The sequence below is a fragment of the Klebsiella sp. X13 genome (genome assembly GCF_003323835.1).
Taxonomy (GTDB): Bacteria; Pseudomonadota; Gammaproteobacteria; order Enterobacterales; family Enterobacteriaceae; genus Klebsiella; species Klebsiella ornithinolytica.
Window position 1 is genome coordinate 4014543 of sequence record NZ_CP030874.1, and the last position, 115343, is coordinate 4129885.

General features: G+C 55.8%; 110 protein-coding genes, 1 tRNA gene, 3 pseudogenes and 1 other annotated feature (1 of these 115 only partly in view). Of the genes and pseudogenes, 56 read left to right on the top strand and 58 right to left on the bottom strand.

The features are described 5' to 3' along the window. From licT to DSD31_RS19095, 4 genes are all read right to left on the bottom strand, one after another. Positions 1-295, bottom strand: partial view of a BglG family transcription antiterminator LicT gene (gene licT / locus DSD31_RS19080; protein ID WP_004859023.1) — the start only. The gene continues 545 nt to the left of window position 1, outside the view; 295 of the gene's 840 nt are visible here — the first part of the coding sequence; its start codon is at positions 293-295; its stop codon lies beyond the left edge, outside the window. Beyond that, a complete protein-coding gene (locus DSD31_RS19085; RefSeq protein WP_004859020.1) occupies positions 292-1716 on the bottom strand; it encodes a glycoside hydrolase family 1 protein in 1425 nt (474 codons plus the stop codon). The genes licT and DSD31_RS19085 overlap by 4 nt, the downstream gene beginning before the upstream one ends. Then, positions 1713-3593 (bottom strand): beta-glucoside-specific PTS transporter subunit IIABC, encoded by a 1881-nt coding sequence (locus DSD31_RS19090; protein WP_015584973.1) that lies wholly within the window; start codon positions 3591-3593, stop codon positions 1713-1715. Before DSD31_RS19090 ends, DSD31_RS19085 begins: the two co-directional genes overlap by 4 nt. Positions 3594-3804: 211 nt before the next feature. After that, positions 3805-4734 carry a LysR substrate-binding domain-containing protein gene (locus DSD31_RS19095; RefSeq protein ID WP_004859015.1) on the bottom strand — a complete coding sequence of 310 codons (930 nt, stop codon included), beginning with the start codon at positions 4732-4734 and terminating at the stop codon, positions 3805-3807. Positions 4735-4941: 207 nt separating this feature from the next. Between DSD31_RS19095 and DSD31_RS19100 the strand changes: the two genes are divergently transcribed. The 8 genes from DSD31_RS19100 (at position 4942) to DSD31_RS19135 (ending at position 13357) form a co-directional block, all read left to right on the top strand. Continuing rightward, on the top strand, positions 4942-5856 hold the full coding sequence (locus DSD31_RS19100) for a branched-chain amino acid ABC transporter permease (RefSeq protein WP_226949282.1): 915 nt from the start codon (positions 4942-4944) through the stop codon (positions 5854-5856). A gap of 10 nt (positions 5857-5866) precedes the next feature. After that, positions 5867-6973, top strand: a complete 1107-nt coding sequence (locus tag DSD31_RS19105) for a branched-chain amino acid ABC transporter permease (protein ID WP_064357314.1) — start codon at positions 5867-5869, stop codon at positions 6971-6973. After that, positions 6970-7737, top strand: coding sequence for an ABC transporter ATP-binding protein (locus DSD31_RS19110; RefSeq protein WP_015584976.1), 768 nt, complete (start codon positions 6970-6972; stop codon positions 7735-7737). Before DSD31_RS19105 ends, DSD31_RS19110 begins: the two co-directional genes overlap by 4 nt. After that, positions 7730-8449, top strand: a complete 720-nt coding sequence (locus DSD31_RS19115; RefSeq protein ID WP_004859000.1) for an ABC transporter ATP-binding protein — start codon at positions 7730-7732, stop codon at positions 8447-8449. Before DSD31_RS19110 ends, DSD31_RS19115 begins: the two co-directional genes overlap by 8 nt. Before the next feature lie 25 nt (positions 8450-8474). Further along, the gene (locus tag DSD31_RS19120; protein WP_004858995.1) at positions 8475-9632 is read left to right on the top strand and encodes a branched-chain amino acid ABC transporter substrate-binding protein; all 1158 of its coding nucleotides are present in this window, start codon (positions 8475-8477) and stop codon (positions 9630-9632) included. Positions 9633-9649: 17 nt separating this feature from the next. Next, entirely contained in the window at positions 9650-10132 is a 483-nt protein-coding gene (locus DSD31_RS19125) for an L-2-amino-thiazoline-4-carboxylic acid hydrolase (RefSeq protein WP_004858992.1), read from the top strand. Beyond that, complete coding sequence (locus DSD31_RS19130) at positions 10129-11355, top strand: Zn-dependent hydrolase (protein ID WP_113991256.1); 1227 nt, start codon at positions 10129-10131, stop codon at positions 11353-11355. Before DSD31_RS19125 ends, DSD31_RS19130 begins: the two co-directional genes overlap by 4 nt. Before the next feature lie 304 nt (positions 11356-11659). Continuing rightward, positions 11660-13357 carry a GGDEF domain-containing protein gene (locus tag DSD31_RS19135; protein ID WP_032716796.1) on the top strand — a complete coding sequence of 566 codons (1698 nt, stop codon included), beginning with the start codon at positions 11660-11662 and terminating at the stop codon, positions 13355-13357. 100 nt (positions 13358-13457) lie between these two features. Here DSD31_RS19135 and DSD31_RS19140 read toward each other — a convergent pair whose 3' ends face one another. Genes DSD31_RS19140 through DSD31_RS19150 form a run of 3 tightly spaced genes read right to left on the bottom strand, consistent with a single transcriptional unit; the run spans position 13458 to position 16941 of the window. Beyond that, complete coding sequence (locus tag DSD31_RS19140; RefSeq protein ID WP_172418225.1) at positions 13458-14480, bottom strand: ABC transporter permease; 1023 nt, start codon at positions 14478-14480, stop codon at positions 13458-13460. 19 nt (positions 14481-14499) lie between these two features. Next, on the bottom strand, positions 14500-15984 hold the full coding sequence (locus DSD31_RS19145; protein ID WP_069476166.1) for a sugar ABC transporter ATP-binding protein: 1485 nt from the start codon (positions 15982-15984) through the stop codon (positions 14500-14502). A 33-nt stretch (positions 15985-16017) separates the two neighbouring features. Next, complete coding sequence (locus DSD31_RS19150) at positions 16018-16941, bottom strand: sugar ABC transporter substrate-binding protein (RefSeq protein WP_004858977.1); 924 nt, start codon at positions 16939-16941, stop codon at positions 16018-16020. A gap of 700 nt (positions 16942-17641) precedes the next feature. On the opposite strand from DSD31_RS19150, the gene DSD31_RS19155 reads away from it, so the two are divergent. Next, the gene (locus DSD31_RS19155) at positions 17642-18172 is read left to right on the top strand and encodes a phospholipase D family nuclease (RefSeq protein WP_113991257.1); all 531 of its coding nucleotides are present in this window, start codon (positions 17642-17644) and stop codon (positions 18170-18172) included. Positions 18173-18244: 72 nt separating this feature from the next. Here the strand turns inward: DSD31_RS19155 and DSD31_RS19160 are convergent, their stop codons facing one another. The 3 genes from DSD31_RS19160 to DSD31_RS19170 all read right to left on the bottom strand — a co-directional run bounded on the left by DSD31_RS19160 (position 18245) and on the right by DSD31_RS19170 (position 20331). Next, a complete protein-coding gene (locus tag DSD31_RS19160; protein ID WP_004858972.1) occupies positions 18245-18658 on the bottom strand; it encodes a hypothetical protein in 414 nt (137 codons plus the stop codon). 62 nt (positions 18659-18720) lie between these two features. Further along, positions 18721-19680: a LysR substrate-binding domain-containing protein gene (locus tag DSD31_RS19165; protein ID WP_004858969.1), complete on the bottom strand. Its 960-nt coding sequence runs from the start codon at positions 19678-19680 to the stop codon at positions 18721-18723. 156 nt (positions 19681-19836) lie between these two features. Then, positions 19837-20331, bottom strand: a complete 495-nt coding sequence (locus tag DSD31_RS19170; protein WP_065905935.1) for a DUF1097 domain-containing protein — start codon at positions 20329-20331, stop codon at positions 19837-19839. Positions 20332-20588: 257 nt separating this feature from the next. Between DSD31_RS19170 and DSD31_RS19175 the strand changes: the two genes are divergently transcribed. The 6 genes from DSD31_RS19175 to DSD31_RS19200 all read left to right on the top strand — a co-directional run bounded on the left by DSD31_RS19175 (position 20589) and on the right by DSD31_RS19200 (position 27513). Continuing rightward, entirely contained in the window at positions 20589-21194 is a 606-nt protein-coding gene (locus tag DSD31_RS19175; protein ID WP_004858963.1) for an ankyrin repeat domain-containing protein, read from the top strand. Between the two features lie 39 nt (positions 21195-21233). Next, the gene (locus DSD31_RS19180) at positions 21234-22097 is read left to right on the top strand and encodes an oxamate carbamoyltransferase subunit AllH family protein (RefSeq protein WP_104896191.1); all 864 of its coding nucleotides are present in this window, start codon (positions 21234-21236) and stop codon (positions 22095-22097) included. Next, the gene (gene fdrA, locus DSD31_RS19185; RefSeq protein WP_113991258.1) at positions 22087-23634 is read left to right on the top strand and encodes an acyl-CoA synthetase FdrA; all 1548 of its coding nucleotides are present in this window, start codon (positions 22087-22089) and stop codon (positions 23632-23634) included. The genes DSD31_RS19180 and fdrA overlap by 11 nt, the downstream gene beginning before the upstream one ends. Beyond that, complete coding sequence (locus DSD31_RS19190; RefSeq protein WP_069476170.1) at positions 23634-25052, top strand: YlbE family protein; 1419 nt, start codon at positions 23634-23636, stop codon at positions 25050-25052. The genes fdrA and DSD31_RS19190 overlap by 1 nt, the downstream gene beginning before the upstream one ends. A gap of 91 nt (positions 25053-25143) precedes the next feature. Further along, the gene (locus DSD31_RS19195) at positions 25144-26094 is read left to right on the top strand and encodes a carbamate kinase family protein (protein WP_015584985.1); all 951 of its coding nucleotides are present in this window, start codon (positions 25144-25146) and stop codon (positions 26092-26094) included. Positions 26095-26124: 30 nt separating this feature from the next. Next, complete coding sequence (locus DSD31_RS19200) at positions 26125-27513, top strand: amidohydrolase family protein (RefSeq protein WP_004858946.1); 1389 nt, start codon at positions 26125-26127, stop codon at positions 27511-27513. Positions 27514-27686: 173 nt separating this feature from the next. Here the strand turns inward: DSD31_RS19200 and lysS are convergent, their stop codons facing one another. The 7 genes and pseudogenes from lysS to DSD31_RS19235 form a co-directional block, all read right to left on the bottom strand. Then, positions 27687-29204 carry a lysine--tRNA ligase gene (lysS, locus tag DSD31_RS19205; RefSeq protein ID WP_004858943.1) on the bottom strand — a complete coding sequence of 506 codons (1518 nt, stop codon included), beginning with the start codon at positions 29202-29204 and terminating at the stop codon, positions 27687-27689. Positions 29205-29213: 9 nt separating this feature from the next. Beyond that, positions 29214-29303: pseudogene (locus tag DSD31_RS26650) on the bottom strand (hypothetical protein); the annotation flags it as partial. A 292-nt stretch (positions 29304-29595) separates the two neighbouring features. Continuing rightward, positions 29596-31071 (bottom strand): dipeptide permease DtpD, encoded by a 1476-nt coding sequence (gene dtpD / locus DSD31_RS19210; protein ID WP_004858940.1) that lies wholly within the window; start codon positions 31069-31071, stop codon positions 29596-29598. A 57-nt stretch (positions 31072-31128) separates the two neighbouring features. Then, on the bottom strand, positions 31129-33276 hold the full coding sequence (gene cadA / locus DSD31_RS19215) for a lysine decarboxylase CadA (protein WP_004858936.1): 2148 nt from the start codon (positions 33274-33276) through the stop codon (positions 31129-31131). Positions 33277-33358: 82 nt separating this feature from the next. Further along, positions 33359-34696 carry a cadaverine/lysine antiporter gene (gene cadB, locus DSD31_RS19220; RefSeq protein WP_004858934.1) on the bottom strand — a complete coding sequence of 446 codons (1338 nt, stop codon included), beginning with the start codon at positions 34694-34696 and terminating at the stop codon, positions 33359-33361. A gap of 365 nt (positions 34697-35061) precedes the next feature. Next, positions 35062-36594, bottom strand: coding sequence for a lysine decarboxylation/transport transcriptional activator CadC (gene cadC, locus DSD31_RS19230; protein WP_015584987.1), 1533 nt, complete (start codon positions 36592-36594; stop codon positions 35062-35064). Between the two features lie 544 nt (positions 36595-37138). Further along, positions 37139-37777 carry a CatB-related O-acetyltransferase gene (locus DSD31_RS19235; RefSeq protein ID WP_015584988.1) on the bottom strand — a complete coding sequence of 213 codons (639 nt, stop codon included), beginning with the start codon at positions 37775-37777 and terminating at the stop codon, positions 37139-37141. A gap of 261 nt (positions 37778-38038) precedes the next feature. Here DSD31_RS19235 and DSD31_RS26245 point away from each other — a divergent pair, with 261 nt between their 5' ends. Then, positions 38039-38206, top strand: a complete 168-nt coding sequence (locus DSD31_RS26245) for a hypothetical protein (RefSeq protein ID WP_155407388.1) — start codon at positions 38039-38041, stop codon at positions 38204-38206. 40 nt (positions 38207-38246) lie between these two features. Here DSD31_RS26245 and DSD31_RS19240 read toward each other — a convergent pair whose 3' ends face one another. From DSD31_RS19240 to DSD31_RS19255, 4 genes are read right to left on the bottom strand one after another with little or no spacing between them, the layout of a single operon-like run. Continuing rightward, positions 38247-39656 (bottom strand): amino acid permease, encoded by a 1410-nt coding sequence (locus tag DSD31_RS19240; protein ID WP_015584989.1) that lies wholly within the window; start codon positions 39654-39656, stop codon positions 38247-38249. An 11-nt stretch (positions 39657-39667) separates the two neighbouring features. Continuing rightward, positions 39668-40861, bottom strand: a complete 1194-nt coding sequence (locus DSD31_RS19245) for an amino acid aminotransferase (protein ID WP_015584990.1) — start codon at positions 40859-40861, stop codon at positions 39668-39670. 54 nt (positions 40862-40915) lie between these two features. Continuing rightward, positions 40916-41287 (bottom strand): RidA family protein, encoded by a 372-nt coding sequence (locus DSD31_RS19250; RefSeq protein ID WP_100662877.1) that lies wholly within the window; start codon positions 41285-41287, stop codon positions 40916-40918. After that, positions 41275-42078 (bottom strand): alpha/beta hydrolase, encoded by an 804-nt coding sequence (locus DSD31_RS19255; RefSeq protein WP_113991259.1) that lies wholly within the window; start codon positions 42076-42078, stop codon positions 41275-41277. The genes DSD31_RS19250 and DSD31_RS19255 overlap by 13 nt, the downstream gene beginning before the upstream one ends. Before the next feature lie 396 nt (positions 42079-42474). On the opposite strand from DSD31_RS19255, the gene DSD31_RS19260 reads away from it, so the two are divergent. Beyond that, a complete protein-coding gene (locus tag DSD31_RS19260) occupies positions 42475-43341 on the top strand; it encodes a GNAT family N-acetyltransferase (protein ID WP_004858913.1) in 867 nt (288 codons plus the stop codon). 110 nt (positions 43342-43451) lie between these two features. Here the strand turns inward: DSD31_RS19260 and DSD31_RS26515 are convergent, their stop codons facing one another. Further along, on the bottom strand, positions 43452-43616 hold the full coding sequence (locus tag DSD31_RS26515) for a YnfU family zinc-binding protein (protein ID WP_213672526.1): 165 nt from the start codon (positions 43614-43616) through the stop codon (positions 43452-43454). A gap of 471 nt (positions 43617-44087) precedes the next feature. On the opposite strand from DSD31_RS26515, the gene DSD31_RS19265 reads away from it, so the two are divergent. Further along, a complete protein-coding gene (locus DSD31_RS19265; RefSeq protein ID WP_004858909.1) occupies positions 44088-44360 on the top strand; it encodes a hypothetical protein in 273 nt (90 codons plus the stop codon). 9 nt (positions 44361-44369) lie between these two features. On the opposite strand, the gene DSD31_RS19270 is transcribed toward DSD31_RS19265, so the two are convergent. The 3 genes from DSD31_RS19270 to ymcF all read right to left on the bottom strand — a co-directional run bounded on the left by DSD31_RS19270 (position 44370) and on the right by ymcF (position 45230). After that, positions 44370-44582, bottom strand: a complete 213-nt coding sequence (locus tag DSD31_RS19270; RefSeq protein WP_004858906.1) for a hypothetical protein — start codon at positions 44580-44582, stop codon at positions 44370-44372. 141 nt (positions 44583-44723) lie between these two features. Beyond that, positions 44724-44954 carry a hypothetical protein gene (locus DSD31_RS19275; RefSeq protein WP_004858901.1) on the bottom strand — a complete coding sequence of 77 codons (231 nt, stop codon included), beginning with the start codon at positions 44952-44954 and terminating at the stop codon, positions 44724-44726. An 87-nt stretch (positions 44955-45041) separates the two neighbouring features. Further along, complete coding sequence (gene ymcF / locus DSD31_RS19280) at positions 45042-45230, bottom strand: cold shock small protein YmcF (protein WP_071824640.1); 189 nt, start codon at positions 45228-45230, stop codon at positions 45042-45044. A 554-nt stretch (positions 45231-45784) separates the two neighbouring features. Between ymcF and DSD31_RS19285 the strand changes: the two genes are divergently transcribed. From DSD31_RS19285 to DSD31_RS26655, 3 genes are all read left to right on the top strand, one after another. Continuing rightward, complete coding sequence (locus tag DSD31_RS19285; protein WP_032716782.1) at positions 45785-46018, top strand: hypothetical protein; 234 nt, start codon at positions 45785-45787, stop codon at positions 46016-46018. Positions 46019-46228: 210 nt separating this feature from the next. After that, positions 46229-46465 carry a hypothetical protein gene (locus DSD31_RS19290; protein ID WP_004858894.1) on the top strand — a complete coding sequence of 79 codons (237 nt, stop codon included), beginning with the start codon at positions 46229-46231 and terminating at the stop codon, positions 46463-46465. A 39-nt stretch (positions 46466-46504) separates the two neighbouring features. Further along, positions 46505-46618: a YnaM/YnfT family protein gene (locus DSD31_RS26655; protein WP_350340430.1), complete on the top strand. Its 114-nt coding sequence runs from the start codon at positions 46505-46507 to the stop codon at positions 46616-46618. Positions 46619-46807: 189 nt separating this feature from the next. Here the strand turns inward: DSD31_RS26655 and DSD31_RS19295 are convergent, their stop codons facing one another. After that, complete coding sequence (locus DSD31_RS19295; RefSeq protein ID WP_064359652.1) at positions 46808-48094, bottom strand: citrate synthase; 1287 nt, start codon at positions 48092-48094, stop codon at positions 46808-46810. Between the two features lie 172 nt (positions 48095-48266). Here DSD31_RS19295 and DSD31_RS19300 point away from each other — a divergent pair, with 172 nt between their 5' ends. Beyond that, a complete protein-coding gene (locus DSD31_RS19300; protein WP_004858886.1) occupies positions 48267-48617 on the top strand; it encodes a DUF1304 domain-containing protein in 351 nt (116 codons plus the stop codon). Between the two features lie 203 nt (positions 48618-48820). On the opposite strand, the gene DSD31_RS19305 is transcribed toward DSD31_RS19300, so the two are convergent. The 6 genes from DSD31_RS19305 to DSD31_RS19330 all read right to left on the bottom strand — a co-directional run bounded on the left by DSD31_RS19305 (position 48821) and on the right by DSD31_RS19330 (position 56621). Then, on the bottom strand, positions 48821-49621 hold the full coding sequence (locus tag DSD31_RS19305) for a COG4705 family protein (RefSeq protein WP_048022934.1): 801 nt from the start codon (positions 49619-49621) through the stop codon (positions 48821-48823). Positions 49622-49664: 43 nt separating this feature from the next. After that, positions 49665-50234: a class I SAM-dependent methyltransferase gene (locus DSD31_RS19310; protein WP_015584995.1), complete on the bottom strand. Its 570-nt coding sequence runs from the start codon at positions 50232-50234 to the stop codon at positions 49665-49667. Between the two features lie 70 nt (positions 50235-50304). Further along, positions 50305-51729 (bottom strand): heavy metal sensor histidine kinase, encoded by a 1425-nt coding sequence (locus DSD31_RS19315; RefSeq protein ID WP_015584996.1) that lies wholly within the window; start codon positions 51727-51729, stop codon positions 50305-50307. After that, positions 51713-52414: a heavy metal response regulator transcription factor gene (locus DSD31_RS19320; RefSeq protein WP_015584997.1), complete on the bottom strand. Its 702-nt coding sequence runs from the start codon at positions 52412-52414 to the stop codon at positions 51713-51715. The genes DSD31_RS19315 and DSD31_RS19320 overlap by 17 nt, the downstream gene beginning before the upstream one ends. Further along, complete coding sequence (locus DSD31_RS19325) at positions 52411-55491, bottom strand: efflux RND transporter permease subunit (RefSeq protein ID WP_113991260.1); 3081 nt, start codon at positions 55489-55491, stop codon at positions 52411-52413. Before DSD31_RS19325 ends, DSD31_RS19320 begins: the two co-directional genes overlap by 4 nt. Continuing rightward, a complete protein-coding gene (locus DSD31_RS19330; RefSeq protein ID WP_048022927.1) occupies positions 55488-56621 on the bottom strand; it encodes an efflux RND transporter periplasmic adaptor subunit in 1134 nt (377 codons plus the stop codon). Before DSD31_RS19330 ends, DSD31_RS19325 begins: the two co-directional genes overlap by 4 nt. A 293-nt stretch (positions 56622-56914) precedes the next feature. On the opposite strand from DSD31_RS19330, the gene DSD31_RS26575 reads away from it, so the two are divergent. Further along, positions 56915-57046: a hypothetical protein gene (locus tag DSD31_RS26575; protein ID WP_255415993.1), complete on the top strand. Its 132-nt coding sequence runs from the start codon at positions 56915-56917 to the stop codon at positions 57044-57046. A gap of 175 nt (positions 57047-57221) precedes the next feature. Beyond that, positions 57222-57416, top strand: a pseudogene (locus DSD31_RS26590) (hypothetical protein); the annotation flags it as partial. Between the two features lie 20 nt (positions 57417-57436). Here the strand turns inward: DSD31_RS26590 and DSD31_RS19335 are convergent. Further along, positions 57437-57622 (bottom strand): hypothetical protein, encoded by a 186-nt coding sequence (locus DSD31_RS19335; protein ID WP_044349760.1) that lies wholly within the window; start codon positions 57620-57622, stop codon positions 57437-57439. Positions 57623-57664: 42 nt separating this feature from the next. On the opposite strand from DSD31_RS19335, the pseudogene DSD31_RS26660 reads away from it, so the two are divergent. Next, positions 57665-57855 (top strand): annotated as a pseudogene (locus DSD31_RS26660) (integrase); the annotation flags it as partial. Between the two features lie 17 nt (positions 57856-57872). Here DSD31_RS26660 and DSD31_RS19340 read toward each other — a convergent pair. Beyond that, positions 57873-57949: transfer RNA gene (locus tag DSD31_RS19340), tRNA-Arg, on the bottom strand. Between the two features lie 356 nt (positions 57950-58305). Here DSD31_RS19340 and folD point away from each other — a divergent pair. Together folD and ybcJ are read left to right on the top strand one after the other, a co-directional pair. Next, complete coding sequence (folD, locus tag DSD31_RS19345) at positions 58306-59172, top strand: bifunctional methylenetetrahydrofolate dehydrogenase/methenyltetrahydrofolate cyclohydrolase FolD (RefSeq protein WP_004858880.1); 867 nt, start codon at positions 58306-58308, stop codon at positions 59170-59172. Position 59173: 1 nt separating this feature from the next. Further along, positions 59174-59386, top strand: coding sequence for a ribosome-associated protein YbcJ (gene ybcJ, locus DSD31_RS19350; RefSeq protein ID WP_004858878.1), 213 nt, complete (start codon positions 59174-59176; stop codon positions 59384-59386). Positions 59387-59475: 89 nt separating this feature from the next. Here ybcJ and cysS read toward each other — a convergent pair whose 3' ends face one another. Then, entirely contained in the window at positions 59476-60861 is a 1386-nt protein-coding gene (gene cysS / locus DSD31_RS19355) for a cysteine--tRNA ligase (RefSeq protein ID WP_004858875.1), read from the bottom strand. A gap of 174 nt (positions 60862-61035) precedes the next feature. On the opposite strand from cysS, the gene ppiB reads away from it, so the two are divergent. The 5 genes from ppiB (at position 61036) to mnmH (ending at position 65211) form a co-directional block, all read left to right on the top strand. Beyond that, the gene (ppiB, locus tag DSD31_RS19360; RefSeq protein ID WP_004858873.1) at positions 61036-61530 is read left to right on the top strand and encodes a peptidylprolyl isomerase B; all 495 of its coding nucleotides are present in this window, start codon (positions 61036-61038) and stop codon (positions 61528-61530) included. 3 nt (positions 61531-61533) lie between these two features. After that, the gene (lpxH, locus tag DSD31_RS19365; protein WP_113991261.1) at positions 61534-62256 is read left to right on the top strand and encodes a UDP-2,3-diacylglucosamine diphosphatase; all 723 of its coding nucleotides are present in this window, start codon (positions 61534-61536) and stop codon (positions 62254-62256) included. Between the two features lie 119 nt (positions 62257-62375). Continuing rightward, positions 62376-62885, top strand: a complete 510-nt coding sequence (gene purE / locus DSD31_RS19375; protein WP_004858870.1) for a 5-(carboxyamino)imidazole ribonucleotide mutase — start codon at positions 62376-62378, stop codon at positions 62883-62885. Then, positions 62882-63949: a 5-(carboxyamino)imidazole ribonucleotide synthase gene (purK, locus tag DSD31_RS19380; RefSeq protein WP_015585002.1), complete on the top strand. Its 1068-nt coding sequence runs from the start codon at positions 62882-62884 to the stop codon at positions 63947-63949. The genes purE and purK overlap by 4 nt, the downstream gene beginning before the upstream one ends. A gap of 185 nt (positions 63950-64134) precedes the next feature. Further along, complete coding sequence (mnmH, locus tag DSD31_RS19385; RefSeq protein ID WP_113991262.1) at positions 64135-65211, top strand: tRNA 2-selenouridine(34) synthase MnmH; 1077 nt, start codon at positions 64135-64137, stop codon at positions 65209-65211. Positions 65212-65315: 104 nt separating this feature from the next. Here mnmH and DSD31_RS19390 read toward each other — a convergent pair whose 3' ends face one another. Beyond that, the gene (locus DSD31_RS19390) at positions 65316-66461 is read right to left on the bottom strand and encodes a porin (RefSeq protein ID WP_044346317.1); all 1146 of its coding nucleotides are present in this window, start codon (positions 66459-66461) and stop codon (positions 65316-65318) included. Positions 66462-66670: 209 nt separating this feature from the next. Here DSD31_RS19390 and DSD31_RS19395 point away from each other — a divergent pair, with 209 nt between their 5' ends. Beyond that, a complete protein-coding gene (locus tag DSD31_RS19395) occupies positions 66671-66979 on the top strand; it encodes a monooxygenase (protein ID WP_004858861.1) in 309 nt (102 codons plus the stop codon). 151 nt (positions 66980-67130) lie between these two features. Here DSD31_RS19395 and ybbP read toward each other — a convergent pair whose 3' ends face one another. Both ybbP and ybbA read right to left on the bottom strand, forming a co-directional pair. After that, a complete protein-coding gene (gene ybbP / locus DSD31_RS19400) occupies positions 67131-69545 on the bottom strand; it encodes a putative ABC transporter permease subunit YbbP (RefSeq protein ID WP_113991263.1) in 2415 nt (804 codons plus the stop codon). Next, on the bottom strand, positions 69542-70228 hold the full coding sequence (gene ybbA / locus DSD31_RS19405; RefSeq protein WP_032716774.1) for a putative ABC transporter ATP-binding protein YbbA: 687 nt from the start codon (positions 70226-70228) through the stop codon (positions 69542-69544). Before ybbA ends, ybbP begins: the two co-directional genes overlap by 4 nt. On the opposite strand from ybbA, the gene tesA reads away from it, so the two are divergent. Genes tesA through DSD31_RS19420 form a run of 3 tightly spaced genes read left to right on the top strand, consistent with a single transcriptional unit; the run spans position 70199 to position 72534 of the window. Beyond that, entirely contained in the window at positions 70199-70822 is a 624-nt protein-coding gene (tesA, locus tag DSD31_RS19410) for a multifunctional acyl-CoA thioesterase I/protease I/lysophospholipase L1 (RefSeq protein ID WP_032689237.1), read from the top strand. The genes ybbA and tesA overlap by 30 nt on opposite strands. Then, positions 70812-71621, top strand: coding sequence for an SDR family oxidoreductase (locus DSD31_RS19415; RefSeq protein WP_160873212.1), 810 nt, complete (start codon positions 70812-70814; stop codon positions 71619-71621). Before tesA ends, DSD31_RS19415 begins: the two co-directional genes overlap by 11 nt. 58 nt (positions 71622-71679) lie before the next feature. Next, positions 71680-72534, top strand: coding sequence for a co-chaperone YbbN (locus DSD31_RS19420; protein WP_004858849.1), 855 nt, complete (start codon positions 71680-71682; stop codon positions 72532-72534). A gap of 113 nt (positions 72535-72647) precedes the next feature. On the opposite strand, the gene fetB is transcribed toward DSD31_RS19420, so the two are convergent. Both fetB and fetA read right to left on the bottom strand, forming a co-directional pair. Next, positions 72648-73430, bottom strand: a complete 783-nt coding sequence (gene fetB, locus DSD31_RS19425) for an iron efflux ABC transporter permease subunit FetB (RefSeq protein ID WP_004858848.1) — start codon at positions 73428-73430, stop codon at positions 72648-72650. Further along, positions 73417-74094 carry an iron efflux ABC transporter ATP-binding subunit FetA gene (fetA, locus tag DSD31_RS19430; protein WP_044346327.1) on the bottom strand — a complete coding sequence of 226 codons (678 nt, stop codon included), beginning with the start codon at positions 74092-74094 and terminating at the stop codon, positions 73417-73419. The genes fetB and fetA overlap by 14 nt, the downstream gene beginning before the upstream one ends. A gap of 139 nt (positions 74095-74233) precedes the next feature. Here fetA and DSD31_RS19435 point away from each other — a divergent pair, with 139 nt between their 5' ends. Together DSD31_RS19435 and DSD31_RS19440 are read left to right on the top strand one after the other, a co-directional pair. Continuing rightward, positions 74234-75151 (top strand): SPFH domain-containing protein, encoded by a 918-nt coding sequence (locus DSD31_RS19435; protein ID WP_004858844.1) that lies wholly within the window; start codon positions 74234-74236, stop codon positions 75149-75151. Continuing rightward, positions 75148-75612 (top strand): NfeD family protein, encoded by a 465-nt coding sequence (locus DSD31_RS19440; protein WP_004858842.1) that lies wholly within the window; start codon positions 75148-75150, stop codon positions 75610-75612. Before DSD31_RS19435 ends, DSD31_RS19440 begins: the two co-directional genes overlap by 4 nt. Here the strand turns inward: DSD31_RS19440 and cueR are convergent. Continuing rightward, positions 75609-76019 (bottom strand): Cu(I)-responsive transcriptional regulator, encoded by a 411-nt coding sequence (gene cueR / locus DSD31_RS19445; RefSeq protein ID WP_004858840.1) that lies wholly within the window; start codon positions 76017-76019, stop codon positions 75609-75611. The genes DSD31_RS19440 and cueR overlap by 4 nt on opposite strands. A 292-nt stretch (positions 76020-76311) precedes the next feature. On the opposite strand from cueR, the gene DSD31_RS19450 reads away from it, so the two are divergent. The 7 genes from DSD31_RS19450 (at position 76312) to ybaK (ending at position 84735) form a co-directional block, all read left to right on the top strand. Continuing rightward, positions 76312-77706, top strand: a complete 1395-nt coding sequence (locus DSD31_RS19450; protein WP_004858838.1) for an MFS transporter — start codon at positions 76312-76314, stop codon at positions 77704-77706. A 106-nt stretch (positions 77707-77812) separates the two neighbouring features. Next, positions 77813-78844, top strand: a complete 1032-nt coding sequence (locus DSD31_RS19455; protein WP_069476194.1) for a LacI family DNA-binding transcriptional regulator — start codon at positions 77813-77815, stop codon at positions 78842-78844. After that, on the top strand, positions 78819-79838 hold the full coding sequence (locus DSD31_RS19460) for a nucleoside hydrolase (RefSeq protein ID WP_032724204.1): 1020 nt from the start codon (positions 78819-78821) through the stop codon (positions 79836-79838). Before DSD31_RS19455 ends, DSD31_RS19460 begins: the two co-directional genes overlap by 26 nt. Positions 79839-79898: 60 nt before the next feature. Further along, on the top strand, positions 79899-80612 hold the full coding sequence (locus DSD31_RS19465) for an MgtC/SapB family protein (protein ID WP_004858832.1): 714 nt from the start codon (positions 79899-79901) through the stop codon (positions 80610-80612). Between the two features lie 93 nt (positions 80613-80705). Next, positions 80706-83207, top strand: a complete 2502-nt coding sequence (gene copA, locus DSD31_RS19470) for a copper-exporting P-type ATPase CopA (protein ID WP_104896847.1) — start codon at positions 80706-80708, stop codon at positions 83205-83207. Between the two features lie 51 nt (positions 83208-83258). Continuing rightward, on the top strand, positions 83259-84053 hold the full coding sequence (locus DSD31_RS19475) for a TraB/GumN family protein (protein WP_113991264.1): 795 nt from the start codon (positions 83259-83261) through the stop codon (positions 84051-84053). 202 nt (positions 84054-84255) lie between these two features. Further along, entirely contained in the window at positions 84256-84735 is a 480-nt protein-coding gene (gene ybaK / locus DSD31_RS19485) for a Cys-tRNA(Pro)/Cys-tRNA(Cys) deacylase YbaK (protein WP_004858826.1), read from the top strand. A 140-nt stretch (positions 84736-84875) separates the two neighbouring features. On the opposite strand, the gene ushA is transcribed toward ybaK, so the two are convergent. Further along, on the bottom strand, positions 84876-86528 hold the full coding sequence (ushA, locus tag DSD31_RS19490; protein ID WP_004858825.1) for a bifunctional UDP-sugar hydrolase/5'-nucleotidase UshA: 1653 nt from the start codon (positions 86526-86528) through the stop codon (positions 84876-84878). Positions 86529-86691: 163 nt separating this feature from the next. Here ushA and DSD31_RS19495 point away from each other — a divergent pair, with 163 nt between their 5' ends. Beyond that, positions 86692-87912 (top strand): MFS transporter, encoded by a 1221-nt coding sequence (locus DSD31_RS19495; RefSeq protein ID WP_113991265.1) that lies wholly within the window; start codon positions 86692-86694, stop codon positions 87910-87912. A gap of 347 nt (positions 87913-88259) precedes the next feature. After that, positions 88260-89936, top strand: a complete 1677-nt coding sequence (ybaL, locus tag DSD31_RS19500; protein ID WP_004858820.1) for a YbaL family putative K(+) efflux transporter — start codon at positions 88260-88262, stop codon at positions 89934-89936. A gap of 96 nt (positions 89937-90032) precedes the next feature. Here the strand turns inward: ybaL and DSD31_RS19505 are convergent, their stop codons facing one another. The 9 genes from DSD31_RS19505 to DSD31_RS19545 all read right to left on the bottom strand — a co-directional run bounded on the left by DSD31_RS19505 (position 90033) and on the right by DSD31_RS19545 (position 99406). Next, positions 90033-91337 carry an inosine/guanosine kinase gene (locus DSD31_RS19505; RefSeq protein WP_004858819.1) on the bottom strand — a complete coding sequence of 435 codons (1305 nt, stop codon included), beginning with the start codon at positions 91335-91337 and terminating at the stop codon, positions 90033-90035. 63 nt (positions 91338-91400) lie between these two features. Continuing rightward, positions 91401-92363: a ferrochelatase gene (gene hemH, locus DSD31_RS19510; RefSeq protein WP_015585010.1), complete on the bottom strand. Its 963-nt coding sequence runs from the start codon at positions 92361-92363 to the stop codon at positions 91401-91403. 127 nt (positions 92364-92490) lie between these two features. Then, positions 92491-93135: an adenylate kinase gene (gene adk / locus DSD31_RS19515; RefSeq protein WP_004858815.1), complete on the bottom strand. Its 645-nt coding sequence runs from the start codon at positions 93133-93135 to the stop codon at positions 92491-92493. 208 nt (positions 93136-93343) lie between these two features. Next, positions 93344-95218 carry a molecular chaperone HtpG gene (htpG, locus tag DSD31_RS19520; protein WP_015585011.1) on the bottom strand — a complete coding sequence of 625 codons (1875 nt, stop codon included), beginning with the start codon at positions 95216-95218 and terminating at the stop codon, positions 93344-93346. A 111-nt stretch (positions 95219-95329) separates the two neighbouring features. Then, positions 95330-95935: a recombination mediator RecR gene (recR, locus tag DSD31_RS19525; RefSeq protein ID WP_004858810.1), complete on the bottom strand. Its 606-nt coding sequence runs from the start codon at positions 95933-95935 to the stop codon at positions 95330-95332. Next, the gene (locus tag DSD31_RS19530) at positions 95935-96267 is read right to left on the bottom strand and encodes a YbaB/EbfC family nucleoid-associated protein (RefSeq protein ID WP_004858807.1); all 333 of its coding nucleotides are present in this window, start codon (positions 96265-96267) and stop codon (positions 95935-95937) included. Before DSD31_RS19530 ends, recR begins: the two co-directional genes overlap by 1 nt. 57 nt (positions 96268-96324) lie before the next feature. Continuing rightward, entirely contained in the window at positions 96325-98235 is a 1911-nt protein-coding gene (gene dnaX / locus DSD31_RS19535; RefSeq protein ID WP_044346343.1) for a DNA polymerase III subunit gamma/tau, read from the bottom strand. Continuing rightward, positions 96931-96995, bottom strand: a sequence feature (DnaX frameshifting element). Its footprint overlaps the gene before it by 65 nt. 91 nt (positions 98236-98326) lie before the next feature. After that, on the bottom strand, positions 98327-98878 hold the full coding sequence (apt, locus tag DSD31_RS19540; protein WP_004858802.1) for an adenine phosphoribosyltransferase: 552 nt from the start codon (positions 98876-98878) through the stop codon (positions 98327-98329). 150 nt (positions 98879-99028) lie between these two features. After that, positions 99029-99406 (bottom strand): DUF454 family protein, encoded by a 378-nt coding sequence (locus DSD31_RS19545; protein WP_004858799.1) that lies wholly within the window; start codon positions 99404-99406, stop codon positions 99029-99031. Positions 99407-99475: 69 nt separating this feature from the next. On the opposite strand from DSD31_RS19545, the gene priC reads away from it, so the two are divergent. Beyond that, entirely contained in the window at positions 99476-100003 is a 528-nt protein-coding gene (priC, locus tag DSD31_RS19550; RefSeq protein WP_113991266.1) for a primosomal replication protein N'', read from the top strand. A gap of 14 nt (positions 100004-100017) precedes the next feature. Continuing rightward, a complete protein-coding gene (gene rsmS, locus DSD31_RS19555; protein ID WP_004858795.1) occupies positions 100018-100194 on the top strand; it encodes a pleiotropic regulatory protein RsmS in 177 nt (58 codons plus the stop codon). Positions 100195-100244: 50 nt separating this feature from the next. Here the strand turns inward: rsmS and mscK are convergent, their stop codons facing one another. Then, positions 100245-103592, bottom strand: coding sequence for a mechanosensitive channel MscK (gene mscK / locus DSD31_RS19560; protein WP_004858793.1), 3348 nt, complete (start codon positions 103590-103592; stop codon positions 100245-100247). A 132-nt stretch (positions 103593-103724) separates the two neighbouring features. After that, the gene (acrR, locus tag DSD31_RS19565) at positions 103725-104375 is read right to left on the bottom strand and encodes a multidrug efflux transporter transcriptional repressor AcrR (protein ID WP_004858790.1); all 651 of its coding nucleotides are present in this window, start codon (positions 104373-104375) and stop codon (positions 103725-103727) included. A gap of 142 nt (positions 104376-104517) precedes the next feature. On the opposite strand from acrR, the gene acrA reads away from it, so the two are divergent. The 5 genes from acrA (at position 104518) to maa (ending at position 110745) form a co-directional block, all read left to right on the top strand. Beyond that, on the top strand, positions 104518-105711 hold the full coding sequence (gene acrA / locus DSD31_RS19570) for a multidrug efflux RND transporter periplasmic adaptor subunit AcrA (RefSeq protein ID WP_004858789.1): 1194 nt from the start codon (positions 104518-104520) through the stop codon (positions 105709-105711). A 22-nt stretch (positions 105712-105733) separates the two neighbouring features. Then, entirely contained in the window at positions 105734-108880 is a 3147-nt protein-coding gene (gene acrB, locus DSD31_RS19575; RefSeq protein WP_004858787.1) for a multidrug efflux RND transporter permease subunit AcrB, read from the top strand. A 527-nt stretch (positions 108881-109407) separates the two neighbouring features. Next, positions 109408-109782 (top strand): Hha toxicity modulator TomB, encoded by a 375-nt coding sequence (tomB, locus tag DSD31_RS19580; protein ID WP_004858785.1) that lies wholly within the window; start codon positions 109408-109410, stop codon positions 109780-109782. Between the two features lie 26 nt (positions 109783-109808). Beyond that, a complete protein-coding gene (locus DSD31_RS19585) occupies positions 109809-110027 on the top strand; it encodes an HHA domain-containing protein (protein WP_004858783.1) in 219 nt (72 codons plus the stop codon). A 151-nt stretch (positions 110028-110178) separates the two neighbouring features. After that, positions 110179-110745 (top strand): maltose O-acetyltransferase, encoded by a 567-nt coding sequence (gene maa, locus DSD31_RS19590; RefSeq protein WP_004858781.1) that lies wholly within the window; start codon positions 110179-110181, stop codon positions 110743-110745. On the opposite strand, the gene DSD31_RS26520 is transcribed toward maa, so the two are convergent. Further along, positions 110717-110851, bottom strand: coding sequence for a hypothetical protein (locus tag DSD31_RS26520; protein WP_223306663.1), 135 nt, complete (start codon positions 110849-110851; stop codon positions 110717-110719). The genes maa and DSD31_RS26520 overlap by 29 nt on opposite strands. Between DSD31_RS26520 and DSD31_RS19595 the strand changes: the two genes are divergently transcribed. Then, positions 110845-111315 carry a YlaC family protein gene (locus DSD31_RS19595; RefSeq protein WP_004858780.1) on the top strand — a complete coding sequence of 157 codons (471 nt, stop codon included), beginning with the start codon at positions 110845-110847 and terminating at the stop codon, positions 111313-111315. The genes DSD31_RS26520 and DSD31_RS19595 overlap by 7 nt on opposite strands. Here the strand turns inward: DSD31_RS19595 and pdxR are convergent. Continuing rightward, positions 111290-112741 (bottom strand): MocR-like pyridoxine biosynthesis transcription factor PdxR, encoded by a 1452-nt coding sequence (pdxR, locus tag DSD31_RS19600; protein ID WP_032716766.1) that lies wholly within the window; start codon positions 112739-112741, stop codon positions 111290-111292. The two genes, DSD31_RS19595 and pdxR, sit on opposite strands and share 26 nt — an antisense overlap. A gap of 103 nt (positions 112742-112844) precedes the next feature. Here pdxR and DSD31_RS19605 point away from each other — a divergent pair, with 103 nt between their 5' ends. Then, on the top strand, positions 112845-113555 hold the full coding sequence (locus tag DSD31_RS19605) for a GNAT family N-acetyltransferase (protein WP_015585015.1): 711 nt from the start codon (positions 112845-112847) through the stop codon (positions 113553-113555). Here the strand turns inward: DSD31_RS19605 and ykgO are convergent. From ykgO to DSD31_RS19620, 3 genes are all read right to left on the bottom strand, one after another. After that, entirely contained in the window at positions 113552-113692 is a 141-nt protein-coding gene (ykgO, locus tag DSD31_RS19610) for a type B 50S ribosomal protein L36 (RefSeq protein ID WP_003859006.1), read from the bottom strand. The two genes, DSD31_RS19605 and ykgO, sit on opposite strands and share 4 nt — an antisense overlap. Before the next feature lie 2 nt (positions 113693-113694). Beyond that, positions 113695-113955, bottom strand: a complete 261-nt coding sequence (locus DSD31_RS19615; RefSeq protein WP_004858777.1) for a type B 50S ribosomal protein L31 — start codon at positions 113953-113955, stop codon at positions 113695-113697. A gap of 117 nt (positions 113956-114072) precedes the next feature. Beyond that, entirely contained in the window at positions 114073-115146 is a 1074-nt protein-coding gene (locus DSD31_RS19620) for a LacI family DNA-binding transcriptional regulator (RefSeq protein WP_032716764.1), read from the bottom strand. Positions 115147-115343: the final 197 nt, after the last annotated feature.

Consider the following 115343-nt stretch of genomic DNA (forward strand, 5'->3'; position numbering starts at 1 on the left):
CGGCGAGGGTAAAGAAAATCTGCTCGCGAACCTTGCTGGCAAGCTGCATATTGGCGCGGGAAATAATCATCGCGGCCATTTCGATGACCTCGTCCGGGATGGCGGAGAGCGCCTCGAGATAGCCGCTGCGCGCGCCAAGCGCCTGGGTCACGAATCGCTTCTCTATCTTCTCCGGATCAATCTCATCCCCGGGTCTGCTGTTGAAGCCAATGCCTTTCCCCATGACGATAACCTCCCGGTCATCGTCATCCATAGAGAGCACGAGGCTATTATTGAGCACCTTCTGAACAATCATCTCTGCGACTCATCGTGGTTGCCGTTTTGCGCGATGACGTCCTTATACCACCAGAAGCTGCGTTTACGGATCCTTTGCAGACGCTTCAGGTCATCCTCACCGCGATCGACATAAATAAAACCGTAGCGCTTGGCATATCCCTGATGGGTGCTGACCACGTCAATTGCCGCCCACGGGCAGTAGCCCATCAGCTCGACGCCGTCGGCAATCGCCAGGCGCATTTGCTCAATATGCGCCTGTAAGAAGGCGATGCGGTAATCGTCATTCACCGTCCCGTCATGCTCGAGCTTATCCGGCGCGCCCATGCCGTTTTCGCTAATCAGAACTGGCAGACCGTAGCGCTCGCACACTTTGCGCAGCGTCAGGCGCAGCCCCACCGGGTCGACGACCCAGCCGTAGGGGGTTTTGCCGACCCACGGGTTTTCCGCCGGGCGATAAACCCCCTCTTCGCCCAGCATAATTTGCTGGTCGCCCGCGCGAGGCGCAACGTCTGCACCGTCGCCCCGACTGGCGGCAATAGTGGCGGTGGAGTAGTAGTTAATGGCGATAAAGTCCGGCCGCCCCTGCTGCAAAATCAGCGCATCCTCTGGCTGCACTTGCGGCGCGAGGCCGCGATCCTGCATATAGGCCCACGCCAGGGCGTTGTAGCGGCCATGCACCGCCACATCCAGAAAGCTCCAGCAGCGCAGTGTCTCCCAGTTATGCGCGGCAATGGCATCCTCCGGTTTACAGCTTTCGGCGTACATCGAGGTGGTATTTATCGCCGGGCCGATACGCACTCCGGGAAACTCGCGGTGGCACAGGGCGAAGATCTGCGCCTGGGCCAGCATCATATGGTGATTTTGCTGGTACAGCGCCTTCTTGTCCGGCAGTGGGCGATCGGCGGGCACGCCAATCGCCCCGGGGTGGAGGATCATGGTGTTTTGTTCGTTAATCGTCAGCCAGAGCGGGACTTTAGCGGCAAACTCGCTGAACAGCAGCCGGGCATAGCGCACGAAGGCCTCCCCGGTGTTGCGGTTCAGCCAGCCGCCTTTGAGCTCCAGCGCCCACGGCAGGTCGAAGTGGTACAGCGTCACAATGGGGGTGATCCCGTGGCGCGTCAGGGCGTCGATCAGCCGATGATAAAAGGCCAGCCCGCCCGGATTCACCGGGCCGTCGCCGTCCGGGATCACCCGCGACCAGGCCACCGAAAAGCGGTAGGCCTTCAGCCCCATCTCCGCCATCAGCGCGACGTCTTCCTCCACGCGATGGTAGTGGTCGCTGGCGATGCGGAAGTCCGCCGTTCCCGGCGGATGGCTGAGCATATCGACCACCGACGGCCCCTTACCGTCTTCATTCCACGCGCCCTCAACCTGATAGGCCGAAGTGGACGCCCCCCACAGAAAACCATCCGGGAACCGGGCCTGCTGTTGATAAATCATGCCTGCGCCTCCTTAGCGGATTGCACCATCAGCGGTTCACCGTAATCCACCTGCGCGGCGGCGGTGAGGCGCAGAGAGTGCCGCTCATCGCCGTTGACCACAATCACCGGGGTAATCAGGTCGTACCCGGCCTGCTCGATGGCCGAAATATCGAAGCGGATCAGCGCCTGCCCGGCCTCCACGCTATCGCCCACCTTCAGCGCCGAGCTAAAGTGCTGGCCGTTAAGATTGACGGTGTCGATACCAATATGGATCAGCAGCTCAAGACCGCTGTCGCTCTGCAGGCCAACCGCGTGGCAGGAGGGCAGAAACATCATCACCTTGCCGCTAAACGGCGCGCGCAGCACCCCTTCCTGCGGACGAATCGCCACGCCCTCGCCCAGCAGACCGCCGGAAAAAACATCGTCGTTCACTTCGCTGAGCGCTACCACCTGGCCGCGCAGCGGACTTAATACTTCAAACTCGCCCTCGCTTTTCGCGCTGACCGCGGGCTGCGGCGCCTCGCTCACCTCCTCTTGCTCCTGCGGAACCTCTTTGAAGGCGATAAACCAGGTCAAGGTAAAGGTCACCACGATGGAAATCGCGCAGGTCACCAGCGCATGGACGATATTCATCGGGTTTTCGCCGATAAACGCCGGCAGCGCCGCCAGTCCCGGGGAGACAAAAGCGTAGCGTACCAGCCCGCTCACCCCGGCGTAGACCCCGGCACAGCCGCCGCCGATCATCGCGGCAATCAGCACCCGGCGGAACTTGAGCAACACCCCGTACAGCGCCGGTTCGGTGATCCCCAGCAGCGCGGTAAAGCCCGACGAAGAGGCCAGCTGGCGCAGGTTGCTATTTTTGGTTTTCAGCGCCACGCACAGCGTCGCCGCGCCCATCGCCACGTTTGATGCCAGCATCCCCGGCCCGTTAATCATCTCGTAACCGCTTTTACTCAGCTGACCGGTGGCGATCGGCGTCATCGCCCATGCGGTACCGGTAATGATCAGGAAGGGCTGCAGGGTGCCCATCAGCATCGGGATCAACCAGCTGGCGTGGCGATCGATAGCCCCCGCCCCCGCGGCAACCAGGTCGTTAAGCAAAATGCCCGCCGGGCCGACAACCACCAGCGCCAGCGGCGCGGTAATCAGCAGAATCAGCATCGGCTTGACGAAAAACTTGATAATCGATGGCGACACTTTTTCGGCAAAACGCTCCACCCACGACATCAGCCACACGGTCAGAATGATCGGCAGCACCGACCCGGCGTAATCGGAAAGCAGGACGTTGATACCGACAAAATCGACCGCTTTACCGGCCGCCAGCATCTGGCCGATGCCGGGATGCAGCAGCACGCCCGCGAGAGTCATCGCCAGAATCGGGTTGCATTCAAACTTCAGCGACGCCCCGTAGGCCAGTAGCACCGGCAGGAAGAAGAAGGCGGCGTCGGCAATGATATTGAGCAGTTGCCAGGTCGAGCTGGTTTCGCTAATCACGCCGGTAAGCTTGAGAATGGCCAACAGCGCTTTAATCATCCCCGCGCCGGTGATCGCCGGGATCACCGGGGTAAACGTGGTCGAGATGACGCTGATAACCCGCGCAACGATGCCGGTCGGTTTGGCGTTTTTATCGCCGCCGGTCGGGCTTTTCTTCTCAGGCAGGGCCTTATTGAGCAGGCGATAAACCCGCTGCACCTCATTGCCGATAACAATCTGGAACTGGCCGCCCTTCTCCACGACGCTGATCACGCCGGGGATAGTGCCAATCTGCGCATCGTTAACCTTCGCGCGGTCGTTGAACTCCATGCGCAGCCGGGTCGCGCAATGGGTGAGCATGCGGATATTCTCCGCACCGCCCACCGCGTGGAGGATTTTGTCTGCTGTTTCGTTATAGTTCATAGTGTTCCCTGGTGTTGGGGCAAAAAAAAAGACCAAAACAGAGACGCTCCCCTTGGCGGGAGAGCATTTCTATTTTGGTCTTGCCTGCTTTCGCAGTAGCACGCCATCATAAAAATGGGTTATTTCGGCGGATTATCTAAGCGTCCCTGCGCAATGACAACGGCGACCGGACAAAAGTGTGAGCTGGATTAAGTAAATTCTTAAGTGAAGTTCATCCGAGGGCCTGCTGACGCAGCCAGCTCTGTAATAGCTTACCGTTGGGGGTCATATCGCTATCCTGACGCACGCAGAGATAGTAATCCCGGCCATCATCTATCGCCGTATCGAAGATTTTCACCAGCTCGCCGCTCTTCAGATAGGGGGCGATCAGCGGCTCGCGCATCAGCGCACAGCCCAGCCCGGCCTGCACCCCCGCCAGGGTCAGCAGGCCATCTTCAAACAGCGGCCCCGTCGAGCGCGGCGGCCGTTTAACCCCCTGCTGCACAAACCACTGGTTCCATGTCGTGCGCTCCTCGTCGTGCAGCAGCGGCATCTGCAGCAGCTGCTCCGGGGTATCGATATGCCCGTGCAGACGCAAAAAGGCCTGACTGCATACCGGCACCATTTTACCGGAAATCAGCTTTTCGCTTTGATAGCCCACCCAGTGACCGTTGCCAAAGCGAATCGACATATCGGAAGCATCGCTAAGGTAGTTGCGGTGGTTCGCGTAAACCACGTTGATTTCGGTATGCGGATTGGCGTGCACGAACGACGGCAGACGGGGAATAAACCAGCCCATGCCAAACAGCGGGATCAGGCTGATCGTCACCTGCTGGGTTTGCACCTGATCGACCAGATGTTCGGTGGCCTGGCGCAGCACGTTAAACGCCGCGCGGATCGAGCGGTAATACTCCCGCCCCTGCTGGCTGAGGGTCAGCCGCCGCCCCTGGCGTTCGGTAAGCGGGATCTGCAGATAGCCTTCCAGCACCTTCAGCTGGTGGCTTACCGCCGAGGGTGAAATCGCCAGCTCCTGCGCCGCCAGGGTCACGCTGCCCAGGCGGGCGATCGCCTCGAAGGCGCGCACCGCCCGCAGCGGCGGATCGTTGGCTAACGTACTCTCAGACCAGCTAACCGGCCCTTCTGACTGTTCTGTTTTTTTCATATATTGATTTTCTTAGCGTATTTCACTACTCGATGCTTTATTTAATTATATTAAAAATCATAAAGATAGTTAACAACGCATTTATCATAAGAAAGAATATATGCGTATTTTACAATTTAATTCATTTGTTGGATGGTAGCTATTATTTGAGCATCTTGTCGGAAGAACCAGTTGGACACACTCATACAACAAATCATCAACGGGGTCATGCTCGGCAGCATCTACGCCCTGATCGCGCTCGGCTACACCATGGTGTACGGCATTCTGCGCATTATTAACTTTGCCCACGGCGATATTCTGATGGTCGGCGCGTTAACCACCCTTTCCGGGATGAACGCGCTGAATGCCCATTTCCCCACTCTGCCGCCGCTGGCGCAGCTGGGGCTGGCGCTGCTGCTGGCCATGGCGGTCTGCGCCCTGCTGGCGATGGCGGTCGAACGCTTTGCCTACCGCCGCCTGCGTAACGCTCCGCGCCTGGCGCCGCTGATCTCCGGGATCGGCGTCTCGGTACTGCTGCAAACCGTAGCGATGATCGTCTGGTCGCGCAATCCGCTGATGTTCCCGCAGATCCTGCCGATGGATCCGATCGCCGTGACCCACGGCAGCGAAGCGCATCCTCCGGCGCTCATTACCGTCACCGGTATCGTCACCGTCACGCTGGCCCTCGCGGTAATGCTCGGCCTGTGGCTGCTGGTGGAGTACACCCGCTTAGGTCGCGGTATGCGCGCGGTGGCGGAAAATCCGCGCATCGCCACGCTGATGGGGGTGAACCCCAACGCGATTATCATCCTCACTTTCGCCATCGGCGGCGTATTCGCCGCGCTGGCTGGCGTGATGATGGCCAGCAACTACGGCAGCGCCAGCTTCTCCATGGGCTTTCTGCCCGGCATTAAAGCTTTCACCGCCGCGGTGCTCGGCGGCATCGGCAATATTCGCGGCGCGATGGTCGGCGGCCTGCTACTGGGCCTGATCGAATCCCTGGGGGCCGGCTATCTCGGCGACCTGACCAACGGCGTCTTTGGCAGCAACTACCAGGATATCTTCGCCTTTATGGTGCTGATTCTGGTGCTGGTCTTCCGCCCTGCCGGTTTACTCGGCGAACGCGTCGCGCACCGGGCCTAGGAGAAATATTATGACAACGGCACAACTCGATACGCCCGTCGTCTCCCGCCGCTTCTGGTCCGGGATGACCCTGTTCGTCTGCGCGCTGCTGGTGGCGCCGATGGTCGCCAGCCAGCTCGGCGGCAACTACTGGGTGCGGGTCATCGACTTCGCCCTGCTCTACATCATGCTGGCGCTGGGGCTGAATATCGTGGTCGGCTACACCGGCCTGCTGGATATGGGCTTTATCGCCTTCTATGCCGTCGGCGCATACCTGGCCGCTCTGCTGGCCTCGCCGCATCTGCTGGAGGTGTTCCCGCTGTTAAATAACCGGTTCCCGGAGGGCCTGCACACCTCGTGGCTGGTGATTATTCCGCTTGCCGCGCTGGTGGCGGCAGGCTGCGGTATCGTGCTGGGGGCGCCGACGCTGAAGCTGCGCGGCGACTACCTGGCCATTGTCACGCTCGGTTTTGGTGAGATTATCCGCATCCTGATGCGCAACCTCGACCGCCCGGTCAACATCACCAACGGCGCAAAAGGCATTTCCGGGGTCGACTCGCTGAACCTGTTCGGGCTGAAGTTTAGCGGCGTCTATCACTGGTTTGGTTTTAAAGTCCCGGCGCTGTGGCTGTGGTACTACCTGCTGATGCTGGTGATTGTGGCGATTATTTTTGTCTGCCTGCGGCTACAGCATTCGCGCATCGGCCGCGCCTGGCACGCCATCCGCGAGGATGAAGACGTCGCCCGCGCAATGGGCATCAATCTGCGTAACTACAAACTGCTGGCTTTCGCTATCGGCGCCTCGTTCGGCGGCGTGGCGGGGGCGCTGTTCGGCGCATTTCAGGGCTTCGTTTCGCCGGAATCCTTCACGCTACAGGAGTCAATTGCGGTACTGGCGATGGTGGTGCTGGGCGGGATGGGTCATATCCCCGGGGTGATCCTCGGCGCGGTGCTGCTGACCGCGCTGCCAGAGCTGCTGCGCAGCCAGGCGGCGCCGCTGCAGCAGGCGCTGTTTGGCGAAGTGCTGATTGACCCGGAAGTGCTGCGCCAGCTGTTCTACGGCCTGGCGCTGGTGCTGGTCATGCTCCTGCGCCCTCAGGGCATCTGGCCCGCGCGTCATCAGGGAGTCAAAGCATGAGTCTGTTAAGCGTACGCCACATGTCAAAACGCTTTGGTGGCCTGACGGCGGTCGATGACGTATCGCTGACCATTAATGAAGGTGAAATCTACGGCCTGATCGGCCCCAACGGCGCGGGGAAAACCACCTGCTTTAACCTGATTACCGGGCTGTACCCGGCGGACAGCGGCGAGTTCGCTATCGCCGGTGAGCCCTACTTCCCGAAGAATATCGAGAAAGTCACCGCCGCCGGCATCGCCCGCACCTTCCAGAACGTGCGGCTGTTTAACCAGATGTCGGTACTGGAGAACGTGATGGTCGGCCGCCACGTGCGCACCCGCAACGGTCTGTGGGCCGCGCTTACCCGCCATAAACGCGCCCGCGCCGAAGAGGCGCAGACCCGCGAGCTGGCATGGCACTGGCTGGACTACACCGGCATTGCGCAGTTCGCCCACTACCGCGCCTGCGACCTCGCTTACGGCCACCAGCGGCGGCTGGAGATTGCCCGTGCGCTGGCTACCGATCCGCGCCTGCTGGCGCTGGATGAACCGGCGGCCGGGATGAACGCCGCCGAGAAGATGGCGCTGGGCGAACTGCTGCTGCGCATTCGTGATGACGGCAGAACGCTGCTGATGATTGAGCATGACGTCAAGCTGGTGATGGGGATCTGCGATCGCCTGATGGTGCTGGATTACGGCAAAACATTAACCAGCGGCACGCCGGAGACCGTGCGCCGCGATCCGGCGGTGATTGCCGCCTGGCTGGGAGGCAATGTCCATGTCTGATCTGTTAACCGTAACCGGCCTCAGCGTGCACTACGGCGGCATCCAGGCGGTACGCGACGTCTCATTCAGCGTTAAAGCGGGTGAGCAGACGACGTTGATCGGCGCCAACGGCGCGGGAAAAAGCTCCACCGTCCGCGCCATTACCGGGCTGGAACCCTTTAGCGGCGAGATTATTTTCAACGGTCAACCGGTTCGTCGACGCAAAGCGGAGTCGCTGCTGCGCGAAGGGCTGGTGATGGTACCGGAAGGCCGCGGCATCTTTACCCGCATGACGGTACTGGAAAACCTGCAGATGGGCGCCTGGCTGCGTCGCGATAGCGCGGCGGTCCGACAGGAGATGGACGAGATCTTCGCCAACTTCCCGCGCCTCGCCGAACGCCAGCACCAGCTGGCCGGGCTGCTCTCCGGTGGCGAACAGCAGCTGCTGGCGCTCAACCGCGCCCTGCTCAGCCAGCCGCGCCTGCTGATCCTCGATGAGCCCTCGATGGGGCTGGCGCCGCTGATGGTCGAGAACGTTTTCCGCGTGATCGCCACTCTCCGTCAGCGCGGCGTGGCGCTGCTGCTGATTGAGCAGAACGCGCGTCTGGCGCTGGAGGCCACCGACAGCGCGTGGGTGATGGACAGCGGCAGCATTGTGGAACGTGGTGCCTCGCAGGCGCTGCTGGCCGACGACCGTATCGCACAGATTTATTTGGGCGAAGTGCCCGCATAACACTAACCAGCATCAGGGAAAAACAATGAAAACAGTCAAAATCAGTGCGCTCAGCGCCGCTATTCTGCTCAGTGGCTTCGCCTCATCCGCCGCATGGTCTGCGGCCAGCGAAACCGTGATTATCGGCCTGGCGGGCCCGCTGACCGGCCCTTCCGCGCGTATCGGCAAGGATCTCGAAAACGGCGCGCAGCTGGCGATTGACGATATCAACAAGCAACACCCGACCATCGGCGGCAAGGCGGTAACCTTTAAACTGCAATCTGAAGACGATCAGTCCGACCCGCGTACCGCCGTTGCCGTCGCTCAGCGTCTGGTGGATAGCGGCGTCGCCGGCGTCGTCGGCCACTGGAACACTGGCACCAGCATTCCCGCCGCACGGGTTTACCACGATGCCGGCATCGCCCAGGTCGCGCCGGTCGCTACCGGACACGCCTATACCAGACAGGGTTTCGACACCAGCTTCCGCGTGATGGGCCACGACGATGACGGCGGCCAGTTTGCCGGGCAGTACGCGGTACAAACCCTGAAGGCCAAACGCATCGCGGTGATCGATGACCGTACCGCTTTTGGTCAGGGGCTGGCGGACGAGTTTATTAAGTCGCTGGACGCGCAGGGGATCAAAATCGTCGATCGCCAGTATGTTGACGACAAAACGGTGGACTTCAGCGCCGTACTGACCGCCATCCGCAGTAAAAATGCCGATCTGATTTTCTTCGGCGGCGTCGATAGCCAGGCCGCTCCGCTGGCGCGTCGTATCAAACAGCTGGGCATGAACGCCACCCTGATGGGCGCCGGCGGTTTCGTCAGCCAGACCTTCCTGCAGCTGGCGCAAAAAGAGGGTGACGGCGTGGTGGCGCTGGAGCCGGGACTGCCGGTTGAACAGATGCCGGGCGGCAAAGCCTTTGAGCAGGCCTACCAGGCGCGCTATCACACTCATATCGAGCTGCACGCGCCGTTCGCCTATGACGCCACCCGCGTGCTGGTGGCGGCGATGGAAAAAGCTGACTCCGTCGACCCGGCCAACTATCTGCCCGCGCTTCGCGCCATTAACTACTCCGGGGTCACCGGACACATCGCCTTTGATAAAGAGGGCAACCTGAAATCGCCAACCTTTACCGTCTACAAAGTCGTCGACGGCAAATGGCAGCCGCAAACCGTACTCGGCGGCGCAACAACGAAGTAACGCAGTGAGGCAATGTGATGAGTGATAATAATGAGCTGGGCATTCTCGCCCGCCGCAAAATTGAAGCCGAAATTATAAAGCCGATTTACGACATCCTGGTGCGCGAGATAGGTAAAGCTCGTGCCCAGGCGGTCATCGGCGAAGCCATTGAAAACGCCGCGATTGAGGCGGGAAAAACGTTTGCCCGCCAGGAGCCGAACGGCGCGAACATCCAGAGCTTTGTCGCCCTGCAATATCTGTGGGAAAAGGACAATGCCCTGGAGGTCAAGGTGCTGGACGCCGATGACCAGCAGTATAACTACAACGTCAACCGCTGCCGCTACGCCGAGATGTACCACGAGATGGGCCTCGGCGAGATTGGCCACCTGCTCTCCTGCGCCCGCGACGACAAGTTTATCGTCGGCTACGCGCCGGAGGTGGAGCTGACCCGCACCACCACCATCATGCAGGGCGGAAAGTGCTGCGACTTCCGCTATCGCGTGAAGAAGGACAAGCCATGATAGCCATCAACGCTGAACGTCTGTGGTCAACCCTCAACGAGATGGCGAGGATTGGGGCGACGCCGGCCGGCGGCGTCACCCGGCTGACGCTGAGCGACGAGGACCGCCAGGCGCGCGACCTGCTGCGCCAGTGGGCACAAGAAGCCGGTTTTCCCTGCGCAGTCGATAGCATGGGCAATATGTTTATCCGCCGCGCCGGAAAAAATCCGCAGCTGGCTCCGGTATTGACCGGTTCGCACGTCGATTCCCAGCCGCTCGGCGGCCGCTATGACGGGATTTACGGCGTGCTCGCCGGGCTGGAGGCGCTACGCACGCTGAACGAACGCGGCATTGAGACCGAACGCGATATCGTGCTGGTGAACTGGACCAATGAAGAAGGGGCGCGCTTTGCCCCGGCGATGCTGGCATCCGGCGTCTGGGCCGGGCAGTTCAGCGAAGCTTTCGCGCTGGCCCGCAAAGATCGCGACGGCATCAGCGTCGGCGCGGCACTGGAGGCGATCGGCTACCGCGGCGAGCGTCCGACCGCCGCGTTCCCGGTTCATGCCTGTTATGAGGTGCATATCGAACAGGGGCCGATTCTGGAAGAAGAAGACGTTGATATCGGCCTCGTCCACGCGGCAATGGGCCAGCGCTGGTTCAACGTCACGCTGGAGGGCTTTTCCGCCCACGCCGGCACCACGCCGATGGGCAGCCGCCGCGATGCATTGACCGCTTTCGCCGAGCTGGCGCTGGCGGTGGAGCACATCGGGATCGCCCACAACCCCGACGGACGGGCGACCATCGGCATGGCGCAGGTGATACCGGGTTCGCGCAACGTGGTGCCGGGGCGCGTCGAATGCAGCGTGGAATTCCGCCATCCGCAAAGCAGCGCGCTGGAGGCAATGGAACAGGCGTTGCGTCACGCTGCCGACAAGCTGGCCAGACGCGGGGTGCAGGCGCAGATCGAGCGCATTTTTGACTACGCGCCAATCGCCTTCAACGCCCAGTGTCTGGCGCGCAGCGAGCAGGCGGTTCAGATGCTCGGCTACAGCGCCAGAAGCATGGTCTCCGGCGCCGGCCACGATACCTGCTATATCAGCAAGGTCGCGCCCGCCAGCATGATTTTCATCCCCTGCGAGAAGGGAATTAGCCATAACGAGGCGGAGAATATTCTGCCCACGTGGGCAGAAAAAGGGGCCAACGTACTGCTGCATAGCGTACTGCTCGCCGCCAGGGAAAAGTAAGCGCCCTTCTGCTGATCGTTCTGGCGCCGCGCGGTGCCAGAACGACAGCTCACCGCCGTGACGGTACGCCGGCTCCTTCCGGGAAGGAGATAACTGCAGGCATAACCAAATTAAAACAATATCTTAGATTGTTTACCCGCGCGGACAAAAAGCCATTTATTTGTGGATTATCTGCTAAAATCAGCCAATAGATCGCATAGAGCAGGCAGGTATGCGGACATAACGGCATGACATTCCGTTGTATTTCAGTTCAATTCAATGATTTTCGAATCGCTTCTTTTTTACTGCTGACGCCCGGGTACGTGTGAAAACGAAAAAGAGATCCTCAGCATCGTCCAATATTCTCCGCTATATCTGGGGATCCGCGCTGGCGACGATTTTTTTAACCACCATTCTCTCCTTCTGGCTGCTTTCCGGCTCGTGGGGAACGTGGAAAAGCGCGCATAACAATGTTACCCAGTTCGATATTTTCTACCGGGTACTGCAGGTCTCTAATGACCTCGCCGGTGAGCGCGCCTTCGTTAACGAGCTGATATTAAGCTCGCCTGAGGAGAAAGAGTCACGCTGGCAGGCGCTGGTCGCCCATCGCGACATCACCGACCGCGACATGCAAAAGATCCCGAAAAACCTGCTCTCTCCGGCGCTGATGGGCGAAATGATGCAGCAGCTGGAGCGTTCCCGTCGTATTGCCGACCGCTTTCGCACCCAGGTGCTGAGCGACCCGCAGTCCGCAGATTTGGCCATTCACGATATGGTGGTGGCAACGGATTTCTATCATAAGGCGCTGTTCGAGCGCACCACCGAGTTTCTGCTGCTGGAGCCCAGCGCGCTGGGTCCGATTCTGCGCGCGCAGGCGCTGGGCGAGCTGCGCGATGCAACGGGTCGACTCGGTTCTCAGGTGCTGATTCCGCTGGCCACACACACCCCGATTCCGCGGGCCAACCGGGAAGGATTGATTCGCGGTATCGAACGGATCAATACCGCGTGGTGGCTGCTGCAAACGCAGGGCAATGAGGCCACCTATCTTCCCCACTTCCAGAAAACGCTGGAAAACACGCGCCGGGACTTTGAACATCAGGGCATTGCGTTAATCAATCAGTTAAGCGCTGAGAGCGACAGCGGTAAGCCCTATAGCGTGAGCGCCGAACAGTTTGCCGTCGATTATCACGCCAGCCTCAGTTCGTTTGATGATCTCCTCAATACCTATATGAACGGAGTAAAGGAGCACTACACCGCCGCCGAACATCGGGCCTTAGAGAATTTCCTGCTACGGCTGGTGGTGCTTGGGCTGGTGTATACCCTGACCATTGCGATGATTTTCTATATTCGCTCTCGCGTTTTACGCCCCATTCTGCGCTTAAATGAGCTCGCCGCGGCGCTGATTGCCGGAAAACAACTCCACGTCCAAATCGATGACGATACGGCAGAAGAGGTGCAGAGCCTGTTTTCATCCCTCGGGACCCTCGGGAAAAAACTCCGTGAAGATGCCCGCATCAGCCGCCAGTACCAGCGCCAGTCGGAAGAGGATCCGCTGACCCATCTGTTTAATCGCCGGGCATTTAACGCCCGGGCTGATGCGCTATTAAGTCAGTCCAGCAAGGCGCTTCCGGCCTGGTTAGTGATGCTCGACGTTGACCGCTTTAAGTCGATAAACGATAACTGGGGACACCCGATGGGTGACGAGGTGCTGGTTGCCCTGGCCAAAACCCTGAGTAAGTTGAGCCGCCCGGAAGACGTGGTGGGGCGCCTCGGCGGAGAAGAGTTCGCGGTCCTGTTTCTGGCCGCTTCGTCAGACGAAGTCGCCAGCTATACCGCGCGGATTCAGCAGGAAATCCGCAAGCTGACCCTCCATACGACCGGCGATATCACCTTTAAGATCACCGCCAGTTTCGGGGTAGCTAAAGGCTGGCAGTGCCCGCTGCAAGAGCTGATGTCGCGGGCCGACAGGGAGCTGTATAACGCCAAGAACAGCGGGCGTGACCGGATTTGCGGCCTCTCCTGAGCGCACCGGCGCCTGCGTGCCTTGCCATTTTAATCATCCCCTGGTTTAACAGCGCGAAGAGATAACCCTGATATCACCTCAGGGCTCTCTCTGCATTCGCTTAGTGCTTCTTACGGTTACGGCGCATGTCTATCGTCACCGCCGCAACAATAATAATCCCTTTGATAATATCCTGAACGTAAGCGTCGACGCCGACGAAGGTGAAGCCGCTTTTGATTAAGCCGAGAATCATCGCCCCAATCAGGGTGCCGGTGATGCGGCCGACGCCGCCCATCAGGCTGCTGCCGCCGATAACGGCCGCGGCGATAGCGTCCAGTTCGTAGGACATCCCCATACTGGACTGCCCGCTGCTGACGCGCGCCGCCAGCACAACCCCGGCCAGCCCCGACAGCGCGCCGGCGATGGTGTAGACGATAACCAGATACTTATTCACATTGATGCCGGATACTTTTGCCGAGGTCATGTTGCCGCCGATGGCGTAAACATATTTACCGTAGCGGGTGTGTTTCAGCGCGATGTGAAACAGAGCGGCAATCACGAAGAAAATAATCACCGGCATCGCCCCCTGACCAATCGACGTAAAGCTATCGGACAAGAAACTGATGGGATTTCCCTGGGTGTAATATTGCGCCAGACCGCGGGCAGAGACCATCATCCCGAGAGTGGCGATAAACGGCGGAATCCCGGTACGGGTGACCAAAAAGCCGTTGGTTAATCCGCAGATCAGCCCGACGCCAATCCCGGCGCAAATGGGAATGACCGCCGGTAGGTTAACCAGTGACGGGAACATCGGCGACAGGCTATCCGAGGTTTGTGCCAGGCTTGCCGCCACCACGGCAGCAAGGGCAATGACCGAGCCGGAGGAGAGGTCAATCCCGGTAGTGATAATGACCTGCGTGACGCCGACGGCGATAATCCCGATAATGGCGACCTGCAGGACAATCAACACCAGGCGGTTGGTGTTCATCAGGAAAGACTGGTCGCGGACAAACCAGCCGGCAATTTCAAAGGTCAGGGCGATGACCACCATAACAATAAAGATACCGGTATCTTTCGGTAATTTATGCCGTAAATTACCAAGGAAAGAGGATCGCGCATTTGCAGCTGTTGCGGTCAGTTTCATATTGCTCATTCTCTACACCTCAGTGGGATGCCAACGACAAAATGGTTTCCTGATCGGCCTCGTCTTTGTCGAGGATGCCGGTAATACGTCCTTCGTGCATGACCATAACGCGATCGCTCATGCCCAGAATTTCCGGCAGTTCAGAAGAGACCATAATCACCGCAACGCCGCGGTTCGCCAGTTCGCTAATCAGGTGATAAATTTCAGCTTTCGCCCCCACGTCAATCCCGCGGGTTGGCTCATCAAGAATTAATATTTTGGGCTGCGCTAAAAGCCAGCGGGCAATTAAGACCTTTTGCTGATTACCGCCGCTCAGGTTATTAATAATCTGATCCATGGTCGGGGTTTTAATATTCAGACGACGGATCTGTTCCATGCAGTCTTGCGCCATCTTCATATGTTTGACAAACCCGCTCTTGCCGATATATTCCGGCATATTGACGATACTCATGTTTTCCATCACCGAGAGCACGAGGAACAGTCCGGACTTTTTGCGGTCTTCGGTCAGCAGCGCCATCCCTTTTTCGATGGCCACGGAAGGCGAGTCGATGATCACCGGCTGGCCGTCAATCAACACTTCGCCACTGTCAAAGCGCTCCATCCCGAACAGGCTCTCCATCACTTCACTGCGCCCGGCGCCAACCAGACCCGCAACGCCGAGAATTTCGCCACGGCGGACGCTGAAATTCACCCCCTCAAAATAGCCTTTGCGCGACAGATTGCGGACCGTCAGCACCTCTTCGCCAATGGTATTATTGAATTTCGGGAACAGCTGAGTTAATTCGCGGCCCACCATCTGGGTAATAAGCGACTGACGGGTAAATTCGCCCGTCTGCCGGCTGCCCACCCAGGTCCCGTCGCGAAAGACGCTAATTTCATCGGTAATCGCGAAAATCTCATCCATCTTGTGGCTGATATAAATAATGGCTTTACCCTGTTCGCGTAAATCGCGAATGATGGTGAACAGGTGGGCCACTTCACTTTCCGTCAGCGCCGAGGTGGGTTCATCCATAATGACAATATCCGCGTTCCACGATACCGCTTTGGCTATTTCCACCATTTGCTGGGCGGCAATGCTGAGCTCGCCCACCAGCCGGTCGGCGGATAAACGGATATTCAGTTTATTGAGCAGTGTCTGCGTCTGGCGGGCCAACTGTCGATGGTCGACAAAGCCGTATTTCATCGGCTCGCGCCCCAGCCAGATATTTTCTGCCACCGTCATATGCGGCACCAGATTCAGCTCCTGGTGGATCATGGAGATCCCCGCGCGCAGCGCATCCATCGTATCCTGGAACTGCACCGGTTCGCCCTTCACCCGGATCGCGCCCTTATCGGGACGGTAAATCCCGATAAGGCACTTCATTAACGTCGACTTTCCCGCACCATTCTCCCCCATCAGGGCGTGCACCGTCCCCGGGCGCACGCGTAATGAGACATTATCGAGCGCCTTCACGCCAGGAAAGAACTTACTGATACCTTCGGCTTCAAGTGCAAAAGCGTTCATACCTCCCCCTCCGTACCGCTGAGCCAGAAATGATTATTTTTGATTACGGCTGACAAATTCAGACATATTCTCTTTGGTAATCAGCTGGTAAGGGACATCGATGACTTTTTCGACTTTTTCCCCGTTCGCCAGTTTGACGGCTGCATCCACCGCCCCTTCCCCCTGGCCTTTAGCATCCTGGAAAATGGTGGCGATCATCTTGCCGTTTTTCAGCATCTGCAGTGCGTCAGGGGTCCCATCGACGCCGGCAATCAGAATGTGCTTCGGATTGCTCCCCAGCGCCTGCAGCGCGCCAATCGCCATTTCATCGTTATTGGAGGCGATCGCCTGAATATCTTCCCCACTGGTCATCCAGTTACTCACCACATCTACGGCATCGTTACGCATGAATTTCGCCGTCTGCTTCTGAACGATCTTGATATCCGGGTATTTCGCAACCACCTCTTCTACGCCTTTGGTACGATCGCGAGTTGATTCGTTCGCCAGGTCGCCCAGCAGAATCGCCACGTTGCCTTTGCCGTTCATCGCCTTCGCCAGCGCTTCCATCTGCAGACGGCCGGCCAGCACCGAATCCGAACCGACGTAGGCCATTTTGTCGGTCAGCGTAATCTGCGGACGGCGGTTAACGAAGACCAGCGGAATGCCGGCTTTGGTCGCCTGATCGATAATCGGCTTCACGGCGTTGGTATCGACCGGGTTGACGATGATGGCATCGACGCCCTGACCAATAAAGTTCTGCACCTGCTGCAGCTGCTGCGCGACATCACCCTTGGCATCCTCTACCTGCGACTTCACCCCCTCTTTTTGCATCTCTTTTTGCATGGCGGTACGCAGGATAGTCAGGAAGTTATCGTCGAAAAGCGCCATGGAAACGCCGACGGAGAGATCTTTTGCCATCACCGCAGCGGGCAACATACAGACTAACAAAGAGGCAACAATCGTTTTCTTGATGTTCATAGTTGTTCCTTGGGGTTCAGTGATATGCCAGTTCATTGAGATGAAATGAAAGATTCATTTCGTAAATGCGTGTTGCTGATACCTGCCGGATCGCCAGCCAGAAGTTTCACTTCTGAGCGCGCTGTTTTTACACATGTTTATCAGAACCACCTAATTCAGTGGTTTTTTAGTGAATTATTAAAACAGCAGTTCATAAAACATACGATTTATCACCCGGAAAATTTCAGACGTTTTATTTCATTAACAACACATATGAAACTTTTATAATTAAATAACTGAAATGAAAATTTTAAAACTGCCTGATAACAGAACTTTGACAGATATCTAACATTGCGGCATAAACGCGCAAAAAATGAGAGGCGCCCAGCAGTTTGCAGACAAGTCACAGGCCCGCCGCTGGCAATCCGCCAGAGAAGATTTTCCGCCTAAAGAAGAGGGGGATTTGAAACGTCAGCGATCCTTTCAGGAGGGCCGTTACAAATTGATCCGATTTTCACTCCCGTCATGATGAGAGGAAAAGAGCGCCCGCTTTGTCATCCGCTGCCGGTATCAGGCTAACGGTTTCAACATGTTAGCGTGATGACCACGCTCACCTGGCTCGCACACGCCGCCGTGTACCGCCCGGCAGGTCTATTCCCATGACCATCGCAGGGGCATAGACTGCTCACATCTTTCATTGTGCCCCGCAAGGCAACCCGATATGTCGCGTCTCTTTTCGCTGAAATTCGCCCTTCCGGCGCTCGCACTTTCCCTCTCTTCGCAGGTTGCGGCGGCGCCCGATATAGAGGTAGGTTTTTCCCCCGAAGGCTCTGCCCGCCAACTGGTATTAGAGACCATTAATCAGGCGCAAACCTCGCTCAAGATGATTGCCTACTCTTTTCAGGCGCCTGATATTGCGCGGGCGCTTGTCGCCGCCCATGACCGCGGCGTCAAGGTGCAAATCGTGGTCGATAAAAGACGCAACGCGGTGGAAGCCAGCCAAAAGATAATGAAGTATGTTGCGGAGCACGGGGTGGCATTACGTATTGATGGCCACTATCACATCCAACACGATAAGACGATTATTGCCGATGGGGCGACGGTTGAAACCGGGTCATTTAACTATGCTCCGTCCGCCGAAACAAAAAATAGTGAAAACGTCGTGGTGATACGTCATCAGAAAGCCGTGGCCTGCCAGTATATCGCCCACTGGCAGTCGAGATGGGAGCTGGGTGTCCCTTATGCGGGGTAAATACGCGTAAAAAACGCCGTCTTCACCCGGCCCGCGGCGCAGCGTGAAGACGGCGGTTGCATACTGGAAAAGTCAGTCCGTGACTTTCAAAGCCAGCTCATAGGCACTGGTTTTTCCTTCATCGCGCGCGCCGCCCATCTGATACACGCGGACGGTATATTTTCCGTTGGTTTCGAGGCGCTGCTCAAAAGCACCTTCTGTCATCGAGCCATTAAAAATGGTTTCGTTCGCGGGGTTGATCACGTTGAAATAAGGATGGGGCCATTTGCTCTTCATGGTGACGTGCATTAGCTGACCAGCTTTCGCCACCAGCGTGTAATCTTTCACATCGGCGCCGCTCAGGGCATTTTTAATGGTGGTTCCGCTGGTACCTTTATCGAAATGAACCGGGATTGTATTTATCTTATAACCCGCCATGACAGATAATGGTGCGAATAAACAACCAGCGCAGATCAAGCTACCAACAATTAACTTTAAATTTTTCATTTAATTAACACCTTATGTTTTTATATCTGGTGTTATAACACATAAGGTATTCCAGAAAAATTTCAGGAAATAGATTGAAACGATTTCATCGTCGTCTCGCGGTGAAGTAAATCGCTATAGATAGCAGTTAATATCCCACCGGGGCGAAACTCTTTCTTTATCCACTGCGTCACCTGCCCACTGGCCGCATGCTGGGTCGCCAGCAGCATTCCTGAATCCTGGCGCGGGTTATGAATCTGGCGGGTAATCAGCCGGTTTTCCGCCATGGCCTCACGAACCATATAATCCGGCAGAAAACCAATGCCTTCACCGAGGATCTGGCACTGGCATTTGGTATTAAAGTCCGGCACCAGAATCGCCTCCTGCCCGTGCAGTAACCAACCCACTTTCTTATTAATGGTGCTGGCGGTGTCCTCCACCATAATATTGGGGTAAAGCCGTAGCTGGCTTTCCGCTATGGGTTCCGGCATAAACGCCAGCGGATGATCCGGGGCAATGGCGAAGACCCAACGAATGGCACCAATTTCAGTGTAGTCAATGCCGCCGCCGTCGAGCAGCGTATCCGGCGCGCCAATCGCGATATTAGCCTGCTGATTAATTATCGCATCCCAGACGCCGTTATACACCTCCGTGGTAACGGTAATCTGGCAGGTTGGAAACTGTTTTTTGAGCACCTGCAACAGACGCGCCGTGTGCCGCGGCGTATAAAGCAGCTGGTTGATGCAGATACGGACCCGGGCCTCAATCCCCTGGGCTATGGTATCTATGCTGCGCTTGATGGCATGGAAATCATTGAGCAAATCCGTGGCCTTACGGAAAAGATAGTAGCCGGACTCGGTCAGCTCGATGCTACGGGTATTACGGGTAAACAGCACCACGTCCAGCCCCGTCTCCATGCGCTTGATGGTGTAGCTGATGGCTGATGTCGTCAGCCCCAGCTCATCTGCGGCTTTGCTGAAACTGCCAAAGCGCGCCGCCGTGGTAAACGCCAGCAGATTTTCTTCAGTAAAAATTGAGTTCATTGGCCCGCTCCTGCTTTCGTCAACCGCTCATTAGCCCCACTCTGCAATCGACTCTATTTCCTGTCCCTGCCATCGGGCAATCATTTTTGAATATCTTTTAACACCATGCGAATTGTCGGCCCGCGTGGGCCGCGAAATTCTCCGCGGCGTCATGGTTCAGCGCGAGCTTTTTGAGGTTGCCTCGCTCAGTTTACGACCGGTATATTCGGAAATCAGCCCCACGCCGTTGCCGGCCAAAAAACCCAGCAGCGTCACCGGCCAGTTCATCCCGGAGGCGAAAAACAGCGTCATGCCAAGAAAGCCGCCGGGAATAAACGCGGTGAGGGAAAAGCGCCCCTGCCAGACAATCACCGCGGAGAACGGCACCGTGGTGATAACGCTGGCCCAGAAGGATGACATCCCGGTGGCGGCAGTCAGCCCACCCGCGGCCATCGCCGCCAGAAATGCCCACGCGGCGCCGGTGTAGTTGACAAAAAGACTCTTCACAAACCCCTCTTTACCGCCGCCTGCCGCATAAAAACTGCAAAAGGCGACAAAGCCGATCGTGCCAAGCAATCCCCAGCGCGGATCAAGCCCAACCTGCGAGGAGATCAGCTGCCAGATCCCGGCACAAATGCCGACAGTAATCCCCGTTGCGGTGAGTCCGTTCATCTCTTCCCCCTCGTGATAGTGGTCGTGGAAATTGGTTTCGTTCGGGAACTATATAGAAATAATCCCCTCTTGAATTACGGGAAATCGCATGCAAGAAACAAACATTGCACTGCCGCACAGTCTGCATCCATTGTTAAAAAATATTCAACAATGAGTGGGGTTATCGCGAATAAAATTTAAGCGGGTTCTTTTATCTATTTTTGGTTGCTATGCTCAGGTCATCAAAAAGTCTCAGCCGCCACCACAGGAGTAAGATGATGACCACGGAAAATATTATTGCTGAATATCTTTTGGCTGCGGAGCAAGGCAATGTCGAACAATTAAAAACCTGTTTAGCCCGTGGCGTCGATATTAATGCCAGCAATCGCCAGGGGCGAACCGCTATTACTCTGGCCAGCCTGAATAAACATTATGCCTGCGTGTCTGTGCTCATTGCCGCTGGTGTCGATATTGATAAGCAGGACCAGACCTGTTTTAACCCGTTCTTACTGAGCTGCCTGAATAATGACGTCGAGCTGCTGCATTTAATTCTGCCAGCGAAACCTGACCTTACGCGTTTAAGCCGTTTCGGCGGCGTCGGTCTGACGCCGGCCTGCGAAAAGGGTCATCTTGAGATCGTAAAAATTCTGTTGACCGAAACCGATATTAACGTCAACCACACTAACTTTGTCGGCTGGACGCCGCTGCTGGAAGCGATTGTTTTAAACGATGGCGGCGCAACGCAGCAGGAGATCGTTAAGCTGCTGCTGGACCACGGCGCCAATCCCCATATGACCGATAAATATGGCAAAACGCCGCTGGAACTGGCGTGGGATAAGGGCTTTGCTGAAATCGCCCACCTGCTGGTTGCCGCCGGCGCCTGAGGAAGGAGAACGGCCATCGACACCTCCTTACGGCGGTGTGTGCAAGCGCTAACTGCGGATGAGAGCTTTCTCACTCAACGCGGCGGCGGACGGGTCGAGCAGGTCTTCTCGCGTGCGGTCAACCTGCAGATTCCCGACAAGCCAGGGCTCCTGACGCTGCTGTGCGCCGCATATGACAATGCGCCCAACAGCTGTAGGTTAGCACTCACCTACTTTGACAACCTGTTCCGGCCAGGGGAAAGCGTCCGGTTCACCGATTCAGGAATGTATATTGGCAATGATAAATGGATAGACCTCCAGCGCTGTGAGCGCTGGCAAATGCCAACGGCCGTATTAAGCGCGGCAGCATTGACCCGGATAGCCTGGCGACGCTGGCAAAACATTATCATTGAGCAACTGCATGAGGACGATACCTTATTTCTTTATCGCGGCGACAACCCGTTTTATAAAGCGATGGGGCGCGAATTACAGCATCGCCGGAAAACATTATTTAACGCCCTTCGGCAAAATAAAAATATCAGTGCCGCCATCGCTAATATGCTCGGACTAGGTATTGGCCTGACGCCATCGGCGGATGATTACCTGGTAGGCCTTAGCGTTATTTTATTTATTAAAGGACATCCGGCTAATCAATACCGGGATGAATTTTTAGCGGCGCTGCAGTGTGCCAGACATAACACCACGCCGCTCAGCGCGATTACGCTGGAGGCAGCTATTAATCAGCGCTATCGCGCAAGTATCGCCGGGTTGATTAACCTCATGATTAATCAACCGACAATCTTTTCTATTGCGGCAATTGCCGATATTAAAAATATTGGCTCAAGTTCCGGCAGCGACATGCTATTGGGCATGGCGGATGCCTGCGCGCTGAGCCAAACGTATGGAGGGAATTATGTCAGTTAAAATAGTCGTGAAGAAGAATACCTATTTTGATTCCGTCTCATTAATGTCGATATCCACCCGCGCCAATAAGATCGACGGCGTAGAGCAGGCATTTGTAGCGATGGCGACCGAAATGAACAAAGGAGTCCTGAAGAATCTGGGACTGCTGACGCCGGAGCTGGAAGCAGCGAAAAACGGCGACCTGATGATCGTCATTAATGGCCAGGACGGCGCCGATAACGAGCAAATTCTCTCCGGGATCGAAGCGCTATTTAGCCAAAAAGCGCAAAGCGGCCAGCACGAAGCGCGCTATGCCACCCTCGCCAGCGCTAAAAAACATCTTCCGGACAGCAATATGGCGGTTATCTCAGTCAACGGACTGTTCGCCGCCCGCGAAGCACGACAGGCGTTACAAAACGGTCTCAACGTGATGTTGTTTTCCGATAACGTCTCTCTCGAGGACGAACGCGCGCTGAAACAACTGGCCCATGAGAAAGGTTTGCTGCTGATGGGGCCAGACTGCGGGACCGCCATCATTAACGGCACCGGTCTGTGCTTCGCAAATGCGGTACGCCGCGGCAACATCGGTATTATCGGCGCCTCTGGCACCGGTAGCCAGGAGCTGAGCGTGCGTATTCACGCGTTCGGCGGCGGCATATCACAACTTATCGGCACCGGCGGTCGCGACCTGAGTGAAAAAATCGGCGGCATGATGATGCTCGATGCCATTCAGATGCTGGAAGCTGATCCGCAAACGGAAATTATCGCCCTCGTCTCCAAGCCGCCCGCCCCGACCGTGGCGAAAAAAGTGCTGGAGCGCGCACGCGCCTGCCGTAAACCGGTTGTCGTGTGCTTCCTTGGCCGCGCCGAACCACCGGCCGATGAGCAAGGTCTGCAGTTTGCCCGCGGCACCAGAGAAGCGGCGCTGAAGGCGGTACTGCTGAGCGGCGTTAAGCAACAAAATCTCGATTTGCCCCCGCTGGACCCGGCATTGATTGCTGAAATTAGTGCACAGCTCACGCCGCAGCAGAAATACATTCGCGGCCTGTTCTGCGGCGGCACGCTGTGCGACGAAACCATGTTCGCCGTCCTGGAAAAACAGGCCGAAGTTTACAGTAACATTCAGCCGGATCCGGCTTATCGCCTGAGCGATATCAACCACAGCATCAAGCACACCTTCCTCGATTTCGGCGATGACGACTTCACCAATGGTAAACCGCACCCGATGATCGACCCAACCAACCGCATCAGCCGACTGCTGCAGGAAGCGCGCGATCCAGAAGTTGCGGCGATCGTGATGGACTTCGTGCTGGGCTTTGGGTCGCATGAAGATCCGGTCGGGTCGACGATCGAGGCGATCAAAGAGGCAAAAGCCATTGCCGCCGCCGATGGCCGTCGGCTGACGATCCTCGCTTACGTTTTAGGCACCGATATCGATACGCCATCGCGGGAACAACAGCGCCTGATGCTTAGCGAGGCGGGCGTCATTCTGGCCAACAGCAGTACCGAGACCGGCCTGCTGGCGCGTGAACTTATCTGCAAAGGGGAGAACGCCTGATGAATCAGTCACTATTCAGCCAGCCGCTGAACGTTATTAATGTCGGGATCGCGATGTTCAGCGATGATCTGAAAAAGCAGCATACGGCGGTGACCCAGCTCGACTGGACGCCGCCAGGCCAGGGCAATATGCGGGTGGTCAATGCCCTCGACGCGCTTGCCGACTCCGCGCTGGCGGATAAAATCGCCGCCGCCAACCAGCAGGCGCTGGAACGCATTATCCAGTCGCATCCGGTGCTGACGGGCTTCGACCAGGCCATCAACGTGGTGCCTGGGATGACGGCAAAAACCATTCTCCACGCCGGGCCGCCGGTAACGTGGGAAAAGATGTGCGGAGCGATGAAAGGTGCGGTCACCGGCGCGCTGGTATTTGAAGGGCTGGCAAACAATCTGGCTGATGCCGCCGAACTGGCCGCTTCAGGTGAAATCACCTTCTCGCCATGTCACGAACATGACTGCGTCGGGTCTATGGCCGGCGTCACCTCCGCCTCCATGTTTATGCATATTGTCGAGAACAAAACCTACGGCAACATCGCTTATACCAACATGAGCGAGCAGATGGCGAAGATCCTGCGCATGGGGGCTAACGACCAGAGCGTTATCAACCGTCTGAACTGGATGCGTGACGTCCAGGGGCCGATGCTGCGCGACGCCATGAAGGTGATTGGCGAAATCGATCTGCGCCTGATGCTGGCGCAGGCCCTGCATATGGGCGATGAGTGCCACAACCGCAACAATGCCGGTACCACGCTACTGATCCAGGCGCTGACGCCGGGCATTATTCAGGCCGGCTATCCGGTCGAACAGCAGCGCGAAGTCTTTGAATTCGTCGCCAGCAGCGACTATTTCTCCGGCCCGACGTGGATGGCGATGTGTAAAGCCGCGATGGATGCCGCCCACGGCATTGAGTACAGCACCATCGTTACCACCATGGCGCGTAACGGCGTCGAGTTCGGCCTGCGAGTCAGCGGGTTGCCGGGAGAGTGGTTCACCGGCCCGGCGCAGCAGGTGATCGGCCCGATGTTTGCCGGTTATAAGCCGGAGGATTCCGGTCTCGATATCGGCGATAGCGCGATTACCGAAACCTACGGCATTGGCGGTTTCGCTATGGCAACGGCACCGGCCATCGTCGCACTGGTTGGCGGAACGGTGGACGAGGCCATCGATTTCTCCCGCCAGATGCGTGAAATCACCCTCGGTGAAAACCCCAACGTCACTATCCCGCTGCTCGGGTTTATGGGTGTGCCGACCGCTATCGATATTACCCGCGTCGGCAGCAGCGGTATTCTGCCGGTGATCAATACCGCCATCGCCCACAAAGATGCGGGCATCGGTATGATCGGCGCCGGCATCGTCCACCCGCCATTTGCCTGTTTTGAAAAAGCCATTTTGCGCTGGGTCGAACGTTACGGCGCTTAAAAACATCCCCGGCCCGGGGCGAAAGCGCCCTGGCCGGGCGATAAATCTGATAACAACAACGCCATTACCTTCTGTACCGGGAACCTACACGATGAAAGAACTTGTGGTCGTTGCCATTGGCGGCAACAGTATCATCAAAGATAACGCCAGCCAGTCAATTGAACATCAGGCTGAAGCGGTCAAGGCCGTGGCGGATACGGTGCTGGCCATGCTGGCGTCGGACTACCATCTTGTCCTGACCCACGGCAACGGGCCGCAGGTCGGACTGGATTTACGCCGCGCTGAAATCGCTCATGAGTGCGAAGGTCTGCCGCTGACGCCGCTGGCCAACTGCGTTGCCGACACCCAGGGTGGAATCGGCTACCTGATTCAGCAGGCGCTCAATAATCGCCTGGCCCACCGCGGCGAACAAAAAGCGGTGACCGTCGTCACCCAGGTCGAAGTCGATAAAAATGACCCCGGCTTTACCCACCCGACGAAACCGATTGGCGCTTTTTTTAGCGAAGCCCAGCGCGATGATCTCCGGCAGACGCATCCGGACTGGCACTTCGTCGAAGATGCCGGGCGTGGCTATCGGCGGGTGGTCGCCTCGCCGGAACCCAAACGCATCGTGGAAGCCGAAGCCATTAAAGCGCTGACCCGACAAGGGTTCGTGGTGATCGGCGCCGGCGGCGGCGGCATCCCTGTAGTCCGCTGCGCGCAGGGAGATTATCAGAGCGTTGATGCGGTGATTGATAAGGATCTCTCAACCGCGCTACTGGCACGGGAGATTCACGCCGATATCCTGGCCATCACCACCGGCGTTGAAAAAGTGTGCATTCACTTTGGGCAGCCCCGGCAGCAGGCGCTGGGGACGGTCAATATCAGCGATATGACCCGCTATATGCAGGAAGGCCACTTTCCGGCCGGCAGCATGTTGCCCAAAATCGTCGCCAGCCTCGCGTTTTTAAAGCATGGCGGCAAGCGGGTGATTATCACCACGCCGGAGTGTTTACCCGCTGCGCTGCGCGGAGAGACCGGTACCCATCTTGTGCACGACTGAGCAAATGAAAAGAAAGAAAAAGGAAGATTCATGAATAAAGACAATAGCCGTCGCGAATTTCTCAGCCAGAGCGGAAAAATGGTCACCGCCGCCGCCCTGTTTGCCGCCGCCGCACCCGTCGTTTACGCCGATGAGCGCTCGATATCCGCGACGACCTGCGACAACCAAAAGGTTATCAGCCCCGACGACACCCACTACTATCTCGATAATGTCCTGCTGGAAAGCGGCTTTGAGTATGAAAATGACGTAGTAGTACACACTCGTACCGAACGGCAAACCCTCGAGATTGCCGACGGCAAAATTATCGCGCTCCACAACCATCGCAGCCACCCTGATGCCTCCCTGCCCCGCTATGATGCCGGCGGTAAGCTGATGCTCCCGGCGATGCGCGATATGCATATCCATCTGGATAAAACCTTTTACGGCGGCCCGTGGCGTTCACTCAACCGCCCGGCGGGCACCACGATTCAGGACATGATTAAGCTTGAGCAGAAGCTGTTGCCTGAGCTCCAGCCGTACACCCGCCAGCACGCGGAAAAACTGATCGACCTGCTCCAGTCAAAAGGGTCAACGATAGCCCGCAGCCACTGCAATATCGAACCCACCTCCGGGTTGAAAAACCTCGAAGATCTGCAGGCAGTCCTCGCGCACCGCCAGCCGGGTTTCGCCTGCGAGATTGTCGCTTTTCCGCAGCACGGACTCCTGCTGTCAAAGTCAGAACCGCTGGTACGTGAAGCCATGCAGGCCGGCGCACACTACGTCGGTGGCCTCGATCCGACCAACGTTGATGGAGCGATGGAGAAATCCCTCGATACCATGTTCCAGATAGCGCTGGATTATAACAAAGGGGTCGATATCCACCTCCACGAAACCAGCCCGGCGGGCGTCGCAGCGATAAACTATATGGTGGAGACCGTAGAGAAAACCCCGGCGCTAAAAGGCAAGCTGACTATCAGCCACGCTTTTGCGCTGGCGACATTGAACGAACAGCAGGTTGAGGCCATTGCCAGCCGCATGGCGGCCCAGCACATCACCATCGCCTCCACCGTGCCGATCGGTACCCTGCACATGCCGCTGCAGCAGCTGCGGGATAAAGGGGTATTTGTAATGACCGGCACCGACAGCGTGATTGACCATTGGTCGCCATACGGCCTGGGCGACATGCTGGAAAAAGCCAATCTCTACGCCCAGCTCTATATTCGCCCCAACGAACAGACCCTTTCGCGTTCGCTGGCAATTGCCACCGGCAACGTACTGCCGCTCAACGATCAAGGCCAGCGCGTCTGGCCGAAAGAGCAGGATGAGGCCAGCTTTGTGCTGGTCGATGCCTCCTGCTCCGCCGAAGCGGTGGCACGCATTTCACCGCGTACCGCGACCTTCCACAAGGGCAAGATGGTTTGGGGCAGCGTCGGCGCCTGAACATGACCGCATAAAAAGCCCCGGCAAACCGGTGCTTTCGCCCGGCGGCGCTACGCTTACCCAGGCCTCGAGGCTGAATGCGGTCGACAGGCCGGGCAAGGCGCAGCCGCCACCTGGCCAATAAACGCAAAACCCCGGCACCGGGCCGGGGTTTTATTTTTCACATCTCGCGGTTATTTCTGCGGACGCATCGCCGGGAACAAGATCACGTCGCGGATGGTGTGGCTGTTGGTAAACAGCATCACCATCCGGTCAATCCCGATGCCCAGACCGGCGGTCGGCGGCAGACCATACTCCAGCGCGGTGACGTAGTCTTCGTCGTAGAACATCGCTTCATCATCCCCGGCGGCTTTCGCATTCACCTGGTCCTGGAAGCGCTGCGCCTGGTCTTCCGCGTCGTTGAGCTCGCTGAAGCCGTTACCGATTTCGCGGCCGCCGATAAAGAACTCAAAGCGGTCGGTAATTTCCGGATTCACGTCATTACGGCGCGCCAGCGGAGAGACTTCCGCCGGGTATTCGGTGATAAAGGTCGGCTGAATCAGGTGCGCTTCCGCCACTTCATCAAAGATTTCCGTGACGATACGACCCAGGCCCCAGCTCTTCTCAACGTGAATACCGATGGACTCCGCAAGGGCTTTCGCCGCGTCGAAGTTATCGAGATCCGCCATCTCGGTTTCCGGACGGTATTTCTTGATAGCCTCACGCATGGTCAGCTTTTCAAACGGTTTGCCGAAGTCGAAGATCTGGTCGCCGTATGGAACTTCTGTTTTACCCAGCACGGTCTGCGCCAGGGTGCGGAACAGGGATTCGGTCAGTTCGATCAGATCTTTGTAATCCGCGTACGCCATATAGAGTTCCATCATGGTGAACTCTGGGTTGTGACGCACGGAGATGCCTTCGTTACGGAAGTTACGGTTGATTTCGAATACGCGTTCGAAGCCGCCCACAACCAGACGCTTCAGATACAGTTCCGGCGCGATACGCAGGTACATGTCCATATCCAGCGCGTTGTGATGGGTGATGAACGGACGGGCAGACGCGCCGCCGGGGATCACCTGCATCATCGGGGTTTCGACTTCCATAAAACCGCGGCCTACCATGAACTGGCGCATCGTCGCGAGGATCTGCGAACGGACTTTAAACGTGCGGCGGGATTCGTCGTTGGCGATCAGATCCAGATAGCGCTGACGGTAACGGACTTCCTGATCCTGCAGGCCGTGAAATTTGTCCGGCAGCGGGCGCAGGGCTTTGGTCAGCAGACGCAGCTCAGTACAGTGGATAGACAGCTCGCCGGTTTGGGTTTTAAACAGCTTACCGCGGGCGGCAATAATGTCGCCAAGGTCCCACTTTTTGAACTGTTCGTTATAGACGCCTTCCGGCAGATCGTCGCGCGCAACGTACAGCTGAATACGCCCGCCGACGTCCTGCAGAGTGACGAAAGAGGCTTTCCCCATGATGCGACGGGTCATCATACGACCAGCAACGGAGACTTCAACGTTCAAGGAGGTGAGTGCTTCGTTATCCTTGTCATCGAATTCAGTGTGCAACTGGTCAGAAGTATGGTCACGACGAAAATCATTCGGGAACGGGATACCCTGCTCACGAAGCTGAGCCAGCTTTTCACGACGGGTTTTCAGTTCATTATTAAGGTCAATTGCCTCATCGGCACTTTGTGCTTGTTGTTCAGACATGTTGGTTCCTCATAACCCTGCTTTCAAACTTGCTTCGATAAATTGCGCCAGGCCACTATCCAGCGCGGCCTGGTCAGTGCGGGTCTCTACACCAGTGCGCGGCCGATCGTTGACGTTATCGCCAAAGACCGAACGATAGAATCATAAATAACCTGGCCTTACTTAAGGCTGATATCACTCAGCAATAGCAAAACTAAAGTTTTTTTCATCGATGGATTGCCATCTATCCAGAACATCCTCCTCCTAACAGTCAAACGATGCAAGGCGCTGTTTTCGCACCTGCGTCGGCCATGTATTGATCCTTTCGCTTGGCGACATATCCCGGCGGCGCGCAGCGCCTGAGCGGGCGACGAGCCCGTAGCGCCTGGGTTTTGCCGCCCGGAAACCATGGCTACGCGCCCCCTCCGGGAAGTTCACCGGTCGCGGCGCGGCGCTTGCCGACGCTGCAGGCGGCAGCGAAGGCCAGGATGACAATCACCGTTACGCAGCCCAGCGTCCACTCCCCCATCTGGGAGAAGAAATGCTGATACGCGGCGATAGCCGTTTCGCTAATCTGTGATTCGGTGGTCTGCTGCGCGACGATACCCGCCAGCCAGTTGGCCACCGCGCCGGTCGCCAGCATATAAATTCCGGTCAGTACCCCGGTCACGCCCGGCATATTCAGGCGCGTGATCTGCGCCATCGCCACCGGGTCGATAAACAGCTCGGCGAAGCCCATCAGCGCCAGTCCGCCGACCATCAGCCCCATTGAGGCCTGGCCATCGACGGCGCCATGACGTGCGTTCAGGGCCAGCACAATAAAACCGCAGCCCATCAGCACCAGGCCAAAAGCAAATTTCAGCCACACGCGAAGCACCGATCGCGTGCTGCCTTCCGGGCGCATCAGCCAGGCCAGCGCCACGCCTGCCGCCATCACGGCAACGGCATTCACCGACTGGAAGAGAGCCGTCGGCACCTCAATGGTGAACAGTCGGCGATTAACAAAGCGATCGATAAACAGGCTGATAGAGCTACCGCCCTGCTGCGCCAGAACCCAGAACAGCGTGCCGGTCAGCATCAGCAGTACGATTTGCCACAGCGCGCGACGGTGCTGCGGAGAGTTCACCATAATGCGCGCCACCATTTGGGCGGCGAAGACGCAGACAATAGCCAGCAGATAGCCCGACCAGTTATTTTCCAGCAGCAGCGTGAAGAACACCGGCGCCACGCAGAGCATGACCACCAGCCAGCCCCAGGTCGGCAGCACAAATTTCACCGCGCACAGCGCCTGCCTGTCGACGCCGCGGGTGTGGCTGAAGTGACGATGGCCGCTGAGGAAAATCAGCAGGCCGATAAACATGCCGATCCCCGCCAGCGCAAAACCGATATGCCAGCCATACCACTGCGCCGCCAGCCCGCAGGCGATAGGTGCCGCGATGGAGCCGACGTTGCCGGCGGCGTACAGCAGCGAGAAACCGCCGTCGCGGCGATGGTCATCAACGGCGTAAAGCTCGCCCAGCAGGCAGCTGATGTTGGATTTGAACAGGCCGTAGCCGCAGATAATGATCGCCAGCGCGAGGTACAGACTCCAGGTTGCATCAGATTCAACGCCCAGCACGACGTGGCCGAGCGTCATCAACAGCGCGCCGGCAATGACCGCCGTGCGATTGCCGAGCAGGCGGTCGGCAAGCCAGCCGCCGAGAATGGGGGTAACGTAAACCAGGGAAGCGTAAGCGCTGAACAGACTGATGGCGTGGCTGTCATCAAAGCCAAGCTGATGGGTGAGGTAGAGGATAAGTAAGGCACGCATGCCGTAAAAGCTGAAATATTCCCAGATTTGGATCGCTACGATGTAATAGATCGCGCGCGGTTGTGAGGGTGTTTTCATGAGGTCTCCTGCAGCGTGAAAAAGGGAAGTGGCACGCCACTTCCCCTGGAGCTTCAATTACTTGTTGTTTTCTTCTTTCAGCACTTTAACGGTGTAGCGACCATCCGCCTGACGATATGCGCCGTGGATATCGGTTTCGAAGCCCGGGTAGTGGGCGCCGATTTCGCACAGCATCTGCAGGAACTCCAGCACCGGACGGCTCTCTTCGGTGATCATTTCACCCGGCATCACCAGCGGAACTCCCGGAGGATACGGCAGGATCATGTTGGCGTTGACACGGCCCACCATCTCTTCGAGATAGACCTCTTCCGTCTGACCGTGCAGCTCTTTCTGGAACGCAGCGTACGGCGTGATCATCATGGTCGGCAGCACTTCGAAAGCGCGGAACATCAGATCCGGCAGGTTGTGATGCGCAATCAGTTTGTGAATATTCTGCGCCAGTTCCTGAACTCGCATGTTTTCATAGAACTCCGGATCTTCACGATACAGAGACGGCAGCATGTTTTTCACGCGCAGGTTCAGGTCGAAGGCACGTTTAAAGTCGGTCAGCGCGCGCAGCAGGCTCAGCGCTTTGGTTTTGTCGATACCGATGCTGAACAGGAACAGCAGGTTGTACGGACCGGTTTTCTCTACCACGATGCCGTGTTCGTCGAGATATTTCGCCACGATGCTTGCCGGAATACCGAACTCATCCATGGTGCCGTCTTTCTTCATCCCCGGAGTCAGCAGCGTGACTTTGATCGGGTCGAGGTACATGTGTTCGTTATCGATGTTTTTGAAACCGTGCCATGCGCTATCAGAACGCAGCGGCCAGCATTCCGGGCCATCGATATGTTCCGGCTGCCAGACGTCGAAGAACCAGCCTTCGGATTCGCCTTTCAGACGTTTGATCTCTTTACGGAACTTGATAGAACGTTCGATAGAGCCATCGATCAGACGCTTACCGGCATTACCTTTCATCATCGCCGCGGCCGTTTCCGTCGAGGCAACCACGCCGTAGTGCGGAGAGGTGGTAGTGTGCATCATGTAGGCTTCGTTAAAGGTCTCTTCGTTAACATCGCCTTTAACGTGAATCATCGAAGCCTGAGAGAACGCCGCCAGCAGTTTGTGCGTGGACTGGGTTTCATAGATCACTTTCCCTTCCACACGGCCACCGCTCATCCCGCATTTACCGGCATAGATTGGCGAGAAGTTGGTGTAAGGCACCCACGCGGAGTCAAAGTGGATAGATTTCACATCCAGCGTTTTCTTGATGAAGTCGGTGTTATACAGCAGACCATCGTAGGTGGAGTTGGTGATAACCGCGTGCACCGGCCAGGTGGCGTTCGGCGTCTCTTTGACGCGTTTGGCGATAGTGGCGTGCTGGAATTCGCTCTGCGGAATACCGCCGAGGATGCCGTAGGCGTTACGGGTCGGACGGAAGTAAATCGGCGTAATATCGCTCATCATCATCAGGTGAGTCAGCGATTTGTGACAGTTACGGTCAATCAGTACGGTGCTGCCAGCAGGCGCAGAGTACATACCGACGATTTTGTTCGCCGTTGAGGTGCCGTTGGTCACCATGTAGCTGCGTTCGGCGTTAAAGACACGCGCAATATACTCTTCAGCTTCTTTATGCGGGCCGCTGTGGTCCAGCAGGGAACCCAGTTCAGAAACGGAAATCGAGATATCGGATTTCATGGTATTTGAACCAAAGAAATCATAGAAGATGCTGCCTACCGGGCTTTTCTGGAAGGCGGTACCGCCCATATGGCCTGGAGTACAGAAGGTGTATTTACCTTCACGCACATATTTGAACAGCGCTTTGGTCAGCGGCGGCAGAATGGTATCGATGTATTCATCGGTATTCTGTTTGATTTTATCGGCAATGTCGTCGGCCGCACCCAGTGCATATTCGAAGAAGCGCACCTGCATACGCAGATCGTTCAGGCTAACGTCCAGCGTCGAGTAGGTGTTGGCGAAAGCGTACAGCGGCATATATTCGTTCAGCTTGCTGATCTCTTCGCACAGTTCAAGATTGTATTTATCCCAGTCGAAGATCACGCCGCACAGACGGGCATTGTTTTCGATCAGTTTCAGTAAATCTTCGCGGTCGTTCGGATAGACAATACGGAAGTCCAGGCGTTCAAGGGCGCGATGCAGTTCACGGATAGGCTCTTCTTTAAAGTAGACGCCCATGTGATTCATGATTGCGATAACGTTCATAGTCGAATCTCCAGATATGGAGAGCCCCTCCCGTCACGTGGTGACAGGTGCAGGAAGGAGCTCCAGGAAAAGGGGTTACGGATTAATGCGCGCTGGCGGCAGAGCTGTCAGTGGTGTCGTTTTCGTGCTGACGCTGATGCATTTTGCGACCGTAGAACATCAGGATAATCAGGCTGACGATAAAGGTACCGGCCAGTTCGAAGGAGCTTGCCCCCATCAGGGCGATGAAGCAGAACGCACAGCCCAGGACGGAACAAATCAGGCTGACAAGGTTGCGAATGTTAATGCCTTCGAAACGAATCAGGTCAACGCAGGAGTAGAAGTAAGGCAGCATGGTCAGCAGGACGGCGATACCGGTCAGTTCACCGAACAGGTCAGACGCTTTACCACCGCTGGAGTTCATCAGGGTAATCAGCACCATCAGCGCGGTCATTTTCACCGCCGCCAGCAGCAGGCCTTTTTTCGGAATACCGTTGTTATCCACTTCACCGTACACTTTCGGGAAGTTGCCATCGTTAGCGGCACGGACCCCGGCCTGACCAACCAGCATCATCCAGGAGCCCAGAGAAGTCAGGCAGGCAAATGCGGTGAAGGCAGAGACGACCGGCGCAGCCCAGCCGCCAAGAATTGTTGAGGCGCTGATAGCGAACGGCGCACCGGAGGCAGCCATCTGAGCCGCAGGGTACATCCCGGCGATAACCTGAGTCGCAGCGATATAGACCACGCCGGCCATCGCGGTTCCCAGCATGGTTGCCAGCGGAACGGTACGTTTCGGGTTTTTCACCATCCCGGTGCTGACGGCGGCAGACTCAACGCCGACGAATGCCCACAGGCAGAGCAGAATACTTTTGATTACCGCATGGCTGTCTGGCGTGCTGGAGGTGTTCCAGTTTGCCTGATAGGTCGCCGCATCAAACCAGTGCCAGCCGATAACCGCGGTCATCACTACCGGAATTAATACCAGCACCAGACCAATGGTGGTCAGACGGCTTACCCAGGTCCCGCCGAGCATATTAACGAAGGTGAATATCCAGACGATCGCAATACACGCGATACCGGCTGGAATGGGGTTATTCAGAATCGGGAAGAAAGTAGACAAATAAGAAACGGCGGTAATACCGATGGCCAGATTACCAATCCAGTTTGCATGATAATAAAGGACGCCGGTCTGGAAACCGAACGCGGGAGATATTTCCCCGGCATAGGCAATTGGACCACCCTGCTGTGGGTTCTTGGTCGCCAGTCGGGCATAAACATAAGCCAGAGACATCGCACCAATAATAGAAATAACCCATCCCCAGATAGCAATACCACCGATGCTGGCGAGGTTCGCAGGTAATAATGCAATACCGCTCCCCATCATATTACCAGCGACGACGCCGGTACAGGCAAATAGCCCTATCTTCTTGGCAGAACTCATGTTTGCTTTTCTCCTAAGTTTATTTGGGAGGTACAGATCATGATATAGAACCTTTAATTGACCCGACCAACTGCCAACAAGATTACTGATTCAAAGAAGATAAGTCCTAAAGATAAAGTGAAATAACAACAAACATCAGACAAATGATATTTTGACCTTTTTCAATTAACATATCAGGATGACATGTTGATATCATAAAAAGATAAACATCGTTGTTTTACAGTAGGTTATAACCGATTCCGCGTGTTGAATTTGTGTTGTATTTCGCCATTGTGGCGTTAAATATATATAACAATCAGGGTGCTCATGAGAAACATAAAATTAACCTCACCACACTCAATATCCTGAGTATGGTGAGGGTTTACTTATTCTGAAGAGAGGAAATTATCGAGGTACGGGACCACGCGGGTAACCGAGGTCTGGAATACTGCATTTTCAATCCAGTAAAAGGTGTTCTCGCCCGGGCGTAAATTAAAGGCCGTCAGATAAGCATCCGCTGCTTCCCGGTTCTCCCCTTTCATCTCGTAGACTTTACCCAGCAGCACGTAATTCATCCACGACATCTCAAGGTCGATCCCGGTATTAATCGCGTTATACGCTTCATCGACTTTACCCTGGCCCAGCAAATCCACTGTTTTAATTTGGTAAAATACCGCCGTATCTTTGATCCCCGGCATATCGCCAACCCGGGTGATTTCAGCGTACAGCGCGTTGAGCTGCTCTTTATTTAACGGCTGCTGCGAATGACGCAAAACATCCACCAGCGTTTTTTCCGCATAGGCGTAAGCAAACTCAGGCGAGTCTTTAATCACATCATCAAGCAGCGCGCTGGCCTTACCTAAGGAATCGACATCACCGTTCATTAATAACTGATGCGACTCGTAGAAATGGGTCAGCGCCGTGCTGTGCGACGGTTGATACTGTTTCAGCATCGCCTGCATGCGTTCCGACCACGGCTGCTTTAAGGCCTCCGATAAGCTGCTCAGCAGATCGTTTTGAATCGCCAGCTGGTTGTCGCTGGTAATGAAATAACGTTTGTCCATCATCGTTGAACCGTCGGCGTTATCCACCATCTGCACGGACATAAAGCACTGCTGCGCGCGATAGTGCCGCTGGTTGACGAACTCAATCGTCAGCGTTTTACCTGAACTGCTTGGCTCATTAATGTTGTAGTTGGTTTTGTCATGCACCATAAAGGTCGAGAAGGTGTTGAGCGACGTGGTCACCAGACTGCCCAGGCCCACCGCATACGAATGCTGCGATGCCCAGTTGGTGCAGGAGTTACCTTTCAGCAGATGGATATCGATATCGCGCGGGTTCAGCAGCAGGCGCGCTTTATTCACCGGTGGCCGCGACTCGATCGACGACAGCGCCACCAGGGCCACGCAGGAACCCAGCGCCAGCAGGAACAGGATCCATACCCAGAAGGTAGTAATACGTCGGCGTTTCTCCGGTTTTGCGGACGGCGTCTGGCCTTGCTCAATCTCGCCGGCAGCGCGCGTCGGGGTCGTCAGGTCAGGCGTCGCAGCGGGGACCGCAGGGGAGATCGCCATCGCGGGCTCTTCCCCCTCTTCCGTGCACCAGATGACCGGCACCGTGAGCTTATAGCCGCGCTTGGGTACCGTCGCAATATATTCGAGGCTACTATCATTGCCATCTTTCAACGACTTACGTAGCTCGGAAATACTCTGCGTGACGACGTGGCTGGTGACCACGTTACGTGTCCAGACATTATCAATAAGCTCGTCCCTGCTGAGCACTTCACCAGGGTGACGGGCAAAGAAGACCAAAAGATCGATTAAGCGCGGTTCCAGAGTAAGCTGGCGCCCCTTCCGGCTGATTTGGTTAACAGAGGGTGTAACCAGCCATTCTCCCACGCGAACAACAGGTTGTTGCATAAAAAAGAGCCCAAAACGAAAAGGGAAAGGCGCGATGATAACACATTTCCCCTCCCTATTTATGATAGGGGTCATTACCTTGAACGCGTTATATCATTCTGCACTTATTTCGCTTAGCCAGTTTTTATTTCTAAACAAAACCGGCAATGGTTTATTAACATCTGCGTCATTACTTCAGAAAAATGAAGGCCTGTTGTGCCTCTGACGTTTCGGGAAGCCCCCGAGCGGCAGACTATTCATGGAGACACATGCTGCTATTCCCCCCGGCTCTCTACCGACATTGCCCAGGAAAAAGCGGATGATGATGCCCAATGCTCCGCTCATGCGGCGGGACAAGCTACGTCGCCGCACAGACCGAGAAGTATTACGCCCAGCGCAGCGACTGATTTTCCGCAGGACGCGGACTATTCCGAGAAACACCCGCACGCGGGCGCATTAAAGTGGCGTGCTTCAGCGGCGGTAAAGCCGGTTATCTGGACTCCCCGCCGTCGCCACGCAACAGAGCCGCGGCCCCGGCAGGGACGAGCCCCGGCTTTCAGGCGGATTAAGCGCGATCCTGTCGATGCTGCGCCACCGCCTGCTCCAGCGCGCTAATATCCGGGCTGGAGAGCAGCGGCTGCAGGTTCAACAATGTCTCTTCCTCTAATTGATAGAGATCCAGCTTCAGCAGTCGCTCAATGTCCGGTTCGGGGAAACGATACTTAATAAAGGTAGCCGGATTTCCGCCGACGACGGCATATGGCGGAACGTCTTTGGTGACCACCGCTCCCGCCGCCACCACGGCGCCTTCGCCAATTGTGACGCCCGGCATAATCATCGCCCGCATGCCAATCCAGCAACCATCTCCGAGCACGGTATCACCGCGATGCTGATAGGCTTCGTTAACGCATGATACAAACGGATAGAGGCTGATCCAGTCCATCCGGTGCGTGCTGTTGCCGCCCATCAGGATCACCACTTCCGGCGCGATACAGACAAAATTACCAATAAAGAGCTTATCTACATGACCTAAGGGCTCCCACCCTTCGCTGACGGCATCGCCGTGCAGGTAGCGCACCACGCAACGTTCAAATCCGCGATCCCAGCAGTCGCTGTAGTAGCTGTGGCTGCCGCGAATGATCACATTCGGGTTGGTTACCGTCAGATGCAGGCGTTCGGTGATTGACCAGTGTTTATCGGCCATCGAGGCATTCCTTCTTGCGTTAATATATCCGCTTGCTGACCCGTTATCATAACCCGGAAAAACTCAATACCGGAGCAACCGCTGTAAGCGTTGCTGGCATCATGATGGCTGACTCAGGGAATATTTTGTTGAGAATAAACTGACAGGCATTATGTTTATTTTCTCGCGCCGCCATTATCCATAATTAAACAAAATAGCTCCACCCCGATCATATTCTTAATGATAAAAACGGGCACTTCCCCCACGCTGCCAGGTTTTTCTGTGTCCAGACTTCTTATTCTTACTTTAGTGTTACTGCTGACCGCCTGCGCGGGGTATTTTTCACCGCCGCCAAAAGAGACGGAAGGTGACAACGCCGGACAGTCCAGTTCGCTCCCTGACTGTCGTAGTCGTCACCACGTTATTATCTGCGACTGGGGGAAAGCGTAGCGAATAACCGCTCGCCTGCGGCCAGAGGCGAGCGGTTATCTTATGGCGCCCGATCGGCTTCGGGCGGATGAATCGTCGATAAGATGGGCCGGGAACGGCGGCTATAAAAATAGAGCCCGGTCAGCAGCAGCGTAAACGGAATGCCAAACCACAGCGTCATGCGGAAGAAATCGGTAAACGCTGTTGAAATCAGCAGCGCCAGCATCAGAGCAGCCCCCAGCAACGGGCTCCAGGGATAGCCCCACAAGCGAAATTTGAGCACCGTTTGCGTATGCTGGCGGCGGAAAAACAGGTGGGTGATAAAGATCATCAGCCAGGTGAAACAGGCTCCATAGACCGAAATAGACATCATCGCGGCAAACGCCTGCTGCGGGTAGAGCACGCTCAGGACAATAGAGACCATGATGCCGACGCAGGAGAGGGCCAACGCATTCACCGGGATCCCGCGCGCGCTGATCCGACCGAACGCAGCCGGTGCCTGCCCGGCACGCGATAGCGAGAACATCATCCGCGTGGTGATATACAGCTGGCTGTTCATGGCCGAGAGCGCCGCGATCAGGACGATAAAGTTAAAAATACCGCCGGCATACGGCAAGTGAATCACGTTCATCGCCACCAGGAAGGGGCTTTCGCTGGTGCCGGACTGACGCCACGGCACAATCGCCAGCATGAGCGCAATCGACAGCATATAGAAAATAAACAGGCGCAGGATGGTCCCTTTAAACGCAGACTTCACCGCCACCACCGGGTTTTTCGCCTCGCCTGCCGCCACGGCGATCATTTCAATACTCAGATAGCTGAAGATAGAAACAATGGTCGCAAACCACATGCCGCTGATCCCAAACGGCATAAACCCACCGCCATCGGTAAAATTATGCAGGCCGTAGGTTGGGTTGGCGGAGAAGGCCAGGATCCCCAGGCCGATGACGATAAAAGCCACGATCGCCAGAACCTTGATCGTCGATAGCGCATACTCCACCTGTCCGAACCATTTCACGCCAATAACGTTGATCACCATCACCAGGGCGGAGAACAGCAGCACCCAGGGCCAGACCGGCGTATGCGGGAACCAGAACTGCATATACATTCCAATGGCCGTCACCTCGGTACCCACCGCCAGCACCACGCAGGACCAGTAGGAGTAGCGCACCAGGAATCCACACAGCGGACTGAGATAAAACTCGGCATAGTCACCGAATGAGCCGGGGGTCGGATGCTCTGAAGTCATCTCCGCCAGGCAGCCCATCAGCAGCAGCGCAATCACCCCCCCTATCAGATAGCTCAGCAGCACCGACGGTCCGGCCATCTGAATGGCGTAGGCGCTCCCCAGAAACAACCCGGTACCAATCGCGCCGCCGATCGCCAACATCGACATTTGCCCGGCGGTAAGCTGTTTCTTCAGCCCGCCCTGGCGCTGTGCAATCTCATCAAAACGCTTGCGATCTTTCATTCGTTCCTGCCTTAGCGAGCGGCGGTGGTCACATCGAGAATAGCGGCGGTGACATAATCAATGTTGTCACCATTAAGACCGGGTAGACACATCCGTCCCGGTGCCACCAGATAAATGGCATAGCGCTGGCGCAGCTCGCTCACCTGCCGTTCGTCCAGACCGGTATAGCTGAACATCCCGCGCTGATCGCGGATGCGCCGGTAATCCAGCTGAGAACCGCCCTGTTCCAGGCCGGCGGACAAACGCAGGCGCATCTGCTGGATCCTCTGACGCATGGCCGCCAGCTCTTCCTGCCACAGCTGGCGGAGCTGCGCGTCGGCTAACACCATGTCGACGATCCGGCTGCCGTGGGTCGGCGGACAGGAATAGCTACGGCGAATTAAGGTCTTTAAGGCCCCCTGGACGTTGGCGGCGGTCTGCGCGTTGGCGCAGCGCACGGTTAATCCCCCGACCCGCTGGCCATACAGGGCGATATTTTTCGAAAAAGAGTTGGCGACGATAAAATCCAGATCGCTTTCCAGCGCCAGCCTCAGCGCATAGCAGTCCTCTTCCAGCCCGGCGCCAAAACCCTGATAGGCGATATCGAAAAATGGCAGCAGTCCCTGCGCCTGAACCACGCCCAAAAGCGTCTGCCACTGGCTGTGGCTCAGATCGGTCCCGGTTGGGTTATGGCAGCATGGATGCAGCAGCACCGCCGTGCCGGCGGGTAGCGTCTGCAGGGTCGCCAGCATGTCGGCAAAGCGCAGTTCGCCGCGGAGATTGTCAAAGTAGGGATAGCTGTTCACCTGCAGCCCTGCGCCGGAAAAAATCGCCTGATGGTTGGCCCAGGTTGGATCAGAGACCCAAATCTCTTTACGCTGTAAAAAGTGAACGAGAAAATCGGCCGCCAGCTTCAACGCCCCAGAACCGCCAACGGTTTGCACCGTCGCCAGCGCATGCTCCGGGGCGGCAGGCCCCAGCAGCAAGGTCTGTATCTGGCTGGCAAAGCTTACGCTGCCTTCAATCGGCGGATAGCCGTGCGGCAGCTGCTGCGCCAGCAGGCGCTGTTCTGCCAGCTCGACGGCCCGCATCAGCGGTACCTCCCCTCGCTCGTCATAATATAAGCCGATGCCCAAATTCACTTTCCGCGGATTGCGGTCCTGCAAATAGGCTTCCATTAACGACATAATAGGGTCGGGAGTCGACGGTTTAATTTCTGCGAACATAGGTATCCTTAGCCATAATAAATATGACTGGCAGGTGAATATTTATTTTTATTTTCAGGCCGTAGCGCTGACGGTAATTTCTATTTTCATTCCCGGCACCACTAATTTATCAACGATCACCGTCGAACGATTAGGATAAGGGGCATTGAAATAGCGCTGGTAAATATCATCAAGGCGTGCAACATCATTGACGTCAGTCAGATAAATAATAACCTGGAGAACATTATCGCTATGGCTCCCGGCCGTCTGTAGCGCCTGGGTGAGATTATCGAAAGTCAGGGCGATCTGCTGTTCCGCCGGGCCGGTTTCAATGGTGCCATCAGCCCGAACCGGGCCATGCGCGGTAAAGAGCATCCCGCCGCCGCGTGTCGCCCAGGAGAACGGCTGACCGATATCCGGAAGGCCGGTGTGAATTACGTCTCGCATAAAGGATTCTCGTCGTGGTAAAGCTGGCTGAAAAGTGCGCCATCGGTGGCAAACAGCGCGTCAAGGATGGTGTAGTGGTTAGCTCCCGGCAGGGCTATTACGTCAACCGGCCTCCCCCGCTGGCGCAACCGCTGAGCATAGTTTTCACTCTGCGCGATAAGCTCGGTTCGCTCGGCGGTGCCGTAAAACAGCGTCAGAGGGGAGATCTTCTCCGCTACATGACGCAGCGGACTGAGGTCGTTCACCTCCGCGGGCGTCAGCTGCAGTGACCGGTTGACCGCCGTACTCAGCAAAGGCTCAAGCTCATAAATCCCGCTGATTGCCAGGACCGCATCGGCGACCGGATGCGCCTGCCAGCAGGCTGCCAGATGGCCGCCTGCGGAGTGTCCACTCAGATAAACCGGGCTGCACAGACCCGGCTGGCGGCCAATGGCATCCAGCGCCGCGCCAATCTGCCGATGGATCTCTGTTAACGTCGTCTGCGGCGCTAACGTATATTCCACCAACATCACATCAAACCCGCGGGCCAGCGGCCCGGCAGTAATAAAAGCAAAATCCTCTTTATTACAGGATTGCCAGTACCCGCCATGAATAAATATTATCGTGCCCATTTTACTGGCGGCAGAAATAAACCAGTCAATACGTTCACGTGGACTTTCACCATAACAAAAAGTCATGATATTTTCGCCGCTCTGATATGCCTGCTGACTTCGCTGCTGAAAGTCAGCCAGTATTTCTGCCTCATTATCTACGGTTGTGCTGTTGTCATAACTCCCGACGCTGAGTTTCATATATTAAACTTTGTTTATTATTTAAGATGTGGCTTAACTATTAGCAATGAGAAAATATGTTGTCAAGCTTGTACAAAGTGGAATGCGTGAGAGTTAATAGAAATTAAATCTCAGGGCTAATAAGTTTTACCAGTGAAACTTTTATCGGCAAATGCGCTCGCAAAAATGATGGCGGTCAAGGATCGGCGCTCACCTGTCCGCGCATTCGTCTGCTTTTCCCCCCTTCCTGCCCGGCGTACTGTGACCGAGCCAACGTCCTGAGAAACCACTGAAGGGACAAACTGTACAAACATCGTGAAAAGTTCATACTCAACGCTATAAGTGAGTCAATATTTTGCTATTAAAATGGTCGTCGTCGTGTCAGGTCTCAGAACTTATAAAAAGGAATACAGACCAATGAAATACAAATTAGTCAAGCAGGTTGTCCATGATGATGTGTTAAGAAACAGCTTCATTAATTTGGCAATTAAGACCTTTGACCTCTCTTTTAAAGAATGGTACAAAAAAGGCTACTGGACCGAGTCCTATATTCCTTATGCGTTTGTTGATCATAATAAAGTGATTGCCAATGCGTCGGCTAACATTATCGATCTAATGTGGCAGGGGGAGCCCAGGCGCTATATCCAGATTGGGACCGTGATGACCGCCACCGATTATCGCGAAAAGGGTCTGGCCAGCCAGCTGATTAACCATATTCTGGCTGACTGGCAGGATCAGGCTGACGGTATTTTTCTCTTCGCTAACTCCACAACCGTTGATTTCTATCCTAAATTCGGCTTTGAACAGACCGATGAATACCAGTACGCCCTGCCGGTTACGCCCGTTGCCGGGGATTTTCGCAAGCTGGATATGGATAAAGAGAGCGATGTGAATATCCTCAAGTACTATTATCAGAAAGCCAACCCGTTCTCCCGCCTCTCGGCACACAATAACTTCGGTCTGCTGATGTTCTACTGCTCGGCGTTTATGAAGCACTTTGTCTATTACTCGGAGAAAAATAATGCCGTGGCGATCGCCATGCAAAACGATCATGCATTGCTCTGTTTTGATATTTTCTGTGACAGCACCAGTTCGATGACCAGGATCGTGAATGAACTTGCGGCGCAACATACCCGCCAGGTTATTTTAGGCTTTACGCCCAGGGAAGACCGGGCAGGTGAATACGAAAAAATTGAAATTGATGATTTTCTTTTCATCTATGCGGCAAAAGAAAATATCTTTAAAGAGCGTAAGCTGATGTTCCCGACGCTCTCGCATGCCTGATTCTCCTGGCCATATCGCCACTGGCGCAAGCTCGTAGCGACGCTGAAGCCCAGGCGGCAGCCGCCTCTCCCGCCATGCCCCACCGGGGCGTGACGGAAGAGGTGAAAGCATTATTTAGTGGCAATAAACAGGGACTTGCAGCGCGGACACATTAATGTCGCCCCTTTTTTAATTTTGTTCACCGGCTGCCGTGATTTATGCCCGCATTGCGGACAGGTTACCGTGGTATCAGAGGTGGAACTCAAGCGCTTCACTGCGTTGTCGAAGAATGACATAGACCTTTACCCGCTGAATGAATGTGGTCTATCATACCACTAACTGATTAAAAAACACACAACCCCAGGGCGCATCGGGAAATGACCATGATGAGGATTTTATCGGGTTTTAATCCGCTATTTACCTGATAGCATCGCGTTGCGCTGAAATCAGGATGCTTCATTCCTGATTTTCTGTTCATCTCTCGCGATGGTGATACTCCATCGTCAGATATTATTAACCGCATCCATATAACACCGGTTTTACTTATTTGTCGGAAGGTATCCCGCTGGTGGCAAACTCGGATTGAGGTATCATGATGCGCAAATTCAGGTGTTTTCACTAAAAACAGCACAATCACCCTATTAAATGCAGAAATCCCGATAAAAATAAGATAAATAGTATGAGTCTTAATTTAACGCTTATATGATGAATGAGATATGGTAATGTTTATTCATATCGAATGATTACAGACAAACAAGAGATAAGAAATGACTGAAAACTCAACAATTCACGCTCAAAATTGTCGTACCGATATCGGGATTGGGAAACAGGTCACGGCCAGCGTAAAAGGTTACGTCGATGGCCATCTCTATATGATTGACATCACCGTTCATCCTGTTGAGATCACATTTGATTTTGGTGAAGAAAAAATTATGCGTGGGTCTTATTTTAGTTCTAAGAATCAGGAGATGGTGTGGGCGGCGGAAAGAAAAGAGCTGACCATCTCCGATGAAAAAGGATCTTTTACAATAGCCTTTTAATGTTCAGGTTCAATGTCGATAAAACGTGCCGTCGCTATGCCCTGAGCCAATACGGCCCGCTTCAATTAAGATTTCATCGATAACATCTTCCAGGCACGCCGAACCATGATTCTCACAAATCATATGAACCTGTTTCAATATTTCTTCCTGGGACATCTCTCCGCGTAAAGCGGAGGTCAGCATCACCGATGCCCAGCGCCGAACTTCCGGGTGCGTAATCATACAACTTTACCTCGAATAGCAACACACGCCTTTAAATTATAGGCGCTCACCGGACATTCACCCATTAAATCATGCTGTCGCCCCTGTCGGCGCGGCATAGAAGTGGACTCATCCTGCCGCAGGCGACCGGCTATCGCCGCGCTATGACAACAGTTTTATCGCCGCGTTTTGAATCTCGGCTGAGGTTAAATCGCGATCGGAGGCAACATGCACAATGCGATGATCGCCCGTCAAGGAAGGAAATTCAGCAGACATGATCTGCAGCTGTTTTTGTTCACCGTTAGGATACTCACGTAATATTGTTGTTACCCCCGGCACTATTTTCGCGACAACTGCCGGTAATGCATTGAAAAAAACAATAACTTTCTTCATGAGTCTACCACCTGGCTGAAAGCATAATGATGGCGATGCCATCCATTGGGTGATGAAAAAGAAAAGGCCCCGTCCGGGGCCCTTTCGTTATTTCCGACACGCCATTGTCGCCGCGCCGTTGGAAATGTAAGGAGCAATATTATCAAATGTAATCATTGATGTTTTACAAAAGATACATTTTGCGCCAAAGGGATTTTTTTCCGTCACATCGTAATTCGATGTTCTGTATTGTGACCCATGACAACACGGGCATCTGAAATGAATGTATTCAGTCATAATGTTAACCTTTATGTGTGACAACATTCACTACCGCAGGGACTAGAGGTTATACTCTGGCGAAAACTCATCTGTGGTTTTCAAGGATAGTGCAGAAATCACCGTGCTGAACAGCAGGCCAAGAATACGCTTTCTTTTGCGACCGTTCTCTGCATGATTAATCTGAGGTTTTTCACCAACTTAATCATGACTTATTTTAGTGATTGTCTAAGATATGTTGTTCGTTTTTTTAATTTGCCCTTGGGCATATCTGGTCTGCAAAAAAACTTATCGAAGAGAAAAATACCCAAAAGGAGATATCAGAAGATAAATGCGATGAGAAAATTCCAGGAACTGTTGCAGATAATTTTTAAGACTCAAACCGTTGAAGCCATTAACGCACGTAAACCAGCCTTTGGCAAGCATTATTTTTCACAGCTTTTTAACAGTATTTTTTGCCAGTAAAACTATGCACAAACTGACTATAACTGACAACTTTATCAGGCGCTTATTCCTGCCGGCGCCCCATGTTACGCTTATTTTGTGGTATTCTGTCTCTCCCGGAGATTTTTGCTATGAAATCGGAAGACATCCTCGACTGGTACCCAGCCCAGCTCCCGCCCGTTAAAATCATTCTGGGTAATGCCGTGCTTGAAGTCGGAAAGCTTGGCCGCCCGATCAACGCCAGAACGCTACGTGAGTATCTGCAGGTGCTTCAGCGCACGCAAAAAAGCCGCGATGATAAAATCGCCCTGCAAACCGCAATCGACGTTTTGTCGGATAATCAACGCGTAAACGGAAAATTATAATGGTCACGGCGGCTGCACCGCTGTAAGACTCACTATCCCCTTCAATAACTTAAGTTTTTTTAAAATGTTCTCTGAAGGGAATTAATTTGTATCTTTCGCCTGTAAAAAGGTGCATCGTCGTAGGTGGCCCACAATGATATGCAGAGTCATTTGCCTGAGCCAACGTAAGAGCCAGCAACTCGCGCCGAACGCGTCCTTCGAGGTTTCAACATGAAAGCGGCAAACACTTTTTTTTGCCTTCCATCCGAGCTACCGACGGTCAGAGCGATTATCGGGGACGCCGTGCTTGAAATTATCAGAAGCGGTGCGCCTGTGGGTGCTGCAGGACTGCTGACGCTGCTGAAAAGCCCGGGAGCCAGGAAGAACTGGTCCGATGAAGGCCCCCTCTTGCAGATTGCGATTGATGCTCTGGAAGAGAGCTTATCGATTGATTTCAAAAAAATATAACCCACACAGATTAACCACACCGAAGGTCACACTATGTTTATGACACTATTTATTTATCTCGGAATTATCGGTTCCGTCGCCGCGCTGGCTTTATTTTCCCTGTCCCTGCTATGGATTGCCGTTTCAAATAACCCGGATAACACGGATATATAAACTTCAGCGCAATTTACTCTTCCGATAAAGGCCAGCCCCTCGACGCTATCTCTTCCTCAGACATCCTGTTGCATCGCTACCGGCTGCGTTTCAGATAGCATAACGACGTATCTCCGGCCAACCGCTCCCTGTCCTGCCCCGCATGTGGAAAGTCCGGCAATGCCTTTCATCACCGGACCGGGCATGCGCTTATTTTATCCCGCGACGCGAAACGTAATCCCGCGCCGCTTGTCCGGTGTAAATCTGACGTGGACGGTAAATATTCAGCGGCGACTCGTGCATTTCATTCCAGTGCGCGACCCACCCCAGCGTACGTCCCACCGCGGTCATAACGACAAACATCGACGAAGGTAGCCCCATCGCTTTCAGGATCACGGCGGTATAGAAATCGACGCTCGGCGAAAGTCCATTCTCCACAAAGTAGGGATCGTTGAGCGCCACCTCTTCCAGAGCCATTGCCACCTGAAGCAGTCGGTCCGACATGCCCAGCTCTGCCAGCACCTTATGGCAGGTTTCGCGCAGAATGGCCGCCCGGGGATCGAGATATTTGTAGCGCGAGTTGCCAAAGCCCAGCCGGCGGAAAGCCAAAGGATCCCTTTTCACCTTACTGATAAACGCCGGGATCTGTTCGATGCTCTCAATATCCCCCAGCATTTGCATACTGGCCTCGTTGGCGCCACCGTGCATCGGCCCCCACATCGACGCCAGACCGGCCGCCACGCAGGCGAAGAGATTCGCCCCGGAGGAGCCGGCCGCACGCACCGTTGTGGTCGATGCGCACTGCCCGTGATCGGCATGGAGCACCATAATCTGGTTCAACGCCTGCTCAATAACCGGGTTCACCTGGTACTTTTCCGCTGGAACCGCAAACAGCATATGCAGGAAATTCCCGGCATAAGAGAGATCGTTTCTCGGGTAGACCGCAGGTTGCTCGATGGAAAACTTATAGCTCATCGCCGCAAGCGTAGGCATTTTGGAAAGCAAGCGGGTGGCGGCCAGCGCACGATGCTCGGGGTTTTCGACATCCAGCACATCGTGATAGAACGCGGCCAGTGCGCCCACCATGGCACACATCAGCGCCATCGGATGGGAGTCGCGCCGAAATCCGCTGCACATTTTCGACATCTGCTCATGCACCAGGGTATGGCGGGTAATTTTTTCCCGGAAGACCTGATAACGCTCCTCATCGGGCGCCTCGCCGTGCAGCATAATGTACGCCACCTCCAGGAACTCACACTGCCGGGCCAGCTGGTCAACCGGGTAGCCACGGTGCAGCAGGACGCTATTTTCCGTATCGATATAGGAAATCGCCGACTCACACCCGGCGGTATTGCTGAAACCCGGATCAAAACTGCACATTCCTGAATTCGCGAGCGCGCGGAGATCAATACCGAGGTGACCCAGCGTCCCGGACACCGTATTCAGAGGGATGGCCTCTTGTCCATCCAAAGAAAGTATTAACGGTTTCGTTCCCATCCTGTAAATTCCCCTCAACAGCCAACGCATGATCACCCTGAAGACATTCTCCAGGCCGAATTTCCAACATAGCCAGGGTGATGCGGCTATTCTTTGATATAAACGGTTAAACACGCGATAAAAAGCGGGTTTTACCAGGGCTTCCTGTGCTCTAACCTGACTAAGGACTACCGTGTTAGCCAATACGCTTATTTTTGTCGTCGCCGCCATCCATATCTACATTCTGATTCTGGAGATGTTTTTGTGGGAGAGTAAAACCGGGCGCCGGGCATTCGGCCTTAGCGCCAGTTTTGCCCGTGAGACCCGGGTGATGGCAGCCAATCAGGGTCTGTATAACGGTTTTCTGGCCGCCGGTTTGCTGTGGGGACTGTGGAGTCCAGAGAGCGGGTTTGAGTTTAAAGCGTTCTTTCTGATCTGCGTGGTGATCGCCGGGCTGTTTGGCGCCGCAACCGCCAGTCGAAAAATACTGTATGTGCAGGCACTCCCGGCAACGGTGGCGCTGATAGCGCTGTACGTCAGTTAACCGAGAGCCCGGAAAAGACCGCCGCCGGCATTGACGGCGGCGGGACGTTAATCAATCCCCAGGCGGTAAGTGCCGGGATGCTTCCCAGGCCATTGGCGAAAGCACCCATATGCTCGCCACTTTATGGACCCGCGCATCGGACATCGCTGGCCTGATACTCAGCAGCGAAGCCATAAGTAACAGCAGATACACTCCTTTTCTCTTCATCTCGGTGATTCCTCATCGTTGCGCACGGAATGTAGTGCCGGCTTATGTCGTTCAATCATCGACAGGCAGCCTACCAGTACAACGATAATGGCCCCGAAGATCAGGCTGACGACGTTGGCGCCAAAGCCAAAACCGCCGTTTTCAACCGGCTGTGATAACAGGTCACCGCAGGCTGCGCCGAAGGGACGGGTCAGGATATATGCCGCCCAGAAGCAGAACACCGCATTGGCACGGAAAACAAAGCGTGCCGTCGCAATGATTAGAAGCCAGCCGCCAAAGAAGGCCGCTGCGCTGTAATAGCCCATGTTCAGCCCTTCAGCGAGACCATCCCCCACGGCGGTTCCCAGCGCAAAGGTAAACAAAATAGCCAACCAGTAGAAGCGCTCTCTGACGCGGTTATCGATATGGTGAATGGACAGGGTCTTTTCTCGCGCGTACCACAGAACAAAAGTCACCAGCAGCGCCAGGGCGAAAAAGAGTGAGCTATAGGCTAGCGGTACATGTAAAGCATCGGTTAAGTTATCGGTCACCAGGGTCCCGAAAATGCTGATAAACACCACCGTCAGCCAATAGATCGCCGGCTGATAGCGAGTTTCCCGCAGTTGAAAAACCAGAGTGACGAGCAACAGTCCGCCGACCACCCACGAAGTATTCAGCAGACCAAATCCCAAATCCATATTGAGGTAATCGGCCCCGGTTTCCCCGACCGTGGTCGACATCATTTTAATTAGCCAGAAGACCAGTGTGACCTCAGGCACTTTATTCAGCCACGGCGGTGATGTCGTCGACGTATTCATATATACCCTCTTATTACATATCTTTTGCTGGTACAGACCAGCGTTAACGTAGCGTGCAGACATACACCAGTGCGGGCGGCAGATTGCGCATCACCACAATGCGCTGCCAGCGGAAATAGCGGGAAAGCAGCGTTTCAGACAACGGGCTGTACTGAAACTGGATAAACAGCCCGTCCGCCGACATCTGTTGGCGGATCTGATTCAGAATGCGCATACTGATGCGCAGCGGAAGCGAGAGCAGCGGCAGGCAGGAAAAGACGATATCGTAGGGATTGATCAGCCTTTCCGCCGATGCCGCCACCACGTTAAGGCGGCGATCGTCAATGGTCCGTAGCTGGCCGATGAATCCCGGATTAATTTCATAGGCATCGAGCATCGCATCGCGGCGCATCCGCGACAGGATCCCTTTTGTTAACACACCGTTAGCCGCACCCAGCTCGGCAATCGACAGGCTGACGCCCCAGTCAACCTGATTCATCATCGCGCGACAGAGCACGGCCGACGAAGGCAGCAGCGCCCCGGTCGTCCTCGGGTCGGCAATAAACTGGCGTAAGTAAGAACAACCACGCGCCAACGCGGCGCCGGCAGAATGAGAATGTGGGTTGTTATGCATGATGATCACCTGACAGTCAGCGGATAATCCATTATCCGCTACCGTGGATGACTCAGGCTCAACGCCCGGATTACAATTTTGTTCGGTTGAGGGCGCTTTCGTTACGTTCAGGCAGGATCAATGAAAAACAGCTTCCCCGGCGCGGTGTGCTCGTCACAACGATCCTGCCGCCGTGCAGCTCCGCAATGGTTTTGACCAGCGCTAACCCCAGACCGGTGTTCTCTGCGTTGCTACGGGCGTCATCCATTCGGTAGAAACGGTCAAAAATATGCGGTAAATGTTCGGGGCTGATACCTTCACCATTATCTTCAACGCTGAGCACAATCTGGCCATTTTCCCGCCCGGCGCGCAGCACAATTTTACCGCCGGAGGGCGTGTGGCGTAACGCATTGGACAGCAGATTCGACAGCGCACGCTGCAGATGAATAGGGTCAGCGTAAAAATCCACGTCCCCTTCGCTGACCAGGGTGATGTTCTTCTCCTCCGCCAGCACATCATAGAGGTTTATCTGACGAGCAAACTCCGTCGCGCTGGTGAGGTGTTCAAGATGCAGCGGCTCGCGACTATTATCCGCCCGCGCGAGGAACAGCATCGATGAAATCATTCGCGACAGGCGCTCTCCCTCTTCCACAATGGCCGCCAGCGTGTCCCGGTACTCCTCCGCGCTGCGCGCTTTGCTTTGCGTTACGCTGGCGGCGGAGATGAGATTGTTGATGGGGCCACGCAGCTCATGGGCAATATCCGATGAAAAGCGGGTCAGCTGCGTAAAAGAGGCTTCAAGACGGGTCATCATGCCGTCGAAGGATGCCGACAGCGCATTCAGTTCCGATGGCCAACGCTGGCTCGACAGGCGGGTGTGTAACTCCCCGGCGTGGATATGCTCAATCTCCCGGCTCATGGTGCGCAGCGGCAGCAATCCCCTGCGCGCCAGCCAGTAGCCAAGAGCAGAAAAGAGGACCAGCGCCAGCGCCGCGACGATCTGCATTCGTCGCCAGTAGTCTTCAATGATCTCATTGTTTTTTGACACATTCAGCGCCGCCTGGACTCGCCACGGCTGATTATCTTTGAGGATAAACTCCGTTGAGACGATGAGATACTTTTCACTGACGTCGTGGCGGTGATATTTCCACTCGCTGTAGTGGAACTCACTGGACGGGGCCGGAAAATCCTGCTGCGGTACGTGCATATTTTTCGACTGCGCCCAGACCTTACCGCCCGGGCTGATAATCCGCAGCGACAGCCGTTCCTGACGAGCGATGAACTCGAATAGCTCCTGCTGCCAGAGATCCTTCGGCCCCTGGCGCTCGCTGATGGTCGTAGCTATCTCCTGCTGAAAACGCAGCGTACTGCGCAGTTCGTCAACATCCTTCTGCCCGAGCTGGTTACGCATCGTCGAGTACAGCAGGCCGGTCACGCTATACAATACCAGCCCCATGGCGAGGGAGAAGTAGAGCGTCAGCCGCAGCGTTATCGGAAAATTACGCGGAATCAGCATCGTTCCTCTCTTCCAGCACGTATCCCGCGCCGCGGATGGTATGCAGCAGTTTCACCTCATACCCGTCGTCAATTTTGCTACGCAGGCGGCGGACGGCAACATCAATCACGTTGGTCTCCGGGTCAAAATTCATATCCCAGACCTGTTCGGCCAACACGGTACGCGACAGCACTTCGCCACGGCGGCGCATCAGCAGACTCAGCAACAAAAACTCCTTTTGTGTCAACTCAATACGTTTGCCATTACGCGATGCGCGGTGCTTGAGAAAATCGAGTTGCAGATCGCTTATCTGCAGCACAGCCTCCTCGCTGCTGGCAGCATGAGGCGCGCCACGGCGCATAATCACCCGTACTCTCGCCAACAGCTCGCTGAAAGAGAAAGGCTTAATCAGGTAGTCTTCAGCCCCCAGCTCCAGGCCACATACCCGGTCTTCAACGTCATCACGGGCGGTGAGAAACATCACCGGCGTCATCTTTCCCGCCTGGCGGGCCAGCTCCAGGATCTTCCAGCCATTCATGCCGGGCAGCATCACATCGAGGATCGCCAGATCGTAATCGTTAGTCAGCAGAAAGTGTAAACCGTCTACGCCATCGTGCGCGACATCGACCACAAAGTCGTTCTCCCGCAGCCCCTTCGCAATATAGTCCGCCGCCATGGTTTGATCTTCGACCAGCAGTAGTCTCATTGTGCCTCCGTCTGCGGCGTCAGGGCCGCACTTTTCCGCGTAGTTTTCTCAAAGAGAAGATACAGTACTGGGGTAATAAACAGGGTAATCAATTGCGAGAACACTAGCCCACCCACCACAGCAACGCCCATCGGTTGACGCAGCTCCGCCCCCGCCCCCCAGCCAAAAGCAATCGGCAAGGCCCCCATCATGGCGCACAGTGTAGTCATCATAATTGGCCGAAAGCGCTGCATGCAGGCCTGGATAATCGCATCATGGGCGGAAAGCCCGTGGCTTCTTCGCGCCATCAGCGCGAAATCAATCATCATGATGGCATTCTTTTTCACAATACCTATCAGCAGCAAAATACCGATCATCGCAATAAACGTGAGATCCATGTTCATCAGCCGCAGCGCCAGCAGCGCTCCGACGGCCGCAGATGGCAACCCGAGGAGAATCGTCAGCGGATGAATCCAGCTTTCATAGAGCACGCCGAGGATAACGTAGATAACCGCCAGCGCCATCACGATAAGCCATATCTGGCTGCTCTGCGACTGTTGATATAGCGCCGCCTGCCCGGCGTAACTGCCGATAACCGCATTCGGCAGCGCAATCTCTTGCTGGATCTCGGCTATCGTTCGAGTGGCGTCCGAGAGCGACTTGCCCGGCGCCAGGTCGAAGGAAATCGTGATCGCCGGTAGCTGCCCCTGATGGTTTACCGCTGTCACCCCCTGCCCACGGGTAATCCGGGTAAAAGTGGTGACCGGCAGCAAGGTGTTCGCGGAGGAACGCACGTAGATTTTCGCTAAATCACTCTCATTTTGACGGAACGCGCTATTCACCTCCATGATCACCTCGTAGCTATCTTCCGGAGCGTAGATCGTCGAAACCTGCTGGGTACCAAAAGCGGCATACAGATTATTGCGGATCTGATCGATGTCGACGCCCATCAGCGAGGCTTTAGCGCGATCAATTTGCAGCCGGGCCTGAAGTCCGTTGAGTTCGGCATCACTGTTAACGCCAACAAAGACCCCACTCTGTTTCATCCCCGTCATCAGCTTATCGGCCCACGTATTAAGCGAAAGCCCACCGCTGCTGTTTACCGACTGCAGGGTATACTGGTAGCTGCTTTTCGACGATCGCCCGCCCACCTTGAGGTTTTGCACCGGGCTGTAAAACACGGTGATTCCAGGCAAATAGCGGGTTTCGGCGCGCATTTGCTGCACCACCTGCGCCATCGGCGGGCGCTGTGCGGCATCTTTCAGGGTCAGCATCAGTTGGGTCGTATCGTGATCAACCTTGGTGACAATATCGCTGACCGCCGGATCCGCCTGCAGCGTTTTTCCGATCCGCTGTGCCACCGCCAGCCGTCCGGCATAGGACATATCCTGCGGGGCATCGATGTTGGCGGCGATCTGACCAATATCTTCCTGGGGGAAAAAGCCTTTTGGCGCGTTCAGGTAAAGCACGACGCTGAGCACCACTGTCGCCACCGCAGTCAGCACCATAACCGCTTTGTGCGCTACCGCCCACTCCAGCGCACGGCCATATGCCTGGCGCAGCGTTTCAAAACCGTGATCAAAGTGACGACTCCAGGCCGGCGCACGGTAAGCGGTGTTATGCTGTCTGACCAGCAACGGCACCAGCAGAGGAATAATCGTTAGCGAGGCGGCCGCTGACACCAGAATCGCCAGCGAGACGACCCAGGCAAACTCGTGGAATAACAGTCCCAGAGTACCGGGCATCAGGAAAATCGGAATAAAGACCGCCACCAACGACAGCGATATTGAGACGACGGTAAATGCCACTTCGCGAACGCCCAGCAGCGCCGCCCGCCATGGAGACTCCCCCTCCTCCCGGTAACGCATGATATTCTCCAGCACCACGATGGCATCATCGACCACCAGCCCGACGGCAATGGTCAGCCCCATCAGCGAAATGTTGTCGAGACTCATACCGAGTAAATACATCAGCGCAAAGGCACCGAGCAGTGAAACCGGCACGCTCAACGCCGGGATCAGCGTGGCGCGCAGATTACGCAAAAACAACAGGATAACCAGGATAACCAGCGCAATCGTCAGCAGCAGGGTGATGTTAACGTCATGAATCGCCTGGCGAATTGACAGGGAACGATCGTTGAGCAACTGCATTTTTACCGAAGGGGGCATCTGCGACTGCAGGCGCGGAAGCAGCTGTTTTATCGCGTCGATGGTCGAGACAATATTTGCTCCAGGTTGACGGTTAATGCTCAGTACAATCGCCGTATGACCATTGACCGCGCTATAGCTCAGGGCGTTCTCAATACTGTCTTCGACGCTGGCGACATCGGAAAGTCGCACCGGCTGGCCGTTGCGGGTCGCGATAATCACACTGGCAAAGTCTGCGGCATTTCTCAAATCCCCCTGAGTCTGTAGCATCATCATCTGCCGTCTGCCGTCCAGTTCACCAACCGGTGAATTCGCATTGGCCGATTTCAGGGCCGACTGTACATCGGTCAACGTCAGGTTCGTCGCCGCCAGGCGGTCGGGATCAATTTCAACCCGAACGGCATAGCGTTTTTGGCCAATGACGTTCACTTCCGCCACCCCTTTGATGGTCGATAGCGCCGGTGAGATAAGATCGTCGCTGTAGCGGTTCAGGTCAGAGAGCGTCATTGACGGTGAATCGATACCGATCGTCGCAATCGGCGCATCGGCCGGGTTGACCTTGCGAAACGACGGCGGCGTAGTCATCTGCGCAGGTAGATTCTTCATCGTCTGATACAGAGCCGACTGAACATCAACGGCCGCGGAGTCGATATTTACCGAGGGATCGAACGCCAGCACGATGGTCGTCGCGCCCTGCAGGCTGGTTGAGGTCAACAACGACAGGCCTTGAATCGTCGCGAGGTTCTTTTCCAGCGATGTCGCTACCGATGAGGCCATCGTTTCAGGACTGGCGCCGGATAGCGAAGCGTTAACGCGAATCGTTGGCATATCAAACGACGGCAGCGCCGCGACCGGCAGTTTTGTCCAGCAGATAGCACCGGTAACAATCACCGCCAGCCATAGCAACATCACTGCAATCGGTCGAGACAGACAGACTTCAGCCAGCTTCATTGCACACGCTCCGCCTGCCCCGCCGCCTTCGCTACGGCGACGTGCACCCCAGGACGCAGGTTATTGCTTCCTTCAACCACTACCCGGGTCCCCTGACTCACGCCTTCGACCACCGCCATCTGCTGCTGAATACGCAGCAGATTCACCGGCTGCGTCGCCGCCTGACTGTGGCTATCAATAAGGTAGACGAAGTGTCCCTGTGGCCCGTTCTGGATCGCCTGCGGCGGCAGCACCACAACCTGCTGCGTTCCGGCCTCGACGTTGACATGCTGAAATGTCCCCGGCCACAGCAGACGATCCGCGTTGGCAAAACGCGCCTTCAGCGCAATGGTTCCGCTCTCGGTGCTGACAGTGTTGTCGATAAAATCGAGGGTGCCGGCAATTTTTACACCTTTCGCGTTATCGACCAGCACCCTGACAGGACCCTGGGTCTGCGCCGCCAGTACGGCATTGAGATCATTTTCCGGGAGCGTAAACGCGACTCCCACCGGATCAAATTGATTCACGGTGACCAGCGGTTGACTGCTGCCCGGCTGCACCAGGCTACCGGGATGCACATTGAGCGCGCCGGTTTTGCCGCTCACCGGGGCATAAATCCGCGTATAGCCCAGCTGCGCTTCGGCACTAAGAATATCTTCCTGTGCCGCCTGCACCTGGGCCGCATATTGTTGCCGGGTACTGAGCAAAGTGTCCCAGTCGGAGGCAGAAATATAGTTCTGCGCCTTCAGCGCACGTCCGCGGGCCAGATCCCGCTGCGCTTTGTCCAGCTGCGATTGCGCCTGCATCCGGGACGCCTGGTCCCGATGCAAGGTTGCCTGTTGCGTGGAATCATCAAGAGTAAACAGCAGCTGTCCCTGCTGGACAAACGCCCCTTCCTGAAACGCCACGCGCTTAACCGTTCCGGTAATTTGCGATTGAATATCAACCTGATTAAGCGAGACCACATGTCCTTGCGTCGTCAGACTCAGCGGAAGCGAGGTAAGCTGCGCCGATGATAAACTCACCAGCGGCGGCGGCGCGTTTTTCGCAGAGGCCGACAGGGCATTCTGGCGGAAAAAAAGCAGATATAGCGCCAGGGCGCCAGCCAGCAAAAGGATGACCGGAAAGAGTCTGATGCGTAATACGTTCATGGCTATATGCCGTCAGAAAAACAGTCATACCAGTCTACTCATCGCCGCCCGACAAAAAGGCGCCAGCCGAATGACAATTTTGTCATCTGCGTGCAGCATCCCTGCTTTCCGAAATCGGCAAAAATGGATAACGCGAGCGGTTTTTATACCCGTTTGATAAATGCAATAGACGCATAAAAAAGATAATATTAATCCCCTACATCAGAACGGTCTTAGGCCGGATGTAATATTTAATCGCCGCAGAGCGAACCTGCAATAACCATCGCATTACCGTTTCAGGCAAGGTTTAACAAATGAAAAAAATCATAGTAATAATTCTGGTTGCCGCGTTTGGCGTCATGTCGGTTTCTGCAATCGCCTGTCCGAAAGGCACCCATCCGCATGGCGGAACAGGTTCACATCATGCTGGCGGTACCTGTTATTAATCATTATGGCGACCGTGGTCGCCATTTTTAATAACGACAATTCTGCGTTCGCTTACTGAAATCGACTAACAAGTTAATAAAATTATACATCTCCCCAAATGCATCTCCCTATATTTTTCCATGGTCTGACATTGACTATTTATCATGCAATGTTGATTCTGGAGGGTTCTCATAATGGACCAGTGCAAATAACTTTACCCGGATGGCATTTAATCAGGAAAAATTCATTACGGATTAAATCTGGGGTGAGCTCATTCAGATAATCAATTTCATGTACAGTGCTGAAGGTAAGGAATCTGAACACAGCCAGGCTCTGGATTGCTGGAGAACAAGGTTGATGCCAATCCGTCCGACCTCATCGACTGGCCTACTGATGAGGAGGGTATGATTCTACATATAACGTTCAAACTGCCACGCTGCGATGGCCACCAGCATGCACAAAACGATGAGGACAACGCCCAGCACCCTGCGTCTCGAACAGAGAGCCACCCCTGCAGAAAGACCAAGTAATGTCAGCGTGACGGGCCAGCCAGCAATTGCCGTCAGGTAGGCCACAATCAGGTAGTCCTTTATCAATTCACTTTCCTCTAACTAGATTGTCTGGTCGAACCGATGGCCGCCAGTTGGCTAATTCAGTCTGGCGTTCCGCTTTCTGTTCTACAGGCAGTGGGAACACGTAGAGATGATACGCAAAGATGCCACCTGACACCTCACCATTTCACGGAGCTGAGCGATAAATTGACGCCATTTTTGCAGAAGATGTCCCAAATATGTCCCACGAGGAAAAATCAGCGACTGGAGGAAGTTGATAACTGTTGATTTTGAATGGTACGCCCTACAGGGTTCGAACCTGTGACCTACGGCTTAGAAGGCCGTTGCTCTATCCAGCTGAGCTAAGGGCGCACTGAAATGCGGATGCTTCGACGAGTGAAACCGCCTGGAATTATACGGTCAACGCTCAGTGAGTCAATGCATTTTGCCATCAAACTGCGGCAGCATAACTAACTTGCCTACATATAAAACAAAGGTTGTGCAAAGATCGCCCGGCGCCGGTTTTCAGTACTGATACATCGGCGATAACAATAAAGAGTCCTGACGCCCCCAAAATGCCCCCAATAGCCCTTTAAACAGCGGTGTTTTTAGCCCTGAGTTTGCTCAAAGAGGGATAAAAACTCAAACGAGGACTGACAGCGAGGCTGGCTTCTGACAAAATATCCGCATCCCCCTTTCGATACGATACAGATGGAATCCTCTCTCTGATGGCAGCAAAAATTATTGACGGTAAAACGATTGCGCAGCAGGTACGCTCTGAGGTTGCGGAAAAAGTGAAGGCCCGCACTGCGGCCGGAAAACGCGCCCCAGGGTTAGCCGTTGTACTGGTCGGCAGTAACCCGGCGTCGCAGATTTATGTCGGCAGCAAGCGCAAAGCGTGTGAAGAGGTGGGATTTGTCTCCCGCTCATACGATCTCCCGGAAACCACCAGCGAGGCGGAATTACTGGAGCTTATTGATACGCTGAATGCCGATACCACTATCGACGGTATTCTGGTACAGCTGCCGCTGCCTGCCGGAATTGATAACGTGAAAGTACTGGAGCGTATCGCCCCGGACAAAGATGTTGACGGTTTCCACCCCTACAACGTCGGCCGCCTGTGCCAGCGCGCCCCGCGTCTGCGCCCGTGCACACCGCGCGGAATCGTCACTCTGCTTGAGCGTTACAATATCGACACCTATGGCCTGAACGCCGTGGTGATTGGCGCATCGAACATCGTCGGCCGTCCGATGAGCATGGAACTGCTGCTGGCGGGCTGCACGACTACCGTGACCCACCGCTTCACCCGGAATTTGCGTCAGCATGTTGAAAATGCTGACCTGCTGATTGTTGCGGTCGGTAAACCGGGCTTTATTCCGGGCGAGTGGATCAAAGAAGGCGCCATCGTTGTGGATGTCGGTATTAACCGTCTGGAAAGCGGCAAAGTGGTCGGAGACGTCGTCTTTGAAGATGCCGCAGAACGCGCGTCATACATTACGCCAGTCCCGGGCGGCGTTGGCCCGATGACCGTTGCTACACTGATTCAAAACACGCTACAGGCGTGCGAAGAATATCACGACATTCAGGAGGCCTGAGATGGCGAATTTTTCTCTGGGCAAACACCCACACGTTGAACTGTGCGATCTGCTGAAGCTGGAAGGCTGGAGTGAGAGCGGCGCGCAGGCAAAAATAGCGATTGCCGATGGCCTGGTGAAGGTGGATGGCGCGGTAGAAACCCGTAAACGCTGCAAAATCGTCGCCGGTCAGACGGTGAGTTTTGAAGGCCAGAGCGTCACCGTTACCGCCTGATCCTGCTTAATGAACGATCGCCACCTCCACAGGAGGTGGTTTAAGATTGATCATAAAAACGCCCGGCAAGCCGGGCGTTTTTTTATTGCTTACTTCCGGCGCCAGGTGGTTCCCTGCGGGCCGTCCTCCAGCACGATCCCCATCTCATTGAGACGGTCACGCGCCGCATCCGCAGCGGCCCAGTCTTTCGCTTTACGCGCATCCAGACGCTGCTGAATCAGCCGCTCGATTTCCGCAACTTCACCGTCGTCAGCCTGCGCACCGCTTTGCAGGAAGACATCCGGCTCCTGCTCAAGCAGCCCCAGCACGCCGGAGAGCTTGCGCATATGAGCGGCCATGGCGTTAGCCGCGGCGACATCTTCCGTCTTCAGGCGGTTGACTTCACGCGCCATATCGAACAGCACGGAATAGGCTTCCGGGGTATTGAAATCGTCATCCATCGCTTCAATAAAGCGCGCTTCGAAGGCGTCGCCGCCGGCCGGCTCTACCGATTTGTCGGTACCGCGCAGCGCGGTATACAGACGCTCCAGCGCAGAACGCGCCTGCTTGAGGTTTTCTTCGCTGTAGTTCAGCTGGCTACGATAGTGGCCGGACATCAGGAAATAGCGAATGGTCTCCGCATCGTAGTACTTCAGCACGTCGCGTACGGTAAAGAAATTGCCCAGCGATTTTGACATTTTCTCGCGGTCAACCATCACCATCCCGGAGTGCATCCAGTAGTTAACGTATTCCCCGTCGTGAGCACAGGTGGACTGGGCTATTTCGTTTTCATGATGCGGGAACATCAGATCCGAACCGCCGCCATGGATATCAAAATGGTTGCCCAGCTGTTTGCAGTTCATCGCCGAACATTCAATGTGCCAGCCAGGACGACCGTTGCCCCACGGCGACGGCCAGCTTGGCTCGCCCTCTTTCGACATTTTCCACAGCACGAAGTCCATCGGGTTACGCTTGACGTCAACGACATCCACGCGGGCGCCGGCCTGCAGCTGGTCCAGATCCTGGCGCGACAGCTGCCCGTAATTCGGATCGGTCGGTACCGAGAACATCACATCCCCGTTGTCCGCCACGTACGCATGACCGCGGGCGATCAGTTGTTCAGTGATTTCAATGATCTCGGGAATATGATGGGTGGCGCGAGGCTCCATATCCGGACGCAGAATATTCAGCGCATCGAAATCATTGTGCATTTCGGCAATCATGCGATCGACCAGCGCGACAAAGCTTTCGCCGTTCTCATTAGCACGCTTAATGATTTTATCGTCGATATCGGTAATGTTGCGCACGTACTTCAGCTTATAGCCGAGAAAACGCAGGTAGCGGGCAACCACGTCAAAAGAGACGAAAGTACGGCCATGGCCGATGTGACAGAGATCGTAAACGGTAATTCCACACACGTACATGCCCACTTCCCCGGCATGGATAGGCTTAAACTCTTCTTTTTGGCGCGTCAGTGTATTAAAAATTTTTAACATCGAAGATTCCGTGTAGACGTGTGTGAATATCAGGTCGCGTATTCTAACCTTAATTCAACCCCGAAGCAGCACACAATGCAAGGTGATCGAACCCGGCGGTTATGCTATAACAGCCCCCTATGTCACGCCCAACTTTGGGTTTAAGCACCACAATCATCGGAACAGGATGCAAAAATGGTTACTTTCCACACTAATCATGGCGATATCGTCATCAAAACCTTTGACGACAAAGCGCCGGAAACAGTTAAAAACTTCCTGGATTACTGCCGCGAAGGTTTCTACAACAACACCATTTTCCACCGTGTTATCAACGGTTTCATGATCCAGGGCGGCGGCTTTGAGCCAGGCATGGAGCAGAAAACCACCAAATCCCCGATCCAGAACGAAGCCAACAACGGTCTGAAAAACACCCGCGGTACTCTGGCCATGGCCCGTACTCAGGCACCTCACTCCGCCACCGCGCAGTTCTTCATTAACGTTGTCGATAACGACTTCCTGAACTTCTCCGGTGAAAACCTGCAGGGTTGGGGCTACTGCGTCTTTGCCGAAGTGGTTGAAGGTATGGACGTGGTCGACAAAATCAAAGCGGTGGCTACCGGCCGCAGCGGCATGCATCAGGATGTGCCGAAAGAAGATGTGGTGATCAAAAGCGTCACCGTCAGCGAGTAATTAGTGGCGACACTTTTTATTGCGGATTTGCATCTGCAAACAGAAGAACCGGCGATCACCGCCGGTTTTCTACGCTTTTTAGCCGGCGAAGCCCGCGAGGCGGACGCGCTGTATATCCTTGGCGATCTGTTTGAAGCCTGGATTGGCGATGACGATCCGAACCCGCTGCATCAGCAAATCGCCTCGGCAATCAACGCATTAACTCAATCCGGCGTGCCCTGCTATTTTGTTCACGGCAACCGCGACTTTCTCGTGGGCCAGCGCTTCGCACACGCCTGCGGGATGCGGCTGCTGGCGGAAGAAAACGTGCTCGATCTGTATGGCCGTCGGGTCCTGATCATGCACGGCGATACGCTGTGCACCGACGATCCGGGCTATCTGGCTTTTCGTGCCAAAGTCCATACACCGTGGATTCAGCGTCTGTTCCTTGCCCTGCCGCTGTTTATTCGCCGCCGTATCGCCGCCAGAATGCGCGCCGACAGCAAAGCGGCCAACAGCAGCAAGTCGCTGGAAATCATGGATGTCAATCCGCAGGCCGTGGTCGACGCGCTGGAAAGACATCAGGTGCAGTGGCTGATTCACGGTCACACGCATCGCCCTGCCGTCCACCCGCTAGAGGCCAACGGCAAACCGGCATTTCGCGTCGTCCTCGGCGCCTGGCACAGCGAAGGGTCGATGGTCAAAGTCAGCAAAGACGACGTTGAGCTGATCGCATTCCCGTTTTAATTTCCAGCGCATTTTCACCCCATCACCGGTGACGCAACCGTTTTCCTTGCCGAAAGATCATGTTATTCTCTGTGGCCTCTAAAGCAGTGTGAAGCACACCCACAGGAGTTTTAAGACGCATGTCTTCCCGCAATAATTCGGCGCGTATCGCCATCGTGATGGGGTCCAAAAGCGACTGGGCTACCATGCAGTTTACCGCAGAAATCCTTGATGCCCTGAACGTTCCGTACCATGTTGAAGTGGTCTCCGCACACCGGACGCCCGATAAGCTGTTTAGCTTTGCCGAAGACGCGGAAAGCAACGGTTATCAGGTGATTATTGCCGGCGCGGGCGGCGCGGCGCATCTGCCGGGCATGATTGCGGCGAAAACTCTGGTGCCGGTATTAGGTGTGCCGGTGCAAAGCGCGGCGTTAAGCGGCGTAGACAGTCTCTACTCTATTGTTCAGATGCCGCGCGGAATTCCCGTCGGCACGCTGGCCATCGGCAAAGCCGGTGCCGCCAATGCGGCCCTGCTGGCGGCGCAGATTCTGGCGGTGCACGATGCCGAACTGCATCAGCGCCTGAGCGCCTGGCGCCAGGCCCAGACCGATGAGGTGCTGGAGAATCCGGATCCGCGGGGTGCGGCATGAAGCAGGTTTGCATCCTTGGCAACGGCCAGCTAGGCCGGATGCTGCGCCAGGCCGGTGAACCGCTGGGTATCGCCGTCTGGCCAGTCGGTCTGGAAGCCGATCCTGAAGCGGTGCCGTTTCAGCAAAGCGTGATCACTGCCGAAATCGAACGTTGGCCGGAAACGGCGCTCACGCGTGAACTGGCGCGCCACCCGGCGTTTGTTAACCGCGATGTGTTCCCGATCATTGCCGACCGTCTGACGCAAAAACAGCTGTTTGATAAGCTGGAGCTCGCCACCGCGCCGTGGCAGCTGCTGGCAGATAAAAGCGAGTGGCCGGCGGTATTCGCACGTCTGGGCGAACTGGCTATCGTTAAGCGTCGCGTGGGCGGTTACGATGGTCGCGGCCAATGGCGACTGCGCGAAAACGACATTGCGCAGCTGCCGGATGAAAACTATGGCGAATGTATTGTTGAGCAAGGCATCAACTTTTCCGCCGAAGTGTCGCTGGTTGGCGCCCGCGCGCAGGATGGCAGCACGGTGTTCTACCCGCTTACCCGCAACCTGCACCAGGAGGGCATTCTGCGTACCAGCGTCGCCTTCCCGCAGGCCAATGCCCGCCAGCAGGACCAGGCGGAAAGCATGCTTACCGCCATTATGAACGAGCTGAACTACGTGGGCGTGATGGCGATGGAGTGTTTTGTCACCGCTGACGGCCTGCTGATTAACGAGCTGGCGCCACGCGTGCACAACAGCGGTCACTGGACCCAGAACGGGGCCTCGATCAGCCAGTTCGAACTGCATCTGCGGGCGATTACCGGCCTGCCGCTGCCGCCGCCGGTAGTGAACAGCCCTTCGGTGATGATCAACCTGATCGGTAGCGATCTGAACTACGACTGGCTGAAGCTGCCGCTGGTGCATCTGCACTGGTACGACAAAGAAGTGCGTCCGGGGCGCAAAGTGGGTCACCTTAACCTGACCGACAGCGATACCGACCGCCTGAGCGCCACGCTGGAAGCCTTAAAACCTATTCTGCCGCCGGAGTACGCCAGCGGTATCTTCTGGGCGCAATCCCAGCTGGCTTAACCCTCCTGACACATTCTGGCGCCCGGCGCATCCGCCGCCTGTGCGCCCGAATGAAAACGGCTATTTGCCGGGGAATTGATCTTCGCCCTTCCCCGGCAGACATTCAGGCGCGTAGAATCCCCTCCTTGCTTTAAAGATTTTCTTATTTTAAAGACGCTTTCAGTTTGACTTCAGAAGGATGACCCATGAAAAATGGGACGGATTACCGCACCATTCTCACGGCGGACACGCCAATCATTGACGTCCGCGCCCCGATCGAATTCCGCCAAAGCGCACTTCCTGCGGCACTGAATCTGCCGCTGATGGACGACGCCGAACGCGCCGCCGTCGGCACCTGCTATAAACGACACGGCGCGGACGCGGCATTAGCGCTGGGCCATCAGTTAGTCAACGGCGAGGTGCGGGAAAAGCGTCTCGCCGCATGGCGTGATGCCTGTTTACGTTATCCGCAGGGCTATCTGTGCTGCGCCCGCGGTGGCCAGCGTTCGCACATCGTGCAACAGTGGCTACATGAGGCCGGCATCGAGTACCCGCTGATCGTCGGCGGCTATAAGGCGCTGCGCCAGTCCGCTATCCAGTTCACCGAAGAGCTGGTCCAACGCCCGATAGTGCTGATCGGCGGCTGTACCGGCAACGGCAAGACCCAGCTGGTCTGCTCCCGACCCGACGGTATCGATCTGGAGGGGCTCGCCCACCATCGCGGCTCATCGTTCGGCCGCACGTTGCGTGACCAGCACGCCCAGGCAACATTTGAAAACCATCTGGCGGTGGCGATGTTGAAAAAAGCCGGGCAGCATCGTCGCTGGGTGCTGGAAGATGAAGGACATATGATCGGCGCGAACCACCTGCCGGAATGCATGCGTGAGCGCATGGCGCAATCGCCGCTGGCGGTAGTGGAAGACCCGTTTGAGATCCGCCTGGAGCGCCTGCGGGAAGAGTATTTTGACCGTATGCACCGTGATTTTATTGATGCTTACGGTGAAGAGAAAGGCTGGCAGGAGTACAGCGAATACCTGCATCACGGTCTGTTTGCCATTCGCCGTCGCCTGGGACTACAGCGTTTTGCCCAGCTCACCGCCCTGCTTGACGAGGCGCTGGCTTCGCAGCAGCGAGATGCTACGACCGATGCCCATTTTGCCTGGCTGGTGCCGCTGTTGAAAGAGTACTACGACCCGATGTATCGCTATCAGCTGAGCAAAAAAGCGGAAAAAATTATCTTTCGCGGCAGCTGGAATGACGTCGCCTCCTGGTTGACGAAGTAATCAAATTCCCTACAGCCCCGGCTTGCGGCGTCGACGCCTTAGCCGGGGCTACGGGTGAGCCTGTAACCCCGGTAAGCGCAGCGCCACCGGGGAGTCGCAGCCGCTTAGAAGTCGTAGCGCAGACGCACCAGGTTCATATCGCCCAGGTTGTCGGTGCTGGACGTAAAGACGTGCTCATAATCAACGCGGAAACCGTAATCCAGCTGGAAGCTGATCCCCAGCCCGTTATCAATTCGCTGATAGTTACGGCCGTTGACGTACTCCAGGCGATCGCCCATAAAGTACGGCTGAATCGTTTTCACCGCGTACTGACCAATCGGGAAGGTATAACCGGCGAAGTACTCAATCCCCCAGGCATCCCCGGCGAAATAGTCGTAAACATCGGTTTTCTTCGTGGTCATAAAGTTCTGATACCAGCCGCCACCGAAGGAGAAGGTCCAGTTATCCGGTTTCCAGCTCAGCGCCGTACCGAGGATATTCTGATCATAGGTTTTGTTGTCTGCTGTTGACGGGTCGCGCATCTCGGCACGGGTGTAGTTCCACGCGGTCCCCCAGGTCAGGTCCTTAGTGATGTGATAATCCACGCCCACGGAACCGCCGCCTTTACGTTTATAGCGCAGGCCATTGCCCGGCAGATATTCATTATCTTCAAACAAATAGGAGGCATAGAGGTCAACGTCACCCGCCGTTTTCTTATATTTCAGCATATTACGGGAACGATACGAACCATCGTAGTCGCCGTTGATGCCGTTACCCGGCGCCTGGGCGATCATGTCGTAATCCCAGATATCGGTTTTCGCCCCAACCACATCATAGTAAATACTGTTTTGCTGACCGTAGGTTAGTGTCCCCCAGGTGTCGCTCTTCAGCCCGGTGTACAACATACGGCGGCTCGTATTATTGGCGCCTTCCGCATAGTGGTTATCCCAGTCAAACAACGCCGGAATATTGACCCCCAGCTCGTAATAGCTGATCCAGCTAATATCATCAAACAGATAATAATCAGCGGCGAAGCGGAAACGGGTCCCGCCATCAAAACCATTACGTTTATAAGACCCTTTATCGCCGTCGCCGGACATCATGTTGAACTGCGGACGAATACTCCCGCCGACGGTAAAGTTGAGGCGGCTCAGCGGATCTCCGGCCTGCGGGTCCTGTTTCAGTAACGTAATCTCTGCCTGGGATGCGAAAGAGGTTAACGCCAGTGCTGCGCCGATCGTCACCGCCAGCGCTTTTATTTTATGTGCCATGCTTTTTCCTTGAGTAATAAGCAACCTTATAGTTTCCAGCTGAATATTAACCGTGATTTGGCATGACGTGTTGTTGGGTTTTTAATGTTTAGTGCTGTTAAAAATCAGTGAGTTATCATTTTGTGCGTTTAAAAAGTCAGCGATTATCATTTCATCGTTCTGTCATTAAAATGAAGTACTGCCGCTCAAACATTATCCATGGAGGAAGCATGTCGAAAAAACTACTGCAGCTGCACTTTGCCTTTAACGGCCCCTTCGGCAGCGAGATGTCCCGCCAGCTCGTGGAGCTGGCCGAGTCCATCAATCAGGAGCCGGGGTTTATCTGGAAGGTCTGGACTGAAAGCGAAAAGAACCACGAAGCGGGCGGGATCTATCTTTTCGAGGATGAAGAGACCGCCCTCGCTTATCTCAATAAGCATACCGCGCGCCTGAAATCACTCGGCGTTGATGAGGTTATCGGCAAAGTTTTCGACGTCAATGAACCGCTCACCGCGCTGAACCACGGTCATCTGCAATAGCGTTTATTTCGCGATAGCGCGCGTATTTTGCCGGGCGGCGGCTGACGCCTTACCCGGCCTACGGTTCCAATATATCAACAGGCTCTATTTTCCCGTCGCTTCGGGCAAGCGCAGCGTCGCCAGGCGCTTGCCCGATGAGGTCTCCCTCCAGTCACTGGCTGAACTGGCGAAACAAGGCTTTGCCTTTTAACAGACGCAACCCCAGCCAGCCGCCGCATAACGACAACAGGAGCGCGCCGCACAGCGGTAACATCACCCACAGTCGCCAGTCCGGCGACCACGGAAAATCAAACACTTTGGTTTGTAGCATCGCCAAAGCCACCTCCGCGCCGATGGCCGCCACTATTCCGGAAACCACCCCCAGCAGCGCAAACTCCGCCCACAGCGTGGTACGCAACAGCGACTTTCCGGCCCCCAGCGTGCGCCAGACCACCAGCTCCTGATAGCGCTGGCGCATACCGACCTGAACCTGCGCCAGCAGCAGCAAAATGCCGCACGCGGTCACCAGCACCACCATCACCTCCAGCGCCCGACTGACCTGCGTCAACACCTGACCCACCTGACGGAGAATCGCGCCAATATCCAGCAGGCTGACGGTGGGGAATTCGCGGTTAAGCTGCGTCAACAGCGTATTGCCGTTATCCCAGCGGAAGCTGGTCAGCCAGCTCTGCGGCTGCTCGTCAAGCGCATTCGGCGGGAAGATAAAGAAGAAGTTTGGCCGCAGACTTTCCCAGTCAACTTTGCGTACGCTGGTGACCGTCGCGCTGAACTCCTGAGTATCGCCGGTAAAGGTCACGCTATCGCCGGTTTTGATCGCCAGCCGCTGCGCCAGTCCTTCCTCGATTGACACCTCTCCGGCTTTGGGCGGCCAGCTGCCGGCCACCAGCGGATTATGATCCGGCCGCTCGCTGCGCCAGGTCAAATTCAGCTCACGGTTCAACGCTTCGTCTTTATTGCTCTCCGCCGCCTGGCCGTTAATTTGCGTCAGGCGGGCGCGCACGATCGGGTAAAATTCGGTCGCCGTAACATGGTGTCCGGCGAGGAACGTTTTCACCGCAGCGACCTGCTCCGGCGCAATATTGATCAAGAAGTAATTGGGGCTTTCCGGCGGCAGCTGCTGCTGCCAGCGATCCAGCAGATCGCCGCGCAGCACCAGCAGCAGCGCCAGTAACATAAACGACAGCGAGAATGCCGCCAGCTGACTCAGGGTTGACCACGGCTGGCGCAGCAGACGGTTCACCGCCAGACGCAGCGGCAGCGCTTTCAGCGTCAACCGCTTCAGCATCCACAGCAGCCCCCAGCCCAACGCGCCGCACAGCAGCGCCAGCACCACGGCCCCGGCCAGTACCGCCCATAGCAGCGGGCTTCCGCCCATCAGCCAGGCCAGCAGAAGCACCACCACCGCACACACCAGCGGAATATAGAATTTCAGCGGCCAGACGTTGGCAACGATATCCTGACGCAGAACCCGCAGCGGCAGCGTTGCCAGCAGCAGGCGATAAGGTCGTAACCCCACCAGCAGCGAAATCACCACCATCGCGCCGATCGCCCACAGCCACGGCCAGCCGCTGGCCGGCGGTAAGGCCGCCGGTAGCACCGGTTTTAGCATCAGCAGCAGAATCTGCTCTAGCCCCACCCCCATCGCGCCGCCGGCCACCGCCGCCAGCGCCAGTAGCATCAGCCACTGCCCGACGATCAGCTTACGCAGCTGCGCGCGTCCGGCGCCCAGGGTTTTCAGGATCGCCACCAGATCATAGCGGCTGCGGCAGTAATGGCTCATTGCCACTGCCACCGCGGCCACCGCCAGTAACAGAGTCAGCAGCGCGGACAGCAGCAAAAACTGCTGCGAGCGTTCCAGCGATTTGCCTAAGGCGCTGTCGTCCTGCTGCAGGCCGATCCAGCGATGTTCAGGCCCCAGCTTCGGCAGGAGCCACTTTTCATAGTCCGCCAATTGCTGCGGGGTTCCGGCGTACTTATAGCGCCAGGAGACGCGGCTGCCGGGCTGTACCGCGCCGGTTTTCGCCACATCGGCGGTGTCCATCATCAGCCGCGGCGCCATCTGGAAAGGGTTGAAGCCGGCATCCGGCTCTTGTATCACCTCGCCAGCAATGCGCAGCGTGGCATCGCCGACATCGAGTGTATCGCCGATTTTTAAGTTCAGCAGCGCCATCAGGCGCGGAGCCAGCAGCACGCTTCCGGCCTGGGGTTTCAGGCCCGGCGGCTGCGTCTCCAGCTGACCGTAGAGCGGATAGGTATCGTCGACCGCCTTCACGTCCGCCAGCTGCGGCGTATCGCCGGCAAAGGTCATGGTGGCGAAGCTCAGCTGCTCTCCGACGGTGAGCCCGAGCCTGCGCGCCTCGTCAATCCACTCCGCAGGCACCTCGCGCGAGCTGCGCAGCGTCCGGTCCCCGGCCATAAATTCGCGGCTCTGCTGGCTGAGCCCCTTTTCCATTCGGTCGCCGATCGACCCCAGCGCCAGTACGCAGGCCACCGCCAGGCTCAGCGCCAGCCAGACTATCAGCAGCGAGGGCGAGCGCCATTCGCGCCAGAACCAACGGGCAATCATGCTTCCTCCCGCAGCTGGCCGTCCACCAGACGCAGCCGCCGATCGCAGCGCGCCGCCAGCAGCGGATCGTGGGTCACCAGAATCAGCGTGGTACCATGCTCTCGATTAAGGGAGAACAGCAGATCGGCAATTTTGTCGCCGGTATGGCGGTCAAGATTGCCGGTAGGCTCATCGGCAAACAGCAGCTCAGGCCGGCCGTTAAATGCGCGGGCGAGCGCCACCCGCTGCTGTTCGCCGCCGGAAAGCTGCGCCGGCAGATGATGGAGACGTTTCCCCAGCCCCAGCTGCTCCAGCAAAGCCCGGGCGCTGCCACGGCTTTGGTTATCGGTCTCACCGCGAAGCAGCGCCGGAAGCTCGACATTTTCCAGAGCATTAAGGGTTGGAATCAGCATAAATGACTGAAAGACAAAGCCGACATGTTTAGCACGCAGCCGCGCCCTCGCCTCTTCATCCATCGTATGCAGCGGCTGGCCGAGTAAGGAGACCTCGCCGCTGCTGCCGTCATCCAGCCCGGCAAGGATCGCCAGCAGGGTCGATTTCCCCGAACCCGACTCACCAATCAGGGCGATGGTCTGCGCCGGTTTGACAACCAGCTCAACTCCGGTAAGGATGGAAAGCTGATGCTCTCCCTGACCGACGGACTTCTTAAGATGATGAACTTCAAGTATGTTTTCCGCTGGCATTTGCCTTTCCTGTTTCTGATTTTTTTTGCCTGCCGCGCCATGGCCGCAGACAAGCTATTGGTTCTTGGCGATAGCCTGAGCGCCGGTTATCGCATGGCCGCCAGCGCCGCCTGGCCTGCGCTACTCAACGATAAGTGGCAGACCACAACGCCGGTCATCAACGCCAGCATCAGCGGCGACACCTCGCAGCAAGGACTGGCAAGACTCCCGGCGCTGCTCAAACAGCATCAGCCGCGCTGGGTGCTGGTCGAGCTGGGGGGCAACGACGGGCTGCGCGGCTTCCCGCCCCAGCAAACCGAGCAGACTCTGCGGACGGTGATTCAGGATATCAAAGCCGCCAACGCTCAGCCGTTGTTGATGCAAATTCGCCTGCCCGCGAACTATGGCCGTCGTTATAATGAAGCCTTCAGCGCCCTGTACCCGGCCCTGGCCAAAGAGTTTGATATTCCTCTGCTGCCCTTTTTTATGGAAGAGGTCTATCTGAAACCCCAGTGGATGCAGGATGATGGCATCCATCCCAATCGCGATGCCCAGCCTTTTATTGCCGACTGGATGGCAACCCGGCTGGCACCCTTAGTTAATCATGACTCCTGATCTTCAGGCGTCGCTTGCAGGTAAAGTTATGCAAAAATCGGTTTTAGTTACAGGCTGTTCCAGCGGTATTGGTCTTGAAAGCGCCCTCGATTTAAAACGCCAGGGCTTTAACGTCCTGGCCGCCTGCCGTAAAGCGGATGACGTGGCGCGGATGCAGGAGCTCGGGCTGACCGGTATTTTGCTGGACCTCGACGACCCGCAAAGCGTTGAACGCGCCGCTGCGGAGGTCATCGCCTTGACCAATAATCGCCTGTACGGGCTGTTTAATAATGCCGGATACGGCGTCTATGGCCCGCTCGCCACCATTAGCCGTCAACAGATGGAGGCGCAGTTTTCCGCCAACTTTTTTGGCGCACACCAGCTGACGATGTTACTTCTGCCGGCAATGGAGCCGCACGGCGAAGGGCGTATCGTCATGACCTCCTCGGTCATGGGGATCATCTCCAGCCCCGGTCGCGGCGCCTACGCGGCCAGCAAATATGCGCTGGAAGCCTGGTCCGATGCGCTGCGTATGGAGCTGCGCTATAGCGGCATTAAGGTCAGCCTGATTGAGCCCGGTCCTATCACCACCCGTTTTACCACCAACGTCAACCAAACCCAGCGCGATAAGCCGGTGGAGAATCCGGGTATCGCCGCACGCTTTACCCTCGGCCCGGAAGCGGTGGTGGAAAAAGTGCGCCATGCTTTTACCAGCGACAAACCGCAATTGCGCTATCCGGTGACCCTTGTCACCCACGCCGTGGCGCTGCTCAAACGCCTGCTGCCGACGCGACTGATGGACAAAATTATCCAGGGCTGAGTTGAAGCTCCGGCTGTCGCCCCCATGTATACCCAAAATCGACTAAAGAGATGCGCTCATGTCAGTACAGAATGTTATCAATATTACCGAAGCTAACCTGCACCAGACGCTGGAGCAATCCGTTACTGCGCCGGTGCTGTTTTATTTCTGGTCAGCGCGCAGCCAGCACTGCGAGCAGCTGACGCCGGTTCTGGAAGGGCTGGCTGCGCAATACAACGGGCAGTTCACGCTGGCGAAAGTGGACTGCGACGCTGAGCAGATGCTTGCCTCACAGTTTGGCCTGCGCTCAATCCCGACGGTTTATCTGTTCCAGAACGGCCAGCCGGTAGACGGTTTCGAAGGCCCGCAGCCGGAATCAGCCATCCGCGCGCTGCTGGATAAAGTCCTGCCCCGCGAAGAGGAGCTGAAAGCTCAGCAGGCGCTGGCGCTGATGCAGGAAGAAAAATATCTTGAGGCTCTGCCGCTGCTGAAAGACGCGTGGCAGATGTCGAACCAGGACAGCCAGATTGGCCTGCTGCTGGCGGAAACGCTGATCGCGCTGCAGCGTTCCGACGAAGCCGAAGCGGTGCTGAAAACCGTTCCGCTGCAGGATCAGGATACCCGCTATCAGGGGCTGGTCGCGCAGATTGAGCTGCTGAAACAGGCGGCCGATACGCCGGAAATTCAACAGCTGCAGCAGCAGGTTGAACAGCATCCAGAAGACGCCGCGCTGGCCGCTCAGCTCGCGCTGCAGCTGCATCAGGTTGGCCGTAACGAAGAAGCGCTGGCGCTGCTGTTCAGCCATTTGCAGAAGGATTTAGGCGCCGGAGATGGCCAGGTCCGCAAGATGTTGCAGGAGATCCTTGCCGCACTGGGTACCGGCGATGCCTTAGCGGCGAAGTACCGTCGCCAGCTCTATTCGCTGCTGTACTAATCCCCTTATCCGTCTTAGTCCCCCCGGTCGCGCAGCGCTGACCGGGGCCGAGGGCGGTACTGTCGGGTAGCCCGGAGAAGGCGCACGCGCCGCCATCCGGGGAACTATCTCGTTTATACGTGCTTTTTCAACTGCGTCACCACCAGCTGATGGCGGGCGTTAAAGAACTTCCGGTAGGTCAGATAGCCGGCGATAATCGTCGACAGACTGGCGGTGGAGAGCAGCATAAACGTCACCATTATCTGATACTTAATGGCCTTCACCGGATCAATCCCGGCAAAAATCAGCCCTGACATCATGCCGGGCAAACTCACCAGCCCCACCGTTTTAGCCGAATCAATGGTCGGGATCAGCGACGCGCGAATACTGTCGCGAATTAGCCCGGCAGCCGCCATTTTCGGCGTGGCGCCCAGGCTGAGCTTCTCCTGAATTTGCTGCTGCTCGCTGTTAAAGCGCTGTCCCATATTGTTGTAGCACAGCCCGACCGCCACCATCGCGTTTCCGGCCACCATCCCGGCGATCGGAATCACCTGCATCGGCACAAAAGCAATGGAGCCGGAGAAGACCAGCACCGCCAGGGTCAGCCCTGCGCCGGTGGTAATGGCGATAAACGATGAGATGAAGGCCTTATCGATATATTTGCTGCGCTTTTGCGCGTTCCACGCCGCGTTAAAGCAAATAAACAGCACCATAAGCAGCGTCAGCAGCGCGTGGTTAACGTTGAAGATATATTTCAGGACGTAGCCGACAATAATCAGCTGCACCACCGCCCGGCAGATACTCCAGACGATATCTTTTTCCAGCGCCAGTTTTTCCCGGTAGCTTACAATAATCGCCACCAGTACCAGCACCATCGAAAGCGCCAGTGATTCGTTAGTAATATTATGCCCGTTCATGAGACACCTCCTGAGCGTTGCCGCCGGCGGGCTGCAACGTAATCACCTCATCAGCATGGGCAATTTCATTGCGATCGTGGGTGACCCACAGCACCGCAATATTTTTTTCCGTCACATAACGATGAATAATATCGTTGACGTTGTGTTTATTACTTTCGTCCAGCGCGCTGGTAATTTCATCGAGCAACAATACCTGGGGCAAAAATTGCAAATTACGGATCAGCGAAACCCGCTGTTTTTCTCCCCCAGAAAGCTCATTGATTGATTTTTCCAGCGTATTTTCCGCAAGACCAAAGCGTTGTAAATCAGCAATCAGCGCTTTAGGATCCGGCTGCTGACGGCGAATCTGCCAGGGAAAAATCAGATTGTCATAGACCGAGTCACCAAACAGCGACGGGGTCTGCGCGCAGTAGGAGACCTGCTGGCGGTAGGTTTCCGGCGACAACGTCGTAATATCGCGTTCGGCAAAAAAAATCTGCCCGGAGGTGGGGCTCAGCAGCGAGGCGATAATTTTCAGCAAGGTGCTTTTTCCGCAGCCGGAAGGCCCGGTAATCAGCTTAAATTCTCCGGCCCGCAGCTGGAGGTTTATATTATTAAGTATGACCGTCTCGTCGACCTGAAAGCCAACATGCTCAAGACGCAAAATAGCGTTATTTTCCTTCATTATTGTTCCACTTTTTTCCCACAACCCAGCTAGTTTACTCCAGTTTCCTTTCGCCTGGATGAGGAGAAAGATATACTCAATTTAAACCTGCGTCATTTTTTCTGGCGCCTCATCAGGCAATAAAACAGGAGGTTTTTTGATGCTGATCTTTATCCCCGTACTCATTTTCGTCGCGCTGGTTGTCGTTATGGCGGGCGTTAAAATCGTCCCCCAGGGCTTCCAGTGGACCGTTGAGCGTTTCGGCCGCTACACCATGACGCTGCAGCCGGGTTTAAGCCTGGTGGTACCATTTATGGATCGCATTGGCCGTAAGATTAATATGATGGAGCAGGTGCTTGATATTCCCTCCCAGGAGGTTATTTCACGCGATAACGCCAACGTGACGATTGATGCAGTGTGCTTTATTCAGGTCATTGATGCGCCAAAAGCGGCTTATGAGGTCAGCAATTTACAGCAGGCGATCGTTAACCTGACGATGACCAACATTCGTACCGTTCTTGGCTCGATGGAACTTGACGAAATGCTCTCTCAGCGCGACAGCATTAACACCCGCCTGCTGCATATTGTCGACGAAGCAACGAACCCGTGGGGCGTCAAAATTACCCGCGTTGAAATTCGCGACGTGCGCCCGCCGGCTGAACTTATTGCCTCGATGAACGCCCAGATGAAAGCCGAACGAACCAAACGCGCCTATATTCTTGAAGCCGAAGGGATACGCCAGGCCGAAATTCTCAAAGCCGAAGGGGAAAAGCAGTCGCAGATCCTGAAAGCGGAAGGGGAACGCCAGTCGGCATTCTTACAGGCTGAGGCCCGCGAACGTTCTGCGGAAGCGGAAGCCCGCGCAACGCAGATGGTCTCGTCCGCTATCGCCTCCGGCGATATTCAGGCGATTAACTACTTTGTCGCCCAGAAATACACCGATGCGCTGCAGAAAATTGGTTCCGCCAATAACAGCAAAGTGGTGATGATGCCGCTCGATGCCAGCAGCCTGATGGGCTCCATCGCCGGTATCAGCGAGCTTATTAAAGAAGGTTCTGGCGAACGGAAAAAATCATGATCGCGCTCATTCTCGCCCATCCGCATATTTTCTGGCTGAGCCTCGGCGGGCTACTGCTGGCCGCCGAAATGCTGGGCGGCAACGGCTATCTGCTGTGGAGCGGCATCGCTGGCGTGGTCACCGGACTCCTCTCCTGGGCTCTGCCCTTCGGCTGGGAGTGGCAGGGCACGCTGTTCGCCGCGCTGACTTTGCTGGCCGCCTGGCTGTGGTCACACTGGCTGCGCAGACAGGTCGCGCGCCAGAAACCGGCCGACGCGCAGCTCAACCAGCGCGGCAAGCAGCTGGTCGGCCGCGTCTTCATGCTGGAAAGCCCGCTGATCAACGGCCATGGTCACGTGCGCGTCGGCGACAGCTCGTGGCCGGTGGTGGCCGATGAGGACCTTGCCGCAGGCAGCCACGTAGAGGTACTGGCCGTCGAAGGTATTACGCTGCGCGTGCGGGCCACCGCGCCACGCCGCTAAGCCTGCGTCTTGCGGTGACAGCAGCCGGAAAGGTTGTCGATAATTGGGCAATCGGCGCCGTCATCGCCGGGACAGGATTCCGCCAGCGCCAGCAGATGCCTGCGCATATTTTGCAATTCGCTGATATGGCGCTCAATATCCGCAACTTTATCCAGCGTTCTGCGCTTAACGTCCGCACTGTGCCGCGACGGATCGTTAAACAGAAAGATCAATTCGCGGCACTCCTCAAGATTAAAGCCGACCTGCCGCGCCTGGCGCAGTAAGGTCAGTTCATCCAGGTGTCGTTGACTGTAGCTGCGATAGCCGTTCTCACTACGCAGCGGCGGCGTGACCAGTCCCTTCTCTTCATAAAAGCGAATCGCTTTACTGGTTAAGCCGGTTTTTTTTGCCACATCGCTGATATTCACGAGTCCTCCGTCGATTGGCGCCTACAGAGCATCATTATAACCCACTTCCCTTCATCGCCTACCGGTGACGCCTCAGGAAACTCTCTTCCTTGCAGCGTAGCGCGTCCGGGGAATCATTTTCTGTAACAATTGCCTGTTATAAGTGATCGCTTTCGCAATCCTGACTCTTTCATCTTTTAATTCTACGCGGGTAGATCTATTAATTTACCGAAGAAATATAATATCTACGCGAGTAGAACATGAAGCGTTAAAACCTGCGGCTTTTGTCGACAGCTTACTTCAAGGAGTTCTTATGAACACGCATTCATCCTCTGTTCCCCTGACTGACGGCCAGCAGGCTGCCCAGGAGCGCATGGAAACCCCCGAAGGGCGCCGCGAATTCTGGCGAGCGACGTTTTCCTGCTGGTTAGGCACCACGATGGAATATGCCGATTTTGCCCTCTACGGGCTTGCCGCCGGCATTATCTTTGGCGATGTCTTTTTTCCGCAGGCTACCCCTGTCATGGCGCTTCTCTCCAGCTTTGCCGCCTATTCCGTTGGTTTTATTGCGCGCCCCATCGGCGCGCTGTTGTTTGGCTGGATAGGCGACCGGCACGGGCGGAAAATTGTCATGGTGATCACCATCGGCCTGATGGGATTCTCAACCATGCTAATCGGCTTAATTCCCAGCTACGCCCAGATTGGCGTATGGGCGCCGGTGTGCCTGGTTATTCTGCGATTCTCTCAAGGGCTGGGGGCCGGAGCAGAACTCTCAGGCGGCACCGTGATGCTCGGAGAATACGCCCCCGTGAAGCGCCGCGGGCTGGTCTCTTCCATTATCGCTCTCGGCTCCAACAGCGGCACTTTACTCGCCTCTCTGGTGTGGCTCGTCGTCTTACAAATGGACAAAGATGCGTTGCTCAGTTGGGGATGGCGCATCCCTTTCCTCAGCAGCATTCTCATCGCCGCGACGGCGCTGTTCATTCGCCGCCATATCCGTGAAACGCCGGTCTTTGAACGGCAAAAAGCGCTGCTCAAGGCCGAACGTGAAAAATCGCTGCGCCGCGGCCAGGTAATGAAACAACACGACACCCGTAGCTTCTGGCGACGCACCCGGGCGTTCTGGACGATGGTCGGCTTACGCATCGGCGAAAATGGCCCTTCCTACCTCGCCCAGGGCTTTATCATTGGCTATGTCGCCAAGGTTCTGATGGTTGATAAATCGGTCCCGACGGTGGCGGTGTTTATCGCCTCGATTCTGGGATTCGCCATTATTCCGCTGGCGGGCTGGCTTTCCGATCGCTTCGGTCGACGCATCATCTATCGTTGGTTCTGCCTGTTACTGATCCTGTACGCATTTCCGGCTTTTATGCTGCTCGACTCCCGTGAGCCGTGGATTGTTATCCCTACCATTATTACCGGCATGGGGCTCGCTTCGCTGGGTATTTTCGGTGTCCAGGCGGCCTGGGGCGTTGAGCTGTTTGGCGTGACTAACCGCTATACCAAAATGGCCTTCGCCAAAGAGCTGGGCTCGATTATGTCGGGCGGTACCGCGCCGCTGGTGGCCTCGGCGCTGCTCTCGTTCTACGGGCACTGGTGGCCTATCGCCGTCTATTTCTCGCTGATGGCCGCCATCGGTCTGGTGACCACCTTTTTCGCTCCGGAGACGCGCGGGCGCGATCTCAATTTACCTGAGGACGCGATTTGAGTACGGAGAACGGCGAGTGCGCGTGCGTTACCAAAGATTTTTGGCTGACAACGCCTTATGCTGTGCGGAAAAGAGAATGCTCTGAACTCAACCAGGTAGGTGCCCCGTGACCCAATCACATTCACAGCGCGTAACACGTTCCGATGTCGCAAAGGAGGCGGGAACATCTGTCGCGGTCGTGAGTTACGTTATTAATAACGGTCCTCGCCCCGTTGCTGAAGCGACCCGACAGCGCGTGCTGCAGGCGATTAAGAAAACCGGTTACCGGCCCAATGGTATCGCCCGCGCGCTGGCCTCGGGGAGCACGCAGACATACGGGCTTGTGGCCCCGGATATCTCAAACCCGTTTATTGCCTCCATGGCGCACGCCCTGCAGCGCGAAGCGTTTGCTGACGGTAAGGTGCTCCTGCTGGGGGATGCGGGAGATAACAGCGGACGAGAGCGTGAACTGATCAACAACATGCTCAATCGCCAGGTCGACGGCCTGATTTATACCAGCGTTGACCGGCACCCGTATATTGAGTTGATTGCAGAGAGCGGCACGCCCTGCGTGATGTTGGATCGCGTCGAAGCCGGATTAAACGTCAGCGTTATTCAGGTGGATGAACAGCTGGCGGCCTGGCAGGTGACGAAACATCTTATCGATCACGGCTACCGCGATATCGGCATCATCTGTGGTCCGCGTGAAATGCTCAACACCCAGGATCGTATTCGGGGATGGCAGTTAGCGCTGGAAGAAGCGTCGCTTGCGGTCACCCCTGGCTGGATTTTTTCGACCAATTACACGCGGGCAGGAGGCTATGAGGCGACAAAACGTATGCTGCAGGGTAAGCCGCCGCGCGCGCTGTTTGCCACCAATGAACAGCAGGCGCTGGGCTGCTTACGCGCATTGGCAGAGCACGGGCTGCGTGTGCCCCAGGATGTGGCGCTGGTCTGCTTTAACGCTACACAAGAATCGGCTTACAACGTCCCTTCCTTAACGGCCGTCCGCCAGCCCGTCGACAAAATGGCCCGGGCGGCGATCGACATGCTGAAAAACTGGGACGGCAAGGTTCGCCGCGTTGAATTTGAGTTTTATTTACGAGTGGGAGAGTCGTGTGGCTGCCAGGGACATGAAGTACAACCTGAGACAAGATGAAAATGAATCCATGCGCGTGATTATCGACTGCGACCCGGGGAACGGCGTTCCGGGCGCCAATATCGATGACGGCCTGGCGCTGGCGCTGGCGATTGCCGCCCCGCAAATCACCCTGGAAATGATCACCACCGTGGCAGGCAATACGCCGGTAGAAACCGGCTATGCCGTCGCCAAAGCCCTCGTCCGACAGTTGGATATCCCCGTTCCGGTCTACCGCGGCGCCGCCCGCGCCCTCAGAGAAGACCCGCAGCCCTGGCGCGAAAAACTCGATCGTGGCGTCGATCGCGCTGGCTTACGTCAGCTATGGTCGGACGTCCCTGCGCCGCCAACGTGTCAGGCCGCGCAGCCTTTGGCACCGCAGGCCATCGGTGAGCTGATCTGCAGCCATCCCGGCGAGATAACGCTGATTGCCACCGGGCCACTCACCAACGTGGCGATAGCGCTGCAACTCTATCCCGAAATCGTTCATACGGTTAAAAACATCGTGATCATGGGCGGGGTGTTCAACGTTGCTGGCTATATCAAAGACACCAATTTTGGTTTGGATCCTGAAGCGGCACACGCCGTACTCACCAGCGGCGCGCCTGTCACGCTGGTGCCGATGGATGTCACCACGAAAACGCAAATGCTTCATCGCGATCTGGATCGTCTGACTTCGGTAAAAAACGGGCTTAGCCGTTACCTGGCCCAGACTGTTCGCCCGTGGATCGCCTACTCGATGCAGACCCGCAACCTGCCCGGATGCTGGATCCATGATGTTGTAACCGTTGCCTGGTTGCTCGATCCGACGATGGCGACGACGACAGAAGATTACCTCGACGTCTCTCTGGAAGGCATCACTCGCGGTATGACCTGCCGCTACGGCCGCGACGGCCTGCGCCTGGACGTAGGGGTTCCCGAGCCGCAAGGCGCGACAGTACGCATCCTCGAAAGTATCGATAACACCCATCTTCTGGCGCTGCTCGAACACTATATTCACCGTTACCGCACCTAGCATTCCGGCACAGGCAAGAGGAATACCATGGCTTCGCGGGCAGGGTTTTGCGGAGGAAAAATGAATACGTTGGCGGTTATCTTATCTGGCGAGGGAGAATCTGTTTTCATTACGCTATGCAAAATTGGCGTGGCTTTTATTCTCGGCGGCATCATCGGTCTGGAGAGAGAATCAAAAGGTAAACCGGTTGGCTTTAAAACCTGCGTGATTATTTCCGTAGCCAGCTGCGTCCTGACGATTGTCTCGATCCAGTCAGCGGAGTATTACGCTGAGATCTCCGCCAATATCCGTAGCGATCCGATGCGCCTGGCGGCGCAGATCATCAGCGGCGTCGGGTTTCTCGGTGCGGGCGTGATCCTCCACCGCCATGACGATGCGATTTCCGGGCTGACGACAGCGGCAATCGTATGGGCTTCCGCAGGGGTAGGCATTACCAGCGGCGCCGGTTTTTATCTGCATGCTCTTCTCGCCACCGGATTATTTCTGCTGGCGATCAAGCTCAGCTATTGCGTCATTTTTTTACAAACTAAAAATCAGTCACCCGGTAAAGTAAAAATCCGCATTATTCTTGATGAAAAATCCGGCTTAGAAACGCTAATAGCGAGTATTACGCAGCAAAAAAATATTATCGAAACCATCACCATTCGTGATTTAAAAAAGGGAAAAATAGAGGTCAACCTCAAGATGGTGGTGAGAAAAAAAATGACCCTACCCGAACTGTACAGCAGCCTTTCCTCTCTGGAACATGTCTGCGCGATTGCGCTGGAACACTAAACACGCCGTCGCAAATAAACACCTTGACCTTCCCCTTGCTGGAAGGTTTAACCTTTATCACAGTCAGTCATCCCTGTCATAAAGGAGTGTGTTATGTCTCAAACCATCGACCTGGCCCTGGACGGTTTGTCCTGCGGTCACTGCGTCAAACGCGTAAAAGAAAGCCTCGAACAGCGCCCGGACGTTGATCTGGCTGAAGTCACCGTCACCGAAGCACACGTGACCGGTAGCGCCAGTGCAGAAGCGCTTATCGAAACGATCAAGCAGGCCGGTTACGGCGCAGAGTTAAGCCACCCAAAGGCTAAACCGCTGGCGGAGTCATCAATCCCGTCGGAAGCGCTGACAGCGGTCTCTTCTGAGCTTCCGGCAGCGACGGCTGATGATGAAAGCCAACAGCTGCTGTTAAGCGGCATGAGCTGCGCCAGCTGTGTTTCCCGGGTACAAAACGCGCTGCAAAGCGTACCGGGCGTCACGCAGGCACGGGTAAATCTTGCGGAACGCACTGCGCTGGTTATGGGCAGCGCGTCCGCCGCAGAATTAGTTCAGGCGGTGGAGAAGGCAGGCTACGGTGCCGAAGCGATCGAAGATGATCTGCAACGCCGCGAACGCCAGCAGGAAACCGCTATCGCCACCATGAAACGCTTCCGCTGGCAGGCGATTGTTGCCCTGCTGGTGGGGGTGCCGGTCATGGTCTGGGGAATGATCGGTGACAATATGATGGTCAGCGATGATAACCGTTCCCTGTGGCTGGTTATCGGGCTTGTCACTCTCGCGGTGATGGTCTTCGCCGGCGGCCATTTCTATCGCAGCGCATGGAAAAGCCTGAAAAACGGTACCGCCACCATGGATACGCTGGTGGCGCTGGGAACCGGCGTAGCATGGCTCTATTCCATGAGCGTCAACCTGTGGCCGCAGTGGTTCCCGATGGAGGCTCGCCATCTCTACTATGAAGCCAGCGCAATGATTATCGGCTTAATTAACCTCGGCCATATGCTGGAAGCCCGCGCCCGTCAGCGCTCCTCAAAAGCACTGGAAAAACTGCTCGATCTGACGCCGCCCTCGGCGCGAGTGGTCAGCGAAGAGGGGGAAAAAAGCGTGCCGCTGGCCGACGTTCAGCCGGGGATGACCCTGCGCCTGACTACCGGCGACCGGGTTCCGGTTGACGGCGTAATAAGCCAGGGCGAAGCCTGGCTGGATGAGGCGATGCTGACCGGAGAACCTATTCCCCAACAAAAAACGGATGGCGACACGCTGCATGCCGGCACCGTGGTCCAGGACGGCAGCGTTCTGTTTACCGCCAGCGCCGTCGGCAGCCAGACGACGCTTGCTCGTATCATCCGCATGGTGCGCCAGGCGCAAAGCAGCAAACCGGAAATCGGCCAGCTGGCGGATAAAATCTCCGCCGTATTCGTGCCGGCCGTGGTGGTTATCGCCCTGTTCAGTGCGGCAATCTGGTACTTCTTCGGGCCGGCGCCGCAAATTGTCTATACCCTGGTGATCGCCACCACGGTGCTGATTATCGCCTGTCCCTGTGCGCTGGGTCTGGCGACGCCGATGTCGATTATCTCCGGCGTGGGTCGCGCGGCGGAATATGGCGTGCTGGTTCGCGATGCGGATGCGCTGCAGCGCGCCAGCCAGCTCGATACCATCGTCTTTGATAAAACGGGCACCCTGACCGAAGGTAAACCGCAGGTTGTAGCGGTAAAAACCTTTGCCGATGTTGATGAGTCCACCGCGCTACGTCTTGCGGCGGCACTGGAGCAAGGCTCCAGTCACCCGCTGGCGCGGGCGATCATCGAGAAAGCCGCCGATAGCCAGCTGCCGGTAGTCAACAACTTCCGCACCCTGCGCGGGCTCGGCGTCAGCGGCGAGGCCGAAGGCCATACTCTGCTGCTCGGTAACCAGGCGCTGCTCAATGAGCAAAAGATTGCCACCGCCGCCGTCGAAAACGAGATCGCCGCCCAGGCATCACAAGGGACAACGCCGGTGCTGCTGGCGATCGATGGTCAGGTCGCGGCACTGTTCGCTATTCGCGACCCGCTGCGTAGCGATAGCGTCGCTGCGCTGGCTCGCCTGCATCGCCAGGGTTATCGTCTGGTGATGCTGACCGGGGATAACCCCACGACCGCCAACGCGATTGCCAAAGAAGCAGGCATCGACGAAGTGATCGCCGGCGTGCTGCCGGACGGTAAAGCTGACGCTATCAAGCGCCTGCAAAGCCAGGGGCATCAGGTGGCGATGGTCGGTGACGGCATCAACGACGCGCCGGCGCTGGCCCAGGCCGACGTCGGGATTGCGATGGGCGGTGGGAGCGATGTAGCCATTGAGACGGCAGCCATCACCCTGATGCGTCATAGTCTGAACGGCGTGGCGGATGCGCTGGCAATTTCAAAAGCCACGCTGCGCAACATGAAACAGAACCTGCTGGGGGCCTTTGTGTACAACTCGCTGGGGATCCCTATCGCCGCCGGGATCTTATGGCCGCTGACCGGAACGTTGCTTAACCCGGTGGTAGCCGGGGCCGCTATGGCGCTCTCTTCCATTACCGTGGTCAGCAACGCAAACCGGCTGCTGCGCTTTAAACCGAAAGACTAGATGTTATGACCCATACGCGCTAGCATGAAGGCTTCACACTACGGAGCGCGTATGGGCCTGTTAAACCGAATAAAAATGCTGTGGCGTGCCGCCGTCGGCGCGTCTTATTCCTGGCCCGCACTGGATATTACCCTTCCCGGAGAGCGCTATTTGCATCTGGTCGGCAGTATTCATATGGGCACCCGCGACATGTCCCCTCCTCCCGCCAGGCTGCTGAAAAAAATTCGTCAGGCCGACGCCCTCATCGTTGAGGCGGATATCACCGGGAACGAAACGCCCTTTGCAGACCTCCCCCCCAGTCCGCCGCTGGCCGAGCGTTTAAACCCGCAGCAGCTCGTCGAGCTGGAGAGCCGGGCCGCGGAACTCGGGCTGTCGACGGCGTTGTTTGACAGTCAGCCGCTCTGGCAGGTCGCCATGGTGTTACAGGCGACGCAGGCCCAGAAGCTGGGTCTGCGTGCGGATTACGGTATTGACTACCAGCTGCTGATGGCGGCGCGCGAGAGCAACGTGCGGGTAATGGAGCTGGAAGGCACCGACAGCCAGATAGCGCTGCTGCGCAATCTGCCGGACGGCGGGCTGGCGCTGCTGGAGGATACGTTGACCCACTGGCGCACAAACGCCCGTCTTTTGCAGGTGATGATCGGCTGGTGGCTGGAGCAGCCGCCCGCCAAAGGCGTCACCACGCTGCCGACAACCTTTAGCCAGTCGCTGTACGATGTATTGATGCATCAGCGCAATCAGGCGTGGCGCGAGACGCTGCTGGCGCTGCCGCCGGGGCGCTATGTTGTCGCCGTCGGTGCGCTGCATTTATATGGTGAAGGGAATCTGCCCGATATGCTGACGTAAAAAAAATGGCCAATATTTCTATTGGCCCGTCAAAGAGGAATTTCATCATTATTATTATCCCGGAATTTGCATTCCGGATCGTTCGATTGTCGCTCAAAGTGACCATCACTGCCAATACTATTGCGCAAGATGGTACTATTTTTTACACATTCAACAGGCGTATGCTGACAGCACGTGAGATCGGTTGGTAAGAAGGATAAGTATGACTCCCGCCGTTAAGTTACTCGAAAAAAACAAAATTGCTTTTAAGATCCACAGCTACGATCACGACCCCAATGAAACCAACTTCGGCGACGAAGTGGTACGCAAACTGGGGCTGAACGCAGACCAGGTTTATAAGACGCTGCTGGTCGCGGTCAACGGCGATATGAAACATCTGGCCGTGGCGGTGACGCCGGTGGCCGGGCAGCTGGATTTGAAAAAAGTGGCCAAAGCCCTGGGCGCGAAGAAGGTGGACATGGCAGATCCCATGGTCGCCCAGCGTACGACGGGCTATCTGGTCGGCGGCATCAGCCCGCTCGGGCAGAAGAAACGGCTACCGACGCTGATTGATGCCCCGGCCCAGGCGTTTAACGCCATTTATATTTCTGGCGGCAAGCGCGGGCTGGATATCGAACTGGCGGCCAGCGATTTAGCGAAGATTCTCGACGCCAAATTCGCCGATATCGCTCGCCGCGATTAATTGCGCCTCGGCGCACAGGGACCTGTAAACCGGAACTATCCCGAAGGCGGCGCGTCGCGCCTGACCAGGCTACTCATCCACCAGATCGTGGCGAACCGGTAGCCCGGTCAGCGCAGCGCCACCGGGCTCATCCTCACGCGTTACTGCCAGCTCACCTCGCCTTTCGGCTCATAGGCGGCCGCGTCCAGCGGTGAGTTTTTCTGGATATACTCTTTCAGCACTTCGGCATCGATAAAACCGGTATTCACATAACCCGGCTTAGTGTCGATATGCGGATAGCCGTCACCGCCGGTCCCGTTAAAGCTCAACGTCGCCATCCGGTAGGTCTTCGTCGGATCGACCGGTTCGCCTTTGATTTTCAGATCGTTCAGCTTGCCGTCTTTCGCCACGAAGCTGACGTTGGCGAACTGCGGATAGGCGCCGGAGTCAGGTTTCATCTGCGCCACGGCGGTCAGATATTCCGTCACTTCCTTACCGCTCATATCGACATACACCAGCACGTTACCGAACGGCTGCACTTTCATGACATCTTTATAGGTAATATCCCCGGCTTCGATGGAGTCACGAATACCGCCGCCGCTCATCACGGCAAAATCGGCATTGCTACGCGCCATTTGTGCCGCCAGCAGCAGGCGTCCCATATTAGTCTGCACAAAACGTACCTTGCTGCGATCGCCTTCAAGATGCCCATTCACGCTGCCAATTTTGACCTGAAGCTGCGCTTTGCCTTTATTCTGGAATGGCGTCAGCAGCGACAGCATCTGCGGGTTTTCCGGGATTTGCGGCGTATAGAGCACGCGTTCGCTCTGACCGTTATCATAGGTCACCTTCTTCTTCAGATTGACCGGGATCAGCTGATAATGCACCAGCTTCATCTCGCCGTTGCGGAACTCAAAATCCGCGCGACCGACATATTTACCCCACTCGTGCGCCTGAACGATCCAGATACCGTTCTGTCTGTCCGGCGCACAGGGCGTGCCCGGTACATAATCGACCTGTTTTTTATTCTCCGAGGCCATACAGACCGGATCCTGCGAATGACCGCCGACGATCATCGCCAGCGATCCTGCCGGCAGGCTGCGCGCCATTTCGACATCGCCAGGGGCGTTAGAACCATGATTTCCGTTGTCATAATGGCCCATATGGGTGGTCGCCAGAATCACATCCGGTTTTTCATTCAGCTGCAGTTCCTGGATAACCAGTTTGGCCTCGTCCGCCGGTTTGCGGAATTCAATGTCGGTGAAATATTCCGGGTTACCTATCTTCGCCGTGTCATCGGTAGTCAGGCCAATGACCGCGATTTTTAATCCCCCGCGTTTAAACAGCGCCCAGGGTTTAAACAGACGCTCGCCGGTGCTTTTTTGGTAGATATTGGCGGAGAGGAACGGAAACTTTGACCACTTTTCCTGCTGGCGTAGCACGCTGAGCGGATTATCAAACTCGTGGTTGCCCACTGCCATCGCATCATAGCCAATCAGGTTCATACCGCGAAAATCTGGCTCTGCATCCTGTAAATCCGACTCCGGCACACCGGTATTAATATCGCCGCCGGACAACAGCAGAACGCTGCCGCCCTCAGCGGCGACCTCTTTGCGGATCCCGTCGACCAACGTCTTTTGCGCCGCCAGACCATATTCACCGTAATCATTACGCCAGAAGTGACCGTGGTGATCGTTGGTATGCAGGATGGTGATTTTATAGGTTTTATCCTGCTCATATGCCTGTGCGGATAAGCTTCCCAGAGACAGCGCGGTAAATAGCCCCAGCGCCACCGCCCGTTTTAAAAAATGCATATTTCTCTCCCTGACTTAATAAACAAGTGCCGAAAGTATAGCGAGTTACGTCGACAGACAAATATGTTTTCCGAATTGAGACTTCCTTCAAACCTTAGTGGCAGGTATGTTAGTCAGATAATAATTCCACCTGCATCCACAATAACACGCTCAAAGTGAACCTATGGCGACGAATCAGACCGTTCAACCCTTATCCGGCCCCGCTGCTGCGCCGCAAAAAGCACGCACCTCGTTTGGTATTCTGGGCGCAATCAGCCTTTCCCATTTACTGAACGATATGATCCAGTCGCTGATTCTGGCGATTTACCCGCTGCTTCAGTCGGAGTTCTCCCTGACCTTCGTGCAAATCGGGATGATCACTCTGACCTTCCAGCTGGCCTCTTCGCTGCTTCAGCCGGTGGTCGGCTACTGGACCGATAAACACTCGATGCCATGGTCGCTGCCGATCGGCATGTGTTTTACGCTCTGCGGCCTGGTTTTACTGGCGCTGGCGGGGAGCTTTGGCTCGGTCCTGCTTGCCGCCGCGCTGGTGGGTACCGGTTCTTCGGTATTCCATCCGGAATCGTCGCGCGTGGCGCGGATGGCCTCCGGCGGCCGTCACGGACTGGCGCAGTCGCTATTCCAGGTTGGCGGTAACTTTGGCAGTTCTCTGGGCCCGCTGCTGGCGGCGGTAATTATCGCGCCATATGGCAAAGGTAACGTCGCATGGTTCGTCCTGGCCGCGCTGTTGGCCATCGTCGTGCTGTCGCAAATCAGCCGCTGGTATGCCGCACAGCATCGAATGAATAAAGGTAAACCGAAGGCCGTCGTCGCCAGTCCGCTGCCGAAAAACAAAGTTATTCTTGCGGTCGGCATCCTGTTGATGCTGATTTTCTCGAAATATTTCTATATGGCGAGCATCAGCAGCTATTACACCTTTTATTTGATGCATAAATTCGGATTATCGATCCAGAATGCGCAGGTTCATCTGTTTATTTTCCTGTTTGCCGTTGCCGCAGGAACGGTGATTGGCGGGCCAGTTGGCGATAAAATTGGGCGTAAATATGTAATTTGGGGCTCGATCCTCGGCGTGGCTCCCTTTACCCTTGTTTTACCCTACGCGACGCTGGAGTGGACGGGAATTTTGACCATGATTATTGGATTTATCCTCGCATCGGCATTTTCGGCTATCCTGGTCTACGCCCAGGAGCTGTTACCGGGGCGTATCGGCATGGTTTCCGGTCTGTTTTTCGGCTTCGCATTTGGTATGGGTGGCCTCGGAGCCGCCGTTCTGGGGCTGTTAGCGGACCACACCAGTATCGAGCTGGTTTATAAAATCTGTGCTTTCCTGCCACTTCTCGGCATATTGACGATATTCCTTCCTGACAACCGCCAAAAACCCTGATTATCTGGCGGCTAAAGTGAAACTTTGGCCGCCGTAATCCCTTATGCTGACAGCACTCCCGCTCATTAGCTGCCGTAGTTTTCCGATCTGTGCCTTTTTTCGGGTTAATTCCATTTTTCTGCATAATTCAACAATTATTCATAAACAAAACAGCGAAAACTGTCATAAACTATTACTCGGTTTTTTAGGTTTAGACACAGCTTCATCCGGGTTGCCGCAAAGTAGCGCGAGTGACTGCCTGGAGCAGGGATGATTCGGTGAATGCGCGAAGCTAACGCAGAAGCAGCCTGAAGGATGGCGTGTTTAATACTGAAAATGGATTGGCTCACCACATACAAGGAGACGGAATGCACCACGCAACACCGCTTATCACCACCATTGTCGGTGGGCTCGTACTCGCTTTTATCTTCGGCATGATTGCCAATAAGCTGCGCATTTCGCCACTGGTGGGCTATCTATTAGCAGGCGTGTTATCCGGCCCCTTTACCCCTGGCTTCGTTGCCGATACCAAACTGGCGCCGGAGCTGGCTGAGCTGGGCGTCATATTGCTGATGTTTGGCGTCGGGCTGCACTTCTCCTTAAAGGATTTGATGGCGGTAAAGTCGATCGCCATTCCCGGCGCGATTGCCCAGATAGCCGTGGCAACGCTGCTGGGTATGGCGCTTTCTGCCGTGTTGGGCTGGTCGCTGATGACCGGCATCGTATTTGGCCTGTGTCTCTCTACCGCCAGTACCGTGGTGCTGCTGCGCGCGTTGGAGGAACGGCAGCTTATTGATAGCCAGCGAGGGCAGATTGCCATCGGCTGGCTCATCGTCGAAGATTTAGTGATGGTTCTGACGCTGGTTCTGCTGCCGGCCGTCGCCGGTATGGCGGAGAAAGGCGATGTTGGCCTGGCGTCGCTGGCCGTCGATATGGGGATCACCATCGGCAAAGTGATCGCCTTTATCGCCATTATGATGCTGGTGGGTCGTCGTCTGGTACCGTGGATTATGTCCCGCAGCGCCGCAACCGGCTCCCGCGAACTGTTTACCCTGTCGGTTCTGGCCCTCGCTCTCGGGATCGCCTTCGGTGCGGTTGAGCTGTTTGACGTCTCCTTTGCGCTTGGCGCATTTTTCGCCGGAATGGTACTGAACGAATCCGAACTCAGCCACCGCGCCGCGCACGACACGCTGCCGCTGCGGGATGCGTTCGCGGTGCTGTTCTTTGTCTCCGTGGGAATGCTGTTTGATCCGATGATCCTGCTGGAGCAACCGCTGGCGGTGCTGGCTACGCTGGCGATCATTATCTTCGGCAAGTCGGTGGTCGCCTTTTTCCTCGTGCGGATGTTCGGCCACTCGCCGCGCACCGCGCTGACCATCGCCGCCAGCCTCGCGCAAATCGGTGAGTTCGCCTTTATTCTTGCCGGGCTTGGCATGGCGCTGAATCTGCTGCCGCAGGCCGGACAAAATCTGGTACTGGCCGGGGCGATTATCTCTATCATGCTTAACCCGGTGCTCTTCGCAGTGCTGGAAAAATACCTCGATAAAACCGAAACGCTGGATGAACAGACCTTCGAAGAAGTGCTCGAAGAAGAGAAGCAGATTCCGGTCGATATTTGCAACCACGCGCTGCTGGTGGGCTTTGGCCGCGTCGGCAGCCTGCTGGGCGAAAAGCTGATGGCCCAGGGTATTCCGCTGGTGGTTATTGAGACGTCGCGTACCCGCGTCGATGAGCTGCGCGCGCGCGGTATTCGCGCGGTGCTGGGCAATGCGGCGAATGAAGAGATCATGAATCTGGCGCATCTGGACTGCGCCCGCTGGCTGCTGCTGACCATTCCTAACGGCTATGAGGCTGGGGAAATCGTCGCTGCCGCCCGCGAGAAATGCCCGAATATCGAGATTATCGCCAGGGCGCATTATGACGATGAAGTGGATTACATTACCGAACGCGGCGCGAATCAGGTGGTGATGGGCGAGCGAGAAATCGCACGCGCTATGTTGCTCCTGCTGGAGACGCCGCCGGCGGGTGAAGTCGTTACCGGATAATCCCCTACCATGGCGCCTCCCGGACAAGCGAGAGGCGCTCAGCCAGCCTTTGCTACTGTTGCGTTCTCCCCCCGCAGCGCAAGAGGAGAAACGGGCTTAACGCTCCCAGTATGCCTCTTCCAGACTATCTTCTCGCTCCGGCAGGCCGCGGGTTAAACGCGGGGAGTGCTGGTTCAATACCTGATAGCTGACGCGGTTGGCATATTTGCACACCTGCGCCAGTGACGAGTAGGTCAGCCACTTGCACTTGTGTTTGCTGGAGTTCGGAACGTTATTGCGGTGGTAGTTATTGGCGGTGATATCATGCAGCAGCGCCGCCAGCGCCCCGTCACCGGCACCGTTGGTATTCATGATTTTCTCAGGCCCACCCATGTACGGCGCAATATGCGAGTAAATCCGTAAGGGGTTCACGCAATCCTGATGACGCATTGCGCGGCTAAACTCATACTGGTTGAATTCGGCAATCGCCCCCGGCAGCAGCGGATGCTGAGTTTTACGTTTGGCTTCGTCTTCCGTAAAGCTGGCCATATACAGCCCCGCAGGTCCGGCGGTACACAGTACCAGGTCCACCCACTCCAGCGCCTTATCCGAAGCCAGCAGCGGATCGGACAGCCCGGTCAGCGCTTCGGCTTCTTCTTCATTCATCGCCAGAATAGAGACGTTCTCCTTGAGAAACTGCTGCCACCATTCCGGGTTATCGGCAATGACATACTTCGTTCCCAGCGTCAGCACCACCGGCACATCATGCTTTTTGGCATACTCGATGGCTTTCATCGTCGCATCCGGCATCGGCTCGCCGGGTTTGCAGCGCACCAGATACGAGGTCAGCACCAGCGCAGAGGCGCCGGCAATCACCTCTTCCGGAATGCTTTCCGGACGCAGCTTATTCATGTGGCCCGGACTGATGGCAAAGGTTCGTTCGCCCGCGTCGCTAATCAGGGTAAAGCAGCGACCGATGGCTCCGTCCACTCCTTGCAGATAGTTCAGGTCAGTCCGGCTGGAGGTGTTGCACAGATAGCGATAGGCGTAGCCGCCGATTTCGATATTGCTGCACATGACCCCCAGCAATACCGAGCGGTCATCTGCCAGCACCGAATAATTATGCATGGTATTGCCGATCGTTCCGCCGGCAAACTGGTGGGTAATTAAATGATTCCGTACCAGCTCCTGGTAGAGCGTTTCGGCGACATCATCTTCGATGACCAGCGAATGGCCGGCGCTGAGGCCGTAGCGCACGATAAACGCCTCATCTACTTTGGCTTCGATATCAACCAGCGTCTGATCGATACCGACCACCCACGCGACGTTGGCTTCATTTTCCGGCTGCGTTTGCTGCAGCAGCGGATCGCGGGCATTAACGGGAAAGTAGTGTTTGGATTTGCGTTTACCGGGAAATTTCATAGTGGCGATTTAATGGCAGTGAACAAGCGGGGAATAATAGCATATTCCCCCTGCCACACGCGATTAGCGATACGGCGCCGTCAGGTTCACCATCATTTCGATATGCGCCCTGTCCGCATTAAGCGCCGGGATATATTCATATTTCTGCCCGCCGGCTTCGAGGAAGACTTCCCGGTTCTGCACCGCAATCTCCTCCAGCGTTTCCAGACAATCTGCCGCAAAGCCCGGGCAGATGACCTGAATATGCTTCACCCCCTTCTCGCCCAACATTTTCAATGTTTCGTCGGTGTAAGGCGTCAGCCACGGCTCGCGGCCAAAGCGCGACTGGAAGGTCATCATGGCGCGATCCGGCGAAAGTCCCAGCGCAGAGACCAGTTCGCGGGTGGTATCGCGGCAGCGCTGCGGGTAATCATCGCCTTCGTGGGCAAAGCGTTGCGGTATGCCGTGATAAGAAAGCAGCAGCACATCCGGTTCGCCGTGCACGGCAAACGATGCGCGAACGCTGGCGGCCAGCGCATCGATATAGCTGGCATCATCGGCATAATCACGAATAAAAGAGATCCCGGGGATGGCCCGTTTTTTAGCCAGAATTCGCGCCAGCTCATCCCATACTGCCGCCACGGTGGAACAGGAGTATTGCGGATACAGCGGCAACACCACGATATGGTCAACATCCTGAGCCAGCAGTTCATCCACCGCGCTTTCCAGCGCAGGTGAGCCGTAGCTCATGCCTAAGGCAACCGGGGTATCGGGGAGACGCGCGGCCAGAGCCTGCTGCTGTCGACGGCTGTAAACCATCAGCGGCGAGCCTTCCTCCATCCACACGGACTGATAAAGTTTCGCGACCCGCGGCGCGCGCAGGGGCAGTATCACGCCGCGCAGAAGCGGCCACCACAGCAGACGGGGCGTATCAACCACCCGCTTGTCGCTGAGAAATTGTCGCAGATAGCGCTTCACCGCATCGGGCGTGGGCGCATCGGGAGTGCCTAAGTTGGCTAACAAGATACCTGTTTTCGTCTGATGCATTACCGCCTCTTAACCATTTGAATCGCAGCCAATTGTAGCTGAAATGGCGCTAAACGGAACCAATCAGAGAAAAAGGTAGAATGAGAGATGTTCTCATCCCGCCGCGGCAGGATGAGAACCAACGGGATTAACCGAGGATTTTTTCCAGTTCAGCGCGGACGTCGGAAACGGCTTTCGTACCGTCAACCTTCGCGTAGCGGGTGTTGCCCGCTTCAGCTTCTTTCTGATAGTAACCGATCAGCGGCGCCGTCATCTGATGGTATTCCACCAGACGCTTACGTACGGTCTCTTCCTGGTCATCTTTACGGGTGGTCAGCTCTTCGCCGGTCACGTCATCTTTGCCTTCAACCTTCGGCGGGTTGAATTTGATGTGGTACACGCGACCGGAAGCGGCGTGTACGCGACGACCAATGATACGGTCAACGATCAGTTCGTCCGGTACATCAAATTCCAGAACGTAATCAACGGCGATGCCCGCTTCTTTCATGGCGTCAGCCTGCGGAATGGTGCGCGGGAAGCCGTCGAGCAGGAAACCGTTACGGCAATCTTCCTGGGTGATACGCTCTTTAACCAGCGCAATCACCAGTTCGTCGGTCACCAGCTTGCCGGCATCCATAATGTCTTTTGCCTGTTTGCCCAGCTCGGAGCCAGATTTCACCGCAGCGCGCAGCATGTCACCGGTAGAGATTTGCGGAATTCCGTATTTCTCCATGATGAACTGAGCCTGAGTTCCTTTACCCGCGCCCGGAGCGCCAAGCAGAATAATACGCATTACGAAAATCCCCTCAAAAGTCGATTCAATTTTTCAAAAACGCTAAACCATACCACCAGAATGCAGATGGCTCAAGGAAGGCGGAGCGGCTGAAACGGTTAATGGAAGGTTTATTTTGCTTGAAAGGCGGATTTTACGCCATCAGAGGGGCGTCCACCCCGGCCCGCGCGTAAGCTGCGCAGGCCGGGGTGGACCAACAGCGAAGCGATCAGGAAGCCAGCAGCTGGTTCATGCGGCGAATAAACTGGTTAGGATCTTCCAGGGTACCGCGTTCAGCCAGCAGGGCCTGATCGAGCAGCAGCTCGACCCATTCGCTAAACCGGGCCTCATCCTGCGTGTCCGCCGTGCGTTTCACCAGCGGGTGAGCCGGGTTGAGTTCGAAAATGTACTTCACTTCCGGTGCAGACTGGCCCGCAGCGGCAAACAGTTTCGCCATCTGGGTGCTCATTTCGTCCGCGTCGGTGGTGACGATAGCCGGCGTATCGGTCAGGCGGTGCGTCAGTCGAACCTCCTTCACCCGCTCGCCCAGCAGCGTTTTCACACGCTCAACGAACGGTTCCAGCGCCTTTTCGGCCTCTTTGGTGCTTTCGTCGACTTCATCCGCCAGCTTATCCAGCGATTCGTCGGCTTTCGCAACCGACTGGAACGCCTTGCCGTCGAACTCGGTCAGGTAGCTCATCATCCACTCGTCGATGCGGTCAGAGAGCAGCAGAACTTCGATACCTTTCTTACGCAGCAGCTCGAGGTGCGGACTGCTCTTCGCCGCGGCATAGCTGTCCGCAGTGATGTAGTAGATCTTCTCCTGCCCTTCTTTCATACGAGAGACATACTCTTCCAGCGACACGGTCTGCGCGGCGGAATCGGTATGGGTAGAGGCGAAACGCAGCAGCTTAGCAATCGTCTGCTGATTCGCGCTGTCCTCCGCCGGGCCTTCTTTCAGCACCAGGCCAAACTGCTGCCAGAAGGTCTGATATTTTTCCGCATCGTCTTTGGCCAGTTTTTCCAGCATCTGCAGCGCGCGTTTGCTCAGCGCGGTGCGCAGGTTGCGGGTAACGCTGCTGTCCTGCAGAATTTCACGCGACACGTTCAGCGGCAGATCGTTAGAGTCGACGAGGCCGCGGACAAAGCGCAGATAGTTCGGCATGAACTGCTCGGCTTCATCCATGATAAACACGCGCTGCACGTACAGCTTCAGGCCATGCTTGTGATCGCGGTTCCACATATCCCACGGCGCCTGCGACGGGATATACAGCAGGCTGGTGTACTCCTGCTTGCCTTCCACGCGGTTGTGGCTCCAGGTCAGCGGGTCGCTGTAGTCGTGGGCAATGTGTTTATAGAATTCGTTATATTCGTCGTCTTTGATTTCCGACTTATTACGGGTCCACAGCGCCTGGGCCTTGTTGATTTTCTCCCAGGAGATCACCGTTTCACCGTCAACCTCTTCGCGCTTTTCAATCTCTACCGGCAGCGCGATATGATCGGAATATTTGCTGATAATCGAACGCACGCGCCAGTCGTTGAGGAAGTCATCTTCACCTTCGCGCAGGTGCAGGGTAATTTCAGTACCGCGATCGGCTTTGGTGATATCGGCAATGGTGTAGTCGCCTTCGCCGGCAGATTCCCAGAACACGCCGTTTTCCGCGCTATCGCCCGCCGCGCGGGTACGCACGGTGACTTTATCGGCCACGATAAACGCTGAGTAGAAGCCGACACCAAACTGACCAATCAGCTGGCTGTCTTTTGCCTGATCGGAACCCATTGATTCGAGGAAAGATTTTGTCCCGGATTTGGCAATCGTGCCGAGATGGTCGATCGCTTCCTCACGGTTCATCCCGATACCATTATCGGCGATGGTCAGCGTGCGGTTGTCTTTGTCAAAAGAGACGCGCACGCGCAGCTCGCCGTCGCCTTCATACAGGTCCGGCTGGGACAGCGCGCGGAAACGCAGCTTGTCGGCCGCATCGGAGGCGTTGGAAATCAGTTCACGCAGGAAAATTTCTTTATTGGAATAAAGAGAATGGATCATCAGGTGCAGAAGCTGTTTAACCTCTGACTGAAAACCACGAGTTTCTTGTCCTTTCATCTAAATCAACCTCAACAATGCCATTGTTAATGGTAAAAAAACCGTTGAAGGGGAGATGGGGACTGGAGGGGAAATTTTCAAGCGGAGGCGCCAAAAAGCGCCTCCGTTTGATTAAAAACGAATCTTGTGCCGGCCGGCAAGGGAGTGCGACAGCGTGGTGCCGTCAACCATCTCCAGCTCGCCGCCTACCGGTACGCCGTGGGCGATACGACTGGCTTCTACGCCATACTGCGCGCAAAGTTCGGCAATGTAGTTGGCGGTCGCCTCGCCTTCCACCGTCGGGTTGGTGGCGAGGATCACTTCCTGCATTGATTCGTCGCGCAGACGCTGCTCCAGACGATCGAGCCCGATATCATCCGGCCCGATGCCATCAAGCGGCGACAGGTGGCCCATCAGGACAAAGTAGCGCCCGGAAAACTGCCCGGTTTGCTCAATGGCGTAGATGTCCGCGGGGCTTTCCACCACGCAAATCTGACCATTTTCACGACGGCGCGGATTGCTGCAAATATTGCACACCTCCTGCTCGGTGAAGGTGCGGCAATCGGCGCAGTGGCCGATTTCCGACATCGCGCGCGTCAATGACTGCGCCAGACGCATCCCGCCGCTACGATCGCGCTGAAGTAGCGTAAACGCCATGCGCTGCGCTGACTTCGGGCCAACGCCCGGCAGACAGCGCAATGCTTCCATAAGCTGAGTTAACAGCGGGCTGGTTTGCATCAGAACGGCATCTTAAAGCCAGGCGGCAGCTGCATGCCGGAAGAGACGGAAGCCATCTTCTCTTTCTGGGTCTCTTCAATACGGCGCGCCGCATCGTTGAACGCCGCAGCGACGAGATCTTCCAGCATATCTTTGTCGTCTTCCAGAAGGCTCGGATCAATCTCCACGCGACGGCAGTTATGCGCACCGTTAATGGTCACTTTAACCAGACCTGCGCCAGATTCGCCGGTCACTTCCAGCTGCGCGATCTCTTCCTGCATTTTCTGCATTTTGTCTTGCATCTGCTGGGCCTGCTTCATCAGGTTACCCAGGCCGCCTTTTCCACCAAACATAGGCTTCTCTCTCAGTAAGTCATCGTTAAGGATGCTGACCGCAAGTCAAACTTGCAATCAAATGGGGCGAATACTCTCTTCATCCAGATCCGCATCGAAGAACCGGCGCAGCGTCTGAATGTTGTTATCCGCAATAATCGCTTCGCGCGCTTGCGCGAGCTTCTCTTCATAAATTGCCTGCCGCCACTCCAGCGGCGTGCGCATCGCAGGATTATCGTCTTCCACGATGGTCAATTCAACCGGTGAACCGTACAACACGCCGAGCGCTTCGGCCAACTTTTGCTGCGCGCCGGCGGAATTAAGATGCCGCTGGCTCGGGCGCAGATGCAGACAGATACGGTTACCGTCCTGCTCTTTCCACGCATTCAGCGCCACCTGCTCTACCAGCTTCGGCACCGCCAGCTGATTAACCTCTGCCGCCCAGCCGTCGCGTTCGACCGCTTCCAGCGCCAGTTTTGCCGCCAGCTCCGGCGTTTTTTCATGCTCCAGCGCTTTCTTCAGCGCCTTCGGCGTCGCGACCTCTTCCTTCACCGTTTCGACCATCGTCGTCGCTTTCCAGCGATAGGCTTCTTTTTTGGCCGGAACCTTTTCCTGCACCGCAGCGACGGCCGGGCGAGCCTGCACGCGCTCGGTTATTGAACTCAGTCGCTCCAGCGCAGCGTTATTCACCGGCCGCGCGCGGGATGCGGCTGCCGGTTCACTCTTTTTTGGGGTGGGCGCTCCCTGGCTACGCTGCAGCTGGCTGCGTGCCGCCAGTACCTGACTGGTGGTTTGCGGCAGATTCTGCGGCGGCGGCACCGGCGAAGCGGATACCGGCGCCGCCTGTACAGGCGCGGCCAGCGTTGCCGGTTGCGGCTTCACCTCCGGTTCCGGCAGCGGCGCTTGCGGATGGAATGCCAGCGCACGCAGCAGCGTCATTTCCACACCCATGCGCCGATCCGGCGCATACGGCAGCTCTTTGCGGCCAATCAGGAGCGTCTGATAGTACAATTGTATATCGGTGGGCGGCACGGTGCGCGCAAGTTCACGCATACGCAGCTCTACCGCGGCCATATCGGCGCCCAGCGCCGAAGGAGAGAGCTGGACCATCGCAATCCGGTGCAGCAGACTCTGCATTTCAACCAGCAGCGCTTCCCACTCAACGCCGCGGGAGGCCGCTTCGTTAACGCCCGCCATGACGCGTTCGCCATCGGCTGCCACCAGCGCCTCAATCAATGACAGCGCCTGATCGTCGTCGAGCGTGCCGAGCATGGTACTGACCGACTCCGCCGTCAAACGACCATCGCCGCTGGCAATCGCCTGATCGGTCAGGCTTAAGGCATCGCGCAGGCTGCCGTCCGCCGCGCGCGACAGCAGCTGCAGCGCGCGGGATTCAAAGGTAATCTGCTCTTCGCCGAGAATATGCTCAAGCTGATGGCGGATCTGTTCGACATCCAGCGCCTTGAGATGGAACTGCAGACAGCGCGACAGGATCGTCACCGGCAGCTTCTGCGGATCGGTGGTCGCCAGCAGGAATTTGACGTGCGCAGGCGGCTCCTCCAGCGTTTTTAACAACGCGTTGAAGCTATGGCGTGACAGCATGTGGACTTCATCGATCAGATAGACCTTAAAGCGGCCACGGGCCGGCGCGTACTGGACGTTGTCCAGCAGGTCGCGGGTGTCTTCGACTTTGGTACGGGAAGCGGCATCAATCTCAATCAGATCGACAAAGCGCCCCTGCTCTATTTCGCGGCAGTTATCACACACGCCGCACGGCGTGGCGGTAATACCGGTTTCACAGTTCAACCCTTTTGCGAGCAAACGTGCGATGGAGGTTTTCCCCACGCCGCGGGTGCCGGAAAAGAGATAAGCGTGATGAATGCGCCCTAACGATAAGCCGTTCGCCAGTGCGGTCAGCACATGTTCCTGGCCGACGACGTCAGCAAAGGTTTGTGGGCGCCATTTACGGGCTAAGACCTGATAACTCATGGGCTGGCTCTGAAACGCTGGAAGGTGAAATCACGAGGGGTCATGCTATCACAGCCCCGCTCAATCAGCGAGGCTATGTGGAGGGATTTGCTTAGTGACCCGGGAAAGGGACCAGGCTAAAGCAGTTGATTCCCAGTTTTTCCAGACGCTGCTCGCCGCCCAGATCAAACAGATTGATCACAAAGGCGGCATCGTGCACTTCGCCGCCCAGACGGCGAATCAGCTTCACGGTTGCATCGATGGTGCCGCCGGTCGCCAGCAGATCGTCAACGACGAGAACTTTATCGCCTTCTTTGATCGCATCGACATGAATTTCCAGCTGATCGGTACCGTATTCCAGCTCGTAGCTCTCGGCAATGGTTTCACGCGGGAGCTTGCGCGGTTTACGTACCGGCACAAAACCCACGCCCAGCGCCAGCGCAACCGGTGCGCCAAACAGAAAACCACGCGCCTCGGTGCCCACCACTTTAGTGATGCCGGCGTTTTTATAACGCTCGGTCAGCAGCTCAATGCTCAACGCATAGGCTTTCGGGTCTTCGAGCATGCTGGTGACATCGCGGAAAAGAATACCCGGTTTCGGATAGTCCTGAATGCTTTGGATGCTGTTCTTTAGATATTCAAGCTGCTGTGCAGTTGCGGTCATAAGTTTATGCCTGATAAAAACGGTGTTACTCACGGGCAGGCCAAACGGGTCAAAGAAACATTTGATTAACCTTTGACCAGGCGTACCCGCGCTCGAAAACGCTCGAATTTACTGTCTGTAAGCGACAATTGCAACACTCATTATGGCGCATCAGTGCTTTTGTTGCGTCGCGTCAACAACCGGAATACGCCACATAAATATCAACAGACAGGCCAGAATCACCAGCAGCATGATGCGAACCCACGTAAGCTTAACCAGCCACAGCGACACGGCGAAGGTCAGCAGAATCATCACAATCGCCCGCGGCTTGGCGCCGGGCGGCATCGCACGATATTGCTGCCAGTGACGAAGATAGCCGCCGAACCAGGAACGATACAGCAGCCAGTGGTGAAAACGCGGTGAAGAACGGGCAAAACACCAGGCCGCCAGCAGAATAAACGGGGTGGTCGGCAATAAAGGCAAAAAGACGCCCAGCGTCCCCAGCGCTACCGCCAGCCAGCCTATGATGATTAAAATGATACGTGGCATAATGCGAATCGTTATCAAGCAGATATGGCTACTGTAGCACAGTTGCCTATCAGACCAGGGAGGAGTTATTTGAAAACAACGCGGCTTTTACAAATGCTGGAAAATCAGTTGGCCCAGCTGGCCGCGCAGGTTGCGCCGCTGGCGCATCATGCCACGCTCAGCGCCCGCTTCGATCGCCAGCTGTTCCGTACTCGTAGCACCCTGATGCAGGACTGTCTCGAGGAGGCGCAGCAGCACTTTACTGAACTGCGGCAGGCCGTTGAACAGCAGCAGCTTCCGCAGGTCGCCTGGCTGGCGGAGCGGCTGGTCGCGCAAATCGCCGCCCTCAGCCGGGAGGCGGCGACCTGGTCGCTGCGTAGTTGGGACAGCGCCTCCCCCGCAATAAACCGCTGGCAGCGGCGGCGACTTCAGCATCAGGAGTACGAACGACGACTGCTGGCGATGCGAAACGATCGCCAGCGCCAGCTGGCGCTGGCGACGACGCTTGAGGAACAGCAGCGGCTGGCGAAAGAGGTCGAGGCCTGCGCCGGACGTTTAGCACGCTGTCGCGATGCGCTGGAAAAAATAGAGGGCGTGCTGGCACGCTTAACGCGCTAACAAAAGGAGTCACTATGTCGCTGGAAAACGCCCCGGATGAGGTCAAACTGGCCGTTGATTTGATTATGCTGCTGGAAGAGAACCAGGTGTCAGCGCAAACCGTCCTCGGGGCGCTGGAGATCATTAAACGTGACTATGAAAACAAACTCAACCGCAGCGGGCAGACGTCAGATGAAGCGGATACACGCTAACCGACGGCCCGTCGGAAACGGGGCGGCGCACTGGCCGCCCCTGCTGAGTCTTATCCAATAGCCGGAGACGGATCGTCTCCTTTGACCTCACGTTTGAGCTCCGTCACTTCATCCCCTTTTTCGTTACGCAGATGGACTTCCAGCTGGTTGAAGGCGATGTTGATGTCGTTTTCACGGCACAGGCGATCGATCGCCCGGTTCAGTTCATCGACGGTATAGCTGCGATCGCGCAGTTCGCGCACATATAAACGCAGCTCATGATCCAGCGTGCTGGCGCCGAAGGTGGTGAAGAAGACCGACGGCGCAGGCTCCTGCATCACTTTCGGATGCTCATGTGCCGCCTGCAGCAGAACCTCCTTGACCTTATCCAGATCGGAACCGTATGCCACGCCGATGCGGATCACCACGCGGGTCACGGTGTCGGACAGCGACCAGTTGATCAAACGCTCGGTCACAAACGCTTTGTTCGGGATGATCACCTCTTTACGGTCAAAGTCGGTAATGGTGGTGGCACGAATGCGGATCTTGCTGACGGTACCGGAGAAGGTCCCGATCGTCACCGTATCGCCGATGCGCACCGGGCGTTCGAAGAGGATAATCAGGCCGGAAACGAAGTTCCCGAAAATCTCCTGCAGGCCAAAGCCCAGACCCACCGACAATGCGGCCGCCAGCCACTGCAGCTTGTCCCACGAGACGCCCAGCGCGCCAAATACCGTCATCGCACCGATCGCGATAATCGCGTAGTTGAGGATCGAGGTAATGGCGTAGGACGTCCCCTGGCGCATGTTGAGCCGAGAGAGGATCAGCACTTCCAGCAGCCCCGGTAGGTTGCGGATCAACGCCCAGGCGACCATGGAGGCGACAATCGCAAACAGCAGGCTTCCCATCGTCACGCTTCTTACTACGCTGGCTCCAGCTTCGGTGCCGTTGTAGTGCCACAAGGTGATACTGTCGAGATAGGCGAAGACGGTGATGAGATCGGACCAAATCGCCCAGAACACAACGCCAAACAAGGCGACCATCACCAGCATGGTAATGCGCAGCGTTTGTTGGTTGACCTGCTCCAGGGCGATGGTCGGCTCTTCCTGCGGTTCAGCCCCTTCAGCCCCCTCTTTGACCATATGCTGGCGACGGGCCAGCGCACGCCGCCAGGCGATACGCCGTGCGGCAACGCTCAGGCCGCGCAAAACGGTCTGGTACAGCAGATTCCACAGCATCACCAGGTAGACGGTTTCAATCCAGCGGCCGGCCAGACGCAGGGTGGTATAGAAGTAGCCGGTAGCCGTCAGCACCATCAGCGCGACAGGCACAATCGAGAGTACGGTGACGGTAAGAAGACGCAGGCTGTGCGACTCTTTATCACGCCAGCTCTCGCGACACATCGGCCACACCAGTACCGCGATCAGCAGCAGATTGAGGAAGATAACGAACTGCCCCAGCACATCATCCATCAAATTCAGCGGCGACAGTTCAGAGACCACCGACCAGAAATTCAGCGGCAGCAGCGCAAGACTGACGCGCACAATTTGCCGACGCCAGTGGCTGGTCAGCTGCGGTGGCATATTAAAGTGGCTTACCGCCACGCCGTCTTTTTCCAGCACCTTCCAGCACAGGCCAAACACCAGCCAGAACAGCGCCAGTTTTTTACTGTATGCCCACAGCAGTTCGCTGATGTTCAGCTGCATCGTCAGCAGAATCAAACCTACCGCCAGAATCAGCAGTACGACAGGCAGTGCGCGGATCAGGTCGATCAGAATCGCTTTGGGCGTATGGAGCTGCGTGTCGTTACGCAGCTGACCGACCTGCGAGGCCAGCCGGGCCTGGTAATTACGCAACCACTGCAGGCGCCAGCGGATCAGGCCAGCAATCAGCAGCAGCGGCAGACCGGCAAGGAAGGCAACAAACACCGCCGGCCACGCTTTCTCCCAGTTTACGGTGATTTTCATCGCCTTAAACTGCCCTTTCAACGCTTCCGGGAAGGATTTAATCCAGTCCCAGTCCATCGGTTTGTTGCTATTCACCCAGAAAATCTGCTGGGTCAGGATGGCTTTCAGATTGCTTGAGACGCTCATTAACTGCTGCTGGTTGATCTGCAGGTTAATGGCCATCATCAGCTGATTGCCGAGCTGCTTGTTAAACTGATCGAGCAGTTCGCGGCGCATATCCACGACGTCCAGCAGAGCATTATGTACGTCAGGGGTCACTTCATTGCTGTGCCCTTCTTCCAGTTTGGCGACGAACGCATCGCTCTGGAACAACGCATCACGCTGCTGGTTGACCTCAAACTGTTCAAGACGCAGATCGGCAATACGGTTGGTCATATCTTCCAGCTCGTCCGCCGACGGGAGCGTCTGCTGCTGCTGGTATAGGATGCGCGACAGTAACAGGCTCCCTTTGAGGACTGAAATCTGCTCTTTGATATCACGTTCAGATTGCAGCGCCCGATCGAGCCAGTTTTTCACTTTAATGTTGCGCTGCACCAGCTGGTTGCCGTTCTCAGTCGCCGCGATGAGCTTCTGACTCAGCTGATGGTTAATATCCAGCTCTTGTTTGACCAGCGGGTTGGACTGGATACGCGCCGTCTCATCCGGCGTGACCGCTTCCTGAGCGGTTTTTTCCGTTAGCGTCAGGCGTTTGCTGTTAACCGCTTCCTGCAGCAGCTGCAGCTGATGTTCGAGACGATTACTGTTGGCGCTGACGTAATCACGTTGCTTTTGCAGCGTATCCTGCAACACGGTGTTACCTTCGAGGCTCTTACGCTGCTGCTCAATTTGCGCGTTAAGCAGCGCCTGCTGCGCCAGCAGCAATCCCTGCTGGCTCGGGCGCAGGGCTTCGTCGCCCGTGGTGGTGGTGCCGTTCAGACGGTTGCGTATCTGCTGTAGCTGCTGGGAAGCCGCGTACATCGCATTTTGCACGCGTTCCGGCTGGGTTTGCAGGGAGACCAGCTGACTGTTGTAGGTCGCCAGATCGTTTTGCGCGGTTTGCAGATCGTCCAGCGTCTGGGAGAGACGAGATTCCAGCTGCCGCAAAGAGAGCGTGCTGAGCGTTTTCCGCGTCGCCTCATCATCAGGCACCTCGCTTAAGGCGTTGAGGCTATCGACCGCCTGACGCATCTTCGCTGGCGCCTGCTCAACCTGTTGCCGCAGCTGAGTCGTTTCCGACTTAATCCGCTCGATTTTATCGAGTGCTTCCAGGGTCTGCACCAGGTCTTGCTGAACCAGCTTATCCTGTGGCGTCAGTTCCTTTTGCTTATTTAGCGTATTGAGTTGATTCTGAATATCAGATCGGTCAGGGACATCGGCAGCCAGAGCCTGATTAATGCTAAGACAGCCGACAAATAACAACAGTACAATTACAAAAGCGGAAGTGGCATTTCGCCAACGGATAGTATGCAGCATAGTGTTAACATGAGTGGTTGCAATAGCCGGAGAATACCGGGGGTCGTCGCAGCCCGCAGAATAGCACTTCTGCAATCGCACGAATAGCCGCGACCATCAGCAAATACTCACCTTTTTTATTTTGCCAGTACGTTAATTCTTAGCTTCCGAGGGAGCCCGGAGCGTAGGGCAAAACTGATACATTTCAAGAAGAATGGCAACATAGTCGCGCGCTTCTTTTTCAAGATCGAAGGAGTCCGGTGCAAAGAGCCAGTTTTCCATCAGCCCGGAGAGGTAGCTGCGCATTAAAACCGCCGCCCGGCGGGTTAACAAATTGGCCGGCAGCATGTTGGCCGCAATGCACTCTTTTAGCGTGTGTTCGATACGTTCATAGCTCTCAAGACATAAGCTGCGCTGGGCTTTCTGCACCACCGCCATCTCACCGACAAACTCACATTTATGGAAGATAATTTCCATCATCAGCCGCCGCCGCTCTTCTGTCACGGTGGCTTCAAGAACATGGACTAAGATCCCCCTGACAACTGACAGTGGATCGTTGGGGAATTTTGCCCGATACTCAACTTCAAGATCGCTAATACTTGCGTCCGACAACACCCATATTTCATTAAATAAATCTGATTTATTCTTGAAATGCCAGTAGATAGCCCCCCTCGTTACCCCGGCAGCTTTTGCAATTGCTGCCAACGAGGTAGATGATACGCCTTGCTGCGAAAACAAACGCAGAGCAACATCCAGAATGTGTTGCCGGGTTTCAAGTGCCTGTTGTTTGGTTTTTCGTGCCATAGGTCGATGAGTTTACAGAGGTTACGTTTACATACATTTATGAATGTATGTACCATAGCATGACCATAATAGAAACACAGTAGTGGGTTTGTGGTCGTTTGAGCCACTGAACAATTTGAAATTGGACACTCGAGGTTTACATATGAACAAAAACAGAGGGTTAACGCCTCTGGCGGTCGTTCTGATGCTCTCAGGCAGCTTAGCGCTAACAGGATGTGACGACAAACCGGCTCAGCAAGGAGCCCAGCATATGCCGGAAGTCGGTATTGTGACGCTCAAATCCGCACCTCTGCAAATCACCACCGAGCTACCGGGCCGCACCAGCGCCTACCGTATTGCAGAAGTCCGTCCTCAGGTAAGTGGCATTATTCTGAAACGTAACTTTACGGAAGGTAGTGACATCCAGGCTGGCGTGTCCCTTTATCAGATCGATCCGGCAACTTACCAGGCCAGCTACGAAAGCGCAAAAGGCGATTTAGCCAAAGCACAGGCCGCGGCCAATATCGCGCAGCTGACGGTTAAACGTTATCAGAAACTGCTCGGCACCAAATACATCAGTCAACAGGATTATGATACTGCCGTCGCCGACGCTCAGCAGAGCAACGCCGCCGTTGTAGCCGCGAAAGCCGCTGTGGAAACGGCGCGTATTAACCTGGCTTATACCAAAGTGACTTCGCCTATCAGCGGACGAATTGGTAAATCCGCCGTGACCGAAGGCGCACTGGTGCAGAATGGTCAGGCTACTGCGCTGGCCACCGTTCAGCAGCTGGACCCTATCTATGTTGATGTGACCCAGTCGAGCAACGATTTCCTGCGTCTGAAACAAGAGCTGGCAAACGGAACGCTGAAACAAGAAAACGGCAAAGCCAAAGTCGAACTGGTTACCAACGACGGGCTGAAGTATCCGCAAGGCGGTACGCTGGAGTTTTCTGATGTCACCGTTGATCAGACCACCGGTTCTATCACTTTACGCGCTATCTTCCCGAACCCGGATCACACCCTGTTACCAGGGATGTTCGTCCGCGCTCGTCTGCAGGAAGGGACCAACCCGGATGCACTGCTGGTTCCACAGCAGGGCGTAACCCGCACGCCGCGTGGTGATGCCAGCGTTATGGTTGTCGGTGAAGGTGATAAGGTCGAAGTTCGTCAGGTTACTGCAACGCAGGCGATTGGCGATAAATGGCTGGTCACCAGCGGAGTGAAATCCGGCGATCGCGTGATTGTTACCGGACTGCAAAAAGTCAAACCAGGCGTGCAGGTTAAAGCGCAGGAAGTAGCCTCTGACGATCAACAGCAAGTTGCCAGCAACGCTCAGTCAGAACAAACCAAGTCTTAACTTAAACAGGAGCCGTTAAGACATGCCTAATTTCTTTATCGATCGCCCCATATTCGCATGGGTGATCGCCATAATCATCATGCTTGCCGGGGGACTTGCGATCCTGAAGCTGCCTGTTGCGCAATATCCAACGATTGCGCCGCCGGCGGTCTCGATCACCGCAACCTACCCGGGTGCTGATGCGAAAACGGTGCAGGATACCGTGACGCAGGTTATCGAACAGAACATGAACGGTATCGATAACCTGATGTACATGTCCTCCAACAGTGACTCAACCGGTACGGTACAGATCACCCTGACCTTCCAGTCTGGTACGGATGCGGACATCGCGCAGGTACAGGTGCAGAACAAACTGCAGCTCGCCATGCCGCTGCTGCCGCAGGAAGTACAGCAACAGGGCGTGAGCGTGGAGAAATCCTCCAGCAGCTTCCTGATGGTTGTCGGCGTTATCAACACCAACGGCACCATGACGCAGGAGGATATCTCCGACTACGTTGGCGCCAACATGAAAGATGCGATCAGCCGTACGTCCGGCGTGGGTGACGTTCAGCTGTTTGGTTCCCAGTACGCGATGCGTATCTGGATGGATCCGAACAAACTGAACAACTTCCAGCTGACGCCGGTCGATGTGATCAGCGCGATTAAAGCCCAGAACGCCCAGGTAGCAGCCGGTCAGTTAGGCGGTACGCCGCCGGTGAAAGGCCAGCAGCTGAACGCCTCTATCATCGCGCAGACCCGTCTGAAATCCGCTGACGAATTCAGCAATATTCTGCTGAAAGTGAACCAGGACGGTTCGCAGGTTCGTCTGCGTGACGTAGCGAAAGTTGAGCTTGGCGGTGAAAACTATGACATCGTCGCGAAGTTTAATAACCAGCCGGCTTCCGGTCTGGGTATCAAACTGGCGACCGGCGCCAACGCCCTGGATACCGCCAACGCCATTCGCGCTGAACTGGCGAAAATGGAGCCGTACTTCCCGTCAGGCCTGAAGATTGTTTACCCGTATGACACCACGCCGTTCGTGAAAATCTCGATTCATGAAGTGGTTAAAACGCTGGTCGAAGCGATCATCCTGGTCTTCCTGGTTATGTATCTGTTCCTGCAGAACTTCCGCGCCACGTTGATTCCAACCATCGCGGTACCGGTCGTCTTGCTGGGTACTTTCGCCATCCTGGCCATTTTTGGCTTCTCGATAAACACCCTGACCATGTTTGGTATGGTGCTTGCGATAGGTCTGCTCGTCGATGACGCCATCGTGGTGGTGGAAAACGTCGAGCGTGTCATGGCGGAAGAAGGCCTGCCGCCGAAGGAAGCAACCCGTAAATCCATGGGCCAGATTCAGGGCGCACTGGTCGGTATCGCGATGGTGCTTTCTGCGGTATTTATCCCGATGGCCTTCTTCGGTGGTTCAACGGGTGCGATTTATCGTCAGTTCTCCATCACCATCGTTTCGGCGATGGCGCTGTCGGTGCTGGTTGCATTAATCCTGACCCCGGCGCTGTGCGCCACGATGCTGAAACCTATCGCTAAAGGCGGTCATGGCGAGCACAAAGGCTTCTTTGGCTGGTTTAACCGCATGTTCGATAAGAGCACGCACCATTACACCGATAGCGTAGGTAACATTCTGCGCAGTACCGGTCGTTACCTGGTGCTGTATCTGATTATCGTCGTCGGAATGGCCTGGCTGTTCGTCCGTCTGCCGAGCTCGTTCCTGCCAGATGAAGATCAGGGCGTATTCCTGAGCATGGCGCAGCTTCCTGCCGGCGCTACGCAGGAACGTACGCAGAAAGTGCTGGATGAGATGACGGACTACTACCTCACGAAAGAGAAAGCCAACGTCGAATCTGTGTTCGCCGTTAACGGCTTTGGCTTCGCGGGTCGTGGTCAGAACACCGGTATTGCGTTCGTTTCACTGAAAGACTGGAGCGAACGTCCGGGCAGCGAGAACAAGGTTGAAGCGATTACCGGTCGTGCGATGGCCCGTTTCTCGCAGATTAAAGACGCGATGGTCTTCGCCTTTAACCTGCCGGCTATCGTCGAACTGGGTACCGCAACCGGCTTTGACTTCCAGCTGATCGACCAGGGCGGCTTAGGTCACGAAAAACTGACTCAGGCACGTAACCAGCTGTTTGGTGAAGTGGCGAAGCACCCTGACCTGCTGGTCGGCGTTCGTCCTAACGGCCTGGAAGATACGCCGCAGTTCAAGGTGGATATTGACCAGGAGAAAGCGCAGGCGTTGGGCGTTTCTATCAGCGACATCAATACCACGCTGGGCGCAGCCTGGGGCGGTAGCTACGTCAATGACTTCATCGACCGCGGTCGCGTGAAGAAAGTGTACGTCATGTCCGAAGCGAAATACCGTATGCTGCCGGAAGATATTGGCAACTGGTACGTTCGCGGTAGCGATGGACAGATGGTGCCGTTCTCAGCCTTCTCCACCTCACACTGGGAGTATGGTTCACCGCGTCTGGAACGCTATAACGGTCTGCCGTCGATGGAAATCCTCGGTCAGGCGGCTCCGGGCAGAAGTACCGGTGAAGCGATGACGATGATGGAAGAGCTGGCCAAAAAACTGCCTTCGGGTATTGGTTATGACTGGACCGGTATGTCCTATCAGGAACGTCTGTCCGGTAACCAGGCGCCGGCGCTGTATGCCATCTCGCTGATCGTGGTATTCCTGTGTCTGGCGGCGCTGTATGAAAGCTGGTCGATACCGTTCTCCGTTATGCTGGTTGTCCCACTGGGGGTTATCGGTGCACTGCTGGCGGCAACGTTCCGTGGTCTGACGAACGACGTTTACTTCCAGGTAGGCCTGCTGACCACCATTGGTCTGTCGGCGAAGAACGCGATACTTATCGTAGAATTCGCCAAAGATCTGATGGATAAAGAAGGCAAGGGTCTGATTGAAGCGACCCTGGAAGCGGTACGTATGCGTCTGCGTCCAATCCTGATGACCTCACTGGCGTTTATCCTCGGGGTTATGCCGCTGGTCATTAGCTCCGGCGCAGGTTCCGGCGCACAGAACGCCGTAGGTACCGGCGTAATGGGCGGGATGGTGACGGCAACGGTTCTGGCTATCTTCTTTGTTCCGGTCTTCTTTGTGGTGGTTCGCCGCCGCTTCAGCAAGAAATCGGAAGACATTGAGCACAGCCATCCGACTGAGCATCATTAATCTCTCCACTGAGGGCCGCATCAGCGGCCCTTTTTTTCGCCTGCGCCCCCGCTCGCTTCGGGATTCGTTGAGGAAATTTTTCGGATAGCGTATATTGAAACGCACGCATTGCTACGGTTTACTTTGTATCCTGATATACAATTTCCGGCGATAAGCTTTTACTTTGTTTTTATCAGATTATTCTTTTGCCGCTTTACCCTTATCTTAACTAAGAATATTCTTAACCCAGTGTTATCTGGGGGGTGAGAACTGGTGCCAAAGAAAAGTGCCTGCTAAATCAATGATCCATAAGCTTTGCTTTCGCAGAATCACCACATTGATTGCCGTGGCATAATAAGTTCAGATATTTTTAAGATAAATTAACGGCGATAATTGTAATTTTTCGTAATAGCACGGTGAAATCTTTTTAAGAGTGGATTATAGTTAAAACAACAGGATTACAATGTATGTGTCAGGTCTGTTAGTCGTGTTCATCCCACAACGGTGCTTGTTAGTCGTCGTTTAAACCACTAAAAAGGGGATGCGTTATGGACGAATACTCGCCAAAAAGACATGATATCGCGCAGCTTCGATTTCTTTGCGAAACCCTGTATCATGACTGCCTTGCAAACCTGGAAGAGAGTAACCACGGGTGGGTGAATGATCCAACGTCGGCTATTAATCTTCAACTTAATGAATTGATCGAACACATAGCCACGTTCGCGCTTAATTATAAAATTAAGTATGCTGAGGATAATAAACTGATCGCTCAGCTGGACGAATACCTGGATGACACTTTTATGTTGTTCAGCAGTTATGGCATTAACACGGCCGATCTACAGAAATGGCGCAAATCGGGAAATCGGTTATTCCGATGTTTTGTCAACGCCAGTCGGGAAAATCCGGCAAGTCTTTCTTGTTAGTATTATTACAATCAAAAGGTGAAGTTATGTCTGGTGAACCATTAACCAAAACAGACTATTTGATGCGCTTACGTCGCTGTCAGACAATTGATACGCTGGAACGCGTAATTGAAAAAAACAAATATGAACTTTCAGATAACGAACTGGCTGTATTTTACTCAGCGGCCGACCACCGTCTTGCTGAATTGACCATGAATAAGCTCTACGACAAAATCCCGACATCGGTGTGGAAGTTCATTCGCTAATTCATTTCACATCTCAGTCAGACGGTTAACCGGGTCCTCCCCTACTCTGGGTATAATTGTGATATTACTCGCATAAGTCACTAAAGCGCGCTCATGAAACCGGTTTCTTTTTTATACTGTGACGCCTACCTACCTTAATCAGGAAAGCATCATGAGTGAAGAGAAACGTAAAATGATCGCCGGTGAACTGTATCAGGCTGGTGATGCCACGCTACGGGCAGACCGCCTGCGCGCCAGGCAATTGCTGCATCGCTACAACCATTCGGCTCCGGACGAGCGGGAATGGCGGAAAATATGTCTGACTGAACTGTTTGGCCGGGCAAGCGATGCTTATATTGAACCCACTTTCCGCTGTGATTATGGTTACAATATTTTCCTCGGCACCAATTTCTACGCAAACTTTGATTGTGTGATGCTTGATGTCTGTCCGATTCACATCGGTGATAATTGTATGCTGGCGCCCGGCGTCCACATCTATACCGCCACGCATCCCTTAGATGCCGCCGAACGCAACAGCGGTAAAGAGTACGGTAAACCCGTTACTATCGGCCATAATGTGTGGATTGGCGGTCGGGCGGTCATTAATCCCGGGATTACTATCGGCGATAATGCCGTCATTGCATCCGGTGCCGTGGTCGTGAAAGATGTTCCGGCCAATGCCGTGGTCGGCGGCAACCCGGCGCAAATCATTAAGATGCTGACAGCGGAAAAAGCGTAACTGTTATGCTTTTCTGCAACTGATCTGTTACTTTCCCGAGAGATTCCCGCAACATAAAATAGCCTTCAGGCTGAGCCTTAGCAGAATTCGGGGACCAAGATGACAGAAATACAGCAACTGCTGACAAACACGATTGATGAGCTCAATGTGAAAGAGAAGCGCGACAACCGTCCGCGCTTTAGTATCAGTTTTATTCGCAATCATCCGTGGCTGTTCGTCGCAATGTACGCCGCGTTCCTCGCGACGTTCGTGGTCATGCTGACATCGGAAACGCTGGCCGATTCAGTTTGGCTACTGGTGGTTCTGTTCGCCCTGTTAAACGGCTTCTTCTTTTTTGACGTCTACCCGCGCTACCGCTACGAAGATATCGATGTCCTGGATTTTCGCGTTTGCTACAACGGGGAGTGGTACAACACGCGATATGTCCCTCAGCAGCTGATCGAACGCATTATGCAGTCACCCCGGGTGGCCGGCGAGCAGAAAACCCAGCTACAAAAAATGGTGGCGACGAAAGGTGAACTCTCGTTCTACGATATCTTCAGCCTCACCCGCGTCGATACCGCTCAATAAGACGATTCAACGTCCGCACCGCAGGGCCAAAATGCGAGGCGGACGTATTGCCATATCCCAGCACCAGCCCGCTTCGCGCGCGTTGTGTATCAAGGTAAAACCGGCTTAATGCCGCCGGTGCTTGTTGATACAGCCGCGCCTGTTCCACCACCGCTCCATCGTCTATCCCGTCAATGGCTACCGCCAGGTGCAGTCCGCCCTCGCCACCGAGAAGAGCAAAAGGTTGCGTCAGCTCCGCTGCCAGCACCTCACGGAGCTGCTGCTGTCGCCGGCGATACAAGCGCCGCATCGCCGCCAGATGACGCGCGTAATGCCCCTCTTCGATAAACAACGCCAGCGCTCGCTGTTCAGCCCGGTGACCACCGCGCAGCAGCGATCCCACGAATCCCTGAGCGGCTTGCGCCAGGGCGGGAGGCATCACCACGAAACCAATGCGCAGCGCCGGAAACAACGTCTTGCTGAAGGTGCCGATATAGACCACCGGCGCCTGTTTCATCATCCCTGACATGGCCGGAACAGGTTCCCCGCTATAGCGAAACTCGCTGTCGTAATCATCTTCAACAATCCATGCATCATGCTGGCGGGCATATTCCAGCAGCGCCAGACGCCTGCCTGCGCTCATCACCGCGCCACAGGGATATTGATGCGAAGGCGAGGTAAAAATCAGCCGCGGCGGCAGGTTCTCGTCCATGTCCGGACACATCCCTTCACTGTCTACCGGCATCCCTTTTACCTGTAACCCGGCCTTCATAAATACGCTCTTCGCGCCGGGATATCCCGGCTCTTCAACCCATGCGGTGTCACCCGCTTCGCTCAGCAGATGGGTACAGAGGTTGACGCCTTCGAGCGCGCCTTCGGTAATCACGATTTGCCGGGCGTCGCAGCGGATCCCGCGAGATAGCGCCAGATGACGGACAATCGCTTCCCGCAGCGCGGGTTCCCCTGCCGCCTCTCCGTAACCCAGCAGCGCGCTGCCCTCATCACGCAGCACCTTGTCGAGCAGCCGCCGCCAGAGCGGTAAAGGAAAATAGTTAATCGCCGGCGTGCCGGGAGTAAATATCAGCGTCGGCGAATCGCGACGGGTGCCGGGAGGTAGCGCGATCAGCCGCTCCGGCAACGCAATGGTCAGCGGTAGCCCTTCCCGCTCACCGGAGGCGGTCAGCGTCGCCACATACGTCCCCTGGCGGCTGCGCTGCAGGTAGCCTTCCATGGTCAGCTGCTCCAGCGCCCCGTTAATCGTATTACGCGACAAATTGAGCCGCGTCGCGATAGCACGTGAACCCGGCAGCCGACTACCGCCTGCCAGCGCTCCCTGTAAAATCGCCTCGCGCAGCGCACGATACAGCGTGCGCTGAAGGGTTTCATGACCTCGCCGGGACAAGGTGTGTTCCAGTAGGGTGAAGAAGGCATCATCAGGAATATTCATCTCGGCTCCTCGTGGCACCATCAAAACATACTCTGATGGATCTTTTTATGGAACCAGTAAAACTTTAGTCTCACGCTATTCCCCCGCAGATAAGGAGCCCCCCATGCAGCAACATAATTCGTTCGGACAACCCGTTGGCCAGGCCCTGCCCGACTGGCAGCCGCGCCCGTTTCCGCAACGTCAAATTCTCCAGGGACGTTATTGCCGCCTGGAGCCGCTGACTGCCGCTCACGCCAGCGCGCTCTTTGCCGCACATCAGCTGGCCCCGGATACCCGAAGCTGGACGTGGTTATTGCGCGAACCGGACAACTGCGTAGAGACGTTCAGCGCCTGGATAACCAGCGTGGAAAAGCTCAGCGATCCTCTCCATTTCGCCGTCGTGGATGAACGCACCCGACAGCCCGTCGGCTCCCTGGCGCTGATGCGTATTGATGCCCAAAATGGCGTGATCGAAGTCGGACACGTGCACTTCTCGCCGCTGCTCAGTCGGACCGCAATGGCGACGGAAGCCCAGTGGCTTCTGATGCGCTACGTCTTCGATACGCTCGGCTATCGCCGCTATGAGTGGAAATGTAATAGCCTGAACGAACCCTCGCGCCGGGCGGCGCAACGATTGGGGTTTCACTTTGAGGGACGTTTTCGCCAGGCGTTAGTGATAAAGGGCCACAACCGCGATACCGACTGGTTTTCGATAATCGACAGCGAGTGGCCACTGATAGATAAAGCGATGCAGCGATGGCTGGCCAGCGGAAACTTTAGCCCCGATGGTCAGCAGCGCGCCACGCTGGAGAGCTTCCGTACATCAGGAGATTAGCGTCTCTTCTTACGTCCCTGCACGGCTTTAAAACGAGGATTGCTTTTGCAGATAACGTACAGCCGCCCTTTGCGTTTCACAATCTGACAATCGGGGTGGCGCTGTTTCGCACTGCGCAACGAGTTGAGTACCTGCATCCTTAGTTCCTTTTAGCATCAATAAAGCCGCCGAAACGCTGGCGGAAACGTGCAGTGCTGCCTTCGCTGTTGAGGGCTTTCTGCTTACCGGTGTAATACGGGTGCGATTTGGACGACACATCGAGGGTGACATAAGGATAGGTCTCCCCATCCAGTTCAATTACGCGCTCGGTCTTGATTGTCGATCCCACTTTAAAATATTCATTCACGCTGGTGTCATGGAACACAACGGTACGGTAATGCGGATGGATATTGTCTTTCATGATAACCTCAACAGATATGTTATAACATAACAATAAGGTTACGCCGCAAAAAGACAAAGATCAACCATGAGAAGCTCAGGGATGTAAAATCGAGCGGCGCGAACCGCCCGTGAGAGATTAAGGATTCAGTTGATGTGCAAGCGCACGCAGCTGTTCTGCAATGGCCTGTAGGTCTTTACCCTGCTCCGTTTTTGGCCCGGTAGAATGACGCACGACCAGCCGGGCAGGCAGGATTGAAGAGGTATGCGACGTTTCGCCATCGCCGCTAGCAAGAATACGGCGTACGGCCTCTTTACCCTGCAAATCCAGATCCAGCGACACGGTGGTCAGCGCCGGATAGAAGAATGAGCTTTCATACGTATCATCATAGCCAATCACCGACTTCTCACCGGGAATCGGCACCTGATGCTGATGAAATGCGCTCAGTACCCCCAGCGCCATCTGGTCATTCCCCACCAGCACCGCCGTAAATTTCGGCGTCTCACGCAACATCTGCAGCGCGCCCGCATAGCCGCTCTGCGCGTCCCAGTTCCCGCGAATCACCGTCACCGGCTGTAGCCCATAGCCAGCCAGCGTCTCTATCCAGCTCTTCAGACGCAATTTTGCCGAGACGGAGCTTTCCGGCCCGGCCAGCAGCGCAATATCCCGATGACCCATTTCATACAGATATTTGACGCTCGCGCGGGTGCCGTCAGCCGGGTTAAACGAAACGTTAAACACGGAGCTATAGGGATCGACGTCGAGGAAGAGACAAAGGATATCATCATTGTCAGCCGCGATTTTCTGGGCTTGTTCGGTCTCCAGAGGCACGTTGATGATCACCTTATCAACCAGCTGGGACTTCAGCTCATTGATGGATTCCTGAATACTTTGATTGACGCTCTCATCAATCATAGAAATGAGCACCTGATAACCTTCCACATTCGCATAGCGTTTTACCGCTGCGGCAACTTGAGAAGGCGCGTGCAACGACAGTGAAATTGTCACCAGACCGACGGTCCGACTTTGCTTGCCCACCAGCTGTTGAGCCAGGCGGTTAGGGACATACCGCAATAGCTCAATGGATTTCTCCACCTTACGACGCGTGGCCTCGGATACATTAGCAGATTTATTGAGCACCCTGGACACGGTCTGATAGGAGACGCCTGCATGACGCGCGACATCTTCTAAGGTTGCGCTTTTCGACTTCATGGTCCGGTTCCTTATGTTGTTATCCCTGGATTGTAACAGGGGCCATTTAAAAAAACGCGCCCTGCAACGTTCCCATGCTAAAAAATGACAATAAAAGTATTACGCTCACAATACATCAAATTGTGAATGGACTCACTGACCGTAACAAATTACGCCATTTTATTTGCACTTAATCACACTATTACGATCATTAAATT

Coding starts and splice junctions, on each gene's coding strand:
- DSD31_RS19085 (WP_004859020.1), bottom strand. CDS start 1,716: ATGATTTATCAACAGCAGGCCCGGTTCCCGGATGGTTTTCTGTGGGGG.
- DSD31_RS19090 (WP_015584973.1), bottom strand. CDS start 3,593: ATGAACTATAACGAAACAGCAGACAAAATCCTCCACGCGGTGGGCGGT.
- DSD31_RS19095 (WP_004859015.1), bottom strand. CDS start 4,734: ATGAAAAAAACAGAACAGTCAGAAGGGCCGGTTAGCTGGTCTGAGAGT.
- DSD31_RS19100 (WP_226949282.1), top strand. CDS start 4,942: ATGCTCGGCAGCATCTACGCCCTGATCGCGCTCGGCTACACCATGGTG.
- DSD31_RS19105 (WP_064357314.1), top strand. CDS start 5,867: ATGACAACGGCACAACTCGATACGCCCGTCGTCTCCCGCCGCTTCTGG.
- DSD31_RS19110 (WP_015584976.1), top strand. CDS start 6,970: ATGAGTCTGTTAAGCGTACGCCACATGTCAAAACGCTTTGGTGGCCTG.
- DSD31_RS19115 (WP_004859000.1), top strand. CDS start 7,730: ATGTCTGATCTGTTAACCGTAACCGGCCTCAGCGTGCACTACGGCGGC.
- DSD31_RS19120 (WP_004858995.1), top strand. CDS start 8,475: ATGAAAACAGTCAAAATCAGTGCGCTCAGCGCCGCTATTCTGCTCAGT.
- DSD31_RS19125 (WP_004858992.1), top strand. CDS start 9,650: ATGAGTGATAATAATGAGCTGGGCATTCTCGCCCGCCGCAAAATTGAA.
- DSD31_RS19130 (WP_113991256.1), top strand. CDS start 10,129: ATGATAGCCATCAACGCTGAACGTCTGTGGTCAACCCTCAACGAGATG.
- DSD31_RS19140 (WP_172418225.1), bottom strand. CDS start 14,480: ATGAAACTGACCGCAACAGCTGCAAATGCGCGATCCTCTTTCCTTGGT.
- DSD31_RS19145 (WP_069476166.1), bottom strand. CDS start 15,984: ATGAACGCTTTTGCACTTGAAGCCGAAGGTATCAGTAAGTTCTTTCCT.
- DSD31_RS19150 (WP_004858977.1), bottom strand. CDS start 16,941: ATGAACATCAAGAAAACGATTGTTGCCTCTTTGTTAGTCTGTATGTTG.
- DSD31_RS19155 (WP_113991257.1), top strand. CDS start 17,642: ATGTCGCGTCTCTTTTCGCTGAAATTCGCCCTTCCGGCGCTCGCACTT.
- DSD31_RS19160 (WP_004858972.1), bottom strand. CDS start 18,658: ATGAAAAATTTAAAGTTAATTGTTGGTAGCTTGATCTGCGCTGGTTGT.
- DSD31_RS19165 (WP_004858969.1), bottom strand. CDS start 19,680: ATGAACTCAATTTTTACTGAAGAAAATCTGCTGGCGTTTACCACGGCG.
- DSD31_RS19170 (WP_065905935.1), bottom strand. CDS start 20,331: ATGAACGGACTCACCGCAACGGGGATTACTGTCGGCATTTGTGCCGGG.
- DSD31_RS19175 (WP_004858963.1), top strand. CDS start 20,589: ATGACCACGGAAAATATTATTGCTGAATATCTTTTGGCTGCGGAGCAA.
- fdrA (WP_113991258.1), top strand. CDS start 22,087: ATGTCAGTTAAAATAGTCGTGAAGAAGAATACCTATTTTGATTCCGTC.
- DSD31_RS19190 (WP_069476170.1), top strand. CDS start 23,634: ATGAATCAGTCACTATTCAGCCAGCCGCTGAACGTTATTAATGTCGGG.
- DSD31_RS19195 (WP_015584985.1), top strand. CDS start 25,144: ATGAAAGAACTTGTGGTCGTTGCCATTGGCGGCAACAGTATCATCAAA.
- DSD31_RS19200 (WP_004858946.1), top strand. CDS start 26,125: ATGAATAAAGACAATAGCCGTCGCGAATTTCTCAGCCAGAGCGGAAAA.
- lysS (WP_004858943.1), bottom strand. CDS start 29,204: ATGTCTGAACAACAAGCACAAAGTGCCGATGAGGCAATTGACCTTAAT.
- dtpD (WP_004858940.1), bottom strand. CDS start 31,071: ATGAAAACACCCTCACAACCGCGCGCGATCTATTACATCGTAGCGATC.
- cadA (WP_004858936.1), bottom strand. CDS start 33,276: ATGAACGTTATCGCAATCATGAATCACATGGGCGTCTACTTTAAAGAA.
- cadB (WP_004858934.1), bottom strand. CDS start 34,696: ATGAGTTCTGCCAAGAAGATAGGGCTATTTGCCTGTACCGGCGTCGTC.
- cadC (WP_015584987.1), bottom strand. CDS start 36,594: ATGCAACAACCTGTTGTTCGCGTGGGAGAATGGCTGGTTACACCCTCT.
- DSD31_RS19235 (WP_015584988.1), bottom strand. CDS start 37,777: ATGGCCGATAAACACTGGTCAATCACCGAACGCCTGCATCTGACGGTA.
- DSD31_RS19240 (WP_015584989.1), bottom strand. CDS start 39,656: ATGAAAGATCGCAAGCGTTTTGATGAGATTGCACAGCGCCAGGGCGGG.
- DSD31_RS19245 (WP_015584990.1), bottom strand. CDS start 40,861: ATGTTCGCAGAAATTAAACCGTCGACTCCCGACCCTATTATGTCGTTA.
- DSD31_RS19250 (WP_100662877.1), bottom strand. CDS start 41,287: ATGCGAGACGTAATTCACACCGGCCTTCCGGATATCGGTCAGCCGTTC.
- DSD31_RS19255 (WP_113991259.1), bottom strand. CDS start 42,078: ATGAAACTCAGCGTCGGGAGTTATGACAACAGCACAACCGTAGATAAT.
- DSD31_RS19260 (WP_004858913.1), top strand. CDS start 42,475: ATGAAATACAAATTAGTCAAGCAGGTTGTCCATGATGATGTGTTAAGA.
- DSD31_RS26515 (WP_213672526.1), bottom strand. CDS start 43,616: ATGTCATTCTTCGACAACGCAGTGAAGCGCTTGAGTTCCACCTCTGAT.
- DSD31_RS19265 (WP_004858909.1), top strand. CDS start 44,088: ATGACTGAAAACTCAACAATTCACGCTCAAAATTGTCGTACCGATATC.
- DSD31_RS19270 (WP_004858906.1), bottom strand. CDS start 44,582: ATGATTACGCACCCGGAAGTTCGGCGCTGGGCATCGGTGATGCTGACC.
- DSD31_RS19275 (WP_004858901.1), bottom strand. CDS start 44,954: ATGAAGAAAGTTATTGTTTTTTTCAATGCATTACCGGCAGTTGTCGCG.
- ymcF (WP_071824640.1), bottom strand. CDS start 45,230: ATGACTGAATACATTCATTTCAGATGCCCGTGTTGTCATGGGTCACAA.
- DSD31_RS19285 (WP_032716782.1), top strand. CDS start 45,785: ATGAAATCGGAAGACATCCTCGACTGGTACCCAGCCCAGCTCCCGCCC.
- DSD31_RS19290 (WP_004858894.1), top strand. CDS start 46,229: ATGAAAGCGGCAAACACTTTTTTTTGCCTTCCATCCGAGCTACCGACG.
- DSD31_RS26655 (WP_350340430.1), top strand. CDS start 46,505: ATGACACTATTTATTTATCTCGGAATTATCGGTTCCGTCGCCGCGCTG.
- DSD31_RS19295 (WP_064359652.1), bottom strand. CDS start 48,094: ATGGGAACGAAACCGTTAATACTTTCTTTGGATGGACAAGAGGCCATC.
- DSD31_RS19305 (WP_048022934.1), bottom strand. CDS start 49,621: ATGAATACGTCGACGACATCACCGCCGTGGCTGAATAAAGTGCCTGAG.
- DSD31_RS19310 (WP_015584995.1), bottom strand. CDS start 50,234: ATGCATAACAACCCACATTCTCATTCTGCCGGCGCCGCGTTGGCGCGT.
- DSD31_RS19315 (WP_015584996.1), bottom strand. CDS start 51,729: ATGCTGATTCCGCGTAATTTTCCGATAACGCTGCGGCTGACGCTCTAC.
- DSD31_RS19320 (WP_015584997.1), bottom strand. CDS start 52,414: ATGAGACTACTGCTGGTCGAAGATCAAACCATGGCGGCGGACTATATT.
- DSD31_RS19325 (WP_113991260.1), bottom strand. CDS start 55,491: ATGAAGCTGGCTGAAGTCTGTCTGTCTCGACCGATTGCAGTGATGTTG.
- DSD31_RS19330 (WP_048022927.1), bottom strand. CDS start 56,621: ATGAACGTATTACGCATCAGACTCTTTCCGGTCATCCTTTTGCTGGCT.
- DSD31_RS26575 (WP_255415993.1), top strand. CDS start 56,915: ATGAAAAAAATCATAGTAATAATTCTGGTTGCCGCGTTTGGCGTCATG.
- folD (WP_004858880.1), top strand. CDS start 58,306: ATGGCAGCAAAAATTATTGACGGTAAAACGATTGCGCAGCAGGTACGC.
- ybcJ (WP_004858878.1), top strand. CDS start 59,174: ATGGCGAATTTTTCTCTGGGCAAACACCCACACGTTGAACTGTGCGAT.
- cysS (WP_004858875.1), bottom strand. CDS start 60,861: ATGTTAAAAATTTTTAATACACTGACGCGCCAAAAAGAAGAGTTTAAG.
- ppiB (WP_004858873.1), top strand. CDS start 61,036: ATGGTTACTTTCCACACTAATCATGGCGATATCGTCATCAAAACCTTT.
- purE (WP_004858870.1), top strand. CDS start 62,376: ATGTCTTCCCGCAATAATTCGGCGCGTATCGCCATCGTGATGGGGTCC.
- purK (WP_015585002.1), top strand. CDS start 62,882: ATGAAGCAGGTTTGCATCCTTGGCAACGGCCAGCTAGGCCGGATGCTG.
- mnmH (WP_113991262.1), top strand. CDS start 64,135: ATGAAAAATGGGACGGATTACCGCACCATTCTCACGGCGGACACGCCA.
- DSD31_RS19390 (WP_044346317.1), bottom strand. CDS start 66,461: ATGGCACATAAAATAAAAGCGCTGGCGGTGACGATCGGCGCAGCACTG.
- DSD31_RS19395 (WP_004858861.1), top strand. CDS start 66,671: ATGTCGAAAAAACTACTGCAGCTGCACTTTGCCTTTAACGGCCCCTTC.
- ybbP (WP_113991263.1), bottom strand. CDS start 69,545: ATGATTGCCCGTTGGTTCTGGCGCGAATGGCGCTCGCCCTCGCTGCTG.
- tesA (WP_032689237.1), top strand. CDS start 70,199: ATGAACTTCAAGTATGTTTTCCGCTGGCATTTGCCTTTCCTGTTTCTG.
- ybbA (WP_032716774.1), bottom strand. CDS start 70,228: ATGCCAGCGGAAAACATACTTGAAGTTCATCATCTTAAGAAGTCCGTC.
- DSD31_RS19415 (WP_160873212.1), top strand. CDS start 70,812: ATGACTCCTGATCTTCAGGCGTCGCTTGCAGGTAAAGTTATGCAAAAA.
- DSD31_RS19420 (WP_004858849.1), top strand. CDS start 71,680: ATGTCAGTACAGAATGTTATCAATATTACCGAAGCTAACCTGCACCAG.
- fetB (WP_004858848.1), bottom strand. CDS start 73,430: ATGAACGGGCATAATATTACTAACGAATCACTGGCGCTTTCGATGGTG.
- fetA (WP_044346327.1), bottom strand. CDS start 74,094: ATGAAGGAAAATAACGCTATTTTGCGTCTTGAGCATGTTGGCTTTCAG.
- DSD31_RS19435 (WP_004858844.1), top strand. CDS start 74,234: ATGCTGATCTTTATCCCCGTACTCATTTTCGTCGCGCTGGTTGTCGTT.
- DSD31_RS19440 (WP_004858842.1), top strand. CDS start 75,148: ATGATCGCGCTCATTCTCGCCCATCCGCATATTTTCTGGCTGAGCCTC.
- DSD31_RS19450 (WP_004858838.1), top strand. CDS start 76,312: ATGAACACGCATTCATCCTCTGTTCCCCTGACTGACGGCCAGCAGGCT.
- DSD31_RS19460 (WP_032724204.1), top strand. CDS start 78,819: ATGAAGTACAACCTGAGACAAGATGAAAATGAATCCATGCGCGTGATT.
- DSD31_RS19465 (WP_004858832.1), top strand. CDS start 79,899: ATGAATACGTTGGCGGTTATCTTATCTGGCGAGGGAGAATCTGTTTTC.
- copA (WP_104896847.1), top strand. CDS start 80,706: ATGTCTCAAACCATCGACCTGGCCCTGGACGGTTTGTCCTGCGGTCAC.
- DSD31_RS19475 (WP_113991264.1), top strand. CDS start 83,259: ATGGGCCTGTTAAACCGAATAAAAATGCTGTGGCGTGCCGCCGTCGGC.
- ybaK (WP_004858826.1), top strand. CDS start 84,256: ATGACTCCCGCCGTTAAGTTACTCGAAAAAAACAAAATTGCTTTTAAG.
- ushA (WP_004858825.1), bottom strand. CDS start 86,528: ATGCATTTTTTAAAACGGGCGGTGGCGCTGGGGCTATTTACCGCGCTG.
- DSD31_RS19495 (WP_113991265.1), top strand. CDS start 86,692: ATGGCGACGAATCAGACCGTTCAACCCTTATCCGGCCCCGCTGCTGCG.
- ybaL (WP_004858820.1), top strand. CDS start 88,260: ATGCACCACGCAACACCGCTTATCACCACCATTGTCGGTGGGCTCGTA.
- DSD31_RS19505 (WP_004858819.1), bottom strand. CDS start 91,337: ATGAAATTTCCCGGTAAACGCAAATCCAAACACTACTTTCCCGTTAAT.
- hemH (WP_015585010.1), bottom strand. CDS start 92,363: ATGCATCAGACGAAAACAGGTATCTTGTTAGCCAACTTAGGCACTCCC.
- adk (WP_004858815.1), bottom strand. CDS start 93,135: ATGCGTATTATTCTGCTTGGCGCTCCGGGCGCGGGTAAAGGAACTCAG.
- htpG (WP_015585011.1), bottom strand. CDS start 95,218: ATGAAAGGACAAGAAACTCGTGGTTTTCAGTCAGAGGTTAAACAGCTT.
- recR (WP_004858810.1), bottom strand. CDS start 95,935: ATGCAAACCAGCCCGCTGTTAACTCAGCTTATGGAAGCATTGCGCTGT.
- DSD31_RS19530 (WP_004858807.1), bottom strand. CDS start 96,267: ATGTTTGGTGGAAAAGGCGGCCTGGGTAACCTGATGAAGCAGGCCCAG.
- dnaX (WP_044346343.1), bottom strand. CDS start 98,235: ATGAGTTATCAGGTCTTAGCCCGTAAATGGCGCCCACAAACCTTTGCT.
- apt (WP_004858802.1), bottom strand. CDS start 98,878: ATGACCGCAACTGCACAGCAGCTTGAATATCTAAAGAACAGCATCCAA.
- DSD31_RS19545 (WP_004858799.1), bottom strand. CDS start 99,406: ATGCCACGTATCATTTTAATCATCATAGGCTGGCTGGCGGTAGCGCTG.
- rsmS (WP_004858795.1), top strand. CDS start 100,018: ATGTCGCTGGAAAACGCCCCGGATGAGGTCAAACTGGCCGTTGATTTG.
- mscK (WP_004858793.1), bottom strand. CDS start 103,592: ATGCTGCATACTATCCGTTGGCGAAATGCCACTTCCGCTTTTGTAATT.
- acrR (WP_004858790.1), bottom strand. CDS start 104,375: ATGGCACGAAAAACCAAACAACAGGCACTTGAAACCCGGCAACACATT.
- acrA (WP_004858789.1), top strand. CDS start 104,518: ATGAACAAAAACAGAGGGTTAACGCCTCTGGCGGTCGTTCTGATGCTC.
- acrB (WP_004858787.1), top strand. CDS start 105,734: ATGCCTAATTTCTTTATCGATCGCCCCATATTCGCATGGGTGATCGCC.
- tomB (WP_004858785.1), top strand. CDS start 109,408: ATGGACGAATACTCGCCAAAAAGACATGATATCGCGCAGCTTCGATTT.
- DSD31_RS19585 (WP_004858783.1), top strand. CDS start 109,809: ATGTCTGGTGAACCATTAACCAAAACAGACTATTTGATGCGCTTACGT.
- maa (WP_004858781.1), top strand. CDS start 110,179: ATGAGTGAAGAGAAACGTAAAATGATCGCCGGTGAACTGTATCAGGCT.
- DSD31_RS19595 (WP_004858780.1), top strand. CDS start 110,845: ATGACAGAAATACAGCAACTGCTGACAAACACGATTGATGAGCTCAAT.
- pdxR (WP_032716766.1), bottom strand. CDS start 112,741: ATGAATATTCCTGATGATGCCTTCTTCACCCTACTGGAACACACCTTG.
- DSD31_RS19605 (WP_015585015.1), top strand. CDS start 112,845: ATGCAGCAACATAATTCGTTCGGACAACCCGTTGGCCAGGCCCTGCCC.
- ykgO (WP_003859006.1), bottom strand. CDS start 113,692: ATGCAGGTACTCAACTCGTTGCGCAGTGCGAAACAGCGCCACCCCGAT.
- DSD31_RS19615 (WP_004858777.1), bottom strand. CDS start 113,955: ATGAAAGACAATATCCATCCGCATTACCGTACCGTTGTGTTCCATGAC.
- DSD31_RS19620 (WP_032716764.1), bottom strand. CDS start 115,146: ATGAAGTCGAAAAGCGCAACCTTAGAAGATGTCGCGCGTCATGCAGGC.